General features: G+C 70.8%; 97 protein-coding genes and 2 pseudogenes. 40 read left to right on the top strand and 59 right to left on the bottom strand.

Annotated features, from left to right (window positions below; translation table 11 throughout):
- The 4 genes and pseudogenes from AB0H56_RS23620 to AB0H56_RS23605 all read right to left on the bottom strand — a co-directional run.
- On the bottom strand, nucleotides 1-179 hold a 179-nt coding region (locus AB0H56_RS23620; protein WP_357167154.1), incomplete at its 3' end, for a diiron oxygenase.
- 97 nt (nucleotides 180-276) lie between these two features.
- Complete coding sequence (locus AB0H56_RS23615; RefSeq protein ID WP_357167132.1) at nucleotides 277-465, bottom strand: hypothetical protein; 189 nt, start codon at nucleotides 463-465, stop codon at nucleotides 277-279.
- A 124-nt stretch (nucleotides 466-589) separates the two neighbouring features.
- Nucleotides 590-2,650, bottom strand: a complete 2,061-nt coding sequence (locus AB0H56_RS23610) for an AMP-binding protein (protein ID WP_357167129.1) — start codon at nucleotides 2,648-2,650, stop codon at nucleotides 590-592.
- Nucleotides 2,651-2,865: 215 nt separating this feature from the next.
- Nucleotides 2,866-4,691: pseudogene (locus tag AB0H56_RS23605) on the bottom strand (NAD(P)/FAD-dependent oxidoreductase).
- 95 nt (nucleotides 4,692-4,786) lie between these two features.
- Between AB0H56_RS23605 and AB0H56_RS23600 the strand changes: the two are divergent.
- A complete protein-coding gene (locus tag AB0H56_RS23600) occupies nucleotides 4,787-6,061 on the top strand; it encodes a transcriptional regulator (RefSeq protein WP_357167126.1) in 1,275 nt (424 codons plus the stop codon).
- A gap of 64 nt (nucleotides 6,062-6,125) precedes the next feature.
- On the opposite strand, the gene AB0H56_RS23595 is transcribed toward AB0H56_RS23600, so the two are convergent.
- Entirely contained in the window at nucleotides 6,126-6,887 is a 762-nt protein-coding gene (locus AB0H56_RS23595; protein ID WP_357167123.1) for a 3-hydroxyacyl-CoA dehydrogenase, read from the bottom strand.
- Between the two features lie 70 nt (nucleotides 6,888-6,957).
- On the opposite strand from AB0H56_RS23595, the gene AB0H56_RS23590 reads away from it, so the two are divergent.
- From AB0H56_RS23590 to AB0H56_RS23575, 4 genes are all read left to right on the top strand, one after another.
- Nucleotides 6,958-7,569: a TetR family transcriptional regulator gene (locus AB0H56_RS23590; RefSeq protein WP_357167120.1), complete on the top strand. Its 612-nt coding sequence runs from the start codon at nucleotides 6,958-6,960 to the stop codon at nucleotides 7,567-7,569.
- A gap of 51 nt (nucleotides 7,570-7,620) precedes the next feature.
- The gene (locus AB0H56_RS23585) at nucleotides 7,621-8,790 is read left to right on the top strand and encodes an AI-2E family transporter (RefSeq protein ID WP_357167117.1); all 1,170 of its coding nucleotides are present in this window, start codon (nucleotides 7,621-7,623) and stop codon (nucleotides 8,788-8,790) included.
- Nucleotides 8,791-8,875: 85 nt separating this feature from the next.
- Entirely contained in the window at nucleotides 8,876-10,348 is a 1,473-nt protein-coding gene (locus tag AB0H56_RS23580; RefSeq protein ID WP_357167114.1) for an FAD-dependent oxidoreductase, read from the top strand.
- 80 nt (nucleotides 10,349-10,428) lie between these two features.
- Nucleotides 10,429-12,096 carry an AMP-binding protein gene (locus tag AB0H56_RS23575; protein WP_357167109.1) on the top strand — a complete coding sequence of 556 codons (1,668 nt, stop codon included), beginning with the start codon at nucleotides 10,429-10,431 and terminating at the stop codon, nucleotides 12,094-12,096.
- Between the two features lie 10 nt (nucleotides 12,097-12,106).
- Here the strand turns inward: AB0H56_RS23575 and AB0H56_RS23570 are convergent, their stop codons facing one another.
- Both AB0H56_RS23570 and AB0H56_RS23565 read right to left on the bottom strand, forming a co-directional pair.
- Nucleotides 12,107-12,751, bottom strand: a complete 645-nt coding sequence (locus AB0H56_RS23570; RefSeq protein ID WP_357167106.1) for a TetR/AcrR family transcriptional regulator — start codon at nucleotides 12,749-12,751, stop codon at nucleotides 12,107-12,109.
- Nucleotides 12,752-12,916: 165 nt separating this feature from the next.
- Nucleotides 12,917-13,528, bottom strand: coding sequence for a TetR/AcrR family transcriptional regulator (locus AB0H56_RS23565; RefSeq protein ID WP_357167103.1), 612 nt, complete (start codon nucleotides 13,526-13,528; stop codon nucleotides 12,917-12,919).
- Nucleotides 13,529-13,596: 68 nt separating this feature from the next.
- On the opposite strand from AB0H56_RS23565, the gene AB0H56_RS23560 reads away from it, so the two are divergent.
- Genes AB0H56_RS23560 through AB0H56_RS23525 form a run of 8 tightly spaced genes read left to right on the top strand, consistent with a single transcriptional unit; the run spans nucleotide 13,597 to nucleotide 20,524 of the window.
- Nucleotides 13,597-14,478, top strand: coding sequence for a metal-dependent hydrolase (locus tag AB0H56_RS23560; RefSeq protein ID WP_357167100.1), 882 nt, complete (start codon nucleotides 13,597-13,599; stop codon nucleotides 14,476-14,478).
- Between the two features lie 20 nt (nucleotides 14,479-14,498).
- Nucleotides 14,499-15,497 carry a PDR/VanB family oxidoreductase gene (locus AB0H56_RS23555; protein ID WP_357167151.1) on the top strand — a complete coding sequence of 333 codons (999 nt, stop codon included), beginning with the start codon at nucleotides 14,499-14,501 and terminating at the stop codon, nucleotides 15,495-15,497.
- Nucleotides 15,498-15,518: 21 nt separating this feature from the next.
- Nucleotides 15,519-15,644: a hypothetical protein gene (locus tag AB0H56_RS23550; RefSeq protein ID WP_357167097.1), complete on the top strand. Its 126-nt coding sequence runs from the start codon at nucleotides 15,519-15,521 to the stop codon at nucleotides 15,642-15,644.
- A 3-nt stretch (nucleotides 15,645-15,647) separates the two neighbouring features.
- Nucleotides 15,648-17,105 (top strand): NAD(P)/FAD-dependent oxidoreductase, encoded by a 1,458-nt coding sequence (locus AB0H56_RS23545; RefSeq protein WP_357167094.1) that lies wholly within the window; start codon nucleotides 15,648-15,650, stop codon nucleotides 17,103-17,105.
- A complete protein-coding gene (locus AB0H56_RS23540) occupies nucleotides 17,102-17,977 on the top strand; it encodes a short-chain dehydrogenase/reductase (RefSeq protein ID WP_357167091.1) in 876 nt (291 codons plus the stop codon). Before AB0H56_RS23545 ends, AB0H56_RS23540 begins: the two co-directional genes overlap by 4 nt.
- Entirely contained in the window at nucleotides 17,974-18,165 is a 192-nt protein-coding gene (locus AB0H56_RS23535) for a hypothetical protein (protein WP_357167088.1), read from the top strand. Before AB0H56_RS23540 ends, AB0H56_RS23535 begins: the two co-directional genes overlap by 4 nt.
- Nucleotides 18,162-19,949: a fatty acid--CoA ligase FadD11 gene (gene fadD11, locus AB0H56_RS23530; protein ID WP_357167085.1), complete on the top strand. Its 1,788-nt coding sequence runs from the start codon at nucleotides 18,162-18,164 to the stop codon at nucleotides 19,947-19,949. Before AB0H56_RS23535 ends, fadD11 begins: the two co-directional genes overlap by 4 nt.
- A gap of 32 nt (nucleotides 19,950-19,981) precedes the next feature.
- The gene (locus AB0H56_RS23525; protein ID WP_357167082.1) at nucleotides 19,982-20,524 is read left to right on the top strand and encodes a hypothetical protein; all 543 of its coding nucleotides are present in this window, start codon (nucleotides 19,982-19,984) and stop codon (nucleotides 20,522-20,524) included.
- Nucleotides 20,525-20,568: 44 nt separating this feature from the next.
- Here the strand turns inward: AB0H56_RS23525 and AB0H56_RS23520 are convergent, their stop codons facing one another.
- From AB0H56_RS23520 to AB0H56_RS23470, 11 genes are read right to left on the bottom strand one after another with little or no spacing between them, the layout of a single operon-like run.
- Nucleotides 20,569-21,168, bottom strand: a complete 600-nt coding sequence (locus tag AB0H56_RS23520) for a GNAT family N-acetyltransferase (protein WP_357167079.1) — start codon at nucleotides 21,166-21,168, stop codon at nucleotides 20,569-20,571.
- On the bottom strand, nucleotides 21,165-22,142 hold the full coding sequence (locus AB0H56_RS23515) for an ABC transporter substrate-binding protein (protein WP_357167076.1): 978 nt from the start codon (nucleotides 22,140-22,142) through the stop codon (nucleotides 21,165-21,167). The genes AB0H56_RS23520 and AB0H56_RS23515 overlap by 4 nt, the downstream gene beginning before the upstream one ends.
- Nucleotides 22,143-22,168: 26 nt before the next feature.
- Nucleotides 22,169-23,257, bottom strand: coding sequence for an iron ABC transporter permease (locus AB0H56_RS23510; RefSeq protein WP_357167073.1), 1,089 nt, complete (start codon nucleotides 23,255-23,257; stop codon nucleotides 22,169-22,171).
- The gene (locus AB0H56_RS23505) at nucleotides 23,254-24,129 is read right to left on the bottom strand and encodes an ABC transporter ATP-binding protein (RefSeq protein WP_357167070.1); all 876 of its coding nucleotides are present in this window, start codon (nucleotides 24,127-24,129) and stop codon (nucleotides 23,254-23,256) included. Before AB0H56_RS23505 ends, AB0H56_RS23510 begins: the two co-directional genes overlap by 4 nt.
- Nucleotides 24,126-25,181, bottom strand: a complete 1,056-nt coding sequence (locus AB0H56_RS23500) for a hypothetical protein (RefSeq protein WP_357167066.1) — start codon at nucleotides 25,179-25,181, stop codon at nucleotides 24,126-24,128. The genes AB0H56_RS23505 and AB0H56_RS23500 overlap by 4 nt, the downstream gene beginning before the upstream one ends.
- On the bottom strand, nucleotides 25,178-25,984 hold the full coding sequence (locus AB0H56_RS23495) for a class I SAM-dependent methyltransferase (protein WP_357167063.1): 807 nt from the start codon (nucleotides 25,982-25,984) through the stop codon (nucleotides 25,178-25,180). Before AB0H56_RS23495 ends, AB0H56_RS23500 begins: the two co-directional genes overlap by 4 nt.
- A gap of 10 nt (nucleotides 25,985-25,994) precedes the next feature.
- Complete coding sequence (locus AB0H56_RS23490) at nucleotides 25,995-27,311, bottom strand: MFS transporter (RefSeq protein ID WP_357167060.1); 1,317 nt, start codon at nucleotides 27,309-27,311, stop codon at nucleotides 25,995-25,997.
- Nucleotides 27,308-28,345, bottom strand: a complete 1,038-nt coding sequence (locus AB0H56_RS23485; protein WP_357167057.1) for an enolase C-terminal domain-like protein — start codon at nucleotides 28,343-28,345, stop codon at nucleotides 27,308-27,310. Before AB0H56_RS23485 ends, AB0H56_RS23490 begins: the two co-directional genes overlap by 4 nt.
- Entirely contained in the window at nucleotides 28,342-29,439 is a 1,098-nt protein-coding gene (locus AB0H56_RS23480) for a PLP-dependent cysteine synthase family protein (protein WP_357167054.1), read from the bottom strand. Before AB0H56_RS23480 ends, AB0H56_RS23485 begins: the two co-directional genes overlap by 4 nt.
- Nucleotides 29,436-30,263, bottom strand: a complete 828-nt coding sequence (locus AB0H56_RS23475) for a hypothetical protein (protein ID WP_357167051.1) — start codon at nucleotides 30,261-30,263, stop codon at nucleotides 29,436-29,438. Before AB0H56_RS23475 ends, AB0H56_RS23480 begins: the two co-directional genes overlap by 4 nt.
- Nucleotides 30,260-31,525 carry an ATP-grasp domain-containing protein gene (locus AB0H56_RS23470; RefSeq protein ID WP_357167048.1) on the bottom strand — a complete coding sequence of 422 codons (1,266 nt, stop codon included), beginning with the start codon at nucleotides 31,523-31,525 and terminating at the stop codon, nucleotides 30,260-30,262. The genes AB0H56_RS23475 and AB0H56_RS23470 overlap by 4 nt, the downstream gene beginning before the upstream one ends.
- Before the next feature lie 99 nt (nucleotides 31,526-31,624).
- Here AB0H56_RS23470 and AB0H56_RS23465 point away from each other — a divergent pair, with 99 nt between their 5' ends.
- Entirely contained in the window at nucleotides 31,625-32,224 is a 600-nt protein-coding gene (locus AB0H56_RS23465) for a GDSL-type esterase/lipase family protein (RefSeq protein WP_357167046.1), read from the top strand.
- A 55-nt stretch (nucleotides 32,225-32,279) separates the two neighbouring features.
- Here AB0H56_RS23465 and AB0H56_RS23460 read toward each other — a convergent pair whose 3' ends face one another.
- The 4 genes from AB0H56_RS23460 to AB0H56_RS23445 are packed head-to-tail and all read right to left on the bottom strand — an operon-like array spanning nucleotide 32,280 to nucleotide 36,187.
- Nucleotides 32,280-33,242, bottom strand: coding sequence for an ABC transporter substrate-binding protein (locus AB0H56_RS23460; protein WP_357167043.1), 963 nt, complete (start codon nucleotides 33,240-33,242; stop codon nucleotides 32,280-32,282).
- 24 nt (nucleotides 33,243-33,266) lie between these two features.
- Nucleotides 33,267-34,025, bottom strand: a complete 759-nt coding sequence (locus tag AB0H56_RS23455) for an ABC transporter ATP-binding protein (protein WP_357167040.1) — start codon at nucleotides 34,023-34,025, stop codon at nucleotides 33,267-33,269.
- A gap of 1 nt (nucleotide 34,026) precedes the next feature.
- On the bottom strand, nucleotides 34,027-34,878 hold the full coding sequence (locus AB0H56_RS23450; RefSeq protein WP_357167037.1) for an ABC transporter permease: 852 nt from the start codon (nucleotides 34,876-34,878) through the stop codon (nucleotides 34,027-34,029).
- A gap of 19 nt (nucleotides 34,879-34,897) precedes the next feature.
- On the bottom strand, nucleotides 34,898-36,187 hold the full coding sequence (locus AB0H56_RS23445; protein ID WP_357167034.1) for an aryl-sulfate sulfotransferase: 1,290 nt from the start codon (nucleotides 36,185-36,187) through the stop codon (nucleotides 34,898-34,900).
- Nucleotides 36,188-36,345: 158 nt separating this feature from the next.
- On the opposite strand from AB0H56_RS23445, the gene AB0H56_RS23440 reads away from it, so the two are divergent.
- Entirely contained in the window at nucleotides 36,346-37,383 is a 1,038-nt protein-coding gene (locus AB0H56_RS23440) for a LacI family DNA-binding transcriptional regulator (RefSeq protein WP_357167031.1), read from the top strand.
- Between the two features lie 41 nt (nucleotides 37,384-37,424).
- Here AB0H56_RS23440 and AB0H56_RS23435 read toward each other — a convergent pair whose 3' ends face one another.
- Both AB0H56_RS23435 and AB0H56_RS23430 read right to left on the bottom strand, forming a co-directional pair.
- The gene (locus tag AB0H56_RS23435; protein WP_357167028.1) at nucleotides 37,425-38,435 is read right to left on the bottom strand and encodes a hypothetical protein; all 1,011 of its coding nucleotides are present in this window, start codon (nucleotides 38,433-38,435) and stop codon (nucleotides 37,425-37,427) included.
- Between the two features lie 91 nt (nucleotides 38,436-38,526).
- Nucleotides 38,527-38,727, bottom strand: a complete 201-nt coding sequence (locus tag AB0H56_RS23430; RefSeq protein ID WP_357167025.1) for a hypothetical protein — start codon at nucleotides 38,725-38,727, stop codon at nucleotides 38,527-38,529.
- 168 nt (nucleotides 38,728-38,895) lie between these two features.
- On the opposite strand from AB0H56_RS23430, the gene AB0H56_RS23425 reads away from it, so the two are divergent.
- Nucleotides 38,896-39,255 carry a YciI family protein gene (locus AB0H56_RS23425; RefSeq protein ID WP_357167022.1) on the top strand — a complete coding sequence of 120 codons (360 nt, stop codon included), beginning with the start codon at nucleotides 38,896-38,898 and terminating at the stop codon, nucleotides 39,253-39,255.
- Here AB0H56_RS23425 and AB0H56_RS23420 read toward each other — a convergent pair.
- Genes AB0H56_RS23420 through AB0H56_RS23410 form a run of 3 tightly spaced genes read right to left on the bottom strand, consistent with a single transcriptional unit; the run spans nucleotide 39,252 to nucleotide 40,983 of the window.
- The gene (locus AB0H56_RS23420; protein WP_357167019.1) at nucleotides 39,252-39,527 is read right to left on the bottom strand and encodes a hypothetical protein; all 276 of its coding nucleotides are present in this window, start codon (nucleotides 39,525-39,527) and stop codon (nucleotides 39,252-39,254) included. The two genes, AB0H56_RS23425 and AB0H56_RS23420, sit on opposite strands and share 4 nt — an antisense overlap.
- Complete coding sequence (locus AB0H56_RS23415) at nucleotides 39,515-40,369, bottom strand: DUF6596 domain-containing protein (protein WP_357167016.1); 855 nt, start codon at nucleotides 40,367-40,369, stop codon at nucleotides 39,515-39,517. The genes AB0H56_RS23420 and AB0H56_RS23415 overlap by 13 nt, the downstream gene beginning before the upstream one ends.
- A gap of 38 nt (nucleotides 40,370-40,407) precedes the next feature.
- Nucleotides 40,408-40,983: an XRE family transcriptional regulator gene (locus AB0H56_RS23410; RefSeq protein ID WP_357167013.1), complete on the bottom strand. Its 576-nt coding sequence runs from the start codon at nucleotides 40,981-40,983 to the stop codon at nucleotides 40,408-40,410.
- Between the two features lie 109 nt (nucleotides 40,984-41,092).
- On the opposite strand from AB0H56_RS23410, the gene AB0H56_RS23405 reads away from it, so the two are divergent.
- Nucleotides 41,093-42,499, top strand: coding sequence for an MFS transporter (locus AB0H56_RS23405; RefSeq protein WP_357167010.1), 1,407 nt, complete (start codon nucleotides 41,093-41,095; stop codon nucleotides 42,497-42,499).
- Between the two features lie 63 nt (nucleotides 42,500-42,562).
- On the opposite strand, the gene AB0H56_RS23400 is transcribed toward AB0H56_RS23405, so the two are convergent.
- From AB0H56_RS23400 to AB0H56_RS23390, 3 genes are all read right to left on the bottom strand, one after another.
- Entirely contained in the window at nucleotides 42,563-43,360 is a 798-nt protein-coding gene (locus tag AB0H56_RS23400) for an SAM-dependent methyltransferase (protein ID WP_357167007.1), read from the bottom strand.
- Nucleotides 43,361-43,499: 139 nt separating this feature from the next.
- The gene (locus AB0H56_RS23395) at nucleotides 43,500-44,819 is read right to left on the bottom strand and encodes a DoxX family protein (RefSeq protein WP_357167148.1); all 1,320 of its coding nucleotides are present in this window, start codon (nucleotides 44,817-44,819) and stop codon (nucleotides 43,500-43,502) included.
- Nucleotides 44,819-45,415, bottom strand: coding sequence for a M15 family metallopeptidase (locus AB0H56_RS23390; RefSeq protein ID WP_357167004.1), 597 nt, complete (start codon nucleotides 45,413-45,415; stop codon nucleotides 44,819-44,821). Before AB0H56_RS23390 ends, AB0H56_RS23395 begins: the two co-directional genes overlap by 1 nt.
- Before the next feature lie 89 nt (nucleotides 45,416-45,504).
- Here AB0H56_RS23390 and AB0H56_RS23385 point away from each other — a divergent pair, with 89 nt between their 5' ends.
- The 4 genes from AB0H56_RS23385 to AB0H56_RS23370 all read left to right on the top strand — a co-directional run bounded on the left by AB0H56_RS23385 (nucleotide 45,505) and on the right by AB0H56_RS23370 (nucleotide 48,082).
- Entirely contained in the window at nucleotides 45,505-46,182 is a 678-nt protein-coding gene (locus tag AB0H56_RS23385; protein ID WP_357167001.1) for a response regulator transcription factor, read from the top strand.
- The gene (locus tag AB0H56_RS23380) at nucleotides 46,175-47,251 is read left to right on the top strand and encodes a HAMP domain-containing sensor histidine kinase (protein WP_357166999.1); all 1,077 of its coding nucleotides are present in this window, start codon (nucleotides 46,175-46,177) and stop codon (nucleotides 47,249-47,251) included. The genes AB0H56_RS23385 and AB0H56_RS23380 overlap by 8 nt, the downstream gene beginning before the upstream one ends.
- 55 nt (nucleotides 47,252-47,306) lie before the next feature.
- A complete protein-coding gene (locus AB0H56_RS23375; protein ID WP_357166996.1) occupies nucleotides 47,307-47,675 on the top strand; it encodes a VOC family protein in 369 nt (122 codons plus the stop codon).
- A 227-nt stretch (nucleotides 47,676-47,902) separates the two neighbouring features.
- The gene (locus AB0H56_RS23370) at nucleotides 47,903-48,082 is read left to right on the top strand and encodes a hypothetical protein (protein WP_357167146.1); all 180 of its coding nucleotides are present in this window, start codon (nucleotides 47,903-47,905) and stop codon (nucleotides 48,080-48,082) included.
- Nucleotides 48,083-48,091: 9 nt separating this feature from the next.
- Here the strand turns inward: AB0H56_RS23370 and AB0H56_RS23365 are convergent, their stop codons facing one another.
- Entirely contained in the window at nucleotides 48,092-48,928 is an 837-nt protein-coding gene (locus AB0H56_RS23365; RefSeq protein WP_357166993.1) for an LLM class F420-dependent oxidoreductase, read from the bottom strand.
- Nucleotides 48,929-49,039: 111 nt separating this feature from the next.
- On the opposite strand from AB0H56_RS23365, the gene AB0H56_RS23360 reads away from it, so the two are divergent.
- Entirely contained in the window at nucleotides 49,040-49,657 is a 618-nt protein-coding gene (locus AB0H56_RS23360) for a TetR/AcrR family transcriptional regulator (RefSeq protein WP_357166990.1), read from the top strand.
- Nucleotides 49,658-49,664: 7 nt separating this feature from the next.
- On the opposite strand, the gene AB0H56_RS23355 is transcribed toward AB0H56_RS23360, so the two are convergent.
- The 3 genes from AB0H56_RS23355 to AB0H56_RS23345 all read right to left on the bottom strand — a co-directional run bounded on the left by AB0H56_RS23355 (nucleotide 49,665) and on the right by AB0H56_RS23345 (nucleotide 53,048).
- A complete protein-coding gene (locus AB0H56_RS23355) occupies nucleotides 49,665-50,720 on the bottom strand; it encodes a lipocalin-like domain-containing protein (protein WP_357166987.1) in 1,056 nt (351 codons plus the stop codon).
- 17 nt (nucleotides 50,721-50,737) lie between these two features.
- Nucleotides 50,738-51,976 (bottom strand): oxygenase MpaB family protein, encoded by a 1,239-nt coding sequence (locus AB0H56_RS23350; RefSeq protein ID WP_357166984.1) that lies wholly within the window; start codon nucleotides 51,974-51,976, stop codon nucleotides 50,738-50,740.
- 127 nt (nucleotides 51,977-52,103) lie between these two features.
- Entirely contained in the window at nucleotides 52,104-53,048 is a 945-nt protein-coding gene (locus AB0H56_RS23345) for a helix-turn-helix domain-containing protein (RefSeq protein WP_357166981.1), read from the bottom strand.
- A gap of 91 nt (nucleotides 53,049-53,139) precedes the next feature.
- Between AB0H56_RS23345 and AB0H56_RS23340 the strand changes: the two genes are divergently transcribed.
- The 4 genes from AB0H56_RS23340 to AB0H56_RS23325 all read left to right on the top strand — a co-directional run bounded on the left by AB0H56_RS23340 (nucleotide 53,140) and on the right by AB0H56_RS23325 (nucleotide 58,272).
- A complete protein-coding gene (locus AB0H56_RS23340) occupies nucleotides 53,140-53,931 on the top strand; it encodes an SDR family oxidoreductase (protein ID WP_357166978.1) in 792 nt (263 codons plus the stop codon).
- An 8-nt stretch (nucleotides 53,932-53,939) separates the two neighbouring features.
- The gene (locus AB0H56_RS23335; RefSeq protein WP_357166975.1) at nucleotides 53,940-55,037 is read left to right on the top strand and encodes a diacylglycerol kinase; all 1,098 of its coding nucleotides are present in this window, start codon (nucleotides 53,940-53,942) and stop codon (nucleotides 55,035-55,037) included.
- A 76-nt stretch (nucleotides 55,038-55,113) separates the two neighbouring features.
- Nucleotides 55,114-56,418, top strand: coding sequence for a DUF1254 domain-containing protein (locus AB0H56_RS23330; protein WP_357166972.1), 1,305 nt, complete (start codon nucleotides 55,114-55,116; stop codon nucleotides 56,416-56,418).
- 9 nt (nucleotides 56,419-56,427) lie between these two features.
- Nucleotides 56,428-58,272: a glycoside hydrolase family 15 protein gene (locus tag AB0H56_RS23325; RefSeq protein ID WP_357166969.1), complete on the top strand. Its 1,845-nt coding sequence runs from the start codon at nucleotides 56,428-56,430 to the stop codon at nucleotides 58,270-58,272.
- A 6-nt stretch (nucleotides 58,273-58,278) separates the two neighbouring features.
- Here the strand turns inward: AB0H56_RS23325 and AB0H56_RS23320 are convergent, their stop codons facing one another.
- The 3 genes from AB0H56_RS23320 to AB0H56_RS23310 all read right to left on the bottom strand — a co-directional run bounded on the left by AB0H56_RS23320 (nucleotide 58,279) and on the right by AB0H56_RS23310 (nucleotide 60,840).
- Nucleotides 58,279-58,740, bottom strand: coding sequence for a hypothetical protein (locus AB0H56_RS23320; RefSeq protein WP_357166966.1), 462 nt, complete (start codon nucleotides 58,738-58,740; stop codon nucleotides 58,279-58,281).
- A gap of 316 nt (nucleotides 58,741-59,056) precedes the next feature.
- Nucleotides 59,057-59,674, bottom strand: a complete 618-nt coding sequence (locus AB0H56_RS23315) for a hypothetical protein (protein WP_357166963.1) — start codon at nucleotides 59,672-59,674, stop codon at nucleotides 59,057-59,059.
- Between the two features lie 80 nt (nucleotides 59,675-59,754).
- Nucleotides 59,755-60,840, bottom strand: coding sequence for an NAD(P)-dependent alcohol dehydrogenase (locus tag AB0H56_RS23310; protein ID WP_357166960.1), 1,086 nt, complete (start codon nucleotides 60,838-60,840; stop codon nucleotides 59,755-59,757).
- Between the two features lie 151 nt (nucleotides 60,841-60,991).
- Between AB0H56_RS23310 and hpnE the strand changes: the two genes are divergently transcribed.
- Nucleotides 60,992-62,359, top strand: a complete 1,368-nt coding sequence (gene hpnE, locus AB0H56_RS23305) for a hydroxysqualene dehydroxylase HpnE (protein WP_357166957.1) — start codon at nucleotides 60,992-60,994, stop codon at nucleotides 62,357-62,359.
- Nucleotides 62,360-62,372: 13 nt separating this feature from the next.
- On the opposite strand, the gene AB0H56_RS23300 is transcribed toward hpnE, so the two are convergent.
- Nucleotides 62,373-62,993, bottom strand: a complete 621-nt coding sequence (locus AB0H56_RS23300) for a TetR/AcrR family transcriptional regulator (protein WP_357166954.1) — start codon at nucleotides 62,991-62,993, stop codon at nucleotides 62,373-62,375.
- 76 nt (nucleotides 62,994-63,069) lie between these two features.
- Between AB0H56_RS23300 and AB0H56_RS23295 the strand changes: the two genes are divergently transcribed.
- Nucleotides 63,070-63,450 carry a DUF1761 family protein gene (locus AB0H56_RS23295; protein ID WP_357166951.1) on the top strand — a complete coding sequence of 127 codons (381 nt, stop codon included), beginning with the start codon at nucleotides 63,070-63,072 and terminating at the stop codon, nucleotides 63,448-63,450.
- A 25-nt stretch (nucleotides 63,451-63,475) separates the two neighbouring features.
- Nucleotides 63,476-63,781, top strand: coding sequence for a DUF1905 domain-containing protein (locus AB0H56_RS23290; protein WP_357166948.1), 306 nt, complete (start codon nucleotides 63,476-63,478; stop codon nucleotides 63,779-63,781).
- Nucleotides 63,782-63,809: 28 nt separating this feature from the next.
- On the opposite strand, the gene AB0H56_RS23285 is transcribed toward AB0H56_RS23290, so the two are convergent.
- On the bottom strand, nucleotides 63,810-64,334 hold the full coding sequence (locus tag AB0H56_RS23285; protein ID WP_357166945.1) for a TetR family transcriptional regulator: 525 nt from the start codon (nucleotides 64,332-64,334) through the stop codon (nucleotides 63,810-63,812).
- Nucleotides 64,335-64,564: 230 nt separating this feature from the next.
- Here AB0H56_RS23285 and AB0H56_RS23280 point away from each other — a divergent pair, with 230 nt between their 5' ends.
- From AB0H56_RS23280 to AB0H56_RS23265, 4 genes are all read left to right on the top strand, one after another.
- A complete protein-coding gene (locus tag AB0H56_RS23280) occupies nucleotides 64,565-65,026 on the top strand; it encodes a hypothetical protein (RefSeq protein ID WP_357166942.1) in 462 nt (153 codons plus the stop codon).
- Nucleotides 65,027-65,055: 29 nt separating this feature from the next.
- Nucleotides 65,056-65,658: a TetR/AcrR family transcriptional regulator gene (locus AB0H56_RS23275; protein ID WP_357166939.1), complete on the top strand. Its 603-nt coding sequence runs from the start codon at nucleotides 65,056-65,058 to the stop codon at nucleotides 65,656-65,658.
- A gap of 104 nt (nucleotides 65,659-65,762) precedes the next feature.
- Nucleotides 65,763-66,593 carry an alpha/beta hydrolase gene (locus AB0H56_RS23270; protein ID WP_357166936.1) on the top strand — a complete coding sequence of 277 codons (831 nt, stop codon included), beginning with the start codon at nucleotides 65,763-65,765 and terminating at the stop codon, nucleotides 66,591-66,593.
- Between the two features lie 54 nt (nucleotides 66,594-66,647).
- A complete protein-coding gene (locus AB0H56_RS23265) occupies nucleotides 66,648-68,318 on the top strand; it encodes an FAD-binding dehydrogenase (protein WP_357166933.1) in 1,671 nt (556 codons plus the stop codon).
- Nucleotides 68,319-68,349: 31 nt separating this feature from the next.
- On the opposite strand, the gene AB0H56_RS23260 is transcribed toward AB0H56_RS23265, so the two are convergent.
- Nucleotides 68,350-68,736, bottom strand: a complete 387-nt coding sequence (locus AB0H56_RS23260; RefSeq protein WP_357166931.1) for a hypothetical protein — start codon at nucleotides 68,734-68,736, stop codon at nucleotides 68,350-68,352.
- A 110-nt stretch (nucleotides 68,737-68,846) separates the two neighbouring features.
- A complete protein-coding gene (locus tag AB0H56_RS23255) occupies nucleotides 68,847-69,899 on the bottom strand; it encodes an acyl-CoA desaturase (protein ID WP_357166928.1) in 1,053 nt (350 codons plus the stop codon).
- Between the two features lie 216 nt (nucleotides 69,900-70,115).
- On the opposite strand from AB0H56_RS23255, the gene AB0H56_RS23250 reads away from it, so the two are divergent.
- On the top strand, nucleotides 70,116-70,376 hold the full coding sequence (locus AB0H56_RS23250) for a hypothetical protein (protein ID WP_232998458.1): 261 nt from the start codon (nucleotides 70,116-70,118) through the stop codon (nucleotides 70,374-70,376).
- 3 nt (nucleotides 70,377-70,379) lie between these two features.
- On the opposite strand, the gene AB0H56_RS23245 is transcribed toward AB0H56_RS23250, so the two are convergent.
- The 3 genes from AB0H56_RS23245 to AB0H56_RS23235 are packed head-to-tail and all read right to left on the bottom strand — an operon-like array spanning nucleotide 70,380 to nucleotide 73,326.
- On the bottom strand, nucleotides 70,380-71,111 hold the full coding sequence (locus AB0H56_RS23245) for a hypothetical protein (protein ID WP_357166924.1): 732 nt from the start codon (nucleotides 71,109-71,111) through the stop codon (nucleotides 70,380-70,382).
- Nucleotides 71,111-72,703: an MDR family MFS transporter gene (locus AB0H56_RS23240; RefSeq protein WP_357166921.1), complete on the bottom strand. Its 1,593-nt coding sequence runs from the start codon at nucleotides 72,701-72,703 to the stop codon at nucleotides 71,111-71,113. The genes AB0H56_RS23245 and AB0H56_RS23240 overlap by 1 nt, the downstream gene beginning before the upstream one ends.
- Entirely contained in the window at nucleotides 72,700-73,326 is a 627-nt protein-coding gene (locus AB0H56_RS23235; RefSeq protein WP_357166918.1) for a helix-turn-helix domain-containing protein, read from the bottom strand. Before AB0H56_RS23235 ends, AB0H56_RS23240 begins: the two co-directional genes overlap by 4 nt.
- Before the next feature lie 113 nt (nucleotides 73,327-73,439).
- Between AB0H56_RS23235 and AB0H56_RS23230 the strand changes: the two genes are divergently transcribed.
- Nucleotides 73,440-74,594: an AI-2E family transporter gene (locus AB0H56_RS23230; RefSeq protein WP_357166915.1), complete on the top strand. Its 1,155-nt coding sequence runs from the start codon at nucleotides 73,440-73,442 to the stop codon at nucleotides 74,592-74,594.
- Between the two features lie 10 nt (nucleotides 74,595-74,604).
- Here the strand turns inward: AB0H56_RS23230 and AB0H56_RS23225 are convergent, their stop codons facing one another.
- The 8 genes from AB0H56_RS23225 to AB0H56_RS23190 form a co-directional block, all read right to left on the bottom strand.
- A complete protein-coding gene (locus AB0H56_RS23225; RefSeq protein ID WP_357166912.1) occupies nucleotides 74,605-74,832 on the bottom strand; it encodes a DUF6480 family protein in 228 nt (75 codons plus the stop codon).
- Between the two features lie 104 nt (nucleotides 74,833-74,936).
- Nucleotides 74,937-75,326 (bottom strand): hypothetical protein, encoded by a 390-nt coding sequence (locus AB0H56_RS23220; protein WP_357166909.1) that lies wholly within the window; start codon nucleotides 75,324-75,326, stop codon nucleotides 74,937-74,939.
- A gap of 56 nt (nucleotides 75,327-75,382) precedes the next feature.
- A complete protein-coding gene (locus AB0H56_RS23215; protein WP_357166906.1) occupies nucleotides 75,383-76,078 on the bottom strand; it encodes a TetR/AcrR family transcriptional regulator in 696 nt (231 codons plus the stop codon).
- A 110-nt stretch (nucleotides 76,079-76,188) separates the two neighbouring features.
- The gene (locus AB0H56_RS23210) at nucleotides 76,189-78,399 is read right to left on the bottom strand and encodes an acyl-CoA dehydrogenase (RefSeq protein ID WP_357166903.1); all 2,211 of its coding nucleotides are present in this window, start codon (nucleotides 78,397-78,399) and stop codon (nucleotides 76,189-76,191) included.
- A gap of 2 nt (nucleotides 78,400-78,401) precedes the next feature.
- Nucleotides 78,402-79,280: an SDR family oxidoreductase gene (locus AB0H56_RS23205; RefSeq protein WP_357166900.1), complete on the bottom strand. Its 879-nt coding sequence runs from the start codon at nucleotides 79,278-79,280 to the stop codon at nucleotides 78,402-78,404.
- 12 nt (nucleotides 79,281-79,292) lie between these two features.
- On the bottom strand, nucleotides 79,293-80,168 hold the full coding sequence (locus tag AB0H56_RS23200) for a MaoC/PaaZ C-terminal domain-containing protein (protein ID WP_357166897.1): 876 nt from the start codon (nucleotides 80,166-80,168) through the stop codon (nucleotides 79,293-79,295).
- Nucleotides 80,165-80,605, bottom strand: a complete 441-nt coding sequence (locus AB0H56_RS23195) for an SRPBCC family protein (RefSeq protein WP_357166894.1) — start codon at nucleotides 80,603-80,605, stop codon at nucleotides 80,165-80,167. The genes AB0H56_RS23200 and AB0H56_RS23195 overlap by 4 nt, the downstream gene beginning before the upstream one ends.
- Nucleotides 80,606-80,643: 38 nt before the next feature.
- On the bottom strand, nucleotides 80,644-81,834 hold the full coding sequence (locus AB0H56_RS23190) for a lipid-transfer protein (RefSeq protein ID WP_357166891.1): 1,191 nt from the start codon (nucleotides 81,832-81,834) through the stop codon (nucleotides 80,644-80,646).
- 251 nt (nucleotides 81,835-82,085) lie between these two features.
- Here AB0H56_RS23190 and AB0H56_RS23185 point away from each other — a divergent pair, with 251 nt between their 5' ends.
- Nucleotides 82,086-83,168, top strand: a complete 1,083-nt coding sequence (locus AB0H56_RS23185) for an alpha/beta fold hydrolase (protein ID WP_357166888.1) — start codon at nucleotides 82,086-82,088, stop codon at nucleotides 83,166-83,168.
- 49 nt (nucleotides 83,169-83,217) lie between these two features.
- Here AB0H56_RS23185 and AB0H56_RS23180 read toward each other — a convergent pair whose 3' ends face one another.
- Nucleotides 83,218-84,324 (bottom strand): CoA transferase, encoded by a 1,107-nt coding sequence (locus AB0H56_RS23180; RefSeq protein WP_357166885.1) that lies wholly within the window; start codon nucleotides 84,322-84,324, stop codon nucleotides 83,218-83,220.
- Entirely contained in the window at nucleotides 84,321-85,493 is a 1,173-nt protein-coding gene (locus tag AB0H56_RS23175) for an acyl-CoA dehydrogenase family protein (protein ID WP_357166882.1), read from the bottom strand. Before AB0H56_RS23175 ends, AB0H56_RS23180 begins: the two co-directional genes overlap by 4 nt.
- A 124-nt stretch (nucleotides 85,494-85,617) precedes the next feature.
- Here AB0H56_RS23175 and AB0H56_RS23170 point away from each other — a divergent pair, with 124 nt between their 5' ends.
- Nucleotides 85,618-86,625 (top strand): LacI family DNA-binding transcriptional regulator, encoded by a 1,008-nt coding sequence (locus AB0H56_RS23170; protein ID WP_357166879.1) that lies wholly within the window; start codon nucleotides 85,618-85,620, stop codon nucleotides 86,623-86,625.
- A 52-nt stretch (nucleotides 86,626-86,677) separates the two neighbouring features.
- On the opposite strand, the gene AB0H56_RS23165 is transcribed toward AB0H56_RS23170, so the two are convergent.
- The 5 genes from AB0H56_RS23165 to AB0H56_RS23145 all read right to left on the bottom strand — a co-directional run bounded on the left by AB0H56_RS23165 (nucleotide 86,678) and on the right by AB0H56_RS23145 (nucleotide 90,623).
- Nucleotides 86,678-87,886 (bottom strand): acetyl-CoA C-acetyltransferase, encoded by a 1,209-nt coding sequence (locus AB0H56_RS23165; protein ID WP_357166876.1) that lies wholly within the window; start codon nucleotides 87,884-87,886, stop codon nucleotides 86,678-86,680.
- Between the two features lie 17 nt (nucleotides 87,887-87,903).
- Nucleotides 87,904-88,683, bottom strand: a complete 780-nt coding sequence (locus AB0H56_RS23160; protein WP_357166873.1) for an IclR family transcriptional regulator C-terminal domain-containing protein — start codon at nucleotides 88,681-88,683, stop codon at nucleotides 87,904-87,906.
- Between the two features lie 109 nt (nucleotides 88,684-88,792).
- Entirely contained in the window at nucleotides 88,793-89,416 is a 624-nt protein-coding gene (locus AB0H56_RS23155) for a TetR/AcrR family transcriptional regulator (protein WP_357166870.1), read from the bottom strand.
- Nucleotides 89,417-89,426: 10 nt separating this feature from the next.
- Entirely contained in the window at nucleotides 89,427-90,203 is a 777-nt protein-coding gene (locus AB0H56_RS23150) for a hypothetical protein (protein WP_357166867.1), read from the bottom strand.
- Between the two features lie 231 nt (nucleotides 90,204-90,434).
- Complete coding sequence (locus AB0H56_RS23145; protein ID WP_357166864.1) at nucleotides 90,435-90,623, bottom strand: hypothetical protein; 189 nt, start codon at nucleotides 90,621-90,623, stop codon at nucleotides 90,435-90,437.
- A gap of 26 nt (nucleotides 90,624-90,649) precedes the next feature.
- Here AB0H56_RS23145 and AB0H56_RS23140 point away from each other — a divergent pair, with 26 nt between their 5' ends.
- The 3 genes and pseudogenes from AB0H56_RS23140 to AB0H56_RS23130 form a co-directional block, all read left to right on the top strand.
- The gene (locus tag AB0H56_RS23140) at nucleotides 90,650-91,291 is read left to right on the top strand and encodes an SGNH/GDSL hydrolase family protein (protein WP_357166861.1); all 642 of its coding nucleotides are present in this window, start codon (nucleotides 90,650-90,652) and stop codon (nucleotides 91,289-91,291) included.
- 118 nt (nucleotides 91,292-91,409) lie between these two features.
- Complete coding sequence (locus AB0H56_RS23135) at nucleotides 91,410-92,156, top strand: Crp/Fnr family transcriptional regulator (RefSeq protein WP_357166858.1); 747 nt, start codon at nucleotides 91,410-91,412, stop codon at nucleotides 92,154-92,156.
- 99 nt (nucleotides 92,157-92,255) lie between these two features.
- Nucleotides 92,256-92,569 (top strand): annotated as a pseudogene (locus AB0H56_RS23130) (hypothetical protein); the annotation flags it as partial.

Below are 92,569 nucleotides of genomic sequence, written 5' to 3'. Positions count from 1 at the left end.
AGCGGGTCCTCCTCCGGCATGATCCAGCGCGGATCGTCGCTGTGTACGGCGAACTCCGGCGAATCCCAGTCGATGTCGACATAGGGATCGAAATGTTTGGCGACGGACCCCTCGGACAGGGTGCGCAGAATCTCGGTGTACCCGGGTGCGCCCGGCTTCTTCGCGGTGGACAGCGTCATCGATGCCTCCTAGAACAGTGCTGCCCCCAGTTTAGTGGTACCGGCAGTACCGCACAAGGTTACCGCAACCATGCGTTACAGCTATACCACCAGGTCGCTACTCGACCAGCGGGTCGATGCCGATGCCCTCGACGGCGCGCAATCGCCCGGCGAAGCCGATCAGAATCTCGAGCGACTCCGGCGACAATCCGTCGGCCAGCGTCACGAACCGCTCGAACCGCCGCTCCGAGAACGTCGCGCGCCGTTCTCGATCCGCGCGCACCGCCACCGTGCCCAGCGCCGCCATCCCGACCCCTTCACCCTCTGCACCACCGCATCGAACCCACCATCCGCAGACAACATAGCTGTAGGTTTGCGGGGCGCCGTCACCGGCCTCCGTCAACAGGAGCGATGCCGGATAGCGGTGGCGCTCACCCCGCCAGCCCGCCCTGGTCGATCAGCAGACGTTTGAGCACCTTGCCGGTCTCCCCGCGCGGCAGTGCGCTGAGAAAGGTGACATCGCGCGGGACCGAGAAGCGGCTGAGCCGGTTCCGGATGTAGGTCCGCACCATCTCCGGGTCAAGCCCGGAGTTCTCGCTCTTGACCAGGAACGCGGCCAGCCGCTGGCCGAACTCGCGATCGGGCACGCCCACCACCGCCACGTCGGTGACCTGGGGCAGGTAGGCGATCGCCTCCTCGACCGGGCGCGGGAAGACGTTCTCGCCGCCGGAGATGATCATCTCGTCGTCGCGGCCGGCCACGAAGAGCCTGCCCTCGGCATCGAGGTAGCCGAGGTCGCCGGTGTCGAGCATGCCGTCGGCTTCCTCGGGCGGCGCGTCGCTGACGTAGCCGTCGAACAGCATGTGGTTGCCGACGAAGATCCGCCCGACCACTCCGACCGGCACCGGAGCGCGGTCGGGACCGAGTATCGCGAGGCGGGTGCCCAGCGGCGGGCGGCCTGCCGTGGTGGGCGCGGCGCGCAGGTCCTCTGGCCCGGCCACGCTCGCCCAGGACACCTCGGTGGAACCGTAGAGGTTGTAGAGGATATGGCCGTAGTCGTGCAGGAACCGGTCGACGGTGATCGCCGCCAGCGGCGCGCCGCAGCTGATCACCTGCCGCAGACTGCTCAGGTCGTAGCGGTCCCGCACAGCCGCGGGCACGTCGACGAGACGCTGCACCATGGTCGGCACGGCGATGAGCGTGGTCACCCGGTGTTCGGCGATGCGGCGCAGCGCCTCCTCGGCGTCGAAGCCCTGTGCGAGCACCACGGTGGCGCGCACCGCGGTGCTCAGCTGCAGGGCCGACAGGCCCCAGGTGTGGAACAGCGGCGCCGGGATCATCATCGTGGCGCCGACCCGGATCGGGATGCGCGACAGCAGCGCGACCAGGGTGTCGAAACCCTTCGGGTGCGGGCGCCGGGCGCCCTTGGGCGTGCCGCTGGTGCCCGAGGTCAGCACGATCTGGCGGCCGGGGGTGGTGGGTTCGGGAAAGGTCGTGCGGCCCATGGCGATCAGGTCCTCGATCGTGATCCGGGCCGGGTCGGCGGGCTGATCGTCGGTGAGGAAGCGCGGCAGCCCGCCGTGCAGGTAGCGCACGAGATGGGTGAGCCCGGTGTCGACGAACAGCGCGGAGAGCCGGTGGCGCTGCACGATGTCCTCGATCCGCCGCCCGGAGAGCCCGGCGTTGAGCAGAGCCACGTCGACGCCGAGTTTACCCGCGGCGACCATGGTTTCGACCATGCCGCAGTGGTTTCCGGCCAGCAGGCCGACCGCGTCCCCCGCGCGGAGGCCCACCTCGTACATCGCGCCTGCCAGCGCGGTGGTGCGCTTGTCGGTCTCCTGGAAGGTGGCCGTGCTCACGTCGTCGATCAATGCGAGCTGCTCGGGGCTGTGCGCGGCGCCCGCCGCGTAGCCGCCGGCGAGGTTGAAGCCCCACCGGTAGAGCGAGCGCAGTTGCCTGGCCGAGGTCAGCGGCGGCGCGATCAGGCCCGATTGCAGGCACCACCGCACCAGTTCCGACTTGCGCCGGATCGGCGCGCGCGCACCGTTGGACACCACCGAGGTCCGCGCGCCGCGCACGATGTCGACGGCCCGGCCAAGCCCCTGTTCGACCCAGCCGATGACCGCGGAGTTGGTGGTCCCCGCCAGCGCGGGGTGCAGCCGCGGCGCCGCGAACACGGTGACGCTCACCCGGGTGCGCTGCTCGTCGCCGGTGAGCCGGATCAGCGCGAAGCCGCCGGACTCCGGGTTGTGCAGCTCGAAGCTCTCGTACCAGCGCCCGATCGTCAGCGCCAGATCGGTGTGCCGGACGCCGACGGCCGCGTCGCCGATCCGCACCTGCCACAGGGTGCTGCGGTCGGGCTGCAGCAGGCGCTCGCACGCCCCGATCCCCGTCCACAGCCGGGGGTAGCTCTGCGGGTCCAGCAGCACGTCCCACAACGCCCGCCGCGAGACCGGGAATTCCACCGACACATCGACGACATCGCTCGGCATCTCCGCGCGCCTTTCTCGGCCCGGCCACGCTGCCGGGTGGTGCCCGATCGCCCGGCCCCCGTGCCGCGGCGGCGCCCGTGGTCAGGCACTGCACCAGAAACTATGATTCGGTGCCCGCCCCGCCGCGGAACGGAAGATCTACGGATTCTGGGCAACCGAACGACACGGGGCCGGTCGACGATGTGACCTCGGCCAGTGTTTCGGCCGACGGTCGGTCAGCTCAGGTGATGGACCTCCTGCTTCCCGTAGACCGGCGTCGGGACGCCTTCGTATCTGGCCTTGAGCTGCAGCGCCAGGTACAGCGAGTAGTGCCGGGACTGATGCAGATTGCCGCCGTGGAACCACAGGCCGGGCTGCTGGGTCGGCTTCCACATGTTGCGCAGTTCGCCCTCCCACGGCCCGGGATCCTTGGTGGTGCCGGAGCCGAATCCCCAGCACTTGCCCACCGTGTCGGCGACGTCCTCCCGATGAGATCGGCGGCCCAGCCGTTCATCGAGCCGTAGCCGGTGGCGTAGACGACGAGGTCGGCGGGCAGTTCGGTGCCGTCGGCGAGGACCACGCCGTCCTCGGTGAGTTCGCGCACCTGCCCGTGCGCCAACGCGATGTCGCCGTTGGCGACGAGTTCGGCGGCGCCCACATCGATGTAGTAGCCCGAGCCCCGGCGCAGGTACTTCATGAACAGCCCCGATCCGTCGTCGCCCCAGTCGAGATCGAAACCGGCGCGTTCGAGGCGCGCGTAGAAGTCGGCGTCGCGCTCCCGGATCGCGTCGTAGACCGGGATCTGGAACTCGGGCATGATCCGGTACGGCAGCGAGGCGAAGGTGAGATCGGCCTTCTGCGTGGTCATTCCGGCGGCCAGCGCCCGCTCCGAGTACAGATCGCCGAGCCCGATCTCCATCAGCGAATCCGATTTGACGATGTGCGTCGAGGACCGCTGCACCATGGTGACCTGGGCGCCGGCTTCCCACAGCGCCGCGCAGATGTCGTGCGCGGAATTGTTCGCCCCGATCACCACGGCGCGTTTGCCCGCGTATCGATCCGGTCCCGGATGCTGACTGGAATGGTGTTGGTCGCCCCGGAACCGGTCCATCCCGGGGAAATCCGGAACATTCGGCTTGCCCGACATCCCCGTCGCGAGCACCAGGTGTCGTGGCCGCAGCACCACGGGCTCGCCGTCGCGTTCGACCTCGACGGTCCAGGTCTCGCTCGCCTCGTCGTAGCGCGCCGAGGTGCACGTGGTCTTGGACCAGTACGGCACCTCCATCACCTTCGTGTACATCTCGAGCCAGTCGCCGATCTTGTCCTTCGGCGCGAAGACCGGCCAGTTGTCGGGGAACGGCAGATACGGCAGGTGGTCGTACCAGACCGGGTCGTGCAGGCACAGCGACTTGTACCGCTTGCGCCACTGGTCTCCGGGCCGGTCGTGCTTGTCGACGACGAGCGCGGGCACGCCGAGCTGGCGCATCCGCGCGCCGAGGGCGATGCCGCCCTGCCCGCCGCCGACGACGAGCACGTACGGCTGGCGGGTGTAGCCGAGTTCGCTCTCCTCACGCTCGCGCTGCTCGGACCAGGTCACCCTGGCACGGTCGGCGCCGTGGCGCACACCCCTTGGCCGTCGTGGCCCTTTGCCCTCCTCGTGGCCTTTGAGCTCCTGCATGGTGGTCAGCAGCGTCCACGCGCCCTCGTCGGTGAGCCGCAGATGCCCGACGCCGCGGCCGACCCCGGTCTCGAACCCGATCCACGCGCTGATCACGCCGTCGTCCTCGGTCGGCGGTTCGGTGGTGTGGAATCCGGACGGGTCGGTCTCGTCGAGTTGCGCGCTGAGCAGGTCGGCGACGCCCGCTCTGCCCTCGACGGTCTTGATGTTCCAGGTGAACGCGATCAAATCGCGCCAGAAGCTGTCGGTGGCGAACATGCCTGCCGCGGTGTCGATGTCGCGCGCGGCCAGTGCCGCTTCGAACGCCGCCAACCAGGCGTCCACGCGCTGCTGCGGTCCGGCCGCGTCCGCTCCGCGCACGACGGGATCGAGTGTCTGGGTCATCGAATCCTCCTTCACAATCTGTGACCTAGAGCACACGTCATGACCGGCAGGTGGCACAATCGTTGCAATGCGTTGCAACGGATGAAGGGTGGATCGTGGGCGATTTCAGCGCGGTCGAGCCCGGCACCGACCTCTCCGGCTACGCGCGCGAGCTGATCCGCATGCACGACGCGGTGATCGCGGGCAGCCACTCACCACTGCGCCCGCGCCCGCTCGTCGCCCGCTCGTGGACGCGGGTGCTGGCCGCGGGCCTGGTCCCCGACCAACCGCGCGCCCGCTCGGTGCTCCCGGTGGCCGAGGTCGAACGCCGGCGGCGCGAGTCGCTGCTCACCGCGGTGATCGAGGACCTGACCCAGGCGGTCGCCTGTCTGGCCGACACCTCCTCCCAGCTGATGCTGGTGGTGGCCGACGCCGAGGGCGTGGTGCTGTGGCGGTACGGCTCGGCCAAGGTGCGCCATCGCGCGGATTCGCTGGGTTTCCGGGAGGGCGCCAGCTGGACCGAGGACGCCGTGGGAACGAACGCGATCGGTACTGCGCTGACCGAGGCCGCCCCGGTGCAGCTGTTCTCCGGCGAGCACTTCGAGCAGTACCAGCATCCCTGGTACTGCACCGCGGCGCCGATCCACGACCCGCGCACCGGCGAGTTGCTCGGCATCGTCGACATCAGCGGCCCCGCCCTGACCCTGCATCCCGCGATCACCGCGCTGGTGGCCACCGGCGTCCGGCTCGCGGAGTCGCAGCTGTGGCGCCATCACGAGACCCGGCTCGACCGGCTCCGCTCGGCGGCGGCTCCCGCGCTCGCGGCCGTCAGCGGACCGGCGCTGGTCGTCGACGAGCACGGCTGGGTGGCGCACGCGGTGGGCGTGGCCGCCACCCGCCGGGTCGCGGTGCCGCGGTCCGATCGCGCGGTCTCGGTCCCCGGGCTCGGCACGTGCGTCGCCGAGCGACTCGCCGACGGCTGGCTCCTGCGTCCGGACTCGCGTCCGCGCGGCACACGCTGGGAACTCGACCTCTCGGGGCCGCCGACGCTCAGCGTGCTCGGTGGCGAATCCGGCTGGCGCAGTTCACTGTCCGCCCGGCACGCGGAGATCCTGCTGCTCCTGCACCTGCACGGCCGACGCGGCATGACGGTGCGCGGGCTCAGCGAAGCCCTCTACGGCGACCCCGAGCACGCGGTCGCGGTCCGCGCCGAGATCTCCAGGCTGCGCCGCCTCGTCGGCTCGGCACTGGAGAGCCGTCCGTACCGGCTCGCCGAATCCCTCGACCTGACCGTCGCTCTCGGCACCGCCGACCGCCTCGCCGACTCCGACTTCCTCCGCCACACGGCGGGTCCGGGTCTCACGGCGTGGTGCGCGGCCGAGCCTCGCTAGCGAATAACCGGCGGCGACAGGTCCGTCGACCTCCGGCCGTGTGCCCGGCCGGAGGTCGCGATGATCAGCGCGGGGCCATCCGGATGGCGCCGTCGAGGCGGATGGTCTCGCCGTTGAGCATCGGGTTCTCCACGATGTGGCGGGCCAGGGCGGCGAACTCGGTGGGCTGACCCAGGCGCGAGGGGTGCGGCACCTGGGCGCCGAGGGACTGCAGCGCCTCCTCGGGCAGCGTCTCGAACAGCGGGGTGCGGAACAGGCCGGGCGCGATGGTCACGACGCGGATCTTGAACCCGGCGAGGTCGCGCGCGACCGGCAGGGTCAGGCCGACGATGCCGCCCTTGGACGCGGAATAGGCGGCCTGGCCGATCTGGCCGTCGTAGGCGGCGACGGAGGCGGTGTTGATGATGACGCCGCGCTCCTCGCCGACCGGCTCGACCACCGACATGCGCTCGGCGGCCAGGCGGATCACGTTGAACGTGCCGATCAGGTTGACGTTGACGACCTTGGTGAAATCGGCGAGCGGGAACGCACCCTTCTTGCCGACCGTCTTGATCGCGTTGCCGATGCCCGCGCAGTTCACGGCGATCCGCAGCGGGGCCAGCGATTCGGCGACATCGAGCGCCGCCGACACCGCCGACTCGTCGGTCACGTCCGCCGCCGCGAAGGCCGCGCCCTCGCCCAGCTCCTTGGCGATGGTGGCGCCGTCGGACGAGGGGAGATCGACGATGACGACCTTCGCGCCCTGCGCGTGCAGCTCCCGCACGGTGGCCAAGCCGAGACCCGACGCCCCGCCGGTGACGATCGCGGACGAGTTGACGAAATCCATACTTTTTCTCCTGTTTCGGTGGGGTCGGCCCAATATTGACACACTTCGCCAAAACTGGTTGGCTTTCGCGGTGACAGAGCCAGCTCCCCGCCGCCCCGGCCGCCCCTCCGTGCTGGACACCAGGGCCGTGTCCGCCGGGGCGTTGCGCCTGTGGACCGACCGCGGCTTCGCCACCACCAACTGGAACGATCTGGCCGAGGCCACCGGGATCAGCACCCGAACCCTGTTGCGGCACTTCTCCTCCCGCGCCGAGATCGCCTGGCTCGGGGTCGGGCCCGCGACCGAGCGGCTGCGCGACGTGCTCACCGCCGCCGGCGACGACGAGCCGCCCGCGGTGGTGGTCCGCACGGCGATCGTGGAGTCGGTGTCGCGCGATCCGCGTATCCACGAGCTCGCGCCGGACTGGCTGCGGCTGATCTCCTCGGAACCCGAACTCGCCGCCACCGCGCCCCGGGTCTACCAGCCCTGGATCGACACGCTCGCGGGCTATCTCGCGCGCCGCCTGCCCGACTCCCCCGCCGCCATCTGCCGCGCCCTCGCGACCGCCTACCAGTCGGCCACCTTCGCCGCGCTGATCGAATGGGCGGAGTCCGGCGCGGGCGGGGATTGCGCCGAATCCGTCGATCTCCTGCTGCGCTGGATGGACGCGCACCTGCCCGCGCCCCCGCTCCGACGCGCCTGAGCGGCGACCGGCCGCCGCCACGAATCGCGGCCGACGTGTCAGACTGGCGGCGTGAGCGGGCAGGGGAAAGAACCGAGTGGAACGCGATCGACCGGCACGCCGCGCCGCGACCGCGGGGACGTGATCGGCGGCGGGTTGCTGTGGCTGGCCAAATGGTCGCTGTGCATCGTCGCGATCGGGCTGGGCGCCTGGGTGCTCGGCACCGTCGCCGCGCGGCTGTGGGTGGTGCTCCTGCCGGTCGCCCTGGCGATCGTGGTGACGACGATTCTGTGGCCACCGGCCCGGTGGCTGACCGCGCATCGTTTTCCGCCCGCGCTGGCCGCGACGGTGACCCTGCTCGGCTTCGTCGGGGTACTGGCCGGTGTCATCGCGCTGATCGTGCCCTCGGTGGCCGATCAGGCGCCCGAACTCGCGGACAAGTCGACCGAGGGCGTCAACCAGGTGCGCGACTGGATCCAGGGACCGCCCTTGCGGATCCGCGACGAGCAACTCGATTCCGCCGTCGACGCCATCGTCGGCAGGCTCCAGTCCAGCGGCGCGCAGATCGCCAGCGGTGTGTTCACCGGCGTCTCCACCGCGACCTCGGTCCTGATCACCGTGTTCCTGGTCCTGGTGCTGGTGTTCTTCTTCCTGAAGGACGGCCGCCGTTTCCTGCCCTGGATGCACGCGGTGTTCGGCAGCCGCAGCGGCAGGCACGTCGAGGCCGTGCTCGAGCGCGTGTGGGCGACGCTGGGTGGGTTCATCCGCACGCAGGCGATCGTCAGCCTGGTCGACGCCGTGCTCATCGGTGCGGGGTTGTTCATTCTGGACGTGCCGCTGGCGATGGTGCTGTCGGTGATCACCTTCATCGGCGGCTTCGTGCCGATGGTCGGCGCGTTCGTCGCCGGTGCGCTGGCGGTCCTCGTCGCACTGGTCGGCAACGGGTTCACCACGGCGCTGATCGTGCTCGGCATCGTCATCGCCGTGCAGCAGCTGGAAGGCAATGTGCTGCAACCGGTCCTGCAGAGCCGCAGCATGGAGCTGCACGCGGTGATCGTGCTGCTCGCGGTGACCGCGGGCGGCTCGCTGTACGGCATCACCGGCGCCTTCCTCGCCGTCCCCGTCGTCGCGATGATCGCGGTGGTCATCCGCTACCTCGGCGAGCAGATCGACGCGGCCACCGGACCACCCCCGGCGGTGGACGAGCCCGACGAACCCGCGGTGGCCGCGCCGGCGGACTGACGGCCTCCCGCTGGGTGGACACTCCCCCGCCGGGCGCCCGCGCGAGGTCCTAGCGTGCGCCGCAGCACAGCGGATGGGAGCGGGCATGAAAGACAATTCGGTGACACCCGTCGATGCGGGCGAGCTCGGCGGATTCGACCACGAGACCGACGTTCTCGTCGTGGGCTACGGCTGCGCGGGCGCCGCCGCCGCGCTCGAGGCGGCCGCGACGGGGGCCGAGGTCATCGTCCTGGAGAAGTTCAGTGGCGGCGGCGGGTCCTCGGCACTGTCCGGCGGCGAGATGTACCTGGGCGGCGGCACCGACATCCAGCGCGCGTGCGGCTTCGAGGACACCGCCGAGGACATGGCGGCGTTCCTGCTCGCCGCCCTCGGCCCCGACGCCGATCGGGCGAAGGTCGAGCTCTACAGCCGCGAGAGCACCCGCCACTACCGGTGGCTCGTCGACCACGGCGTGCCGTTCAAGCCGTCGCTGTGGGACTCCCCCACCTGGGTGCCGCCGACCGACGACGGTCTGATGTGGATGGGCGAGAACGCGTGGCCCTTCGCCGAACTGGCGAAGCCCGCGCCGCGCGGACACCGGGTCACCTCCGACGGCTTCGGCGGAAAGGTGCTCATGCAGAAGCTGAGCGAGGCCGTCGCCGCCACTTCCGTCGCGGTGCACACCGATTCGAACGCGACCCGCCTGATCACCGAGGGCGGCCGGGTCGTCGGTGTCGTCGCCAAGCAGTACGGCAGGCTCCACACCTACCGCGCCCGCCGCGGGGTCGTGCTGACCACGGGCGGGTTCGCCGACAACGCCGAGATGGTGGCGCAGCACGCGCCGCAGCTGGTCGGTCTCGGGGTCAACAGCGATGGCGGCGACGACGGTCGCGGCGTGGTGATGGCGCAGGCCGCGGGCGCCGCGGTCCGGCACATGTCCGCCGCGCAGGTCGGCATCTCGCTGATCCCCGGCATGATGGTGCGCGGCATGATCGTCGACGACAAGGGCCGCCGCTTCATCAACGAGGACGTCTACCCCGGGCTCGTGGGCCAGGCCGCGCTGTTCAAGCACGGCCTGAAGGTGTGGGTGATCCTGGACGAGCAGGCCTACGAGGAAGTGCCGGAGAACGAACGCTGGGGTGTGCAGCCGCATTTCGTGGCCGAGACGCTCGACGACCTCGAACAGCAGATCGGCATGCCGCCGGGCGCCCTGCAGACCACGATCACCGAGTACAACCGGCACGCCGCCGAGGGCAGCGACCCGTACTTCCACAAGGCGCCCCGCTGGCTGCGGCCGCTGCGGTCACCGTTCGCGGCCATCGACGTCCAGCGCGGCATCGCCCCGCCGGAATACGGCGCCGCGGGCCGTGGCGGCGCCGAGGTCTTCACCATCGGCGGTCTGCACACCACGGTCGACGGTCACGTGCTCGACCTCGACGGCGCCCCGATCCCCGGCCTGTTCGCCGCGGGCCGGGCCACCTCCGGGCTGCACTCGTGGGGCTACATCAGCGGCACCTCCCTCGGGGACGGCACGTTCTTCGGGCGCAGAGCGGGCGCGGCGGCGGCAGGCCGGGCCTGAGCGGGCTGCGGGAGAAGGGGTCTCGCCCGCGACACCGGTCGCGGGCGTGGCAGGGTGAGCGGAGGAGGAACACAGCGGAGATGACGGAACGGATCGACGACGCGCCCCGGGCGGACATCGCGACCATGCTGCTCGACCGGGTCGGTGACCAGCGGATCGGCCTGCGCACGCGGGAGGCGCGCTGGACCTGGGACGAGGTGGTCGCCGAGTCGGCGGCGCGGGCGCAGCTCGCCCACGCGCTGCGCCGCGACGGCCCCTTCCACGTCGGCGTGCTGCTGGACAACGTCCCCGACTTCGTGTTCTGGCTGGGCGCGGCGGCGCTGGCGGGCGCCGCCGTGGCCGGACTCAATCCGACCAGGGGCGACGCGCAACTCGCCGCCGACATCCGCTACGTCGACTGTCAGCTGATCGTCACCGACGCCGCTGGGATGGCACGCCTGCGGACCCTCGATCTCGGCCTCGCCGAAGACCGGTTCCTGCTGGTCGACGATCCCGGCTACGCCGCGAGGGTCGAGGCCCACCGCGCGCCGCCCACCGCGGTGGGTGGACCCGCGGACCTGTTGCTGCTGCTGTTCACCTCGGGCACCACCGGTACGTCGAAGGCGGTGCGGTGCAGTCAGCGCCGGCTCACGGTGGTCGCGCACAAGGCGGTGGCGAAGTTCGGGCATGTCCGCGACGACGTGGACTACTGCTGCATGCCGCTGTTCCACGGCAACGCCATCATGGCCCTGTGGGCGCCCGCGCTCGCGGTCGGCGCCACGGTCTGCCTGACCCCGAAGTTCTCCGCCTCACGCTTCCTGCCCGATGTGCGGTATTTCGGCGCCACGTTCTTCACCTATGTCGGCAAGGCCCTGGGCTACCTGCTCGCCGTGCCGGAAACCCCGGACGACGCGGACAACCAGCTCCGCCGCGGCTTCGGCACCGAGGCGTCGGTGGCCGATCAGCACGAGTTCCGCCGCCGCTTCGGCGCCGAGCTGTTCGAGGGTTACGGTTCGAGCGAGGGCCCGAACCTCGCCGTCCCCGATCCCGCAGCGCCGGCGACCGCGCTCGGCCGCCCCGCGCATCCCGGTGTGGCGGTGGTCGACCCGGACACCCTCGCCGAGTGCGCGCGGGCCGAGCTCGACGAGCACGGCCGGGTCCGCAATCCCGACGCGGCCATCGGCGAGATGGTCGACAAGAACGGGGCCCTCGCCTTCGAGGGCTACTACAAGAACGAGGACGCCGACGCCGACCGGGTCCGGCACGGCTGGTACTGGACCGGCGATCTGGGTTACCTCGACACCGACGGCTTCCTGTATTTCGCCGGGCGCCACGGCGATTGGATCCGGGTCGACGGGGAGAACACCTCGGCGCTGATGATCGAGCACGTGCTGCGCAGACACCCGGCCGTCATCGCCGCGGCGGTCTTCGCCGTCCCGGACCCGCGCTCGGGCGACCAGGTGATGGCCGCGATCGAGGTCGCCGACCCGGCCGGCTTCGACATCCCCGAATTCACCGAATTCCTCGGTACCCAAGCCGATCTCGGCAGCAAGGGCACGCCCCGGCTGCTGCGGGTCTCGGCCGAGCTCCCCGTCACCGGATCGAACAAGGTCCTCAAACGGGCACTGCGGGAACAGGCGTGGTGCACCGACGAGCCCGTCCACCGCTGGGTGGGGCGAGGCCGGCCGGAATACCACCGGATGACCGAGGCCGACAAGCAGGCGCTGGCCGCGGAATTCGCGACGCACGGCAGACAGCGCCTACTGTAGGCGGCACCCGTCAGGAAGGGGATTTGCGCTCGACGCCGGACAACCCGCTCCAGCACAGGGCCGCCGCGACGTCGACGGCCTCCTGCTTGGGAATCGGCCTGCCCGCGTCGAGCCAGTGGCGCGCCGCCAGGCGACTGATGCCCACCATGCTCCAGGCGTACATCCGCGCCGACGCCTCGGCGACGCCCGCGTCGCGGAATTCGGCGGCGACCGTCTCGGCGCAGGCGCTCAGCGCGCAGCGCACGCGCCATTCGATGCTGGGTTCACTCGGCACCGACGATTCGAAGACCAGGACGTGCCCGCCCGGGTCGTCGTCGACGAAGTCGAAATACACCGCCACCGCGGCCCGCGCCTTGGACCTCGGGGTGCCGCCCGCGACGACCGCCGCGCGGACATCGGCGACCATGCGATCCAGATACTGTTGCAGCACAGCCAGATACAGGTCCAGCTTGGTGGCGAAGTGGTCGTAGAGCACGGGCTTGCTGATCCCGGCGTGCGCGCTGATCTCCGCCATCCGAGCACCGTGGAAGCCGCTGACGACGAAGACGTCGCGGGCGGCGGCCACGACCGCACGCCGGCGATGCGCGCGCCTGCCGTCACCGCGCACGCCCCGGGCCGACGGCCGGATCGCCGCGTGGACGGATGACTCGCTCATGTTTCCTCGATGGTCGGACCGGTGCAGCACTTCGGCGACCCTTGCCGCACGAAGCCGGAGGGAGTCCGATAGTTGGACACCCAAGCGAACATTACGATCGCAACACTATTGGCGGCTTGTCAACACCTGCGGACAGTGCGGTCCGACACGCGGCGCAGGGAACAACTAGCGCGTGAGAATCGGGACGACGTAGGCCCTGGCGAACGCGGCCAGCGCCGCGGGCGAGCTCGTGTCGATGCCGCCGACCGGCTGCAGGATCAGCGAGTGCACCACCCGGCAGACCACCTCGACCCGGGCCGGGAGATCGGGAATGGCCGGAAACCGGTTGTCCTCCAGCACCTTTCCGAGGATCTCGGTGGATGCCGCGACCGACAGCAGGAAGAACGAACCGCCCTCGACGGTGAGCTGCGGCAGGATGCGGTCGGCTTCGAGCGTCAGCAGGCGCTCCACCAGCGGATGGGTGCGCCACCGGGTGATCACCGTGGTGAACACGTCGACGACGATGTCGTCGAACGCCTCGTGGCGCGCCGGGATCTCGCGCAGATCGTCGAGCAGCCCTCGCACCTCCCGTTCGAACGCCGCGCGCACCACGTCGTCGCGGGAGCCGATACGGCGGTAGACGGTCGCGCGGTCCACGTCGGCCGCCCTGGCGATGTCCTCGATCGTGGTCTTCCGCACCCCGACGCGCTCGAACTGGACGAGGGCGGCGTCGAGAATCCGTTCTTCGACGGAGTCGGCGGTGGGTGAATCTCCCGAGGTCGCGGCGGTGGAAAGCACGTGTCGACGGTAGCAGGCGATCCGAATGCAACATTGCGATACTTTTTGTTGCACTGTACGGTCACTGCATGGCTGATAACAGTGCAACGGCGCGCTCCTATCAGGAAGAGGCGCACGCGATCCACGCCCGGGATGTGCATTTCGACTTCTCGTCGGTGCCCCTGCACTACATCCCCGGGGAGGTGCTGGCCACGCACGTCACCAATGTGATGCACCTGGTCCTGCCCGAGGGCGAACGCGCGATGGCCGCCTGCCTGGCCGAGGCGCTCCCCCACATCGACGACGAGCGGCTGCGGGAGGAGGTCACCGGCTTCATCGGGCAGGAATCCATGCACGCAGGCAGTCATGAGGGTGCGCGCCGGCACCTGCAGTCGATCGGTCTCGACGTCGAGTCGTATGTGGCCGGGGTGGCCTGGCTGGTCGACCGGTTGCTAGGTGATCAGGGGCTGTCCGGTCGCGCCAAGGAGCAGTGGCTCAAGGAGCGCCTGGGGCTCTTCGCCGGGATGGAGCACTTCACGGCCGTGATCGGCGAGTGGCTGCTCGAGTCGGAAGTGCTCGCCGACCTCGGGATGGACCCGACGATGCTGGACCTGGTCCGCTGGCACGGCGCCGAGGAGGTCGAGCACCGCAGCGTGGTGTTCGACGCCTACATGCACGTCGACGGCGGGTACCTGCGCCGGGCGCGCACCGGGCTGCTGGCCGGCGGCACGCTGTTGCCGCTGTTCGTGATCTCGACGGCGTACCTGTACCGCAAGGATCCGAGCCCGGACAAGGGGCGGTCCTGGGCACGGCAGTTCGTGAGCGCGACGGTGCGCGGCGTGATCCCGAGCTTCACCACGTTCCTCACCGAGATGCCGCGCTACCTGCGGCCGGGTTTCCATCCCTCCCAGCTGGGTTCGATGGACAACGCGCTGCGCTACCTGGCGCACTCGCCGGCGGCGCGCGCGTGAGCGGGGTCGCGACGCCGGGCCTGCGCGCGCTCGGTGTGGCCGTCGACGTCTACAAGAAGGTGTTCACCCAGCCCGCGCTCTCGCCGCCGCATCCGGTGCGGCACAGCGGTTTCGACCTCGATGTCGTGGTGGAGTCGGTGCGTGCGGAGGCGGCAGACGTGGTCGGTGTGACGCTACGCCATCCCGGTGGGGCGCCCCTGCCCGCCTGGCGGCCCGGCGCACACCTCGATGTGTTCCTCGCCTCGGGGCGGCAGCGCCAGTACTCCCTGTGCGGCGATCCGCGCGAGCGCCACCGCTATCGCCTCGCGGTCCGCCGGATCGCCGACGGCGACGGCGGTTCCCTGGAGATGCACGCGCTGCGCGCCGGCGACCCGCTCCGTCTCCGTGGGCCGCGCAACGCCTTCCCCTTCGTCGAGGCCGCGCCGTCGTACCTGTTCGTCGCCGCGGGCATCGGGATCACCCCGCTGCTGCCGATGGCGTGGGCGGCCGGTGCACGCGGACGGCTGGTGTATCTGGGCCGGTCGCGCGCGACCATGCCGTTCCTGGCCGAGGTGCCGCCGGGCACCGACATCCGCCCCGACGACGAGTCCGGCACACCCGACCTCCCTGCGCTGCTCGCCACCGCCGCCCCCGGCGCCGCGGTCTACGTGTGCGGTCCGCCCCCGGTGCTCGAGGTGGCCCAGCGCACCCTGTTCACCCTGAATCCGACAGCCTCCCTGCACACCGAACTGTTCTCGGCCCGGCCCGTGATCGACGGCCGCGCGTTCGACGTCACCCTCACCCGCAGCGGGCGCACCGTCCGTGTCGGCAGTACCGAGACGGTGCTGGACGCGATCCGCCGCGTGCGGCCGGGGGTCGTCTACTCGTGCAGGCAGGGCTTCTGCGGAACCTGCAAGACCCGGGTCCTGGCCGGTGAGGTCGAGCACCGCGATCTGCTGCTGACCGCCGGCGAGCGCGCCGATCACCTGCTGACCTGCGTGTCGCGCTCGACCGGCGGCGCGCTCTCCCTGGACCTCTGACCGCGAAAGGCCCGGTCCCCCATGACATCTGCACTGCCCGACCGATCCACGCGGCGGCGATACCCCGCGCCGCTCACCCGCACGACATTCACCCGTGGCACCGTCGTCGACCGCCTCATCGCGGTGCCGCTCGGAAGGATCGGCTGACCGATGCCCACCGAACACACCCACATCGCCGTGCTCGGCGCCGGATTCGGCGGGATCGGGCTCACGATCAAACTGCGCGAAGCCGGGTTCGACGACATCGTCGTCCTGGAACGGGCCGACGACCTGGGCGGCACCTGGCAGGCCAACACCTATCCCGGCTGCGCCTGCGATGTCCCCTCCCAGCTCTACAGCTACTCCTTCGCCCCGAACCCGTCGTGGTCACGGACCTACGGCAAGCAGCCCGAGATTCTCGAGTACCTGCGCACGGTCGCCGCACGCCACGACGTCCTGCGCCATCTGCGCCTGCGCACCGAACTCCTCGACGCCCGCTGGGACGAGGACGCCGCGGTGTGGCGGATCGAGACCTCGCGCGGCGAACTCACCGCCGACTACTTCGTCTCCGCGGCGGGCATCTTCGCGGAGGCGAAATACCCCGTGCTGCCCGGCCTGGACACTTTCCGGGGCAGAACGTTCCATTCCCTGCACTGGGATCACGACCACGATCTCACCGGCGAACGCGTCGCGGTGATCGGCACCGGCGCCTCCGCGGTCCAGTTCATTCCCGAGATCCAGCCGAAAGTCGAGGCGCTGACCGTGTTCCAGCGTTCGGCCCCGTGGATCGTCCCGCGGCTGGACCGCCCGACGCTCGGCCTGGAACGGCGGCTGCTGCGGCATCTGCCGTTGGCACAGAAGGCCGTTCGCGGCACCTGGTACTCGCTGATCGAGGGGTTCGGGCTCGTCGGCTTCGTCGACAACCGGTTCCGCCACCCCTACGAGCTGCTGGGCAGGATCCAGCTGCGCCGCCAGATCCGCGATCCGCGCCTGCGCGCCACGCTGACACCGGACTACATGATCGGCTGCAAGCGCGCGATCTTCTCCGACGCCTACCTGCCCGCCCTGGACAAGGACAATGTCGAGGTCGTGACCGACGGCATCGCCGAGGTGCGACCGTACTCGATCATCACCCGCGGCGGCGCCGAGATCCCCGTCGACACCATCATCTTCGGCACCGGATTCACCACGATTCCCACCGCGTTCGACCGCATCGTCGGCCGCCACGGGCAGTCGATCGCGGACCTGTACGCCCGGCGCCCGCAGACCTATCTCGGCGCCGCCGTCGCCGGCTTCCCGAACTTCTTCTGCACCCTCGGGCCGTTCGGCGCGGCCGGGAACCAATCGGCGGTCTACATGATCGAATCCCAGATCGCCTACATCGTCGACGCGCTGACGACCCTGCGCGCGAGCGGACAGCGCCGGGTGGAGGTGCGGGAGACCGTGCAGGACGCGTTCGTCGACGAGATGCGCCGCCGCAGCGCCGACACCGTCTGGCTCACCGGCGGATGCGAGAGCTACTACACCACCGCCGAGGGCGGCAACGCCGGACTGTACCCGAGCTGGAGTTTCGAATACCGCCGCCGGACACGGCGTTTCGATATCGAGTCCTACGAGGTGTCGGCATGATGGGCCTGTCCGCGCTCGATCCCACCCGGTGGTTCGGACCGACCTTCGAGCTGGCGGGCAAAGCGGTCCTGGTCACCGGGGCGGGCCAGGGTATCGGACGCGAACTCGCGACCGTTCTGCACGACCGTGGGGCCCTGGTGGCCGCGGTCGACATCGACGAGCGGGCCGCCGAGGCCACGGCGGCGGACCTGGGGCCGGCCGCGTACGCGTTCGCCGCCGACGTGGCCGATCGCGCCAGGATGCGCGCGGTGGTCGACGAGGCGACGGGCCTGTTCGGCCGCCTCGACGTGGTCGTCGCCAATGCCGGGGTGACGCCGGTGCCCGCCACCGTCCGCACGATGGACCCGGCGGACTTCGACCGGGTGCTGAGCGTCAATCTCACCGGCGCCTTCAACACCGTGCATCCCGCCCTCGACCACATCGTGCGGGCGCGGGGACACGTGGTGGTGGTCTCCTCGTGCGCGGCGTTCGCGCCGGGGATGGGCGGGTCGCCGTACATGATGAGCAAGGCCGCGGTCGAGCAGTTCGGCCGGGCGCTGCGCGTCGAGCTCGCGGCGAGCGGAGCCAGCGCGGGCGTGGCCTATTTCGGCATCGTCGACACCGCCATGACCCACGACATGCTCGACACCGACGACCTCGGCCGCGAGCTCGACGGCCTGCTGCCGTGGCCGCTCAACGTGCGCATCAGCGCCGCCACCGCGGCGCGCATCATCGCCGACGGCATCGCCCGGCGGGCACCACGCACCATCGCCCCGAGCGGATGGGAGCCGTACGCGCTACTGCGCGGCGCGGTCAACGTGGTCCTCGACCGCAAGCTCGCCGCCGACACGACCGTGCACGAGCTCCTGCGCGCGATCGAGCGCCGCGGGTGAGTGGCGAGCGCGGGTCGCTGCGGGCGGCTGGCGGCGCGCCCTGTGAGTTGCGGATCCGGCGGGATCAGATGCCCGCCTTCCAGACCATGCCCTCGCTCGTCCCCGAGACCAGGGCGTCCTACCGGGCTGCCGCGGCTTTCGTCGCCGCCCACCTCCCCCTCGCGAACCAGAAAGCCATCGCCTCATGAGCACTCCCGTCGACACCCTGCCCGCCGCGTTCCAGCGCACCGCCGCGATCGATCCCGACGCCGTCGCGCTGCGCACTCCCGGCGACACCGTGACCCTCACCTGGCGCGAGTACGCCGACCAGGTGCGGGCGGTCGCCGCCGGGCTCGCCGGGCTCGGGGTGCGCCGCGGTGACACCGTCGCGCTGATGATGAGCAACCGCGTGGAGTTCTACCCGCTCGAGGTCGGCGCCCAGCACGTCGGCGCGACCTCGTTCTCGGTGTACAACACGCTGCCCCCAGAACAGCTCGCCCATGTGCTCGGCAACGCCGGTGCGCGCGTGGTGATCTGCGAACCGCGGTACGTGGCGGCACTCACCGCCGCCGATGTCGCCCTCGACCACATCGTCTGCGTGGACGACGCGCCCGACGGAACGCTGTCGGTCGAGCGGCTCCGCGCCGCCGCGCCCGCCGATTTCGATTTCGACGCCACCTGGCGGACGGTGCGCGCCGACGATGTGGCCACCCTCATCTACACCTCGGGGACCACCGGCGCGTCCAAGGGCGTGGAGACCACCCACGCCGCGCTGCTGTTCCAGGTTGCCGGGATCGCCGACGTGCTCGGCATCGAATTCGGCGACACCATCACCTCGTTCATGCCCACCGCGCACATCGCCGACCGGCTCACCGCGCTGTACGTGCAGGAGGTGCTGGGCACGCAGGTGACCAGCGTCGGCGATGCCAAGCAGATCGCCGCGGCGCTGGTCGACCTGCGGCCCACGGTGTGGGGCGCGGTGCCGCGGGTGTGGGAGAAGCTGAAGGCGGCCATCGAGTTCCGGGTCGCCGGCGAACCCGACGCCACCCGGCGCCAGGCCATGGAATGGGCGCTGTCGGTGGCCGCCGCGCGCAGCCGCCACCAGCTGGCAGGCGAACCGGTTCCGGCCGAGCTCGCCGCCGAGTGGGCGCGCGCCGACGAGTTGGTCCTGAACACGCTGCGTGCCGCGCTCGGGCTGGACCGCGTGCGCTGGGCGCTGTCGGGCGCCGCCCCGATTCCGCCGCAGACGCTGGGCTTCTTCGCCGGCCTCGGTATCCCGATCGCCGAGATCTGGGGCATGTCGGAACTGGCCTGCATCTGCAGCGTCAGTCATCCCCGCGAGGCCAAGCTCGGGTCGGTGGGCAAGCTGCTGCCCGGGATGCTGGCTCGCCGCGGCGCGGACGGCGAACTGCACGTGCGCGGGCCGCTGGTGATGAAGGGCTACCGCGGTCTACCCGAGCAGACCGCCGAGGCGATCGACGCCGACGGCTGGTTGCGCACCGGCGACATCGTCGAGATCGACGACGAGGGCTATCTCACCGTCGTCGACCGCAAGAAGGAGATGATCATCAACGCCTCGGGCAAGAACATGTCGCCCACCAATATCGAGAACGCGGTCAAGGCGGCGACGCCGCTCATCGGCGCGATGGCGGTGATCGGCGACGGCAGGCCCTACAACACCGCGCTGATCGTCCTCGACGCCGAATCGGTCGAACCGTATGCCCGCACGCACGGACTCACCGACGCCTCCCCGGCCGCCCTCGCCGTCGACCCGATCGTGCTCGCGGCCATCGAAGCGGGTGTGGCCCAGGGCAATACCGCGCTGTCGCGGGTGGAGCAGATCAAACGGTTCCGCGTGCTGCCGACGTTCTGGGAAGCGGGCGGCGACGAGGTCACCCTCACCCTCAAGCTCAAGCGCAAGGTCGTCGCCGAGAAGTACGCCGCCGAGATCGAGGAGCTCTACGCGAACGACACCCAGCCGAGTCCCGTCTGAGTCGCGGTCCGGCGCCGCGGGCATGATGGGGTATGGATTCCGGTCGGACCTTCACCTTCGAGGAGATGGTCGAGAACACCAATGCCCTCGAGTCCTCGGCCGAGGCACAGCGGATCCGGGCGGAGATCCGTCTGCTCCGGCTGGTGGCGCATTCTCCGGACGAGAGCGTCGAACGCAGGGTCGCGGCGGCGACCAGAGCCGGGGTCTTGCAGACGACCCTCGCGCGGCTGTCCGTCGGCACCCTGGGCTCCCGCGCCCAGGGTGCCGCTCAGCGCGCGTACGAGGACTTCGACTACGGCAGAGTGCTGGCGGCGACCGAACTCGGTGCGGCCCATCCCCTCCTGCTCCGCCTGGTCGGGCAGTTCGTCCCGCTGCTGCGCGAGATGGACCGCTACCGGACACTCGGGCTCATGATGGCGAAGCTCACCGCGCTCCGGGCGACCGAGGCCTTCGACGAGCTCGAGCCCCGCTACCGCGCCGCCGCCACCGTGGAGTGGCGAGCCCTCACCGACACCATCGAATCCTGGGCCGCTGTCTCCGAGGCGGCCCCGGCCCCTCCGAGCCCCGACCGCTGACATCGGACGCGGCCGGGGCTCCCGATCGGCGGAGGGAGTCCTCGCTAGCGGGCCGTGCCGTCGGACACCGGAGCGGGGTCGGTGACGGGCGTGGGCGGCTCCGTGCGGCGCAGCGGGATCTCGAGGTGAACGGTCTGGAACCCCTCGTGCGGGCCGCGGGCGTCGTGCACGATGTGCCCGAAGGTCAGCCAGAAGTCCAGGGCGCCCGAAGTTCTCGCGTCGGTGTGCAGGTAGAGGTGGTCGAATGCGGGAGTCGCGCGGACGTGCGCGATCGCCGCCCGCACCAGCCGGCTGGCCAGGCCGCGGCGGTGATGCTCGGGGCGGACGTAGACCCGGAACAGCTGGGCGGTGGTGGCGTCCGGGTAGCGCGCGGCCAGGGCGGCGGGGTGTGGCGGATGCGCGGGCCCCTGCGCGCGGATCGCCGTGGTGGCGACGATCGCCCCCTCGTGTTCGGCCACCCAGAGCCGATTGCGGGGGTGCCGCAGATAGGCGGTGTCCGGGTCGATCACATCCTGGTGGTACTCGGGCAGGTAGCCGATGCCGAACACCCGGTAGAAGGTGTCGAGCATGACGCTGCGTGCGCCGGGCAGATCCGCCGGGCGCGCTTCGCGCACGACGTAGCCGGTGACGGCGGGCGCGCTCATCGCAGGGCGCCCAGCTCGCGATCCAGCACTTCCAAACCCTCGACCGCCACCGGTCCGGGACCCGTGTAACCGAAGGGCGCCACGATGATCCGGTCCGCGGCGATCGCCCGCAGGCCCGCGAGCTCGGGACGCTGCCGCAACGCGGCGCGGGCCGACTCGGGGGTCTGATCGCCCTGGGTGAGCAGGATGATCACCTCGGGATCGCGGGCGATCAGCGTTTCGGTGTTGGCCTCGAAACTGCGCTTGGCGATGTCGCCGTAGACGTTGTCCAGGCCGAGGATCTTCATCTGCGCGTCGACGGTGCTCTCGCCACCGTAGGCGTTGAGCTTGGCGCCGTCGCGGGAGATGATCAGCGCGGCCGCAGGTGTTTTCGTCGTGGTGGCCTTGTGACGGTCGGTCACCGCGGCGACCCGGTTCTGCAGCGCCGTCACCTCGGCGTCGGCCGCGGCCGCGGTGCCGAAGAGCTGTCCGTAGAGGGAGATGTCGGCGAACACGTCCTCGAAGGAGCCCGCGGCGTCGCGGCAGTAGCCGCGGGTGATCAGCAGCGGGATGCCGACCTGGGCCAGGTCGTCCGGGGTCACGGCGGCGCCTTCGAAGCTCACGACCAGGTCCGGGGCACGGTTGATGATCTCCTCGCGAGCGAGTTCGCCGGTGGGCGCGGTGATCTCGACACCGCGCAGATCCTCGGCGTATTCCCCGGGGAACGGCGCCGTCTCGAAGGTGCGGGCCACGACGCGATCGGCCGCGCCCGCCGCGGCGAGCATCGGCGCGCCGATGGATCCGACGGTGACGACCCGGCGCGGCGGCGCGGCGAAGGTGACGTCGCGGCCGCAGCTCGAGATCGTCAGGGGGAAGCCGTCCGCCGCCGGTGTGGTCGACGCGGCGGGTCCGCCGCAGCCGGTGAGGGTGGCGGCGGCGAGCACGGCGAGTGCGGGCGCGGCGACGCGGGTGAGCAGAGTGACACCGTTGGACACGGTATTCCTTTCGGGGAGTGCGATTCTCACGCAGGGGTAGCCGGCCGGAACCGGCGGATCAGCAGCAGGAGCAGGGGTGCGCCGACGGCGGCGGTGACGATGCCGATGGGCAGCTCGCGCGGCGCGAACACGGTGCGCGCGAACACGTCGGCGATCACGAGGAACAGCGCGCCGATCAGCGCGCTCACCACCAGCACCTGCCGGTGGGTGCCGCCGACGCAGAGCCGCGCGACGTGCGGCACGATCAGCCCGACGAAGCCGATCGCGCCCGCGACGGCGACCACCGCGCCCACGGCGAGGGCGACGACGACCAGCGCCGCCAGCCGCACACCGTTGGGGGCCACGCCCAGGGTGCGGGCGGTGTCGTCGCCGGCGGCGAGGGCGTCGAGCCGGGGCGCCATCAGCAGCAGCGCCGCCAGCGCGGCCGTCACGACGAGCACCGTGGTGCCGACCGAGGACCACGCGGCCGAGCCGAGTGAGCCGAGCAGCCAGAACAGCACGGTCCGCGCGCCTTCGGGCCGGTCGGAGGCGAAAATCAGGAAGCTGGTCGCCGCCGAGAAGATGTAGCCGATCGTCACCCCGCCCAGCAGCAGGCGCAGGGAGGTGAGCTGCCCGTTGATCCGGGAGATGACGAACAGCAGCGCCGTGGCGCACAGGGCACCGACGAACGCGCTCGCGGCCAGCGCGGTCGCGGTGGTCGCGGCGGTGACACCGAACAGCAGGTACACCGCGGCGCCCGTCGAGGCCCCCGAGGTGACACCGAGAATGTGCGGATCGGCGAGCACATTGCGCACGATCGTCTGCAGCACGGCCCCACTCAGTGCCAGCGCCGCGCCGACCAGCGCGCCGAGCAGGACGCGGGGCACCCGCACCAGCCACACGATGGAATCCTGCGCGGCACTCCAGTCCTGCGTGACCGGCTGACCGAGCGTGTGGTGGCCGATGATGCGGGCGACCGTCCCCGGCGGGACCGAGACCGGCCCGAGGCCGGCGGCGAGCAGGACCGCGATGCCCAGTGCCGCGCCGAGACCACCGACCCACAGCAGGGTCAGCCCGCGGTGGCGGGCGTGGTCGAGGTCGTCGGCGACCGGTTCGTCGAGCAGTGTCGTCGTCATCGAGACGTGGCCTTTCTCGCCGTGTCGGTCGAAGATGCTGTCGCGCACACCGATTCACCGCCTTCGGGCGGGCTGCCGGCGCGCTCGTTCCCTCTGTGCGGACCGGCGGGCGCATCGGTGGGACCGAACAGCAGTTGCGGGGCGCCGAAGGCGCTCGTCCGCCGTACGGCGATGCCGTAGACCGGTTCGAGCAGCTCGGGCGTCAGCACCTCGTCGACGGACCCGGCGGCCGCTACGCGCCCCCGGTCGAGCAGCACCAGCCGATCGCAGTAGCGCGCGGCCAGATTCAGGTCGTGCAGCACCACGATGGTGGTGGTGCCGGTGAGTTCCCTGACCAGTCCGAGCAATTCGTGCTGGTACCGGATGTCGAGATGGTTCGTCGGCTCGTCGAGCAGCAGATGGTCGGCGTGCTGGGCGAGCGCGCGGGCGATGAGGACGCGCTGGCGTTCCCCACCCGACAGCGTCGCGTAGCGGCGATCGGCCAGCGCCCTGGCGCCGACGTGGGTGAGCGCGGCCGCGGCGGCGATCCGGTCGGCGCGCGAATAGCCCTGGTAGGCGCCGACCCAGGGCGAACGGCCGAGCAGGACGGTCTCGGCGACGGTCACCGGCGTGTCGGGGGGCGCCTCCTGCGCGACCACCGCGAGCCGCGCGGCCAGCTCGCGCCCCCGCAAGGTCTCGACCGCGGTTCCGTCGACGGCGATGTCGCCCGACTCCGCGCGCAATGCCCGGTACATCAGGCGCAGCAGGGTGGACTTCCCGGATCCGTTGGGCCCGATCAGCCCGACGATCGCGCCCGTCTCGGCGTGAAAGCTGATGTCGTCCAGCGTGATCCGGCCGTCGTAGCCGAAGCGGATCTGTTCCACGGTGATCATCGCACCCACACCTCGGCCGGTTCGGGGTGAGCCGCCGGGCCCACGGATCGCGCGAGGCCAGCGCGGCCGGGCACGGTCTCGGCCCGGCCACCCGTGACTGCCCGGACGTGGTCGTGGGCGGGCGGGATCGCGTGATCATGGCCGGTGCTCCCGACCGTCGGCGGCTGCGCACCGTCGGGGGGCGAGGGCCGCCACGTGTGATGCACGCTCACCGAAGCCGCGAACTCGGCACAGATCCGCTGGGCGGCAACCATTTTGCGCCCATAGTCGGAATCGTTGTCGTCGATCAGGAACCCCGTCGTGGTGCCGCTGTGGGCGACCACGACACCGAGCGCACCCACCTCGCGCGCCGCCGCGATCGTGGCGTCCAGGTGCGGGCGCGCACGCAGGGCGGCGCTCAGCACGGCGCTGCGGGTCGCAACGGCCCCGATGCCCGCTGTGTCGCGCCGGGCGATCGCGGTCCCGAGGCGGGTCAGCAGGGCGCTGTACTCACGCTTGACGGCCGCGCTGAACGGCCGTGGGCGGCGATTGAATTCGACGGTGTCGACCGCACCGCCCTCGTCACCGACGACGACGGTGAGCGCGGGCAACTGGCCCAGCCGCGCGAGCAAGCGCACCTCGCGGTGGCAGTAGGCGACCGAGCCCGGATACATCACGCCGTCGGAGGGTTCGATGGCGCGCAGTCCGGTCTCGATCTCGGCCGTCGCGGCGGTCCGGTACTCGGCGTCGGCGATCGCGCGGGCGGTGGCGACGAGGTCGGCGGTGGAACTGGCCAGGCCCTTGCCCTCGGGCAGGTCGCTGAACAGCGTCAGCCGTCCGCCGCGCAGCACGGCGGAACGCTCGATCATGCCCGTCGCCAGGCGCAGCGCTTTCGTCTTGTGGGGCGGGTCGACGCGCACGCCGGGGCCGCCCGGTTCGAACAGCGCGACCGAGCCACCGCGGATCGGCAGCGTGACCAGGAAGTGCCGATCGGCCTCGGCGGTCACCCCCTGCAGCAGCTCGCCGCAGCTGCCGAAGGCGCTGCCGACGCCGATTCTGGTCTGCCCGGTCACCCGGTCACCCCGGCCCGGCGGGCGACGACGTGGAGCCGGTCACCGGTGAGCTGCTCGGAGAGCCGACCGTCACCCGGCCAGGCGGGATCGGTCAGCGGTCCCGGCTCGTCGAACAGCGCCAGCACGTCGAAACCGGCCAGGCTCAACAGGAATCGCAGCTCGCGCGGAAACAGCAGGCGCCAGGCCGTGTGCTGGACGACCGGGTCCTGGCAGCCGGGCCAGGACCATGCGCGCCGCCGGCGCAGCAACTGTCCTGGCAGGTCGACGCGCAGCGAGGTGCGTGAGGTGTAGGCGACGCCTTCCCACTCGACCTCGCGCACGAGTTCCTCGTCGAGCAAGTCGCGCCGTCCCCGGTCGGTCAGCAGGAAGGCGCCGTTGCGCATCTCGAAGACCGCGAGCCCGCCGGGCCGCAGACAGTCGTGGAAGCTGCGCAGCGCGGCGACGAGATCGGCGCTGTCGTGCAGGTGCAGCAGAGTGCTGCCGAGGCAGGTGAGCACATCGACCGGCTCCTCGGCGCGCACGGTGCGGGCGTCACCCACCGTGACCGTGAGGCCGGGGTGGCGCTGCCGCGCGTACTCGACCATCCGCGGCGAGATGTCGACCGCGCCGACCAGGTAGCCGAGGTCGGCCAGGCGGGCCGCGTCGCGGCCGGTGCCGCAGCCGACATCGAGCAGCCGGGTCGCCGGACCGGTCCCGAAGCGGGTCACCAGGTCGTGCACGAAGGGGGCGTTGCGTTCCCCGGAGTCGGGGAAGGTGCGTTCGTAGAGGGCGGGGTTGTCGGTGAGCAGGTTCTCGCTCAACACGACAGGTCCGTTATTCGCCATCGTCATCGGTGCCTTTCGCCGGGCGCGCTGTGGACGCCGGAACTGGTGGAGGAGAACTGATTTCGGGGCCGGGTAGCGCCGAGCGCCGGTGCAGCACCAGGACCGCTGCCGCCGAACCCACGCCCGCCGCCGCGCACAGCAGGGCGGGTGGCCAGGTCAGCGAGCCGCCCGCCCGGTCGAGCACCGCGCCGGTCACCGAGGTCGCGGTGACGGTGAACAGGCCGGAGGCGAGATAGAACGCCCCGAAGTAGGTGCCGGTCAGCCGAGCGCCCGCGAACCGGCCGATGGCCTCGTTGACGAACGGCTGCACCGCCGTCACCCCGATCGCCAGCAGGACCGCGGCGAGCAGGACCGGCGCGACGCGCAGCGCGGTGTCCGCCACACCGGTCCCGGTACCGCGTAGGAGCTGGGCGGCGGCGGGCGGGACGAGGAAGGCCGCGCCCATGATCGCCATCCCGCCCGCCATCGCGGGCCCGCGCTCGGTTCGGCGCATCAGCAACCCGGTGACCCGGACCTGCAGGGTCACCACCGCGACGGTCTCCACGACGAACAGCGCCGCCACCGCCGCCGGACCGTGCCCGGGCGCGGCGCTGTCCTGTGCCTGCAGGGTGAACAGGAAATAGATCTGGCTCTGCAGCGCGAACATCGGCATGAGGGCCGTCGCGAACGCCCAGAACCGCCGGTCGGTGAAGACGGTCGCGAAGTCGGCGCGCACTCCCCCGTCCGCGGGCGCGACCGCCTTCGCCGGGAGCAGCAGCCACTGCGTGACGGCCAGCGCGGCGAAGATCGCCGCGGCGACCACCGCCGTGAGCCGGAACCCCGCCGCGACGAGCACGGTGCCCACCACGGGCCCGATCGCCGACCCCGCGTTGCCGAACACGTTGAACAACGCGAACGCCTCCGCGGACCGCTCGCCGCTGTCGCGGGCGATGTAGGCCCGCACCGCCGGGTTGAACAGCGCGCCGGCGAACCCGGTGAGCACCGAGGCGAGCAGCACCACGGGCAGCGAGCCGCCGACCGCGAAGAGCCCGAATCCGACCGCCCTGATCGCGATACCGACGACGATCACGCCGCGCGCGCCCAGCCGATCCGACGCCGACCCGCCGATCAGGAACAGCCCCTGCTGGCTGAGATTGCGCACGCCGAGGACCACGCCGACGACCGCCGCCGACAGGGCCAGATCGTCGAGCAGATAGTCGGCCAGGAAGGGCACCAGCAGGTAGAAGCCGATATTGCCGACGAGCTGGTTGGTCAGCAGCAGCCGCACCGACAGGGGCAGCGTGCGAAAGGTCCGCACCGTGTTCACCCGCGCACCTCGACGCCGAGCCCCGGAGCCGCCGGTCGGCGCAGCACTCCGTCGTGGCCGCCGAGCCCGGTCCACGGGTCCTCGGCCAGCAGCAGATGCCCGTCCAGATCGATCCAGCGGGCCGCGCCGATCAGCTGGACGGCGGGGGCGATGCCGAGCGAGCTGCTGGCCTGACAGCCCAGCATCACGTGTTTGCCGTGCCGCGCGGCCCAGCCGATCATCGCGCGGGCGGCGTCGAGGCCGCCGCATTCGGCGAGTTTGATGTTGATGCCCGCGATCTCGGGCGGCAGCAGGCGCAGGTCCTCGATCGTGCCCGCGTCCTCGTCGGCCACGACCGGCATCGGCACCGCGCGCGCCACCCGGCCCAGTGCCCGGTGGTCACCGGCCGCGACCGGCTGTTCCACCGCGGCGATGCCCAGGCTTGCCATCGCCGTGAGCACGTCGATCGCGACCTCGGCGGTCCACCCGCCGTTCGGGTCGAGCAGCAGTTCGGCGCCGGGCGCGGCGTCGCGGATCGCTCGGACGCGGGCGATGTCGGCCGCCGGATCCCCGGCCCCGGCCTTGACCTTCACCACACCGAACCCCTCGGCGCACAGTCGTTTCGCGGTCTCGGCCGCCTCCGCCGTCGGCATGATGCCGATCGTGTACGCGGTCGGCGCCGAATCCCGGTGCGGCAGCCCGAGAAACGCGGCGACCGTGCTGCCCGCGCGGCGGGCGAGCAGGTCGTGGACCGCGCTGTCGACCGCTGCGACCACAGCGAGCGCGTCCGCGAACTCCGCCCGCAGCCGGGGCAGCCGCGCCCGCAGGGCCGCCGGATCGGCGTCCTCGGTGATCGCCGCGGCGAGGGCGCTCAGGGTGGCATCGATCCGCGCGGTGTCGAGGCTGGCCCGTGGACTGGTGACCACCTCGCCGTACCCGGCGTGGCCGTCGTCGGTCAGGCACACCCACACCGCGTCGCGGCCGGTCATCGCCGCCCGCGAGATGCGCAGGGGCACAGCCAGTTCCAGCCGTGTCATGGTCCAGGTGAGGTTCACGCCGTGACCTCCTCGGCGGAGTCGGGCACGGCGAACGAACCCGTCGCGGGCTGTCGCGCCGACGACGCCCGCGCCGCGGGGTCCCGCACGATCGCGCAGCGGGCCCAGCCGTGTGCCTCCTCCTCGGGGGTGGTCAGCACAGTGGGGGTCGTCGCGACTCCGGCCTCCAGGCCGTGCGCACGACACCAGTCGTCGTCGTAGATGGTGCGCAGGTAGCGGCGCGGACCGTCGGGGAACACGGTGAGCACCCGCGCGCCCGGCTCCCGCTCGGCCACCCAGCCGGCCACCAGTGCCGCCGCGCCGGTGCTCCAGCCGCCCGCGAGGCCGGTGGTCGCCGCCAGCCGACGGCACGACGCGACGGTCTCGGCCGCGCCGACCCAGTGCACCTCGTCGAAATCGGCGTAGGCGACATTGCGGGGCAGGATGCTGCTGCCGAGCCCGCGCATGAGCCTGCGCCGGTCGGGCTGCCCGAAGATGCGGGAGCCCACCGCGTCCACGCCGATCACCCGCAGCCGGGGCCAGCGCTCCCGCAGCACCCGGCTGAGCCCGGCGCAGTGCCCGCCCGAACCGATCGCGGCGACCAGCACATCCACGGCATCGACCTGGCCGAGGATCTCCTCGCCCATCGCCCGGTAGCCGGCAGCGTTGTCGGGATTGTCGTATTGATCGGGCCAGTACGCGCCCGGCTCGGCCGCCACCAGTTCGGCGAGCCGATCCAGCCGGGCCTGCTGCCACCCGCCGGTCGGATGCGGCGCGGTGACGACCTCGAGCCCGATGCCGTACGCCGAGAACAGGGCGCGCAGATCGGGCTCGAGCTCGTCGTCGACCACGAGCCGCACCGGGTGCCCGAGCGCCTTGCCCGCCAGCGCCAGCCCCAGACCCAGGGTGCCGCTGGTGGATTCGATCACGGTCGCGCCCGGCGCGAGGTCGCCGCGGGCCGCGGCCGCGCGCAGCATCGAGACCGCCGCCCTCGCCTTCATGCCCGCGACGCTCGCCGACTCCAGTTTGGCCGTGTACCAGTTGTTTCCCGCCGCGACGCGGGTGACGGGAGTGTTGCCGATCAGCCGCAGCAGGGCGGGCTGGGCCGCGATCACGAGCGCCCCCGATAGGTGAACACCGTGCTCGGCCCGCCGTCGAGGGAGAAGAACGGATACGGCTCGGCCGACACCGCGTGCACCCCGGCGTCGAGGAACCACGGCAGCACGGCGCTGCCGGTCTGGGCGAACAGCACCAGCGGCACATCCCGGCGAGCCGCGATCCCGCGCAGCTCGTCGAAGCCGCCGTTACCCAGCGCCATGCCGGTGGCCAGGATCGCGTCGTATTCGGACGGCGCGGCGGCCACGGACTCGAACACCGGCTCGCCCCACTCGGTGACCCCACCCGCGAGATCGCAGGGCAGGTAACCGATCTCGCGTGCGCGGAGCTCCGCGAGCAAGGACCCGACCACGCCGACCACGAGGACCCGGCCGACCCCGGCGGGCAGCAGGTCGACGACGGTGGCGGCACGGCGACGCGACTTCGCCAGTGAGGTCGGCCCGTCGATCACGACCGGCTCCCCCGGCCGCCCGCCTGCGCGCGGATGCGGTTCGACATGCATCAGGTAGGCGTCCAGCGCCGCGACGCGGACCGCGGGCGCGGGGTGGTCGAGCAGTTCGGCGATCGTCGCGGCGACGCAGTCGTCGACGAGATCGCCGGTCGCGGTGCCGGGCTCGAGCGCGCAGGAACCGACGGCGGCGCCGAGCCGGATGCTGAGAATCTCGTTGCGGTAGGACCTGTTCCGGCCCGGATGGCGGGTGCCGTAGGTGGTGAGGAACGCGGTCGACGCGCGCACGCTCGCCGGGTCGACACCGAGCCTGCCCGCGCGGGCCCACGCGACGAGGTCACCGACCGAGGCCGGCCGCACCGTGGCGTCGATCACGCGCGATCACCGGCCGCGACGAGCTCGACCCGCAGATCGTCGATCAATCCCTGTGCGAGATCCCCTGCGGTGCCCGGTGTTTCGTCGACGACCATCACGTGCCCGAGGTAGGTGTTGTTGTCGGTGGCCCGCCGCACCTCGGCGCCGGGTCGCGCCAGTTTCTGCTCGACGATCCTGCCGTCGCCCGCCCAGTCGTCCGCGCCGTCGAGCCTGGCCAGCACGCCCGACTCGGCCGGGACGGCGAAAGCGATGGCGGCGCTGCCGATTCCGGTCGGTCGCGGCGTCAGATCGGGGGTCGCGCCCGCTGCGACCTGGGCGTGCACCGCCGCCAGGTCGATCCCGGTGACGCGGCGCACCAGCTCGGTGATCCGATTGCCCGCAGGCCGGGGGTTCACCTCGATCAGGCGAGGCCCGTCGGCGCCCAGCCTGATCTCGGTGTGCGCGACGGTGGCGTCGAGTTCCAGCGCCTCGACGGCCGCGACGGCGAGTGCGGCGATCGCCGCCGAGTCATCCGGGCCGAGCGCCGCCGGGAACATGTGGCCCGCCTCGATGAACGCGGGCGCGCCGGTGATCCGCTTGTCGGTGATGCCGAGCACGGTGGTCCGCCCGCCCGCGGTCACCGTCTCCACACTGAATTCCGGCCCGTCCACACACTCTTCGAGCAGGATCTGCGGCGCGCGTCGCTGGCCACGCGCGTTCACCGGGAAGTCCGCGATCCGGTCGACCGCGACCCGCAGCTGTGCCTCGTCGTCCACGCGGGACACGAACATCCCGCCACACAGGTCGACCGGCTTCACCACCATCGGATAGCCGAGCGCGGTCGCGGCATCGGCGATCTCCGCCCACCGCGTCGCCACCGCGAAAGCCGGACCCGCCACCCCGGCGGCCGCGCAGATCTCCCTGGTCCGGTGCTTGCTGCACGCCGCGGCGACGGCCGCGCGGCCGGGGCCGGGCAGGCCCAGCTCGGCGGCGATCGCGGCCACCGTCGGCAGGTAGTAGTCACACGAGGTGAGCACGCCGTCGAAGCCGAACAGCGCGTGCAGTTTTCGCACGTAGGGCAGCAGCTCCGCCTCGTCGTTGGTGTCGGCCGTGAACACGTTGGCCGCGCCGAGCAGCGGGTGGGGTGTGGGGCTGTCCGGCCGCAGGTAGTGCCCGAGCCTCCTGGTCAGAAAGCTGAATTCGTGACCGCTGTCCTTGATTCCCGCCGGGAGCAGGGTGCTCATCGAGCCGACCCAGCTCTCCACCATCAGCAGATGTCCCACAAAGCCTCCAAGCCTCGAGCAGGCGCTAATGATAACCATTATCGTTAATTTCCGATAGTCGTGGCCCCGAGTGCGATCCAGGTCTCCTAGGATCGCGGGGTGAATGGAGATCTGCGCCTGTGCTTTCTCGGGGATTCGTTCGTCCAGGGCATCGGCGACCCGGAGTACCGGGGCTGGGTGGGGCGGGTGCTGGCGGCGACCGGCCCGGACGTCACGGCGTTCAATCTCGGCATCCGCCGAAACACCTCCGCGGATGTGCTGCGGCGCTACGAGCGCGAGCTCGACGAGCGCACGGTGGCGGGCGCCGATCACCGCGTGGTCGTCTCGTTCGGTAGCAACGACATGGTCGAGGAGAACGGCCGGGTCCGCGTCGATCCCGCCCACTGCCTGGAGAATCTGGCCACGCTGCTCGCGGGCTGCCGGCGCCGCTCCGCCCGCGTGCTCGTCGTCGGCCCGCCACCGGTGATCGATGCCGGCGCGGCGCATTACGAGCGCGTCACCACGATCGCCGACGAGATGGCGGCGCTGTGCCTGCGGGAGAACGTGCCGTTCCTCGCCACGACCCGCGCGCTGGCCGCCGACCCGGTGTGGCGCGCCGAGGTCAGCGCCGGCGACGGCGCGCACCCCGGCAGCCAGGGCTACCAGCGGCTGGCCGACCTGGTTCTCACGGGTGGCTGGCCGGCGTGGATCGACAGTTAGCAGACAGCCGAAAACCGCCGGTCGCGCGCGCGACCGGCGGTTTCACTGTGTGTCGCTATCGCTTCGGCAGGAACCCGTCGTCGAGGAACGTGGCGTAGTTCGGGAGTTCGGTCTCGGCGGGGATCTTGCCCTGGGTCTTGGCCCACCGGCCCAGTTCGTCCAGTCCGGCCGCGAGGTCGGGGGTGAGCTGGAGGGTGAAGTCGAACTGCGGCAACACCGTTCGCAGCAGATCCGGCTGCAGCTGGGTGGCCGCGGCCACGGCGGACAGGGCGGGCTCGGACAGGCTCTTCAGGTCCCGCCCGGCGTCGTCGAGCGCCGCGAAGAACGACGAGAGCGCGGCGGACTTCGTGGTGACGGCGTGCTGCGAGGCCAGATACAGGCTGTGCTGGTGGTAGGTTCCGCCGGTCAGCTCGATCGCGTCGGCGCCGAGTGCCTGCACGACCTGGGCCTGGTACGGCTGGAAGATCGAGACGGCGTCGACGTTGCGCTGGGTCGCCGCGGTCACCGTCGCCGACGGAGCCACCTGCACGAGGTTCGCGTCGATTCCCCGGTGCGCCAAGGTGTTCGCGACGAAGTAGGCCGCGCTCGTCCCGATCGGTGTGCCGATCGCTTTGCCCGCGAGATCCTCGACGCTGTCGATGCCCGCGCTGCGGCGTGCCACGATCCGCGACCCCTCCCAGCGCGCGCCGTCGCCGACGACCCGCAGGGTCGGTGATTTGGTGAGCACGGCGGCGCTCGGCACATCGGCCGCAGTCGCGATGTCGAGCTGACCGGCGGCCACGGCCTGCAGGGCCTCGATTCCGGACGGGAAGTTCACGACCTTCACGGTCACGTTGTGTCGGCCGAAGTGGCCCACCTTGTCCGCGACCGGGATCTGTGCCCAGGACGGGTCGACGACGAAGCCGACGGTCAAGGTGGTGGGGTCGTCGGCGTCGGCGGCGCCGCAGGCGGCTCCGGTGACGGCCAGGGTGGTCGCGGTGAGCGCCGCGGCGATGCTCCGAAGGAGAGATGTCTTCACTGGGTGGTCCTCGGGTGGGGTGGATCAGACGGTGGCGTGGGTGATCCCGAGCCGATGGTGCAGCTGTTTGCGGATCTCGCTGTAGCCGGGTTGATCGGCGAGGGTGTCCGCGGGCCGCGGTCGGTGGAGTGGATTGGTGAGGTGTTCGGCGATGCGGCCGTTGTCGAGCACCTCGACGGTGTCGGCGAGCCGGATCGCTTCGTCGATGTCGTGGGTGACGAAGACGACGGTGCGGCGGGTGCGGGCCCACAGGCCGGTGAGCAGGTCCTGCATCTTGAGCCTGGTCAGGGCGTCCAGGGCGGCGAAGGGCTCGTCCATCAGCAGCACCGCGGGTTCGCCCGCCAGCAGCCGGGCGATGCTGACGCGTTGCCGCATGCCGCCGGACAGCTCGCTGGGTCTCCGGTCGCGCACCGAGGGCGCGAGCTCGACGTCGTCGAGCAGCTCGGCGACGCGCCGTGGCCGCTCGGCGGAGGCGATGCCGCGGGCGCGCAACGCGAAGCCGATGTTGTCGGCCACGCTCATCCACGGGAAGAGCACGTCGCGCTGGAAGGCGACGCCGCGGCGCGGGTCGGGCGCCGTCACCGGAATTCCGTTGTCGCGCACCAGTCCCGAGGTCGGGATGATCAGGCCGGCCAGGCAGTGCAGCAGCGTGGACTTCCCGGACCCCGACGCACCGACCAGGACCGTGAACGAGCCGTCCTCGATGGTGAGATCGATGCCGTGCAGCGTCGGCGCCGGGTTCCCTGGATAGTGCACGACCAGGTCTTGCGCGTGGATCGTCATGTCAGTGCTCCTCCGCGGCCCAGCGCGTGATCGGGGTGGTGGCGGCGGCGATGGCCGTGTCGACGAGCGCGCCGAGGACGCCGAGCACGATCAGGCAGGCGATCAGCCGGTCGGCCTGCGAGAACAGCTGTGCCTGGTAGAGGCGGTAGCCGAGACCGGCGGTGGTGCCCGACATCTCGGCGACGACGATGAGCACGAACGCCATCGCGGCGCCGACACGCAGGCCCGCCACGATGTCGGGAGCGGCCTCCGGCAGGACGATCTCGCGCAGGGTCTGCGCACGGCCCGCACCGAGGCAGCGCGCCGCCTGCAGGTAGTCGCGCGGCGTGCTCGCCAAGCCGACGTGGCTGTTGATCCACACGGGCACGAACACCCCGAGCGCGATGACCAGCGCCTTGCTGCCCTCACCGAGCCCGAACCACAGGATGGCCAGCGGGACGAGCCCGATGGTGGGAACGGGCGCGAGCAGCCGCAGCACCGGGCGCAGCAGACGGCGCCCGAGGGTGGTGGTCGCGGTGATGATCGCGGCGCCGAGGCCCGCGACCGCGCCGAGCACGAAACCACCGAGCGCCCGGCGCAGGCTGGCGAGGACGTCCTCGGCGAGCAGGCCTGCGCGCCAGAGATCGCCTGCGGCGCCGACGATTTCCGGCAGACCCGGCAGCAGCGCGTCGGGGAACCGGCCGGAGGCGGCGAGCAGTGTCCAGGCCAGCGCGGCGAGCGCGAGCCCGGCGAGCGTCCAGCCGAGCGAGCCCGCGCGGGAGATCCACGCCGGGACCCGGCGACCCGGCACAGTCGGGGTGCGCTCGCCGCCTGGTGCGGCGGGCGGGTCGGTGGTGCGCACGATACTTGTCATGATGGTCAGCCCTTCCCGCTCACTCGTCGTCGGCGGCGCCGCCGGGAACCCACTCGAAGGGCACCGCCTGGGCGCGATAGACCAGGGGCGTCAGCGTGAGCCGGTCGACACCGGGCACCCGCGGCTCGCGCACCTCCGGCTCGCCCGCGACGCCATAGCCCTCATACGGGCTGTGGTACTCCCAGACCACCTCGCCCTGCGGCGTGACCTGGAAGAGCCTGCCCTGCATGCCCTCGGTGACGAGGGTGTTGCCATTGGGCAGCCGCTGGGCATTGCTCACGAAGGAGCTGAAGAACGTCCACGACGGCCTGCCGGAGTCCTCCGCGGTGTACTGCCAGACGATCTGGCGGGTCGTCGGGTCGATCTCGAGCACACGCGAGCCCGCGTAGATGCCCAGTGGCGCGGGCGGATACCCCGCGCCGCCCTGGTTGTCGAAGACCAGGATGTTGCCCGCGCCGGGCAGTCCGGCCGGGATCAGGTGCGGATTGTGCTGTCCGGAGATCTGGTCCACCGGGCGGGGCACCTTGTGCGCGTTGACGCGCTGGTGCTGAGCGCCGGGGGCCTCCTCGAAGTAGGGCCCCAGCCGCCACGCGACGGCGCCGGAGCGCTTGTCGATCACCGCGATCACGTTCGCCTTGCGGAAGCTGACCAGGATGTTGTCGGGGTGGAACACGCCGTCGGGATCCGCGTCGTGCCAGCGATTGGGGCCCAGCGGCGTCGCGCTGTTCATCTCCAGGTAGCCCCAGGGGTCCTCGGGGTCGCGCGCGGCGGTCGCCCGCAACGCCTCCCACCCCGCCTCGGAGAAGCCGAACTCGTCGAGGTGGTCACCGGCCAGCCACTGCCAGACGATCGCGCCCTCCGGGTCCACCTCGTAGAGGCCCTGATCGCCGACCTCGGCGGCGATGCCGAGCTGGGCCACCACCCGTGGCACGGTGACCAGCAGCAGCCGGTTGCCGTTGGGCAGCAGCTGCCAGTCGTGGTTCTGGCGGGCCGCACCGCCGGGCGCCTGGCGGCCCCACTCCCACACCTCCTCGCCCGACCAATCCAGCTGTCCGACAGTACCGTTGGCGTAGATGCCGCCACGACCGTCACCGCTCTCGCTGAGCTGCACACCGACGTCCCCGCGTCTGCCGGTGAGAGCCGGATCGAGCAGCCGCGGCGGCACACCCGCGTGCGGCCACTCGCGCACCACGGTCCCGTCGAGCGCGATGAGGCGGGTGATCGAATCCGCTCCGGTGAACAGCACGAGGCTGTCGTGGGCGTTCTCGGGGACGTAGTGGGTGACTCCCGTGAGTCGTGCGTAGGCCATGGCGTCTACTTCACCTGTCGGTTGTTGCGGGTGTGGGTCGTGAGAGTTAAGGATCTAATCGATTAGCGTAGAGATGATCACGGCAGAGGACAGGGTAGGAATCACGATGAACGAAAGCCTCCGGCACGGACCGGCGGACCAGCAGACTGGACCCGATTGTGACCGCTAAACGCCCCACCCTCGCCGACGTCGCCGATCGCGCCGGCGTCTCCACCGCCGTTGTCAGCTATGTGCTCAACAACGGTCCGCGACCCGTATCGGACGCACTGCGCGCCAAGGTGCTCGCCGCCGCCGACCAGTTGAACTACCGTCCGGATCGGCTGGCCCGCGCGCTGCGGCGGCCGCGGCGCTGGCGTCAGATCGGGCTGCTCGTCCCCGATCTGACGATGCCGCTGTACGCGGCGCTGGTCGGGCGCGCCGAGGTCGAGGCGCGGGCGCGCGACCACCTCACCATGATCGGCAACAGCGGCTACGACCCCGAGCGCGAACGCGAATTCGCCACCGCCTTCACCGATGTCGGCATCGACGGGCTGATCGTGGTCGGCGCCGTCGATCCCGTCGAGACGGGCGCGGTGTGCGCGCGGGCGCGGATGCCGGTGGTGTGGGTGCACAACACCAGAAGTCCCGTGGATTCCCCGATCGTCGGGGCCGATCATGTCGCCGCGGGCGCGCTCGCCGCGCGGCACCTGCGCGAGGCGCACGGATGCCGCGACATCGTTTTCGTCGGTGGCTTCACCGCCGAGGACGTGCGCTACGGCGACCGGGAGACCGTCGAGCAGCGCTACCGCGGGTTCGCCGCCGTCGCCGGCACCGATGCCGCGGTCGTCCGCACCGATCTGTCCGCCGCGGGCGCCTACGGCGCGGTGCGCGAGCACCTCCGGGGCCGCACCGAGCCGCCCGACGGCATGGTCGTCGGCACCAATGCCCAAGCCGCCGCCACCGTCCGGGCCCTCACCGACGCCGGCCTCGACATCCCCCACCGGATCCGGGTCGTCGGGTTCGACACCGGTCCCGCCCAGCTCTTCGCCCAGATCACGCTGACCTCGATCCAGCAGCCGATCGACACGATCACCCGCCTCGCCCTCGACCGTCTGCTGACCACGTCACCGGACCCCACCCCGCCCACGCCGCTACCCGTCACCCTGCACCCCGGCGAATCCTGCGGCTGCGCACCACGGAACGACGACCTCACCTGAGTCCCCGCGGCGGTGACCGGCCGCGTTCGGAGCACGGGACGCTAGGGCTCTGCCACGATCCGGGCGCAGGATTCGCGGTGGAACGGTAGGCCGGCGCGCTGGAACACCAAGGAGCAGCTGCCGTTTCGCGGGTTCCAGAGGCGCGGGTTGGCGACTGCGGCGGCGAGGATGTCGCGTTGCGTGCGGGACAGGTGCCCGCGGTGGTCACAGGGCGGGTCGAAGGGCGCGAGGAGCAAGGGGCCCCACGTGCTACCGAAGCCCGTCCAGTCCGCGTCGCGAATGATCGCCTGTGCCGGTGCGGCGATGCGCTCGAACCTGTCCACCCGGACGAGGGCGGCGCCGATCAGCTCGCCGAGGCGATAGGGCGCGCGATGGTCGAGGCCGTGATCGGCCGCGTGGGTCAGCGCGGCGACGATGGTCTCGGTGGCCGCCGCGTTGTCCGCGAGGCACGCCGCGAGCGCCGCGCAGACTCGAACCGCCGGATCCGGATCGGTGAGGTACTGCTCGGTGGCGTCGTCGAGATCGCTGAGACGCCGCACCCACCAGGCACGTTCGGCCGTGTCGGCCTTCGCCCGCGTGTGCAGGCGTGCGGCGAGAACCGGCCGCTGCTGGGCCGGCGCCGGGGTCTTGACGGACGAGACCGCCGCGTAGACGGCCCGCTCGCGCACGGCCGGCTCGGCGTGGTCGAGGAAGCCGACCACGACAGGATAGGACTCCGCGACCGCCTGCTGCAGCGCGTCGACGAGGTCGGCGAATTGCCTTGCCCGCGCGGCGGACGTGGTCGCGTCGGCGACCCAGCCGAGAAACTCGAGGAGCGCGAGACGGACGTCCGGAGCGAGCTCCTCGAACGCGAGCAGGCCGGCGAGGACGCGCACCGCCGGCGCGGTCGCCGACGCGGGAAATCCCTGGTGCAGCAGGGCGCCGTCGAGATGGTCGAGGGCGGCCTCACGCGCGGACGGGTCCGCCGAGGTGAGGGCCGCCAGGTGGGCCGGGGTGTCGGTCGCGCGACCGTAGGCGTGGTCGAGCGAACCCCAGTCGATCTCGTCGAGCATGCGCCCATGGTTCCATCGCGTGCGGGAGCTGCCGAATCGGAACAGCTCGGCACCGAGAGCGGCCGAGCGTGCCGGCGAATGAGGTTGGGCGCTAGGCGAACTCGTCGCGCCCCGGGTGTGCCGTCGGAGCCAGGAATGTCGGTAGTGCGGTGGCGGTGCCGGATTCGGGGAAGGGCGGCGCGGGCTCGCCGGGCCGGTCGGCGCTGAACACCGGGGTGGGGACGGCGGGGGACTCACCGCGACGGAAGGCCGGCTCCGGCTGATCGGCGGAATGCGGGTGTGGAGCGGTCACGGCGGGTTCCCCCTGAGATAGGTCGCGCGGGCCGCGCGTTTGCGTCGAGCCTAGCCGTGTCCACCGACAGCACCGGTCCGGGTCGGCGAGGATGGCGGCAGCTGTCGAGAAATGATCCCGCCCGTTCGTCATGTGTAGGACAGAACCCTTCCCCTTTCAGGAGTGATCATGAAATACGCGATGTTGATCTGTGGCGACGACCGCGAGTGGGCCGCGTTGTCCCCGGCGGCCGAGGAGAACGTGATGACCGAGGTCTACGGCTGGTTCGAGCGGTGGCAGCCGACCGGCAAGGTGGCCGAGGGCGGCATCGAGCTGCAACCGAGGGAGACCGCGAAGACGGTGCGCGCCGGGGCGAACGGCGAACCGGTGGTCACCGACGGGCCGTACCTGGAGGTCAAGGAGGTGATCGGGTCGGTCATCGTGCTCGACTGCGACGACATGGACGAGGCGGTGCGCATCGCTTCGACGTGGCCGCTCGCGCCCGGAGTGAGCGCGGTCGAGGTGCGTCCGCTGCTGACGCGCGACTAGGCACCGGGGCGCCGAGGGCGTTCCCGGCGCCGCAACTCCCCCACCCGGCGCGACATCAGTTCGCGTTCGGCGGGATTCGTGGCGAGATCGAGGGCGCGCTCGGCCGCCGCCACCGCTTCGGACCTGCGGTCGAGAGCGGCGAGCAGGTCGGCGCGCGTGGCATGCCAGAGGTGGTAGCCGGCCAGCCGGTCCCCGAGGCGTTCGACCTCGTCCAGCGCCGGGGCAGGGCCCAGGACGAAACGGGTGGCGACGGCCCGGTTCAGCAGCACCACGGGCGACGGATCCAGGTCGGACAGCCGGTCGTAGAGCGCGCGGACCTCGGTCCAGGGAGTCCGCGCGTAGCTGGGGGCTGTCGCCGGTCCTGCCGCTCGAGCAGCACGAGGCGGCCGAGGGAGTCGAATCGCGTCGCGGCGCGGGCGTGGTGCACTTCGAGCAGCGCGGTGAGGCCGGCGACCTCCGGTTCGCCGGGCAGCAAGGCGGCCAGTTGCCGCGCCAGCTCGACGCCCTCGCCCGCCAGCTCCCGGCGCTGCGCCGACCGCCCGCTCGACAGATAGCCCTCGTTGAACACCAGGTAGATCACCGACAGCACGGCGGGCAGCCGCTCGGCGTACTCGTCCGGCCGCGGCGGCTCGAATCCGATGCCACGGTCGCGCCAGTGCCGTTTGGCTCTGGTCAGCCGCTGCGCCATGGTCGGCAGCGGAACCAGGAAGGCGGCGGCGATCTCGGCGGTGGTGAGCCCGGCGGCGGCATAGAGCGTGAGTGCGATCCTGGACTGCTCGGGCAGGTCCGGGTGGCAGCACGCGAAGATCATGGCCAGCCGGTCGTCCGCGCCGGGTTCCGGCACGGGTTCCGCGGCGATCCTGGCCAGCTTCGCCCGGCCGACCACAGCGCGGCGCTCCCGGTCAAGGGCCTTGCGCCACCCGGTAGTGACCAGCCAGCCCGCGGGACTGTCCGGCACACCGTCGACGGGCCAGCGCTCGAGCGCCACGGCCAGCGCGTCGGACAGGGCCTCCTCGGCGAGATCGAAGTCGCCGAGCCGCCCGCTGAGTGCGCCCAGCATGCCGATCGCGTCGGTGCGCCAGATCCGGTCGAGGAGTGCGGCCACGTCGTCCACCGGTCCATCGTGCCGCACCGGGAGACCCCCGCCGTGCGTCAATCCGCCGCCGGGGTCACGCGCGGAACGGCCTTGTCGCCGTGCGGCCCGAAGAGGTGCAGGATCTCCACGGGCGTGTCCTCGACCGGGCCGAACCAGTGCGGCACGGTGGCGTCGAACTCCGCGGTCTCGCCGGGCGCGAGCAGATGCTCGTCCTCGCCGAGCAACAGTCGCAGGGTGCCCGCGAGGACGTAGAGCCAGGCGTGTCCGCTGTGCGAGACCAGCCGGGGTTCGCGCGGTCCGAGCACGTGCTTGAACACCTGGACGCGGCCCGGGTACCCGGTCAGCGGCACGACGACGCCGCCGTTGGCGCGGCGGTGGGGTTGCAGGTGCATGCGCGGGTCGCCGGTGGCAGGCGCCTCGACCAGCCGGTCCAGCGACACCCGGTAGACGCGGGCCAGCGGGATGAGCAGGTCGAGCGTGGGCTGGCGGTGCCCGGTCTCCACCCGCGACAGCGTGCTCACCGACAGTCCCGCGCGCTCGGCGACCACGGTCAGCGAGAGTCCGCGCTCCCGGCGCACCGCGCGCAGCCGGGGGCCGATCGCCGCCAGGATCTCGGCCGTCTCGATGTCCATCGGTCCATGTTTGCAGATTCCGCAAAACCGCTGGGGTGGCGCGGCTGTCGCCGAGCACGATCGACCGCATCCGGCGCAGGGGCCGGCGGAATCGAAAGGCTGGTGTGGTGTGACCGCGACGATCACCCCTGGAACGCCCGCGCTGTCCGCGCGGCGACGATGGACGGTGCTGGCGATCTGCGCCTCGGCGCTGTTCCTGGTCGGTTTGGACACGACGATCGTGACGGTCGGCCTCGCCGAGATCGGCCGCGGTCTCGGCACGAGCGCGGACCGCCTGGCCTGGGTGATCGACGCGTACACGGTGACCTTCGCCGGGCTGTTGATCACCGCGGGGGCGGTGGCCGACCGATTCGGCCGGCGGCGGGTGTTCCGCACGGGTCTCGTGGTTTTCGCGGTCTCGTCGCTGGCCTGCGCCGCGGCCCCGTCGCTGGCGTTCCTCGTCGCCGCGCGCGTCGGGCAGGGGGTCGGCGCGTCCATGATGACGCCCGTGGCGCTGGCCATCGTGGTCAGCGCGATGCCGGACCCGAGGGAACGCGCCCAGGCCATCGGCGTCTGGGGCGCGATATTCGGGCTGAGCATGGCCGCGGGTCCGGTGACGGGCGGCGCGCTGCTCGCCCTGTTCGACTGGCGCGCGGTGTTCTGGATCAATGTGCCGCTGGTCGTGGTGGCGCTCCTGCTCGTGGGCGCCGTCGTCCCGGAATCGCGTGGCGCACGCGTCCGCAGGCTCGACGTGCGCGGTCAACTGCTGCTGGTCGCGCTGCTGTGGCTCGCGGTCACGGTGCTGATCGAGGGGCCGCGGATCGGCTGGACCGCGCCCGGCACGGTTGCCGGCGCCGTCGCGGTGGCCGGGCTGACCGCGGTTCTCGTCCGGGTCGAGACGGGGCGTGCGGAGCCGCTGCTCGAGCCTCGGCTGTTCCTGGTCCCCCGTTTCGCCGGGGCGGTGCTCGGCGCGATCGCCGTCTTCGTCGCCTTCAGCATGACGTTGCTCATGACCACGCTACTGCTGCAACGGGTTACGGGCTGGTCGGCCGTCGCGGCGGGGGCGGCGACCCTGCCGATGGCCGTGGGCGCCACCGTCTGCGCGCCGGTGTCGGGCCATCTCGTCGGCAGGGTCGGCCCGCGGGTCCCGCTGCTGCTGGCGGGCGGGTGCGTGACGCTCGGCGGCGCGCTGCTCGCCGCCGCGGGCATGAACCTGCCGCTGCTGCTGACCGCGCTCGCGCTCGTCGGCATCGGGGTGGGTTTCGCCAACGCGCCGATCACCGACACGGCCGTGAGCGGACTGCCGCCGGAGCGCGCCGGCGTCGCCGCCGGAACCGCGTCCACGGCACGGCAACTCGGTACGGCGCTCGGTGTCGCCCTGGCCGCAGGTCTCGTCGCCGAGGTCACCGCCGACGGTTTCGCGAGCGCCGCGCTCCCCGGCTGGCTGGTCGTGGCCGGATGCGGCGCGGTGCTGCTGCTGGTCGCGGGCGTCAGCCCCGGTACCGGTCGAGCACAGCCGAACCCGGTCTCGCGATGACCTCCCGGCGATGTCACCGAACGTCGAACACCCGTGCGGTGACATGCCTTTCAGATCCCGCGATCAGGGCTTGCGGCCGACGGCCCCATAGGCCGAGATCGGCTGCACCGAACCGACTTCGGTCGGGTCGGCGCGCCACTGGGTGATCGAGGTGAAGCCGGGCTCCACCAGTTCCAGTCCGTCGAAGACGGCGCGGATCTGGGCCTGCGGCCGCGGGATGTAGGGGGTGCCGCCGGTGCCGGTGTAGTTCTCGCACAGCGTGACGTAGGCCTGGCTGTCGTCGGTGCCGTCCCACATGATCAGGTAGCTGCCCGAGGGCACGGCGCCGACCACGGTGCGCACGATGCGCAGCAGGTCGTCGTAGGTGCGGGCGTGGCCGAGGACGCCCATGAACATCACCGCGATCGGCTCGTTGAAGTTCAGCACGTTGCGGGCGTCGGCCACGATCTGTTCGGGATCGTGGAAATCGGCGTCGATGTAGGTGGTGACGCCCTCGGGGGTGGTGCTGGTGAGCAGGGCACGGGCGTGGGTGAGGACCAGCGGGTCGTTGTCCACGTACACCACGCGCGCGTCGGCGTTGATGCTCTGCGCGACCTCGTGGGTGTTCTGCATGGTGGGCAGGCCGGTGCCGATGTCGAGGAACTGGCGGATGCCGTGCTCGCGCGACAGGTGGCCCACCGCGCGGATGAGGAACTGCCGCGACTGCACGGCCATGGTGGAGATCTCGGGATCGACGGCCAGGCCCGCGTCGCCGGCGACCTTGTCGATCTCGTAGTGGTCCTTCCCGCCCATCCAGTAGTTCCAGATCCGCGCCGAGTGCGGGATGTCGGTGCGGATGACCGGTGTTTGCACGTCTGCCATGGGGCTCGCTCCTTCACGGGTGGGGACAGCATCACCGCCCCGGAACAGCATCCACCAGCAGCGGTTCATCTGATCGGTTGTGACAGTACAAGATTCGTTCCGGTACCGCCGGGGATAACGACGGAGAAAGCTCCGTTGTTCAGCGGAAGTACGGATAATCCTGTACCCAGTGGAACCCCCGGTTACGCAGGGTGAAGCTGTCGGGATCCCGGCGCTGCAGGGTGATCACCACCTGGTCGCCGTTCAGTGTTCCACGCAGCAGGAGCCGGTCGGCGGCGGGTTGTTCGGGAGACAGGGTGGCCAACGGTCGCGCGTCGGCCGTGGTGAGTTCGAGCTGTCGGGTCGACCGGAATTCGGCGCCCACCTGGACCAGTTCCCCGTTCATCCGCTGATAGGTCGCGGTGCCGGGGCGATCGAAGACCACTCGCTGCCAGCGGTTCTCGTCGGTGGTCAGTGGCGGGCGCGGCTGTCCACCGCTGGTGAACTCCACGACGTCCCAGATTCCGTACAGCTCCGATTTCGGGCTGTGGGCACTGTATTGCTCCTGCCACACGATCCCGCGATCGTAGCCGCAGCCGAGGGCGACCCACAGCCCGAGGGCGAGCTGGAGCCATGCCGCGATCCGGTTCTTCCGTTCGGCGGTGAACAGTGCGGGTGCGGTCAGCGGTGCGCACGCGCGTTCGAGCACGAACACCTCGACCAGCCGTCGCAGATACGGGGCGAGCAGGATCAGGCTGAACACCAGCAGGTGCCCGGCCAGCAGCTTCTCCGGGATGTCGAAGGTCATGTTCAGCAGCAGGACCTGGGCCATGCTCGCGCAGCTCAGCACCGCGCCGAGCACCGAGGTCCGTGGCGCGAACAGCAGCAGTCCCGCCACCACTTCCACCGCGCCCAGCGCCATCTCGTAGACGGGCGAGCTGCCGACCTGCAACCACAGCACCGAAGCCGGGCTCAGGTCACCGTAGGGCTGCAGCAGCTGGGCCAGGCTCGGCGGCGGCATCTGGGTGGGGAACAGCTTGGCGAAACCGAAACTCAGCATCATCGCGCCCAGGCACAGCCGCAGCACCAGCGTGAACCAGGCCAACAGCCGAGGGTAGGCGGTGCGACGGTCCACCGCCGTCCAGACAGCCGTGGCGACACCGGCGACGACGAGCAGGCAGAACGACAGCACCCACATGGCCTGTTGATCGCCCGCGCCGGAGTCGGTGCGCAGCACCGCGTCGACCCCGAAGACCGTGCGGCCCACCCACCCGGTGACGGGGTCGGTGAACGGGGTGTTCCACGGCCCCGGATACTCGCGGACCCAGCGGCCGAGCGGTCCGAGCAGTGGGAACGGGATGTAGGTGACGAGCAGGCAGTGGAGGGTGCAGTAGACCACGCAGAATCGGAACGCGATGCGGGTGAGCGGCGACCATCCGGGTGCCGTGGTCACCGCCGCCGGAGCCTGGACCGTGGCGATCACTGCTGCATCCTCGGGTCCTGCGTGGGGTCGGCATAGAGCGCCGGGCATCCCTGTTCGGCGGCGTCGGAACGCAGTTCGAAATGCCAGGGCTCATTGGCGTAGATCTGGCACAGGCCGTACGCGGCGCCGTAGGCCGACAGCCACGCCGCCGCCTCGGTCGGCCCGATGTCGACCGCTTCGCCCGACACATGCGCCGACGTCGTCGGCGTGGCCACCCACCGCGCGGCCTCGGCGTACGAGCCGTACTGCTCGACGGCCTCGCGCAGCAGCCGTTCCTGCTGACTCGCCGACCGCCAGCCGCTGTTGACGACGAACTCCACGCCGTCCGCCGCGGCGTCGCCGGCCGCGCTGCGCAGCGCAGCGCGCAGGTCGGGATCGAGGTTGGTGACGGCGGGCACGTCGTCGAAGACGGTGGTGCCGGGCGGCGTGCGGTCGACGAGGTCGCCGAGCGAGCGGGCGGTCGAGAAGGACAGGGGCGCCTGCGACTGGAGGACGAGGACACCGACGGCCGCGGCGCTGACGAGCGCGGCGGCGGTCAGACTGGACGATCGGCGGCGGGAACGCACGGTTCGTGCTGGTCGGCTGGTATGCATGCCCTCAGTCAAGGCACTGTGGCGTTGCCGGGGCGTATGCGGTTTTCGATACGCCGGCGATATGGCCGGACGGGAAGAATCGAGGTGTTATGCGCGTACTGATCGTCGAGGACGAACCCCTGATGGCCGAGGCCATCCGTGATGGCCTGCGCCTGGAGGCGATCGCCGCCGACATCGCCGGCGACGGTGACGCGGCGCTGGAACTGCTCAGCGTCAACAGCTACGACATCGCGGTGCTCGACCGCGACATCCCCGGCCCGTCCGGGGACGAGGTCGCCGAACGCATCGTCGCCGCGGGCGCGGGTACGGCGATCCTGATGCTCACCGCCGCCGCCCGGCTCGACGACAAGGAGTCCGGCTTCGCGCTCGGCGCGGACGACTATCTCACCAAACCCTTCGACCTGCGCGAGCTCGTCCTGCGGCTGCGCGCACTGGACCGGCGGCGCGGCCACCATCGACCGCCGGTGCGGGAGATCGCGGGCCTGAGAGTCGACGCGTTCCGTCGCGAGGTCTACCGCGACGGCCGCTACATCGCGCTGACGCGCAAGCAGTTCGCGGTACTCGAGGTGCTCGTGGCCGCCGAAGGGGGCGTGGTCAGCGCCGAGGAACTGCTGGAGCGGGCCTGGGACGAGAACGCCGACCCGTTCACCAACGCGGTCCGCATCACCGTCTCCGCGCTGCGCAAGCGACTCGGGCAGCCCTGGATCATCGCGACGGTGCCCGGCGTGGGCTACCGCATCAGCGCCGCGGACGGTGCGCATGACTAGAGAGCCGGGGCCGAGTGTCCGGCTCAAGCTCGCCCTCAGCTACGCCGCCGTGATCATGGTGGTCGGGATCATGCTGATCGCGGCCGTCTTCGCCTTCTATGTCGTGGTGCTGCCCCGCATCGACGTCATAAACACCACCGGCTCGCTCGACATCGACCGCACCCGCCTGGTCAAGGCCTTCGTCCCGTTCGTCGCCGCCGTGCTGGCCGGGCTGCTCGCGGTCGGGCTCGTCGGCGGCTGGTTCCTCGCAGGCTGGATGCTGCGCCCGCTGGCGCAGATCACCGCCGCGACGCGCCTGGCCGCGACCGGGTCGCTCACGCATCGGATCGGGCTGCCCGGGCGCAGCGACGAATTCCGGGAACTCGCCGACGCTTTCGACGACATGCTGGCCCGGCTGCACGCGCACGTGGCCGAGGAACAGCGCTTCGCCGCCAACGCCTCCCACGAACTGCGCACCCCGCTGGCGATCACGCGCACCCTGCTCGACGTGGCCCGCGGCGATCCCGACCGCGACATCACCCAGTTGCTCGACCGCCTCGCCGCCGTCAACACCCGCGCGATCGATCTGACCGAGGCGCTGCTCGTCCTGAGCCGGGCCGACCAGCGGTCCTTCGCCCGCGAACCCGTCGACCTGTCGCTGCTGGCCGAGGAAGCCACCGAAACCCTTCTCCCCCTGGCGGAAAGCCACGGTGTCACCATGGAGATCGCCGGTCCGCAGGCGCGGGCTCTCGGCTCGCAGGCACTGCTGCTGCAGATGACCACGAACCTCGTGCACAACGCGATCGTCCACAACCTGCCGGGTCGTGGCAGCGTGTGGATCACCACCGGGGTCGACTCGGCCACCGCGGAACTCACCGTCGAGAACACCGGCGACATCCTGCCCGCGGCGATGGTGTCCACCCTGCTCGAGCCGTTCCAGCGCGGCGCCGCGCGCATACGCAGCCACGACGCGGGCGTCGGCCTCGGCCTGGCGATCGTCGACAGCATCGTCCGCGCCCACGGCGGCACCCTCACCCTGACCCCGCGCCCCGACGGCGGCCTCCGAGCCACGGTGACCCTCACCCGATGACACCGCGACCGGAACGTGCGGCGCGGGACGGCCGAGGTGGGCTAGCGTCACGAGGGTGGGCGACGGCATCGTTTTCGCGGGTGTGACCATCGACAGCAATGATCCCGGCGAGCTGGCCGGGTTCTGGCGGGCGGCGCTCGGGTACGTCACGCTCGCCGACACCGGGGAGTACGTGATGATCGCGCCGCCGGGGGTGGGGATCGGGGAGGGGCGTTATGTCGCGTTTCAGCGGGTGCCCGAGTTCAAGGTGGCGAAGAATCGGGTACACCTCGATTTCCAGACCTCGACGCGGGCCGCGGAGGTGGCCCGGTTGACGGCACTCGGAGCCGAGGTGGCGGGCGAGCACGCGCTGCCGGGCTTCACCTGGACCGTGCTGCGGGATCCGCACGGCAACGAGTTCTGTGTGGTCTCGGCGGAGAGCTGAGGCGAGTTGACGGCGTGCGCGCGGGGCCGCACAGTGGATGGACAGACCGCGCACGGTCAGAGGTATCCACGAAGTCGGCGTAGTTCACCCCAGGTATGAGCGTGATGATCGCACACGGGAAGGATGCGATGACAATGCGCGACCGACGGAGACGTTCTCGTGAGATCCGCGAAGTAGTCCACGCTCAGCCCCCGCATCAAGCCACCAAACGGGTGCTCTCGCTGCTCATGCTGGTCTGGCTGGGTGCCGGATTGCTCGCGGCACACCAGCGAGACCATTTCACGAGCCCACCGGTCGAATGCGGGGCCTGGGGCACGATCGCGCTGACCGTCGTGGCGGGCCCGCTCAACTATCTGGGCGTCAACCCGAAGGTGTCGGACTGTCAACTGCCGGAACCGAGCCAGTGACCCCGTGCGTCACCGCGTGAACGGCAGCTCCGGCGCCAGTGCGCGCAGTGCCGCGAGATAGTCCTGGTTCAGCGCCTGGATCGCGACGTGATCGGCGCCCGCGTCCAGATGTGCCACCAGTCCGGCGGCGATCTCGGCGGGTGTGCCGTGCAGCGCGAGGATGTCGATCAGCCGGTCGCTGCCCGGCGTGGTGAGGTCCTCCTCGGAGAAGCCGAGGCGGCGCAGATTGCTGACGTAGTTCACCAGTCCCAGATACATCGGCACCATGCGCCGGGCGATCTCGCGGGCACGCTCCGGGTCGTCGTCGACGACGACCTTCTGCTCGGCGACCAGCAGCGCGTCCGCGCCCAGGGTCGTGCGCGCGATCTCGGTGTGTTCCGGCGGGGCGAGGTAGGGCAGCGCGCCCGCGGTGCGGTCACGGGCGAGGTCGAGGACGCGCGGGCCGAGGGCCGCGAGCGCCCTGCCCGCCTTCGGCACGCCCGCCGCGTCGAGCTCGTCGAGATAGGCCACCAGTGCGTCGTACGGTTTGACCGCGCCCGGCCCGTCGGCCTCGCGGTGACCCGCGCCGATACCGAGCAGGAAACGGCCGGGGAACCGCTGGTCGATGCGGTGGAAGGACTCGGCGACCTCGGCGGCGGGCGCGGTCCAGATGTTCACGATGCTCGTGCCGATGGTCAGCGACTCGGTCGCCGCCACCAGCGATTCGGCGACGCCGAGGTCAGCGGGCGGCGATCCGCCGAGCCACAGCGCGCGGTATCCGAGCTCTTCGAGCTCCCGAGCCGCTTCGGGCGTGAACCCCTGGAAATGGCGCCACACACCGAATTTTCCGAGATCATCTCTGGTCATGCCGAAGGCAACTCGGGCCACCGCGCGACTTATTCCGGGACACACCCATACCCTTTGGTAGGTTCGACTGTACGTCCAAGTACGGTCGACGCGGCAGGGAGGAAGGTGGGCATGACCGAGAACGCACGGCCTCCGGCGCCGGTGTCCAAGCGCAAAGCGGCCTCGGCGCGCGGCGGGGCACGCAGGCTCGGCGTCGAGGACTGGACCGCCGCGGGCCTGAACATCCTGCTGCGCGAGGGCGTCGCCGCGATCACCATCGCCAAGCTGTGCGAGGAGCTCGGCGTCACCAAAGGCAGCTTCTACTGGCATTTCGACGGCGTCGACCAGCTGCTGGAAACCACCGCGCAGTTCTGGTGCGCGGATCACAACGACGCGGCCCGCGGCTTCCAGGATCTCGACGAGCTGCCCCCGCGAGAGCGGCTCACAAGGATGGGCGAGTTGCTCACCGGGGAGCGGGTGTGGCAGGTCGAGCTGGCGGTGCGCGACTGGGCGCGTACCAACGACAAGGTGGCCGAGGCGGTGAAAGCGCTCGACCAGCGCATCTTCCACACCCTGGCCGACACGCTGGTCGACATGGGGTTCTCCGCGGAACAGGCGGAGCTGCGCGCGGGCGTGATGTGTTTCGCCGGAATCGGTTTCGTCCACGGCAATCAGAACCTGCCGGTGCCGACCGAGGCGCAGCGCCGCGAGTTCTTCCGGCTCATCACCAGCAGGCAAGCACCCGGGTGAACCGCGCTCAGGTCAGCGCGACGAGTTCGTGCAGCGTCGTGCCCGAGCGTGTCCGGGTGCCGGTGCCGGTGCGCACGGTCAGCTCGAAGGCGGATTCGAAGCGGAAGTAGCCGGGATGCCCGACCAGCCGGTGCACCAGCGGTTTGATCAGCCGCGAGCGCACCACGGGCAGATCGTCGAGCAGGTCGTGGGCGTGGATGACCCGCGAGACCTCCAGCCGCAGCTCCACTTCACCGGGGACGCGCAGCTCGATCCACTCGGGGTGGGTACGGCCCGCGGTCGCGTCGAATCGCGCGGGGCCCTCGACGAGTTCGGTCTCGCCGGTGGACAGCACGATGTCGCCGTCGTGCGCGAGCATGAGCGGGCTGATCTCGTGTCCACCCGCACGCGGCTGGGTGAGCACCGAGGCGTACAGCAGGGAGTAGTCCGCGACGTACAGCCTGCCCCAGTGCCAGCGCTCGACGATCTTCTTCATGTCGCCGACGCCCCAGTTGTGGTCGTGATACCCACGCCCGGTGACCTCGTGCCGCACGCCGTCGAGCTCGATCGACCCGCACACCTCGGCGCGCGGCGCACCGACCATCCAGCCGAAGGAATCCGCTGCGCCGAACCGGGTTTCGCCCTTGCCGGGCATCCAGCTGGGGACCTCGTTGTGGAAGCGCAGATCGAAGGCGATGCCGTCCTCGCGCATGCGCAGATGGTGGATCGGCAGGCCGTCGGTGTGCTCGGTACGCGCGGTGTTCTCGCCGATGCGGACATCGCAGGCGTCGGGCGAGAAGGCGGTGGCCGCGTGCGGGTAGCGGCGCGACACCTGCCGCCGGGTGCCGTCGGGGGCATAGACGATCAGCTCCACCCAGGGCCGCGACCACGGCGGATCCTCCGGCCTGCGCCGGATCAGGAAGCCGATCACCACGTGGCCGGTGTCGAGGTGGGCGTCGAAATACCAGTGTTCGAAGGCGAGTCTGCTCGCGGCGGGATGGAATCCGTTGTGGTGGGGGCGGACCTCGGTGAGGACCGCGTCGCGGCGGCCTGGCCCGTTCCACACTTCGACGATGTCTGTCATGGCTGCTTTCGGTGGGTTCATCGGCGCAGGGCGCCGTCGGCCTCGAAGGCCGCTTCGCGACCGCGCATCTGGGCGCGATACCAGTTCTCGCGATGGGCGAGCATGAGTTTCTCGTGCGCCCGCGCGAACGGCGGACAGACCCGGCGGACGATTTCCTGCACCGTGATCAGCGGAAAGCGCAGGATCGGGACGAGAATCCACGGAAAGGCGGGCGGCATGGTGTACCGGCGGCGGGTGCCCGGCGCCATGTACATCGCCGAGTACACGGAATTGATGCGGTAGTTGTACTTTTCGCGCAGCCGGGTGAGGCCGCGGTGGCCGTCGCGGGGCGCGAAGGCCGCGGGGTAGGACTCGATCAGTTCGCGGCCGTGCTCGCCGGAGTCGTAGGAGCGCGAGGCGATCGTCATCGCCAGGACCCGCAGCCCGTCGCCGACCGTCTCCGGATACCAGCGCACCCGGACGCCGAGCAGATGGCCCATGTACTTCTGGAAATGCAGCAGCGCACGGATTTCCGAGGGCGTGGTCTGGTAGCCCAGGGCCCACAGGCCCAGGCCCGGCGTCACGCTCCCGGCGAGCAGCGTGAGCATCTGATAGGTCTGACTGATCGGCAGACCCCACCGCTCGATGTCCCATTCGGGATGTTCGGCGACCTTGGCCCGCACGAAGACATGCATGACCCGCACCTTGAGCGCGGTCGCCCGGCCTGCCGAACCCGGGGTGAGCAGCGCGCCTTCGGCCGAGACGTCCATCCAGAAGCGGGTCGTCTCGAGGAACCGGCGCAGCGCGCTGTCGCCGGCGTAGCCGCCCGCCAGCGACAGCGGCGTCGCGACGGCGGCCTCGGTGTACATCTCGAGCGTCTCGGCGCCGGCGAAGCTGAACAGCATGGTGCCCCAGCGTCGCCAGATCGCCGCACCCTGTTCCACCAGTGCGGGCACCACCCAGTCGGGCACGGTCTCGAACTCGGCGAACAACGCGCGCATCGATTCCGGTGCGTCGGGGACCGCGTCGATCCCCTCGGCCAGCGCGGTCTCCAGCATCCGGCGTCCCACCGTCGGGCCGATCGCGCCCCGCATCACCTCGGCGACGAAGCGTTCGGCCACCGGGTCACCGGTGAACAGGTCGGCGCAGAGGTCCGCGGCCTGCTCGTCGGTGGGGAACAGCCGCTGCCCGGTCACCCGCGTGAAGAGTCGCTCGACGCGGCGCACGGTCGGGGTGCTGCGCGCTTCCCAATAGCGAAAGGCGGTGGGGCACTTCACCGATGACCTCCTGACGGTCGCTGCGTGTCAGGTCGACCGTACTATGCCGAATAGTTGTCCGTACCCGAAAGTACGGAATTCGGTTTCCCCGGCAGGCGGCGGCTGGATCGGACCGGCCGGGAGCCCGTCAACCGAGGTCGTCCACAACCGCCCGATCGGCGGCTGCGGGTGCGGGATGCCCGTCGCCGTCGGGCGGCCCCGATCCGCCGAGGGCCGCCGACAGCGCCTCGGCGCCCGCGCGGATCGCGGCGACGTAGTCCGCCCGCTCCGCCCTGCTGACCGTGGCGCGCAGGGGGCCGATCTGCACCTCGTACGGCGCCTCGGCACTGCCGAACACCGGCGCGGACAAATAGCTCACCGGCAGCGCCTCGGCGCTGTCGAGGTCGGCGTCGCGATAGGGGCGCGCGGTGAGCCGGGACAGCTGACGCAGGACACGCGTGCGCAGTTGCGGCTGCATCACCTCCGCGCCGACCGCCCCGAGCAACTCCGCGAGCACGTCGACCAGCCCGGCGTCGTCGGAGTCGGGACGGAACATCGCGCACCCGTGGGTGGTGACGAACCGCAGCAGCGCCGGTGCGCCCCGCCGCGCCGGGCCGCTCGCGCTCGCGAGCCAGGCGCGCCGTTCGGCCTCGGCCCGCCACGGCATCACGGCGGCGCCGGCCGGATAGCCGAGTGGAATCGATTGCCCCACCGCGAGTCCGGGCAGAATGCGCGCCCCGGTCGCGTACTCCTTCGCCACCACGGTGAGCCTGCCGTCGGCGATCCGGCTCAGCGTCACCCCGCAGTGCGCGGCGGCCGCCAGGGCCTTCAGCTCCGCGCCGACCGCCGCGTTCGGCACCTCGAGCGCCACCGGACGCAGCGCGGCCAGCGCGGGACCGGGCGTGAAGCGACGACGACGGTCGCGGCGCACCCAGCCGGCTTCGGCCAGTTCGGTCAGTATCGCGATGACGGTGGCGCGGGCGTGCCCGAGCGCCGCGGCGATCTCGGACGCGGTCAGCGCGCGCTCGGCACGCGTCAGCAACTCCATCACCTCGATGACCCGGCGGGTCGGCGGCGACGCGGATTCCGGCATGACAACCCCTTGTTCAGCGGCAGCGCCCGCCCTACACTGCCTCGACTATTCGCCACAGATTAGTCGAATATTCGACACATAAGGTGGGCTCATGATTCTCGACCACTTCCGACTGGACGGCCGGGTCGCCGTCGTCACCGGTGCGGGCCGCGGGCTCGGCGCCGCCGTCGCCCTCGGTTTCGCGCAGGCCGGCGCCGACGTGGTGATCGCCGCGCGCACCGAATCCGATCTCCGCGAGATCGCCGGCCAGGTCGAAGCCGCGGGGCGGCAGGCGCACGTCGTCGTCGCCGACCTGGCCGATCACGACGCCGTCGCCGGGTTGGCCGAGGCCGCGGTGGCGCGGTTCGGCCGCTTGGACATCGTCGTCAACAATGTGGGCGGCGCGCTGCCGAGGCCGCTGCTGGACACCGCGCCCGAGGATCTCGCCGAGGCGTTCGCCTTCAATGTGGGCACCGCGCACGCGCTGGTGCGGGCCGCGGTGCCGAAGATGCTCGACACCGCCGACGGCGGCTCGATCATCAACATCACCTCGACCATGGGCAGGCTGCCCGGACGAGCCTTCGCCGCGTACGCGACCGCCAAGGCCGCGCTCGCGCACTACACCCGTTCCGCCGCCATGGATCTGAGCCCGCGCGTGCGGGTCAACGCCATCGCGCCGGGCTCGATCCTGACCTCGGCGCTGGCGGTCGTCGCGGGCAACGACGAGATGCGCGGGCAGATGGAACAGGCCACTCCCCTGCGCCGCCTCGGCAGGCCCGACGACATCGCCGCGGCCGCCCTGTTCCTCGCCTCGCCCGCGGGCTCGTTCCTCACCGGGAAGGTCCTCGAGGTCGACGGCGGGCTCATCGCGCCCAATCTCACCATCCCCCTTCCCGATCTGTGAGGACGACCATGACGCATCGTGTAGTGCATTGGGGCACAGGCAATGTCGGGCGGCACGCGCTGGCGGGCGTGCTGGCCGATCCCCGGCTCGAACTGGTCGGCGTGCACGTCTCCGGACCGGCGAAGGCGGGGCGCGACGCCGCCGAACTCGCCGGAACACCCACTCCCTCCGGCATTCTCGCCACCACCGACACCGCGCGGGTCCTGGCGGCGCGCCCCGACTGTGTGGTGTACACGGCCATGACCGACAACCGGCTGATGGACGCGCTGGCCGACCTGCGCATGCTGCTCGCGGCCGGGATCAACGTGGTGGCCAGCGCACCGGTGTTCCTCCAGTACCCGTGGGACGTGCTGCCCGCCGACCTGCTGGAACCCGTGGAACAGGCTGCCGCGCAGGGTGGTTCGTCGCTGTTCGTCAACGGCATCGATCCCGGCTTCGCCAACGACCTGCTGCCGCTCGCGCTGCTCGGCACCTGTCGCGCGGTCGAGCAGGTGCGCTGCCTCGAGATCGTCGACTATTCGACCTACGACAACGCCGCGGTCATGTTCGACATCATGGGCTTCGGCCGTCCGATGACCGAGACTCCGCTGCTGCTGCAGCCGGGGGTGCTGTCGCTGGCCTGGGGCAGTGTGGTGCGCCAGCTCGCGGCGGGACTCGGCGTCGAACTCGATGCCGTGACCCAGGATTTCGAGCGGCTGCCCGCGCCGGAGACCTTCGACATCGACTCCGGCACCATCGCCCAGGGCACGGCGGCAGCCCTGCGGTTCGAGGTCCGCGGCATGGTCGGCGACCGGGCCGTGACCGTCCTCGAACACGTCACCCGGTTGCGCGCCGATCTCGCCCCCGACTGGCCACAGCCCGCCCGCGCGGGCGGGTCCTACCGGGTCGAGGTCACCGGCGAACCGCACTACACCCTCGACCTGGCCATGTTCAGCGATCACGGCGACCACAACCACGCCAGCCTCGTCGGCACCGCGATGCGCCTGGTCAACGCCATCCCCGCGGTCGTCGCCGCGCCGCCGGGTATCCGCACCACCCTCGATCTGCCCCTCGTCACCGGCACGGGTCTGGCCGACCCCGCCCGCCTGCCCCGAACCTCATCCTGAACGGATGAGGTGAGCTCGCCGCCGCGCCGCTTATGGTCGGCCAGATCGGTCACCACTGCCGACGATGGAGGGGTCGATGAGTGTCTTGGCTTCCGATCTGCGCACCCTGAGCCGGGAGGCGTACATCTACCTGTACCCGCTGGTGACGACCGCCGAAACCCGGCGTCAGCAGATCAACGGTGCGGCCGGGTCGAAACCGAGCTTCGGCCCACCGAACCGGTTCCACCACATCCGGGAGTTCCCCGACGCCGCGTTCCGGACGGTCGTGCGACCCAACTTCGACACGCTGTACTCCAGCGCCTGGATCGATCTCACCGGGGGCCCGGTCCGCGTGCACACACCCGACAGCGACGACCGCTACTACATGCTGCCGATGCTCGACGCGTGGACCGACGTGTTCGCCAGTCCCGGGAAACGGACGACCGGCACCGAACCCCAGGACTACCTGCTCGTCGGTCCCGGCTACACCGGGCAGCCACCCGCGGACATCCCGGTCCTGCGCGCGCCGACGCACCACGTCTGGATCATCGCTCGGGCGCAGACGAACGGTCCCGCCGACTACGCGGCCGTCAACGCGTTCCAGGACGGGTTCCGGATCAGCGAGGTCGGCGAACGCGCCCCGTTCACGCCCGATCCGACGGTCGACACCGAGGTGGAACCGCTGCACGTGATCGAGTCCCTGTCCGCCACCGAGTTCTTCCGGCGGGCCACCGACGCGCTCGCCGTCGATCCACCGCACCAGACCGACTTCTCCCAGCTGGCGCGGATCGCTCCGCTGGGCATCGTGCCCGGCCGGGCCTTCGACGCGACGCGGTTCACGGCCGCCGACCTCGCCCAGATCGACGCGGGCGTGGCCGACGCGCGCGCGGCCGTCACCGAGGCGCCGCGGACCCTCGTCCAGCCCGTCGACGGCTGGGTCACCCTGCCCACCGGCGTCTACGGCAACGACTATCTCGCCCGCGCGACGATCGCCAAGGCCGGACTCGGCGCCAACCCACCCGAAGACGCCCTCTACCCGCTGCTGCTCGCCGACTCCGAAGGCAAACCGCCCGTGGGCGATTCCGACTACGTCCTCCACTTCGACGCGGGCGCCCTGCCCCCGGTCGACGCCTTCTGGTCGGTCACAATGTACGACGCGGAGGGCTTCCAGGCACCCAACGAGCTCGACCGCTTCGCCATCGGCGACCGCGACGACCTCCGGTTCAACCCCGACGGCTCCCTCGACATCCACATCTCGCACACCAACCCCGGGCCGGACCGCGAGTCGAACTGGCTGCCCGCCCCGATCGGCCCCCTCGGTATCACCCTGCGCCTGTACGCGCCGCACGCCGCGGCACTCGACCGCACCTGGACGCCGCCGCCGGTCCAGAAGGTCCGCTGAGGAACCGCGGTGGACGCATATCCCGCGATCGACGACCACGGCATCGTCGGTGATCTGCAGACCGCCGCACTCGTGTCGACCGCGGGAACGATCGACTGGTGGTGCGCGCCGCGATTCGATTCGCCGAGCGTGTTCGGCTCGCTGCTCGACAGCGACAAGGGCGGGCACTGTTCGCTCGCGGTCGACACGACCGCCGCCGCGATGGCGGTCCGGCAGCTCTACCTGCCCGACACCGCCATCCTGCTGACCCGGTTCTCCGGGCCGGACGGCGTGGGCGAGGTCGCCGACTTCATGGCGCCGATCACCGGCACCGAGCCGGCCGAGCGGCATCGGCTGGTGCGGGTCGCCCGGGTGGTGCGCGGCCGTCTCACCTTCACACTGACGTGCCGTCCCCGGTTCGACTACGCCCGGGCCGAGCACACCCTCACCACCGTCGACGAGCGGACCGCGGTCTTCGGCTCCCCGATCGCCGATCTCCACCTGCAGGCCACCGACCCGATCGTCCTCGACGCCGACGGGGTGGACGTCGCCGCGCGGTTCACGCTGTCCGCCGGCGAGCGGGCCGCCGTCGTGCTGACCACCGTCCCCGCGGGCGCGCCGGTCTCGCCGGCGCCGACCTGGTCCGACATGGTCGACGAGTTCGACCGGTGCCGTCACTTCTGGCAGACCTGGCTGCGCTCGTCGACCTATCGCGGGCGATGGCGCGACATGGTCAACCGCTCGGCGATCACCCTCAAACTGCTGACCTACGCCCCGACCGGCGCCCCGATCGCCGCGGCCACGATGGGACTGCCCGAACAGATCGGCGGCGAACGCAATTGGGACTATCGCTACACCTGGATCCGGGACGCCTCACTGTCGGTGCGCGCCCTGATCGACCTCGGCTTCACCGAGGAGGCCCTCGCCTTCCGCCGCTGGTTGCGCGCCCGGGTCGAGGCGGGCGGCACCGCCTCGGGTGAGCCGCTGCAGATCATGTACCGGGTCGACGGCGACCCGGAACTCGACGAGATCGTGCTGCCCCACCTGGAGGGCTACCGTGGCTCGGCGCCGGTGCGGGTCGGCAACGGCGCGGCCGACCAGATCCAGCTCGACATCTACGGCGAGGCCACCGACGCGCTGGCGCAGGCGACCGACATGGCGGGCATCACCGGGTGGCGGACCTTCACCGACCTCATCGACTGGCTCGCCGACCACTGGGACCGGCCCGACGAGGGCATCTGGGAAACCCGCGGCGGCCGTCAGGACTTCACCTACAGCAGGCTGATGACCTGGGTGGCGTTCGACCACGCCATCCGGATGGCCACCGAGCAGGCCAGGCCCGCCGATGTGGCCCGCTGGACCGCCGAACGCGACGCCGTCTTCCAGCAGATCGTCGAGCGGGGATGGAATCCTCAGCGGCAGGCGTTCGTCCAGCACTACGCGACCGACGTGCTCGACGCCTCGCTGTTGCTCATGCCCCGGATGCGGTTCCTGTCCCCCACCGACCCAATGTGGACGAGCACGCTGGCGGCGATGGATCGCGAACTCGTCAGCGACAGCCTGGTCTATCGGTACGACCCCGAGGCCTCGCCCGACGGTCTGCGCGGCACCGAGGGCACCTTCAACCTGTGCAGTTTCCTCTACGTCGAAGCGCTCGCCAGGTCCGGCCGGTTGCAGCAGGCACGCTATGCCTTCGACAAGATGCTCACCTACGCCAATCACGTCGGACTGTTCGCCGAGGAGATCGGTCCGTCCGGCGAGCAGTTGGGCAATTTCCCGCAGGCGTTCACCCATCTGGCCCTGATCGCCGCCGCGCTCGCACTCGACGAGGAACTCGATCGGGCCGAGGCGCGGCCGCCCTCGACCCTGCGGTGAGCCGGATCAGCTCTCGCCGTCGCCACCCGGGGTGCGGTCCCCTGGACCGACGCGGCGCGGGGTCACCCGCGGCCGGGTGACCCCGGGCGCGGAATCCGCGCCCGCTCGCCGTCGGCGGGAGGCGCCGAGGTCGATCACGTCCGCGTCGTGCTCGGCACTCGCGCTCGGCGCCGCCGGACGGCGCGCCGGGTTGCCGGCCGGCCACGCACCGGTTTCCTGCTGCAGCTCCGCCCTGGTCACCGGGCGGGTCGGCGCCGGATCGTAGACGGGCTCCGGGTACCACGGCCTGCGCCTGGCCTCGCTGGCCTCGGTGCGCCCGCGGCGCGGCAGCCTGGGCAGCCGGACCACGTTCGACGCGCCGCTCTCGCCCGTCTCGGCGGCCTTGGACTCTTCCCACTTCCGGCGCAGCCGCTCGACCGCGTCGAATCGGCTCCCGCCGGACCCCGCTCCGGTTTCCTGATCCGACATCGAACTAACCGCGGACAGGCGTCGCGCCACGCATCGATCTCACAGCGGCCAGCACCCCGCATCTCGTTTCAGGTCTTCGTTCACCTTCGCATTCTGCACCAAAACCCCCACCCCCGCCCGCACCCGCCCCCATGGACTGAAACATCACCCACTCAGTCGACCGGCGCGCGGACGTGTCAGACGCTGCCGGCCAGCGCCGCCGGGCTGTCCACCCAGTCGTTGCTGTGCCTGGAGGCCGCGGCGGAGACACTGCGCCGGACCGAGGGCCTCGAGCCGACAGAGTGGCTTTCGCGGTCGTAACCGGAAGTCGGCCGGCTCAGACCGGACGATGCCGGACGCCGGTCGGCGGGAAACGGCGTGTGGCCGACTGCTCGACCTCGGTCGGCACCTTCTCCTCGACCACGCGGCCGCGGTCGGCGCCGACCCTGGCCTGTTCGGCGAAGGCGATGTCGCGGGCACTGCGGACCGACAGGCGTCCCAGCGAGGTCGCCGCGAAGAACAGGATCAGCGCGCCGAGTCCGTAGAAGAACGTGAGCTGGATCAGCGCGCGCCGCAGATCCGAGGTGGCGACGGGTTCACCGAGGTCGCCCAGGCGCAGCAGCGCGGCCAGGAACGGCCCGACGACGAACCACGCGCCCGCGGCGACGCCGAGCCAACCGCCGAAACTCGCGACCAGCCGGTTGCGGCTCATCAGCATGAGCAGCCCACCGATGATCGCCACCACCCCCGGCAGCACCTGCAGCCAGCCGCGCGCCGTCGTCCAGACCCAGGGCTCGTCGGGGGTGTACGCGAAATCGAAGTACGGACCGACGAACGGGATCAGCGCGCCCCACAGGCCGAGCAGGAGCACCGCCAACCCACCGACCGCGCCCCGGCTGCGCGGCATCCGCAGCCGACCGCCGTGCCCCGTCGAGACTTTCTCGTCGACGTCCATGACGCCTCCCATCATCGACAACAGAAGTACGCAGCGCATACCCCCGACCTGCTCGATTACGCGCGCGACCCCGATCCGATTCAGGGGAAGGTCACCACCGCCTTGATCACGGTTCCGGCCGCCATGTCGGCCACGGCGTCGTTGATCCGGTCCACCGGATAGGCACGCACGAGCTTGTCCATCGGCAGCAGGCCCCGGCGGTACCACTCGGTCAGGCGGGGCAGGAACACCCGCGGGTCCACGTCACCCTCGATGCTGCCGCGCAGCGTCTTCCCCCGGCCGATGAGCCCGGCGACGTCGACGGGCACGGGCGAGGATCCGAGTCCGACCACCGCCAGTACACCGCGCGCGGTCAGCGAGTCGAGGGCCGTCGCGAGCACCGGCGCGGCGCCGGTGGTGTCGAGCGCGTGCGTGGCGCCCCCACCGGGCAACGCCGCGATCCGCGCGGCGACATCGCGGGCCCCGCCGTCGAGGACCAGGTCGGCGCCCAGTTCGGCGGCGAGGGCGCGACGATCCGGCGACAGGTCGACGGCGACGACGATGCCGACCCCGAGCGCACGGGCCGCCATGAGCGCCGACATCCCGACAGCGCCGACACCGAAGATCGCCAGCACCGAGGTCTCGTCCGGGGCGAGCACCTCGGCGACCACGCCCGCCCCGGTCTGCACCGAACAGCCGAACGCCGCGATCCGCACCGGATCCAGGTCGGGATCGACGACCACGAGGTTGCGTGGTGTCGCCAGGACATGGGAAGCGAAGCTCGACTGCCCGAAGAACGCCCCGATCACCGGCCCGCTCTCGCCGGTCAGCGGAGAATCGGCACCGACTCGTCCGGCGTTGCGCACGGCCCACTGCGCGCAGTAGCCGGGCAGACCACGAGCGCACTCGAGGCAGGTTCCGCAGCTCTGGTAGGTGAGCAATACCCGGTCGCCGACCGCGACGCCCGCCACGTCGCCGCCCACGGCCTCCACGACACCGGCGCCCTCGTGCCCGAGCACGATGGGCATGGTCGCGGGGACGGCGGCCCTGGTGGTGAGGTCTGTGTGGCAGATGCCGCAGGCGAGCACGCGCACCAGCACCTCGTCCGGGCGCGGCGCACGCAACGTCAGCGTCCGCACGGTCAGCGGTGTGTGGGCCCCGGCCGACACCGCGGCGATGATCTCCATCTGTGGGCTCCCCCTCTCGGCGGCACGATCTCACTCCGAATCTTGCACGTCTGTACACCTGTCCATACACAAATCCAGCACTTTTCGCCGCAGACTGACCGATCAGACGGTTTCACCGATAGAAAGAGAGAGTCTGATTTACATTGCCTCAATGGTGGAGAAGGCAAGCGACGCGCGCAGTTTCGTCGTGATCGGCGGCGGACTGGCGGGCCTGGCCGCCGCGGTGTGGCTGGCGGAGGCCGGAAAACAGGTGACCCTGCTCGAGCGCCGCGCCCGACTGGGCGGCCGGACGCACGCGATGCGAGTCCCCGAGGTGGACGACATCCCGGACAACGGCCAGCATGTCGTCGCCAGCGGATACCGCAGCCTGTGGCGGTACCTGGACAGCGTCGGCACCAGGCAGTACGTGACGTTCCCCGGGGCCGGAAGCCTCCGCTGGCCGGGTGGACGCGCGGTCATGCTGCACACCAAGGGTTTCCGCGCACTGCGCACACTGCTCGGCGCACACCCGGACGCCAGCACGCTGGACCGGCTGCGCGCGCTGCGCGCCACGCTGCTGCTGGTCCGGCAGGCGCTGTGGCAGCCGCGGGATCTCGCGGACATCACCACCGACCAGTGGTTCCGGCGTGTCGGCATGCCGGCGAAAGCACGTGAGGCGCTGTGGGATTGGCTCGCGCTCGGCATCGCGGCCGAGCCCGTGGACCGGGAGTCGGCGAAGGTGTTCGCCGACGTGCTGGCCACCGGTATCCGCATCGGCGTGCGGGATCGCGAGGCCGTCACGATCGGCTACCCCACCGTCGACCTCGACACCCTCTACATCCGCGGGGCGGAACGGGTCTTCGAGCGGCACGGCGTCGACGTGCGCTACCGCGCGGTCGCCCGCAAGATCATCGTCACCGACGGCAGGGCGACCGGCGTCCAACTGGCCGACGGTTCGGTGCTCGCGGCCGACGCGGTGATCTGCGCGGTGCCGAACACCAACATCGGCGGACTCCTCGACGACCTGCCCGAACATCCCGAGATCTACGCCGCCGCCGACAAACTCGGTGTCACGCCGATCGTGAGCACGAACCTGTATCTGGATCGACCGCTGCGGACCCTGTCGGCCATGGAGGCACTGATCGGCGGCACCGGCGTCATCGACGAGGTCTTCGACCGGCAACGCATGCACGGCCGCACCCCCGACGGCACCTGGCTGTACTGCCTGACCACCAGCGGCGCCTACCAGCAGATCCACCGGAGCAACGACGAGATCGTCGCCGAGCAGCTCGATCTGCTGCGCCGCTACTACCCCGAAGCCGCCGACGCCCGGGTCGTGGCGGGTCACGTGGTGAAGATGCCGAAGGCGACCTTCTCCCAGGTCCTCGGCACCGACAACCTGCGCCCCGACCAGCGCACGTCGGTCCCGAACCTCGTGCTGGCCGGCGACTGGACCCGCACGGACTGGTCGGCCACGATGGAGAGCGCCGCGCAGAGCGCCGAACGCGCCGTCGAAGCCCTGCTCCGCCACACGGATTAGCTCCGCGCCACAGTCACCGCGGGCCGAAGGCCGCGAGGAAGGTGTCGATCGCCGCCTCCGGCGCGTCCGGGACGGGGGCGGTGGCGTCGAGCATGCGGGCGTTGAGCGGCGCGCCGATCACCAGCCAGGTGAGCTGTTCCGCGGCGATCGCGGCGTCGGGGACGCGCAGCAGGCCGCGTGCGTCGAGCGCCGCCAGCGCGGTCGCGAGGTCGCCGATGTTGCGGATCCAGCTCTTGTGCAGATACGTCGCTCCGACCTCGGGCTGCCTGCCCGCCTCGGCCGTGACCAGGCGGCGCATCTCCAGCACGGCAGGCGACAGGATGCCCGCCCGCAGGATTCGCGCCCAGGCGAGCAGCCCCTCGCGCACATCCTCGGCCGCGGCGAGGGCGGCGAGGGCGGGGCGCAGTGCGTCGCGGCCCGCGCCGGCCCACTGCTCGACGACCGCGGCGAACAGGCCGGACTTCGACGGATGTTCGCGATACAGCGAGGTTTTCGAGATCCCCGCCCGCGCGGCGACTTCGTCCATCGTCGAGCCGGCGAACCCGCGTTCCAGGAACACCTCCCGCGCCACCGCCAGTAGCTCGGCACCGGTCTTACCGGGCGGCCTGCCACGACGACTTCCAGCAGCACTCATGCGCACCACTTTAGTACTTGACAGTACTCAGTCACGTCCCTAGATTAAGTACTGACTCGTACTCAAGGAGCTGGCCATGATTGTTGCAGGTGTCGTCGTCGCGGCGGTCGTCTCGTTCGCCCTCAGCGCGGCGCTGTACGCGACTCCCCCGGTCGCCGCGCTGGTGGCGCGGACCAGTACCCCGCGTCCCGGAATCGGCATGGGGGTACAGATGCTGTTCGTGCTGCTGCGCGGCCTGCTCGCGGCGGCGGTACCGGCCATCCTGCTGACCCTCGGCGATCGACAAGGCCTCGGCGCCGGGACGATACTCGGCCTGGTCCTGGCGATCATCCCGGTGACCATCCTCGCCGGTGCGGTCGTCCACGAGAACGTGCCGATCCCGACCGCGCTGGTGCACATGTCCGACTGGGTCGCGAAGCTGGTCGTCAGCGGTGCCATCGTCGGCGCGTTCGCCTGAATCCGCTACCCCGACAGGAGCTCTCATGGCCACCACCGCAGGACCGATCGACATCACCTTCACCGCCGTCCTCGGCAAGGTCAGGGCGGGCGACACGTGGACGTGCGTGCAACTCCCCGACTCGGCACGGATCTTCGGCACGAGAGGCCTGGTCAAGGTGAAGGGCACCGTCGACGGCGTGCCGTTCACCTCGTCGTTCATGGCCCTCGGCGACGGCACGCACAAACTGCCCGTCGCCGCCGCGATCCGGCGTCGCCTCGGCAAGACCGACGGCGACGAGGTGACCGTCCACCTGACCGAAAGACTCGGCGGCGCGGCGCGATCCGCCTGACAACCCGACCCGCCCGCCGCGCTCCCGGTCAGGCGGACGGCAGCGTGGCGGCCGCGGCGCGGATGAAGGCCATGGCCCGTTCCAGATCCCCCGGCTCGGACCGATGCGCCAGCTCGCTGATCACGCTCGCGACCGTGGCCGCCAGCATGCGCGGGGCCAGGTCGTCGGGGTTCCAGCCCTGCTCTTCGGCGAGCAGTCGCGCGCCCTCATGGATCACATCGGTGAGACGGCCGCGGCCCAGGGCTTCGAGCTGCGGATTGGCGTGCAGCATCCGGTTGTACAGTTCGTCGAAACCGTCCCGGGTGGCCTCACGGTGTCGCAGCCATCGCTCCACCGTGTCGAGAATGCCCTGCCCCTCGGGCCGGTTCTGCAGTGTGCCCGCCAGCTCGTCGACCTGCGCCGTGAAATGCGCCAGCGCCAGTTCCAGCTTGGTCGGGAAGTACAGCGTGACCGTGCGCGGCGAAACCTCGGCCAGTTCGGCGATCTCGGCGATGCTCGTCGCGTCGAAACCCCGCTCGGCGAACAACTGATATGCAGCGGTCTGGATCGCCACGCGGCGCCTCGCCTTACTGCGTTCTCTCAGGCCGCCGACGGTCATCGCCGAAGGCTACCACCGGCCTCCCTCTGCTCCGCGCCGCGTATTCACGCCGTTCCGCGCCACCTGACGCCCTCGAATGTGAGTGCGTTCACGCCCCTACCCCGTTGCCCACCTGCGTACTTCGAGTATTTTTACAGTAGGAAGTAATTATACGAAGCGTTGCACTTTTCGAAGGGATGGGCATCATGACGACCACACTGTCCGCGACGACTCCGCGGGTCCCGGCTTCCACGACGACGACCGCGGCCTTCCCCGGCTCGTCGCGTCGAGATGTCGCCGCCGTCCGGTCGCTGCAAGCCGTGGGCGCCGGGCAGAGCGCGCTGGGCGTGGCCCTGCTGTTCGCCGGAATCGCCGGGTCGTCGACCGGCCCGGCACCGGTCGCCATAGCCGTACTGGGCGCGGCATTCCTGTTGCTCGGCGTGGCCACGGCGAGCAGGCCGCGTCCGATCGTCACCCGCGCCTCGATCGGCACGCTGGCGGTACTCGCCGATTCCGCCCTCACCGTGGCCGGCGTCAGCCTGTTGCTGCTCGCCTGGGCCGAGCTCAGCACCGCGGGTGCGGCCACGATCCTCGTCGGCGTGGTGATCGCCGTGGTGGCGGCGATCGCGACCGCTTTCGTGGGCACCGACGACCGAGCGGCAAAGTAAGCACTGCCAACAATTGTTAGATTGAGGGTATGGCGACGTCGAACACCCCGTACCACCACGGTGACCTCCCCACCGCGCTGGTCCGCGCGGCCATCGAGCTGCTCGAAGAGGACGGCGCCGCCGAGTTGTCCCTGCGCGCCGCGGCCCGCCGTGCCGGGGTGTCGACCGCCGCACCCTATCGGCATTTCGCCGACAAGGACGCGCTGCTGTCGGCGGTGGCCGCCGTCGGCTACCGCGAGCTCGCCGCCGACCTGGTCGCGGCCTGCCCCGCACCGACAACCGCCGAGGACTTCACGGCTGTCGCCATCGCCTACATCCGGTTCGCGCTGAACCGCCCCGGACTCTTCCGCACCATGTTCGCCGAGCCGTGCGACCCGTCCGACCCGGAACGCCTGGCAGCCACCACCGCGATCCACGAATACGTCAGATCCATTGTGCGGGAAGCTTTTCCGGGGTCCGACGAGGAAGCGCTGGCCACCGCGCTGTGGTCGATGGTGCACGGGCTCGCGTTCCTCTACCTGCACGGAAAATTCGACGCGAACGAGCCGGGCGGCCTCGAGGACCGCGTCCGCGCGACGGTGGTCGCGATCCTCGAGCTGCCCGCGCGCACGGTGGACGGCGCCCGCGGCTGACCCACCGCCGTCACCACCGACCCGACCTCGCCGCGACCGCATGTATTCACCGCTTACATTAGGGTGGACGCCGAAGGTCTCGCGGAACACATCGGAGGAGAGTCGTGGCAACAGACAGCGAACCGGGCGCACCCGGCACGGATCGTGACGGCGCCGGAACCGCACCGATCGTGCTGATCGCGCCCGCCATGGCGATCGGCTCCCGGTTCTACACGCCCCTCACCAGAGCGTTCGAAGCCGGCGGATGGACTGCGCGTGCGCTGCCACGCCGCGGATTCGAGCCGGGCGAGCCCGCGGCGTCACGGGCCGTGGACTGGTCCTACGGCGACGAGATCGCCACCATCGCCACGGCGGTGACCGCGGCGCGCGCCGAGGATGCCGGCCGGCCGGTGATCGTCCTGGGACACAGCCTCGGTGCCCAGCTGGCGGTCGGCTGCCAACTGACGTCCGCGCCCGCCGACGGGCTGGTCACCGTCGGCGGTTCGCTCCCCCACTTTCGGCATTTCCCGCACGGTGGACTGCCCGTGGCGACCGCGGCCGTTCTCGTCCCCGTCCTCACCGCCGCGTACGGCTACCTCCCCAAGCCCGCCTTCGGCGCTCCGGGCGCGCGCACCATGATGCGCGAGTGGGCCCGGATGGTCCTGACGGACACGCCCCCGTTCCCCACCGAACCCGCCATCGACGCCCCGGCCCTGGTGATCGCGCTCGGCGGCGACCGGCTCGCCCCGCGCCGCGGTATCGACGCCTTCGCCCGCCGGCTCTTCGCCCCGGACGCCGTCACCCGCTGGGACTACGAGCGGTCGGCGGTCCCTCCCGGCGCCAGCAACGATCACATCCAGTGGGTGCGCTCACCCGGCCCGGTGGTCGACCGCATCGTGGACTGGTGGCAGCGCCGATCCGCCGCGTTAGATACATCAACGTATTCGATGCGCTAACGTATCCGAACAGGATCGCAGCGCGGGCTGCCGAGTGGAAAGAGCAGGTGGCGCATGGATGCCGAGGTGATCGTGGTCGGAGCAGGCCTGGCCGGACTCGTCGCGACCCACGAGCTCACCCGCGCGGGCAAGCGCGTGCTCGTGGTCGATCAGGAGAACGCCGCGAACCTGGGCGGGCAGGCGTTCTGGTCCTTCGGCGGCCTGTTCCTCGTCGACAGCCCGGAGCAGCGCCGACTCGGCGTGCGCGACTCGGTGGAGCTGGCCTGGAACGACTGGTCGGGCAGCGCCGGATTCGACCGCCTCGCCGACGAGGACAGCTGGGCCGAGAAATGGGCACGCGCCTATGTCGAGTTCGCCGCCGGCGAGAAGCGGTCCTACCTCGCCGAGCTCGGCATCAGCTTCCTGCCCTCGGTCGGGTGGGCCGAACGCGGCGACCTGACCGCGCGCGGTCACGGCAACTCCGTGCCGCGCTTCCACATCGCCTGGGGCACCGGGACCGGCGTCGTCGCCCCGTTCGCCGCCTCGGCGCTGCGGGCCGCCGAGAGCGGGTCGGTCACCTTCCGCCATCGGCACCGCGTCGACGAGCTGATCGTCACCGACGGCGCCGTCACGGGCATCCGCGGCGCCGTCCTGGCCGACGACGACGCCGAACGCGGCGCGCCCTCCACCCGGGAGATCGTCGGCGAGTTCACGCTCTCGGCGTCCGCCGTGGTACTGGCGACCGGCGGGATCGGCGGCAACCACGAGATGGTCCGGCGCCACTGGCCCGCGCGCATGGGCACGCCCCCGGCGCGGATGATCACCGGCGTCCCCGCCCACGTCGACGGCCGCATGCTCGACATCGCCGCGACGGCGGGCGTCCGCCTGGTCAATCGCGACCGCATGTGGCACTACACCGAGGGCATCCAGAACTGGAATCCCGTGTGGCCCGGTCACGCCATCCGTATCCTGCCCGGCCCCTCATCCATGTGGTTCGACGCGCTGGGCCGGCGGCTGCCCGCACCGTACCTCCCCGGCTACGACACGCTCGGCACCCTCCGATACCTGCGCACCACACCGGAACTCGCGCCGTACGACCACTCGTGGTTCATCACCACCCAGCGCATCGTCGCCAAGGAATTCGCCCTGTCGGGCTCGGAACAGAATCCCGACATCACCGATCGCAACCGCAAGGCGCTCGTGAGAGAACGCCTGTTCGGCAAGCACGCGCCCGCCCCGGTCGAGGCGTTCAAGCGCCACGGCGCGGACTTCGTCGTCGCCGACACCCTCGACGACCTCGTGGCGAAGATGAACGACCTCACCGAGCGGCCGCTGCTCGATCCCGCGGACCTCCGCGCACAGATTCACGCCCGCGATCTCCAGGTGGACAACCCGTACAGCAAGGACGCCCAGCTCCAGGGCATCCACAACTCACGCCGCTATCTCGGCGACCGCCTCATGCGCACCACCGCGCCGCACCGCATCCTCGACCCCGCCGCCGGGCCGCTCATCGGCGTCAAACTCCATGTGCTGACGCGCAAGTCGCTCGGCGGCATCCAGACCGATCTGGGCTCACGAGCCCTCGACGCCGACGGTGTGCCGATTCCCGGTCTGTTCGCTGCCGGCGAGGCGGCGGGCTTCGGTGGCGGCGGCGTCCACGGCTACAACTCGCTCGAGGGCACCTTCCTGGGCGGCTGCGTCTTCTCGGGCCGCGCCGCCGGACGCACCGCCGCGGCGACGGTCTGACGACCGCGACCCCGCCTTCCCGACGTCGAACTCAGGGCCGGTCGACGTCGGGAATGATGGCCTCGGGCTTGAAGATCACCTTGTAGTGGTAGCGGCTCACCTCGACGGCCTCGAGCTGTTCCACGAAGTAGCTCACGTTGTCCGAGAGCCCGAGGAAGTGCTTCTTGTACTCGTCCTCCCCGGTCTTGCACGTCACCTCGAGCTGGTTGTTCTCGTCCTTGATCGAGCACTTGCCCTCGATGGACAGCAGGTACTTGTCGGTGATGCCGTTGAAGAACACGACCCGGCGGTCGATCTTGAACTGGTCCGATTCCTTGGACAGGTTCTCCGACACCACATCGGCGTCGCTCGAACACCCGGCCAGGACGGCGGCCCCCGCGAACACCGCCACCACAGCGGCGATCAGCCTCGACTTCATGTGCGCTCCCCCAGTTGTCGAACACCACGCCCGCTCCCCCTCGACAGCGGTGACGCGCTGGCCCAATGCTACCCAGCACCAGCGGGTTTCGCGAGGATGAATCCGCCTCGTCAGTCGCCGGTGCCGCGGAGCGGGGCGCCGACGTGGTGCAGGTGTGTCAGCGCCTCGCGGTAGGAGGCGAGCAGGCCGGTCTCGTGGTACGGCACCCCGATCTCGGCGCAGTACGCGCGCACGATCGGCTGCGCGTGCCGCAGGTGCGGCGTGGGCATGCTCGGGAAGAGGTGGTGTTCGATCTGGTAGTTGAGTCCGCCGAGGGCGAGGTCGGTCACCACGCCGCCACGCACATTGCGCGACGTGAGCACCTGACGGCGCAGATAATCGGGACGATCGTCGCCGGTGAGCGTCGGCATGCCCTTGTGGTTCGGCGCGAAGATGCACCCCATGTACAGGCCGAACAGCCCCTGATGGAGGGCGAAGAAGACCAGCGCCTTGTCCACGGGCAGGACCAGGAACAGCGCGGTCAGGTAGACGACGAAGTGGCCGAGCAGCAGCGCACCCTCCCAGCCACGATGCTTGACCGCGCGATTCCCGAGCGCCCGCACGCCCGCCACATGCAGATTGAGCCCCTCCAGCAGCAGGAGCGGGAAGAACAGGTACGCCTGCGCCCGCCCGAGCAGCCGCGGCAGCCCACGGCTGGCTCTGGCCTGGTCCCGCGACCAGACCAGCACGTCGGGTGCGACGTCGGGGTCGAGGTCCTCGTGGTTGGGGTTGGCGTGATGGCGGGTGTGCTTGTCCTGCCACCAGCCGTAGCCGAGGCCGATCCCCGCGTTGCCGACGATCCGTCCCACCAGCTCGGTCGGCCTGCGCAGCCGGAAGACCTGGCGATGCGCCACGTCGTGCATCACCAGGGCGACCTGGGCGAAGGCCACGGCCAGGAACGCCGCGACAAGCAGGGTCCACCACGAGTCGCCGACCAGCACGAACGCCGCCCAACCACCCACGAACGCGGTGCCGACCAGGCTGAGCCGCAGCGCGTAGTAGCCGGGACGGCGGCGCATCAGCCCCGCGTCGGAAACGCGGCGTAGCAGCCGGGCGTAGTCGCCGTCGGCGCCGCGCCGCGGTGGCCGGGCGGAAGAGTCGGGGACCAGGGCAGATGTCGTCATTCCCCGAAGTTATCGGCGGAGATCTCGTCGCTCGTAATCCCTTGGTATGAGAGGTGATCGGACCGCGGAGTGATATTCGCGGCCACGCGGCGACGCAGTGTGCCCCGCATCGAGGGGTTGAAACCGGATGAGGCTGGGTAAAGAAGTGCTCGACACCGTTCGCGAAATCCGGCGAGCGGGACGTCTCGACAGACGTTCACCAGGGTGGAGAAAAGATTGCTGAAACTGATCGAGCTCATCCGCAGACCGGCACAGCCCGTCGACTCGACCGAGCCGCCGACCCCCGCCGGGTCGCTGCGCCCAGGCGACATCGTGCTCACCACCAAGCGCAGCTATCGCGTGGTCAGCACCAGCTTCGCCGGTGACGCGCGCCGCGCGGGCCGAGTGGTCGCCGACACGGTCGATCTGGTCACCGGCCGCCTGCGCGTCCTCGACTTCCCCAGCCCCGACACCCTGGTCACCGTCAAGACGGCCTAGCCCTCAGCTGAACGGGCGCAGGCAGAGGATGACGCCCTCGATGCCGTCGTACTCGTCGAGCCGGACACCGTCCTCGTACTCCCTGCACAGCCCGGTCTTCCCGGTGTCGTCCAGGCGGGCGACGATCTTCGCCTGGGCGTTCGACTCCGAACAGCCCACCTTCACCAGCTTCGCGTCGGAGGAGCTGATCCTCATCTCGTCCGCGGTGGAGACACAGTCGCCGACGGCAGGCTCGGCATCGCCGCCACGGACGGCCGTCCAGACCCCGGCGCCCAGCGCCAGGGCGACCACGATCCCGAGCGGGATCAGCGCGACCGCCGTGACGCGCCGCCGCCGCGCCACGGCCGCTCCGGTGAACCACTCGCCGGCCGACCGCTGGTACAGCAGCACGAGGACGGCGATCACCGCGACCACGCCGAGGGGGCCCGGCGACAAGCGCACGAACGCGGACCCGCCGGTGCCGTCCGCCTGCGCGCCGCCACTGCTGAACGCAGTCGATCCGAGCGCGACGATTCCTTCGAGCACGGCGAACACGGTCGCGGTGACGCGCACCCGGCGCCGACGCCGCCCGAAGAAGCACGCGGTGATCGCCAGCGCCCAGAAGAACAGGTATCCGTAGGCGTTCGCGCCCGCCGCACGGGGGTGCCCGATGCCGATCAGCACGCTGGTGCCGACCAGTCCGATCGCGGCCATCACCAAGATCACGACCTGCGCCGCGCGGACACTCCCCGGCATCACCCCTCCTTGACCAGCCGCGGTTCCTCGTCGGCCATGACCGCTTCGCCGCGGGCGACCATACCCGCCTCGTCCGACAATGTCAGGTGCGGGATGAACAGCGCGAGGCCGAAAGCCAGGATCGCGCCGGGGATCAGGTACCAGAAGCCGGGGACCAGCGCGTCGACGTAGGCGCCGACGATGGCGTCGTGCAGGGTGTCCGGCAGGTTCTTGACCACCGAGGGAATCAGGGCGCTCGGGTCCAGCTTCGCCGCCGCCACCTCCTGCCAGTTCGCCTGGAACGCGGTGGTGAGATTCTCGGTCAGCCTGCCGGTGAAGATGGAGCCGAAGATCGCGATGCCGAGCGCGCCGCCCATTTCCCGGAAGTAGTTGTTCGCGCTGGTCGCCGTGCCGATCTGGTCGGGCGCCACCGCGTTCTGCACCACGAGCACGATGATCTGCATGATCAGGCCCAGGCCCGCGCCCATGACGAACAGCATGGCCGAGACCAGCCACATCGAGGTGTGCGCGTCCAGGCGCGTCAGCCACAGCATGTCGATCCCGATGAGGGCGGCGCCGATCGGCGGATACACCCGGTAGCGGCCGGTCTTGGTGATGACGTTCATCGAGGTGATCAACGTGAGCATCATGCCGATCATCATCGGGATCAGCAGCAGCCCCGACACCGACGCGGAGGTCCCGGTGGCCATCTGCAGGTAGGTCGGGATGAAGCCGATCGCGGCGAACATCACCAGGCCGACGAGGAAGCCGATCAGCGAGGTGAGCACGAACGTGCGATTGCGGAACAGCCACAGCGGCAGCATCGGTTCCTCGGCCCGCGACTCCACGAACACGAAGGCGGCGACCACGAGGATCAGCGCGGCGATCATCGTCAGCATGGTCGTCGAGCCCCACGCGTACTGCTTGCCACCCCAGTCGGTGATCAGGATCAGCAGGGTGGTCGCGGTCGACATGAGCACGATGCCGAGGTAGTCGGGCCGGGTCTTGGGCCGATGGCTGGGGATGCTCAGGTAGCGGAAGGCGATGAACAGCGCGGCGATGCCGATCGGCACGTTGATCCAGAAGCACCAGCGCCAGTCGAGGTGATCGGCGAACAGCCCGCCGAGCAGGGGCCCGGCGACCGAGGTGATGCCGAAGACCGCGCCCATCGGCGCCATGTACTTGCCGCGATCCTTGGCGGGCACCACGTCGGCGATGATGGCCTGCGCCAGGATCATCAGGCCACCGCCACCGACGCCCTGCAGCCCGCGGAAGGCGATGAACTCCCAGAACCCGGTCGAGGCGGCGGCCCCCACCGAGGCGGCGGTGAAGACGGTGATCGCGAACAGGAACAGCCACCGCCTGCCGAACATGTCGCCGAGCTTTCCGTAGATCGGCATCACGATCGTGGTGGCGAGCAGGTAGGAGGTGGCGGTCCAGGCCATGTGCGAGACGCCGCCCAGCTCGCCGACGATCGTCGGCATCGCGGTGCCGACGATCATCTGATCGAGGCTGGCCAGGAACATGCCCGCGATCAGCGCGGAGAAGATCAGCCAGATCCGCTTCTGGGTCAAGACGATCGGGGTGGGCGGCGAATCTGCCGTCGTGGTCATCGGAGCGTCTCCCTCGTGCTGTCGTCCGGCCGATCGAACAGCCGGGCGGCCATGGCGCAGTGCTCGTGCAGTGCTGCGGCCAGCGACCCGTTCGGGTCCGCGGCCAGCGACGTCGCCGCCCGCGTGGTGATGGTGGTCATGATTCCCGCGGTGAGCGAGGCGAATTCGGGCGCGACCTCGGTCCCGAGCCGGGCCGAGAGGAGTTCGGCGGTGGCCGATTCCAACCTCGCGCCGGAGGCGATGAACGCGGAGAGCACGCGGGGCTCCGCGATCACCAGTTCGGTGACGAGCGAGATCCCCTCGCGCACTTCGTTCTCCGGCTGGAAGCCGGCGGCGTGCAGCCAGGTGAGGTCCTCGATGAGCACACCCGTCGGCCCGCCCGCGACGAATTCCCGGCGCGCTTCGGGTGTTCCGATCTCCCCGACCGGGCCGACCACCGCGTCGAGTTTGGTGTCGTAGTAGTTGAAGAAGGTGCGCGGGGAGACGCCGACCGCCTTGGCGATGTCGTCGACGTTGGTCGCGTCCAGCCCGCGCTCGACCGCCAGTCGCCGTGCGGCGAGGCACAGATCGAGCAGGGTCCGTTGCTTCTTCTGTTCGCGCAGTCCGACCGGCTCCTGGGGCACGGTCGTCAAATTAGCACAAACTGCAATATTTCAGAAACTGCAACCTTCATCGCGGCCGCCTGCTGCCGCGTGGGTGCCGGGAAACGGGGAGTCGCGGGGCGACACTGGGATCCGTGGATACCGACTCCGAGGACAGCGTCCCGAAGGCGCGCTCCAGGATGCCGTCCTGGCTACCCAGGGCGATGGTGCTGGCACTGGTGTTCTTCGGGCTGTTCCTGCTCGCCGACTGGGCCTTCCACCGGCTCACCGGCATCCTGATCATCCTGTTCGTGGCGTTCTTCATCTCGCTGGCGATGGAGCCCGCCGTCGCGGCCCTGGTGCGGCGGGGTGTGCCGCGCGGGCTCGCGACCGGGCTCGTCTTCGTCGGCGCCTTCGCCTGTGTGCTGGCCTTTCTCGCCGCGCTGGTGACGCTGCTGGTGGAGACCGCCACGAACCTGGCCCACGAATCACCCCGGCTGCTGGACGAGGGCGTCGACCGGGTCAATCGCACCTTCGGCCAGCACTTCACGACCCACGATCTGAGTCAGCGCCTGCTGCGCGAGTCCGACCTGCTCGAGGGCTACGCGCGCGCGGCCGCCGACAACGTCTGGGGCGTGTCGACGACAGTGCTCGGCGGCCTGGCCCAGGTCCTGACCATCGCGCTGTTCAGCATCTATCTCACCGCGGGCGGTCCGCGGGTCCGCCGCACCGTGTGCGCCCTGCTGCCGCCCGCCCGCCAGCAGACGTTCCTGCACGCCTGGGACCTCGCCATCGACAAGACCGGCGGCTACCTGTTCTCGCGGGTGCTGCTGGCGATCGTCTCCGCGGTCGTGCACGCGGGGTTCCTGGCGCTGCTGCACCTGCCCAACCCGATCGCCCTCGGCGTCTGGTTCGGGGTGATCTCCGCGTTCATCCCGACCGTCGGCACCTATATCGCGGCGATCGTTCCGGTGTTCGTCGCTTTGACGGTCGATCCGATGGACGCGGTGTGGATCATCGTGTTCGCCGTGATCTACCAGTGGTTCCAGGACTACCTGCTGCAACCCCGGATCACCGCGCGCACCGTCGACGTCAACGCCGCGATCGCGCTGCTGTCGGTCCTCGCCGGCGGGGCACTGCTCGGCCCGGTCGGCGCCCTGCTGGCCATCCCGGCCACCGCCACCGTGCAGGCCTTCCTCTCCGAGTATCTGAAACACTATGCGGTGGTAGAGGATCCGCGCATCGAGCAGACGACCCCGCGCCGCGGGCGCACCGCCCCCGCCGGGCCGCAGCCCCCGAATCCCGACTGACGGCGCGTCGCTACAAGCTCAGCAGCAGGGTGACCGCCACGACGAGGAACACCGCGACGATCACCGCCGTGACCGCGACCGCGGCGATCCCGGTCGGCGGAAACCGCCGCCGGGTCCGCGGTTCGGGCGCGGACAGCCCGGACATCTGTCCCGACTCGGGCGGTGTCGACCCCGGCGGCACCCCGCCGCCCGGCTCCAGGTCGGGAATGCGCGTGGGATCAGGGTCCATGGAAGCCATGGTCCACACCTCCTCGGCGAACGATCGGTTCGACCGCTCACGGCGGCCTCATCGACGCTCTACCCGCGCTCCGGTCCCTCAATCTGGCCGATGGCGCTGCGCCGCTATTCGTAGGCGTTCGACGGGGCCGGCCGGGTGGGCACCAGCGTGATGCGCGCGTCGGTCGCGATTCCGATCTGCCCCAGCGTGAGCGGGTTCATGCAGTTGCGCTGCGGGTGGGTGAAGATCGGGTCCATCGTCGGGTCGGTGTGCCCGGTGACCGACTTGTAGTACGGCCCGAACGGCTGCCCACCGGACACACTGACGCCGAAGCAGTCGACCTCCAGAATGTAGGTGCCGTCCCCACCGCAGTGCGCGGACGCGCCGTCCCACCGTCGATCCAGGGTGCACCCCTGTGGCTCCGCCTGCGCCGAGCCCGCCGCGATCGTCGACAACAGTGCCGCGCTCGCGATCAACGTCGAAGTACCGAGAACGCGCCAAGTCCTGGTTGCCATGTCGGACCTCCGTCTTTGCTTCCACACGGAAAAGCCTGCCGGGCGCCCACTCTATGTCAGAACAACTCGGTCACCGGGGTTTCCGCGCGGATGTCGAGATCGGCCGCCGCCAACGTCACCGCGATGGCGTTGAGGATCAGCCGTTGCAGCAGGTCGGAGAGCTCGTCGGCCGTCAAGGGCTGCATTCCCCGGCTGAGCCAGCGGTTCACGGCGTTGTCGACCATGCCGACAAGCGCGAACGCCAGCGATTCCGCGACGTCGACCGGCTGTTCCCGGCGCGCCAGAGCGGCGGCGAACAGCCGTGTCACCTGCACCGCGATCGCCGTGCGGGCGCCCGTGACCGATTGCGAACCGCCCGGGGACCGCTTGGTGGAACCCGCGGCCAGGAAGTGGTGCAGGTGGGGGTTGGTGACGATCCAGCCGATGTAGGTGTCGACCGCGCGGGTGATCGCGTCGCCGACCGTGCCCTCGGGGTTGAGCACGGGTGACAGCCGCGTCATCAGCTCGGCGATGATGCGGTCGCGCACCTGTTCGTCGAGGTCGTCGCGGTCACCGAACAGCCGGTACACGACCGATCGGGGAACGCCGGCGCGCTCGGCGATATCCTTGACGCCCACGTCGACGCCGTGCTGCCGGATGGCCGAGATCGCCGCGGCCAGGATCTGGTCGCGGCGTTCGGCCTTGTGCCCGCTCCACCGCTGCGATCGACCGTCGGTGGTTTCGGGCGCGGCGGCGGGTTCGGGGTTCGACACGTTCGGACCCTACACCGCTGAATCGTTCATCAGCCTCGCGCCGGCGGGCGGTGCCGGACGGTCACCGGCGCCGCCGCGGCGCGAGGTCGAGGCGGAGCCGTCACCGGTGCTCACGCGCTCGCGGCCGCGTCGCGCGGCAGCCCGAGCATGCGCTCGCCGATGACATTGAGCTGTACCTCGGTCGTGCCGCCGTAGATGGTGGTGGCACGACCGGCGATGAGCTGTTCCATCGCGTGATCGCTGCGCTCACCCGGCACCGAGACCACGCCCGCGACGCCGAGCTCGGCGACGACGAACTCCGAGATCGCCTGTCCCAGCGCCATCCCGAGCAGCTTGCCGACACTCGAGGTGGTGGAGACATCGATGCCGGACAGCTGCTTGAGCACCACGCGGGAACCGATCACGTCCACCGCTCGGCTCTCGGCCATCAGCTCACCGATCCGGTACCGGGCCACCGGGGACAGAGCACGGCCGATCGCGAACCGCAGCAGGTCGGTGTCGGTGGCGTAGGCCTCCATCTTCTGGCTCAGCGCCACCCGCTCACCGGCCAGCGTCGTCCTGGCCACGTGCCACCCGTCGTCGACGGCACCGACCACGTTCTCGTCGGGGATGAACACCTCGTCGAGGAACACCTCGTTGAACAGCGCCGATCCCGTCATCTCGCGCAGCGGACGCACCGTGATGCCCGGGCTCGACATGTCGAGCACGAAGTAGGTGATGCCCTCGTGCTTGGGCTTGTCGGGATCGGTGCGCGCGATCAGCATCGCCCACTGCGCGAACTGCGCGACCGTCGTCCAGATCTTCTGTCCGGTCACCCGCCAGCCGCCGTCGACCTTGGTGGCCCTCGTGGTCAGGCTCGCCAGGTCCGACCCGGCGCCCGGCTCGCTGAACAGCTGACACCACACGACCTCGCCGCGCAGCGTCGGCACCACCAGTTCGCGCTTCTGCCGTTCGTCCCCGTGCGGGACGAGCGCGCCGACCGCCCAGGTGCCCATCAGCAGCTGCGGCATCGGGATCCCGGAGGCCTTGATCTCCTGTGAGATCACCACCTGCTCGAGCGGGGAGGCGGAGCGGCCGTACGGGCGGGGCAGGTGCGGCAGGTTCCAGCCGCCGTCGCCGAGGGCGACGAGCTGGTCGTCCTCGTCGTCGATCGCCGCGATCTCGGCGAGCTCGGCCCGGATGCCGTCCCGGATCCGGTCGGCTTCGTGGGGCAGTTCCAGGTCGTTCGAGAGGGTGACTCCCGCCAGCGCGTACTCGGCAACCGCGTCGGCCCGCTCGTCGCGCGCGCCCAGCTGACCGCGCAGTGCGAGCGCGCGCCGGTAATACAGGTGGGCGTCGTGTTCCCAGGTGAAGCCGATGCCACCGTGCACCTGGATGCAGTCCTGGGCCACCTCGACCGCGGCGTCGGGAATGATCAGCGCGGCGATCGCGGCCGCGTAATCGGCGGTGTCGTCGTCGCGGTCGAGGGCATAGGCGGCGTCCCACAGCACCGCGCGCGCCTTCTCGAGGGCGATACCCATGTGCGCGCACTTGTGCTTCACACCCTGGAACTGCCCGATCGGGCGACCGAACTGCACGCGGGTCTTGGCGTATTCCGCGGCGGTCGAGACGCACCACGACATCACGCCCACGGCCTCGGCGCCGAAGATCACCGCCGCCAGCGAACGCACCCGCGCCGGGGTCACGTCCAGCACCCGGTCCTCCGGCACCGACACCGAATCCGCCTGCAGGCGTGCGGTTCCGCGCAGCACGTCGACATTGTCCTGGGCGGTGACCGTCAGGTCGGCGTGCTCGAACGCCACCCACCGCCGGTCCCCGTCGATCTCGACGGGCGCGATGACGATGTCCGCGCCCAGCGCGCCGATCACGCCGTCGGCAGGACCGTCGACGATCAGCGCACCGTCGCGGCGCACGCCGGTCAACCCCGACGACAGCGCGACGGCGCCGGTGCGCGAGCCGTCGGTGAGCCCGGGTAGTTGCGTCCGCGCCCACGCGCCGCCCGCCTGGGCGAGCACCGCGCTCGCCAGTGCCGTCGGCACGAACGGACCGGTGTGCAGGCCGCGCCCGAGCGGCTCGAGGGCGACGGCCAGCGTGAGCAGGCCCGCGCCCTGTCCGCCCAGGTCCTCGGCGACGTGCAGGCTCAGCAGCTCCTGGGCGACGAGGGCGTCCCAGTGGGGCAGCTTGCCCGCGTCGCCGGATTCCACCGCCGCGCGGACGGTTTCGCCGGTGATGGTGCGCTCGACGAAACCGCGCACCGCGTCGGCGAGCGCCGCGTGGTCCTCGCGGACGCCGACGCCGAGTTCGTAGCTGGTGCGTGCCATGACTAGCTGGTCTCCTTCAGCTGGGCGGCGACACCGTCGATGGTCCACGGGCCGTCGGTCTCCACCGTGCGCACGTCGTGCCAGCCGCCGAGCTCGATGATGGCCCCGCCCTGCACCGCGAACACCTTGCCGGTGAGCGCGCAGTCGGCTTCGGCCAGATGGGCGACCAGCGGGGAGATGTTGGCCGGGGAGAACGGGTCGAACTCGCCCTCGGGCACCTCGGCGGCGAACAGCGCGCCCATGCCGGGGGTGGCCAGGGTCAGGCGGGTGCGGGCGATCGGCGCGATCGCGTTGACGCGCACGCCGTAGCGCTCGAGCTCGTCGGCGGCGACCAGGGTCAGCGCGGCGATGCCCGCCTTGGCGGCGCCGTAATTGCCCTGTCCGGCATTGGGCATGAAGGTGCCGGAGGCCGACGCGGTGTTGATCACCGACGCCGCGACCGGGTGGCCGGCTTTGGTCCGCGCCTTCCAGTACGCGGCGGCGTGGTGCAGGGTGGCGGCGTGGCCCTTGAGGTGCACGGCGATCACCGCGTCCCACTGCGACTCGGCCATGCCCGCGATGAACGCGTCGCGCAGGATGCCCGCGTTGTTCACCAGCACATCGAGCGAGCCGTACTCGCTGACGGCTTGATCGACAAGGGCTTTCGCGCCGTCCCAGGTGGCGATGTTGTCGGTGTTGGCCACGGCCTGACCGCCGGCGGCGACGATCTCGTCGACCACCTGCTGAGCAGGACCGGCGTCGGCGCCGGTGCCGTCGTTGGCCCCGCCGAGGTCGTTGACCACGACCTTGGCACCCTCAGCGGCGAACAGCAGCGCGTGTTCACGACCGATGCCGCGACCGGCGCCGGTGATCACCGCGACGCGACCGTCGAGTTTTCCCATGAGTCTTGTCTCCTAGTTGAATTCGGCGCGGCCGTCGGTGATGGCGATCTGGCCCGCGGACTCGGTCTCGAAGGCGTAGGCGCGCACCCCCGAGCCCGCGGACTCGGCGGGCCAGAAGGTGGTGGTGATCTGCTGCCCCGGCAGGACGGGCTTGGCGAAGCGCACGGCCAGTCGGCGCAGGCGTGCGGTCTCGCTGTCGGCGAGTTCGGTCAGTGCGGCCCAGGAGGTGAACGCCATGGTGCACAGACCGTGGTTGATGATGCCGGGCAGCCCGGCCATCCTGGCGATCTCGTCGTCGAGGTGGATCGGCATCGGATCGCCGGAGGCAGGCGAGTAGCGGAAGGTCTGATCCTCGTCGATCCGGGCGATCACCCGCGCGGCCGGTTCCCCCGCGCGCTCGGTGTCGGTGAGGCGATGCTCCGGGGCGGCCTCGCCTTCGCCGGGCCCGGCGTCGACCTTGCGGAAGAACGCCGTCATCCACTGCTCGTTCACGAGTTCACCTGCCGCGTCCCGTGTTTCGGCGTAGACGACCACGGTCGACCCGTTGGGCTTGCCCGCGTAGCCGATCGGCTTGGCCCGCACGACCAGGTCGTCGCCGGGCCGGATCGGCCGGTGGAACACGAAGTCCTGTTCCCCGTGGACCAGCTTCATCAGCAGCTCCACCGGGGCCACCGACAACGCGGCAGGGGCCATCGAGGTGAACACCGGCACCACCGCGAACACCGGCGGCGCCACATCGCCTGCGCGATGGGCCGCGATCGGATCATTGGTCGCGGCGGCGTATTCGGCGATGCGCTCCGCGGTGACCGAAAAGTGCTCCGGGTCGGTCCACTCCCCCAGGCCGGAGCCGTCGAACACGACTCCGGCCGAGGCGACTTCGCTGGTCACGCGGCGGACCCGACGAGCTCGGTGAACTTGGCCATCGACTCCTTCAGGTCGGCCTCGGCGTGCTTGGCGACGGCCTTGCCGATCGGGCCGACGATCATGGTGCCCTTGAAGGAGGCATCGAAGGCGGCGGAGGAACCGGTGGCCGTGGGTTCCACCTTCAGCACGAATTCGACGGTGACACCGGCCATGCCGGTGCCGGTGATCTTGAGGTACCGGGTGGGGTCGACCTCGGCCACGGTCCACTCGATCTTGTTGGCCATATTCATCACCGAGACGACCTCGATGAAGCGCGCGCCCGCGGCCAGCTCGGCGGGCAGTTCCGAACGCCAGCCCTGGTGGATGGTCAGCCAGTCCTCCCAGTTCGCCAGATCGCTCAGGCGCGCCCAGGCGGCTTCGGGGGTCACGGGCAGGTCGGTGGACACGGTCACAGAGGCCATGGGATTACTCCTTGGAGAGAGGTGTGGTCGAAAAAGGGTCAGCGGTTCGCGGGACGGTAGGCGGTCACCACGACCGCGCCACCCAGTCCGATGTTGTGCTGCAGGGCGATGCGGGCGCCCTCGACCTGGCGGGCGTCGGCAGTGCCGCGCAGCTGCCAGGTGAGCTCGCTGCACTGGGCCAGGCCGGTCGCGCCGAGCGGATGGCCCTTCGAGATCAGCCCGCCCGAGGGGTTGACGACCCAGGTGCCGCCGTAGGTGGTGGCGTTGTCGTCGACCAGGCGTCCGCCTTCACCGGGCGCGCACAGGCCCAGCGCCTCGTAGGTCAGCAGTTCGTTGGTGGAGAAGCAGTCGTGCAGTTCGATGACGTCGACGTCCTCGGGCCCGATCCCGGCCTGCTCGTAGACCTTCAGCGCCGCCGTGCGCGACATGTCGGCGCCGACGAGGTTGATCGCGGTCGGGTCGGTGAAGGTGGACGACAGATCGGTGACCATCGCCTGTCCGACCATCTCGACCGCGCGATCGGCCAGCCCGTGCCGGTCGACGAACGCCTCACCGGCCAGGATCACCGCGCCGGCGCCGTCGGAGGTCGGCGAGCACTGCAGCTTGGTGAGCGGGCCGTAGATCTGCTTGGCGGCCAGCACTTCCTCGAGGCTGTATTCCTTCTGGAACTGCGCGTACGGGTTGTTCACCGAGTGCCGGTGGTTCTTCAAGCCGATCTTGGCGAACTGTTCGGCCGTGGTGCCGTAGCGCTCCATGTGCTCCTTGCCCGCGGCGCCGAACATGTACGGCGCGGGCGGCATGGCGAACTCCTGCAGTTCGGCCAGCGCGAGCAGGTGCCGCATCATCGGCTGCTCACGGTCGTCGAAGGTCGAGCCCAGCGAGCCCTTCTGCATCTTCTCGAAGCCCAGCGCCAGCGTGCACTCGGCGAGCCCGCCCCGGATCGCCTGGGCCGCGAGGTAGAGCGCGGTCGACCCGGTCGAACAGTTGTTGTTGACGTTGACGACCGGGATGCCGGTCATGCCCAGCTCGTACACCGCGCGTTGACCCGACGTCGACTCGCCGTACACATAGCCGACATAGGCCTGTTCGACGCGGTCGTAGTCGATGCCCGCATCGGCGAGCGCCTTGGTGCCCGCCTCCCTGGCCATGTCGGGATAGTCCCACTCCAGCGCGCCCGGCTTCTCGAACTTCGTCATGCCGACGCCGACGACGAACACCTTCTGTGTCATGTACGCACTCCTGTGTGCCGCGTGCCCGATTATGTGAGACACCGTGTAACCGGTAATGTATGTGGGACACGGCGTCCAAGTCAATGGTCGATCCGAAAGAAATTCCTCGACCTGGCGACCGGACTGCCCGTGGCGTGCGTTAGGGGCCTCGACACCCGACGCCCGGAGAGCTCTGGAAACCGGAGCGCTTAAACTAAGTGGGACACGTTGTCCAAGCCACGATGTGCTTTACGGTGCGATGGAGGAAATTGATGGTCAGGTGGGACACCGCCGTGCGCAATATCGGCGCGCTGTTCGGGGAGGGCATCGAACCGTACGCACCGACCCCGTCGGTCGACGTGTACGACCATCCGCACCGGCGGCTGCGGCACTACCGCCGCGCGACACCGGGTCGCGGCACTCCGATCCTGCTGGTGCCGCCGCTGGCGGTCACCATCTCGTGCTACGACCTGCGACCGGGGCAGAGCCTGGTCGAGTACCTCCTCGCGCTGGGCCGTGAGGTGTATGTCATCGACTACGGCGAGATCGGGTACGCCGACCGCGACCTGGGTTTCGAGGAGTGGGTCGACGACATCGTGCCCGACGCGATCCGCCGGGTCAGCGCCGAGCACGCCTACGCCCCCGTCGAGGTGATCGGCTGGTCGTTCGGCGGCACCATCAGTCTGTTGACCACCGCGGCCGACCCGGCGCTACCGGTCGCGTCGGTGACCGCGGTCGGCTCGCCGTTCGATCAACGGCGCAACGGACCGATGTCGGTGGCCAGATCACTCGGCAGGCTCGCGCCCACCCGGATCGTCACCGAACCGGTTCGCCTTCTCGGCGGCATCCCGAAACAGGCCGTGCGGATGGGTTTCCGGGCGCAGTCGCTGGAGCGTGAGCTGACCAAGCCGTGGTACATCGCGCGCCACGCCGGCGACACCGAGTCGCTCGCCAGGATGCAGGCCGTCGACCGCTTCATGGACCAGATGCCCGGCTACCCCGGCCGGTTCTACCGGCAGGTCTACCGCCAGCTGATCATCCGCAACGAGATGTGGACGGGCACAGTCCATCTCAACCCGGACCACGCCATCGACCTGACCACGATCACCGCCCCCGTCCTGCTCGTCGGCGGCACCCGCGACACGCTGGCCTCCGCCGCCTCGGTGGCAGCGGGAGCCGAGGTCCTCACCGGCGCGCCGACCACCTTCGTCGAGGTCGAGGGCAGCCACCTGGGCATCATCGCCGGCCCCACCGCCCGCACCGGCAGCTGGGCCGCGATCGCCGAGTTCCTCGACCGATCCCCCACCCCGAGCGACGACCATGACCTGCGGCCCCACACCTTGGCCACCCGCTGACGAGTGCGCACCGCCACCGCCTCGTCGGGGTTGGGCGGTGCGGATCGCGTCAGTCCAGGGTGTGTCGGCCCAGTTGTGGTGGTGCGGTGCGGTAGGTGGGCGGGGTCGCGCTGAGGGCGATCGGGTTGGCGACGGTCGGCTGTGGGGGGTCGCCCAGGGCGACAACCGGTGTGAGGCCGAGGTTTTCGGCCATGGCCACTGCCTGCGCGAGGTCGTTGACCGGGCCGCAGGGGACTTTCGCGGCGGTGAGCGCGGCGCACCACGCCGCGGCGGTGTCGGTGCGCAGGGCCGTCTCGAGGATCGTGCGCAGGTCGTCACGGTGGGTGACCCTGGCGCTGTTGGTGGCGAACCGGCTGTCGGTGGCCAGCGCGGGGAGACCGAGAACCTCGGTGAGACGGGCGAATTGGCGGTCGTTGCCGACGGCGAGCACCAGGGGCTGGTCCTTGCTGTCGAACACGTCGTACGGCACGATGCTCGGGTGCGCGTTGCCCATCGCCCGGGGGATCACACCGGCACCGACATAGGCCGCGCTCTGATTCGTCAGGGCCGACAGCAGTGAGGACAGCAGGTTCACCTCCACCCGCTGCCCCTCGCCGGTGCGGTCACGGTGCCGCAGCGCGGCGAGAATGCCCAGGGCCGCGTGCAATCCGGTGATGACATCGACCATCGCGACCCCGACCTTGGTCGGCGTCGCCGGATCCGGTCCGGTCACGCTCATCAAGCCACCGACGGCCTGGATCAGCAGGTCGTAGCCGGGCAGGTCGTTGTCGCGGCCGAAGCCGGTGATCGAGCAGTAGACGATGTCCGGGTTGGCCGCGACGACCTGGTCGTAGCCGAGGCCGAGCCGGTCCATGCCGCCGGGCAGGAAGTTCTCCACGACGACGTCGGCGCGGGCGACCAGGCGTCGCGCGGCGGCCAGGTCCTCGGCATCGGTGAGATCCAGTGCGACGGACCGCTTGTTGCGGTTGACGCTCTGGAAATAGGTGGAGTCGGTGACACCCCACGGCGGCCCCCATCGGCGGGTGTCGTCGCCGGTGCCGGGGCGTTCGATCTTGATCACCTCCGCGCCGAGGTCGGCCAGCAGCATCGTCGCGTACGGGCCCGCCAGGACGCGGCCGAAGTCCGCGATGAGCAATCCGTCGAGCGCCCCGGTCACCGGAACGCCGCTTCCCCGGTCAGCGCCTTGCCGAGGGTGAGCTGATGCACCTCCGACGTGCCCTCGTAGGTGAGCACGGATTCGAGGTTGTTGGCGTGCCGCAGCACTGGATACTCGAGCGTGATGCCGTTGGCGCCCAGAATGGTTCGGCATTCCCGCGCGATGGCGATGGCCTCGCGCACGTTGTTCAGCTTGCCGGTGCTGATCTGCTCGGGAGTGAGCTGCCCGCGGTCTTTGAGACGGCCGAGGTGATAGGCGAGCAGGTGCCCCTTGCCCAGTTCCAGCGCCATGTCGGCGAGCTTGGCCTGGGTGAGCTGGTAGCCGGCCAGCGGCTTGTCGAACACGGTGCGCGAGCGCGCGTAGTCCACGGCGGTCTCGAAGCAGTCCCTGGCGGCGCCCATGGCGCCGAAGACGATGCCGAAGCGCGCTTCACCGAGGGCGGCCAGCGGTCCGCGCAAGCCCTCGGCTCCGGGCAGCATCGCCGAGGCGGGCAGCCGGACGCCGTCGAGCACGAGTTCGGAGGTCACCGAGGCGCGCAGCGACAGTTTCGCGTGGATCTCGGGCGCGGAGAATCCCGGGGTGTCGGTGGGGACGACGAAACCGCGGATGCCCTCGTCGGTCCGCGCCCACACCACCGCGACGTCGGCGACGGAGCCGTTGGTGATCCACATCTTGGTGCCGTCGAGGATCCAGTCACCGCCGTCGCGCCTTGCCCTGGTCCGCATGCCGCCGGGGTTGGAGCCGAAATCGGGTTCGGTGAGCCCGAAGCACCCGATCGCCTTGCCCGCGGCCATACTCGGCAGCCACTGTCGCTTCTGTTCCTCGCTGCCCCAGTGGTGGATCGAGAACATCGCCAGTGATCCCTGCACCGAGACCAGGCTGCGAATGCCCGAATCGACGGCCTCGAGTTCGAGGCAGGCCAGACCGTAGGCGGTGGCGCTGGTGCCCGCGCAGCCGTGCCCGTCGAGGTGCATGCCGAGCACACCCAGCTCGCCCAGTTCCTCGGCCAGTTCACGCACGGGGATCCGGGCCGATTCGAACCACTGCGCGATGTGCGGACGCAGCCGTGTCGCGGCGAATTTCCGGACGGTGTCGCGGATCTCGATCTCGTCCGGGGACAGCAGGGAGTCGAGCGCGAACAGCGTGGTCAGGGTCTGGGGCCGAGTCATGGTACCTCCGTGGAATCGCGACGCCGCGCTACGCGAGAACGTTTGTGCAAACGTTTGCACTATCGATTGCGTCGACTACGCTAGGTGGCGCCCCGCCGGGGCGTCAAGCCGAAAGGACGACACCGTGCCCCGACCCGCCCGTGCTCCCACGCTCAAGGAGATCGCCGAGCGAGCCGGGGTCCACATCTCGACCGCCTCGCGGGTGCTGCGCCAGGACGAGCCCGTCGACGGTTGGTCCGAGTCGGCGCGGCGCGTGCTCGAGGTGGCCGCGGAGCTGGGCTATCAGCGCAATGTCTGGGCGGCGAGTCTGCGCACGCGCAAGACCACGACCCTCGGCGTCGTGATGCCGCGCCTGATCGACGGTGTGGTGGCCATGACGTATCAGGGCATCGAGGAGGCGGCGACCCGGGCAGGCTATTCGGTCCTGCTCTCGAGCCCGCCGGATGATCCGGACGCGCAGCGCCGGGCCACGGAGCTGCTCCTCGGCAGGCAGGTCGACGGCCTGTTGCTGAGCAGCGTGCACGCACCGGGGCACGCGTTCGTCGATTCCCTTCCGCTCGGCGGGGTTCCGGTCCTCACCGTCACCCGGCACGCCGATGCCGGACTCCCCTTCGTCGTCGGGGACGACCGGCTCGGCGGCGCACTGGCGGCTCGGCACCTGCTCGAACGCGGTTACACCGATCTCGCGGTGATCGCCGGGCCAGCCCACGCCACCACGGCGGGCGACCGCGTGCGCGGATTCCTCGACGCGCTGACGGTCGCGGGCGTGGCGATCGCGCCGGAGCGGGTCGTGGCGTCGAGCTTCGAGGTCGACGGCGGTGTCCAGGCCGCGCGGACGCTGCTCGACCGGCCCGATCGGCCCCGAGCGCTGTTCGCGGTGAGCGACACCCTCGCGATCGGCGTTCTCGGTGTCGCGCGGGATCTCGGCCTGTCCGTCCCCGGCGAGGTGGCCCTCGTCGGCTACAACGACATCCCCGTCGCCGCGCAGTTGCCCGTCGCCCTGACCACCGTCGCCTCCCCCGCCCGCGACATCGGCGCGACCGCGGTGCGTCACCTGCTCGCGCTGATCGACGGCCGCGAGGCCGAATCCGTCCGCCTGCCGGTCGAACTCGTCGTGCGGGCGACTACCTGAGACCCGCCCGGATCCGCGACTTCCGAGGCCGCAGGCCGGAGCCGGCCGGGCGTCAGAGGCGTTCGAAGACGGCCGCCAGTCCCTGTCCGCCGCCGATGCACATCGTTTCGAGGCCGTAGCGGCCTTCTCGGCGCGAGAGTTCGCGCAGCAGCGTGGCGAGGATCCGGGCGCCGGTGGCGCCGACCGGATGACCGAGGGAGATTCCCGAGCCGTTCGGGTTGACCCGCGCGTCGTCGGGTTCGATCTTCCAGGTGCGCAACACAGCGAGGGTCTGCGCGGCGAAGGCTTCGTTGAGTTCGATCACCGCCATGTCGTCGAGCGTGAGATCGAGTCGGGCCAGCGCCTTGTCGGTGGCGGGCACCGGCCCGATGCCCATGGTCGCCGGCGCCACACCGGCGACCGCCCACGACGCCAGCCGCGCGAGGGGGCGCAGTCCGAGCGCACGCGCGCGCTCCGGTGTCGTGACGACGCAGAGCGCGGCACCGTCGTTCTGCCCGCTGGAATTGCCCGCGGTCACGGTGGATTCCGGATCGATCTTTCCCCGCAGGGGGCGCAGCCGCGCCAGCGAGGCGAGGTCGGTGTCGGCGCGCGGATGCTCGTCGACGGCCACCGTCACCGGATCCCCGGTGCGCTGCGGCACGGCGACGTTCACCATCTCGTCGGCGAATCGGCCTTCGCGTTGCGCGGCGACCGCCCGCCGGTGGGACTGCACGGCGAGCGCGTCCTGGTCTGCGCGGCTGATGCGGAACTCGGCACGCAGATTCTCCGCGGTCTCGATCATGCCGCCCTCGACCGGAAAGGCCTTGCCGCCCGCGGTGATCCGCGCACGGGCCAGACGGTCGTGCAGGACGGGTCCCGCGCCGCGGACACCCCAGCGGATGTCGTCGGTGTAGAACTCGGCGCGGCTCATGGATTCCACGCCGCCGGCCAGGACGAGGTCGCTGCCCCCGGACTGCACCTGCATGCAGGCCTGCAGCACGGCCTGCAGGCCTGAGCCGCATCGCCGGTCCACCTGGACGCCCGGCACGCCGATCCCCAGTCCCGCGTCCAGCGCCGCGACGCGACCGATCGCGGGCGCCTCGCCGTTGGGCGAGGACTGCCCGAGGATCACGTCGTCGACCGCCGCGGCGGCGAGGCCGGTCCGGGCGACGAGTTCGGTGATCACGGTCGCGGCGAGTTCCTGGGGTGTGAGGTCTTTGAAGACCCCACCGAACCGGCCGACCGGGGTTCGCAGGGGTTCGCAGATGACAGCTTCGGGCATGGGTGTTCCTCTGGGCGTCAGGTGTTGGATCGGATCTGGCTCAGGTCGTGCTCGATCGCGGCGCTGGTCTCGAGCAGGGCGGGGATCAGCGAGTCGTGGACTTCGCGCAGGGTGTAGCGGGCGGCGTGGGTCGAGATGTTCACCGCGGCGACGACGGCGCCGTGCTGGTCGCGGACGGGCGCGGCCATCGAGCGGAGTCCCTGTTCGAGTTCCTGGTCGACGACGCTGTAGCCGTCGATACGGACCTGGGCCAGCTCCGCGCGCAGCTGCCGCTTCGTCGTGACGGTGGTGTCGGTCAGCGGGGTCAGCTCGATCGAGTCCAGGTATTCCGACAGCGCGTCGGCGTCGAGGTCGGCGAGCAGGACACGGCCCATCGAGGTGGCGAACGCGGGGAACCGGGTGCCGATGTTGATCGAGACGGTCATGATGCGGCTCACCGGAACTCGGGCGACGTAGACGATGTCGGCGCCGTCCAGGATGGAGACCGAGGTCGACTCGCGGACCTTCTCGGCCAGCGCCTCGAGGTGCGGGCCTGCCAGGTCGGGCAGGGTCAGGCTCGACAGGAAGCTGTAGCCGAGCTCGAGGACGCGCGGGGTGAGCCAGAACCGCGTGCCGTCGCTGCGCATGTAGCCGAGTTCGACCAGCGTGCGCAGGAAGCGCCGTGCGGTGGCGCGCGTCAGGTCGGTGGCGTGGGCGACCTCGCTGAGGGTGCGGCTCGGATGCTCGGCGTCGAAGGACCGGAGGACGGCAAGGCCGCGCGCGAGGGACTGGACGTGATCCGGCGACGGTTCTGTCATCCGCGACTCCTTCTCGCACCCGTTCGGCATACGAACACACGTGCACTATACGAACGAGTCGGTCAGCGGTTCCTCGCGGGTGATCCCGGGTCGCCGACGGCGGGCCGGATCACACGTGACCGTGCAGGACGAGGGTGTCGTCGATGCAGCGCGCGATGAACGCGTCATCGATCGGCTTCTCACCGACCAGCAGCCGGAAATACAAAGGCGCGGAGAGGGTTTCGAGAACCGCGCGGGGGTCGGCGGCCGCGGGCAGCTCGCCGCGCTCGATCGCCGCGGTGATGATCCGCGCGCTCACCTCGAACCGGTCGTGCCAGAACCGGCGGCGGGCGGCGTCCACCTCGGGGTCCGCCGAGAGTGCGATGCTCGTACCGACCAGCCGGGCGATGCCCGGGGTCGAGATCAACCGCGAGACCTGTTCGGCGAGCACTCGCAGATCGGATCGGAGGGCGCCCGTGTCGGGCACGGGGTTTCCCGCCGCGGCCAGCTCGGTGATCGCCGCGGCGATCAGGGCCGTCCTGGTGCCCCAGCGCCGGTAGATCGTCGTCTCCGCGACGCCGGCCCGCGCGGCCACGTCACCGATGGTCAAACCCTCGATTCCGTGCTCGGTCACCTGGTCGAGGGTGGCCGTCAGCACCGCCGTCCGCACTCGCGCCGAGCGCCCCCCGGTACGCCTGCGCGGCCCGGGGACATCCTCGGTTTGCTCGCTGTCCTCGCCCGCACGCTGGCCCATGGTCTCCTTTCTACTCGACGGACGCGATCAGCCAGTTGCTGAATTCGCACGCCAGGTGCCACTGGTGCTGCTGGATGTTCCGGCGGGGAACCGCCGCGGGGAACTGCACTGTCAGCAGGGCGTCGAGCGCGCCGTCGCGGTCGCGGAACTGGTGTCGCACGCCGCCGATGGCCAGTCCGTCGTCGAGCAGCGCGGTTCCGGTGACCTGGAACGGATAACCGGGATCGACCGGCACCCGGACGTGGTCGGTCCGCGTGTAGTCGATGAGGAACCGCGAGGCGGCCGGGGAGCCGCCGGTGGTCTCGACGACTTCCTGCCGTCCGTCCGGCAGACCGCGCACCAGGTAGTGATCCGGGCAGGCGGCGTTCATCGCGATCTCGTCGTCGACGACGACCAGATTGCCGAACCACTCGGCGAACCGTTCCGCGGACAGACCGGGGACACGGAGCCGGGTGACCGCGAACGCGACCCGGCCCCGGCTCACCGCCACCCCCAGGCGGGTGATGCGCTCCGACACGGCCAGCTCGTGTTTGAGCACGGCGTACGTTCCGGCATGCCCCAGTCGGGCTTTCAGAGCGCCCAGCGCGGCACGCCGTTCATCCAGTGATCCGCCTCGCGCCCGGACACCGGGTACGCCGGACAGCGCCTCCCCGACCCCGAGACCCCCGAGTCGTCGGGCGAACTTGGCGAGTACGGCATCCGCCCGCCGGGATTCCCACGCGAGCACTTGCGCCCGCGAGACCTCGCGGTCCCCCACGGTCGCCCGGATGTCGTTCGCCTCGATCATGACCAGCCCTGCCTCTCCTCATCGCTTCGGCGAGCGTTACTGTACGCCATTAACGCAAGAAATACTTGCGTTAAGATTCCCACTCCGTCGCCGTCGCCAGGGATCACCTCCAGCCCACTTCCCCACATCCAGGAACACCAAGAAAACAGGTAGTCAAGTTCACCACTTATCACCGCCTGGACATTCCTGGTGGCAGCGGTCTAGCCTCAAGTGAATTACTCAATTAATTGCCTAGGAGGCAGGGTGCGTCAACCGTTCCGTACCGCGGCGGATCCCGGCGATCTCGATGCTCCGCACCCGCGGTTCTCCCGCTATGTCGCGCTCGGCGACAGCCAGACCGAGGGCGTCGGGGACGGCGACGACAGCACCGGACTGATCGGGCTGGCCGATCGCCTCGCCGAAACCATGGCGCGGACCCATCGGGGCTGCTGTACGCGAACCTGGCCGTGCGCGGGAAGCTCGCCGCGCAGGTGCGCGAGGAGCAGCTCGCGGCCGCGTTGACCCTGCGACCCGATGTCGCCACGGTGATCGCCGGCGTCAACGACCTGCTGCGCCCCCGGTTCGACCCGGCTTCGGTGGGCGCCCACCTCGACGCGATGTTCGCGGCGCTGACCGAGCAGGGCACCGTCGTGGCGACGGTGACCGTGCCGGACCTGGGCCGGGTGATTCCGGCGGCTCGACCGCTGAGCGCGCGCATCGCCGCGCTCAACGAGGTGATCCGTCACCGGGCCGGACGCCACGGGGTGCTGGTCGCTCGCGTCGGTGACCACCCGGTGTCCGCCGATCCCCGGCTGTGGGCCCCTGATCGGCTGCACTGCGGCCCGTTGGGTCACCAGCGCATCGCCGAGGCGCTCGCCGAGGCGTTGGGGCTGCCGGGATCGAGCAGCGACTGGGCGGCGGAACTGCCGACGCGCACGCCCGCACCCGGTCCGATGACCGCCTTCGCGACGGAATGGCAATGGGCGCGAGGGTTTCTCGGGCCGTGGCTGCTTCGCCGCCTCACCGGCAGGTCCTCCGGCGACGGCCGGGTCGCCAAGCGCCCGCAGTTGACGCCGGTCGTGCCCGCCGAGGCCGCGCCTGCCCCGTGAGCCGGCCCGGCCACCGCGCCGCGGCGACCACCCGACGCGGGCGGGGCGCGGACTTGCCGAACCGGGGATAATCGACGTCGGGAGGGCGGGAGCGCACGCACCACGAGGAGCAGGCGACATGCACAGTCACCGCACGTTCTCACACTTGCTGCAGGCGATGGGCGAGGAGTCCTTCGACGACGACCGCGTGCGGCACGCGGCCTGGGCCGCGCGGTGCGTCGGCCGCGGCGCCACCGCTCCCCTGGTGCCCGGCGACCTTCCCGCGCTGTCCGAGTGGCTCACCCCGCACGTGCTACCGGCCGGATCCGTGGTGTTCTCGGCGGAGACGCCGTCCGACGGGGTGTGGATCGTGCGCCGGGGACAGCTCGAACTCTCCGTCGGGTCCGACCGGGAGTGCGTGGTGGTCGGGGTGCTGCGCCCCGGTGACGTGGACGGTGACATCGCGCTGCTGCTGGCGACACCGCCGCCCTACACCGCGCGCACGCGCACCGACGCGGAGTGCCTGTTCCTCTCACCGCGCGACTTCGACACCCTCCTGACCAGCCACCCCGCTGTCGCGCGCCGCTGGCTGACCAGCGTCGCGCAGCGACTTTCCCTCGGCCGGGACCGCCTGATCGCGGGCCTCGGCAGTCCGCTGCCCGTGCAGGTGGCTCGGCTGCTGCTCGACGAAGCCGACGACGAGTCGGGGTCGGTGCGGCCGACGCGGCGCGCCCTCGCGGCCATGCTCGGCGCACGACGCCCGGAGCTGCACAAAGTGCTCGAGGAGTTCGAACGGCACGGCCTGATCAGGACCGATGCCGATGGCATCGAGATCGCGGACGCCGACGGGTTACGGCAGCTCGCCGCGAAGGCGCTCAGCCGCTGACTCCCCGCGCGGGCGTAACGCGGGCGGCACCGGATCCGACCGCAATGGTGTGAGCGCGGCGAGCGAGGACAGGACGGAGGGCGCGTGACAGCCGGTCGGATGAGACGCACCGCCGTGGTCGCCGGGGCCGCGGGTGTCCTCGGTCTCCTCGGCTACGGCGGGTTCGCGGCCGCGCAGCCGAGCGTCGTGAGCGGCGACGAGGTCGCCGTCGCCGGCGCAGACAGCGCTACCGAGGTTCCCGATCGCCCCGGATACGGCGGTGTCCCTAGGTTCGTCGCGGCGCCGGGGGATCACGGCAACGGCGGGAACAACGGCAACTCGAACCCTGGCAGCGGGAACGGCAACCAAGGCAACGGCGGCGGCAACCAAAGCAACAACGGCAACCAGAACCCTGGCAGCGGGAACGGCAACCA

It is taken from the genome of Nocardia sp. NPDC050717, assembly GCF_040654275.1.
In the GTDB taxonomy this organism is placed as follows: domain Bacteria; phylum Actinomycetota; class Actinomycetes; order Mycobacteriales; family Mycobacteriaceae; genus Nocardia.
The sequence above is the reverse complement of the archived record's forward strand: the minus strand, read 5'-3'. Positions and strand labels throughout refer to the sequence as shown.

What these genes read in the sequence shown, in the direction of transcription:
- AB0H56_RS23575 (WP_357167109.1), top strand. Translation starts at nt 10,429, where the DNA reads ATGACGGAACGGATCGACGACGCGCCCCGGGCGGACATCGCGACCATG.
- AB0H56_RS23455 (WP_357167040.1), bottom strand. Translation starts at nt 34,025, where the DNA reads ATGACGATCCACGCGCAAGACCTGGTCGTGCACTATCCAGGGAACCCG.
- AB0H56_RS23355 (WP_357166987.1), bottom strand. Translation starts at nt 50,720, where the DNA reads ATGACAGACATCGTCGAAGTGTGGAACGGGCCAGGCCGCCGCGACGCG.
- AB0H56_RS23315 (WP_357166963.1), bottom strand. Translation starts at nt 59,674, where the DNA reads ATGGACGTCGACGAGAAAGTCTCGACGGGGCACGGCGGTCGGCTGCGG.
- AB0H56_RS23435 (WP_357167028.1), bottom strand. Translation starts at nt 38,435, where the DNA reads ATGCTCGACGAGATCGACTGGGGTTCGCTCGACCACGCCTACGGTCGC.
- AB0H56_RS23310 (WP_357166960.1), bottom strand. Translation starts at nt 60,840, where the DNA reads ATGGAGATCATCGCCGCGGTGTCGGCCGGGGCCCACACACCGCTGACC.
- AB0H56_RS23425 (WP_357167022.1), top strand. Translation starts at nt 38,896, where the DNA reads ATGAAATACGCGATGTTGATCTGTGGCGACGACCGCGAGTGGGCCGCG.
- AB0H56_RS23545 (WP_357167094.1), top strand. Translation starts at nt 15,648, where the DNA reads ATGCCCACCGAACACACCCACATCGCCGTGCTCGGCGCCGGATTCGGC.
- AB0H56_RS23135 (WP_357166858.1), top strand. Translation starts at nt 91,410, where the DNA reads ATGCACAGTCACCGCACGTTCTCACACTTGCTGCAGGCGATGGGCGAG.
- AB0H56_RS23390 (WP_357167004.1), bottom strand. Translation starts at nt 45,415, where the DNA reads ATGCATACCAGCCGACCAGCACGAACCGTGCGTTCCCGCCGCCGATCG.
- AB0H56_RS23185 (WP_357166888.1), top strand. Translation starts at nt 82,086, where the DNA reads ATGGTCAGGTGGGACACCGCCGTGCGCAATATCGGCGCGCTGTTCGGG.
- AB0H56_RS23260 (WP_357166931.1), bottom strand. Translation starts at nt 68,736, where the DNA reads ATGAAGTCGAGGCTGATCGCCGCTGTGGTGGCGGTGTTCGCGGGGGCC.
- AB0H56_RS23225 (WP_357166912.1), bottom strand. Translation starts at nt 74,832, where the DNA reads ATGGCTTCCATGGACCCTGATCCCACGCGCATTCCCGACCTGGAGCCG.
- AB0H56_RS23210 (WP_357166903.1), bottom strand. Translation starts at nt 78,399, where the DNA reads ATGGCACGCACCAGCTACGAACTCGGCGTCGGCGTCCGCGAGGACCAC.
- AB0H56_RS23345 (WP_357166981.1), bottom strand. Translation starts at nt 53,048, where the DNA reads ATGCCGGAATCCGCGTCGCCGCCGACCCGCCGGGTCATCGAGGTGATG.
- AB0H56_RS23165 (WP_357166876.1), bottom strand. Translation starts at nt 87,886, where the DNA reads ATGCCCGAAGCTGTCATCTGCGAACCCCTGCGAACCCCGGTCGGCCGG.
- AB0H56_RS23195 (WP_357166894.1), bottom strand. Translation starts at nt 80,605, where the DNA reads ATGGCCTCTGTGACCGTGTCCACCGACCTGCCCGTGACCCCCGAAGCC.
- AB0H56_RS23155 (WP_357166870.1), bottom strand. Translation starts at nt 89,416, where the DNA reads ATGGGCCAGCGTGCGGGCGAGGACAGCGAGCAAACCGAGGATGTCCCC.
- AB0H56_RS23255 (WP_357166928.1), bottom strand. Translation starts at nt 69,899, where the DNA reads ATGACGACATCTGCCCTGGTCCCCGACTCTTCCGCCCGGCCACCGCGG.
- AB0H56_RS23525 (WP_357167082.1), top strand. Translation starts at nt 19,982, where the DNA reads ATGGATTCCGGTCGGACCTTCACCTTCGAGGAGATGGTCGAGAACACC.
- AB0H56_RS23410 (WP_357167013.1), bottom strand. Translation starts at nt 40,983, where the DNA reads ATGGACATCGAGACGGCCGAGATCCTGGCGGCGATCGGCCCCCGGCTG.
- AB0H56_RS23560 (WP_357167100.1), top strand. Translation starts at nt 13,597, where the DNA reads ATGGCTGATAACAGTGCAACGGCGCGCTCCTATCAGGAAGAGGCGCAC.
- AB0H56_RS23380 (WP_357166999.1), top strand. Translation starts at nt 46,175, where the DNA reads ATGACTAGAGAGCCGGGGCCGAGTGTCCGGCTCAAGCTCGCCCTCAGC.
- AB0H56_RS23335 (WP_357166975.1), top strand. Translation starts at nt 53,940, where the DNA reads ATGACGCATCGTGTAGTGCATTGGGGCACAGGCAATGTCGGGCGGCAC.
- AB0H56_RS23550 (WP_357167097.1), top strand. Translation starts at nt 15,519, where the DNA reads ATGACATCTGCACTGCCCGACCGATCCACGCGGCGGCGATACCCCGCG.
- AB0H56_RS23295 (WP_357166951.1), top strand. Translation starts at nt 63,070, where the DNA reads ATGATTGTTGCAGGTGTCGTCGTCGCGGCGGTCGTCTCGTTCGCCCTC.
- AB0H56_RS23360 (WP_357166990.1), top strand. Translation starts at nt 49,040, where the DNA reads ATGACCGAGAACGCACGGCCTCCGGCGCCGGTGTCCAAGCGCAAAGCG.
- AB0H56_RS23190 (WP_357166891.1), bottom strand. Translation starts at nt 81,834, where the DNA reads ATGACACAGAAGGTGTTCGTCGTCGGCGTCGGCATGACGAAGTTCGAG.
- AB0H56_RS23580 (WP_357167114.1), top strand. Translation starts at nt 8,876, where the DNA reads ATGAAAGACAATTCGGTGACACCCGTCGATGCGGGCGAGCTCGGCGGA.
- AB0H56_RS23265 (WP_357166933.1), top strand. Translation starts at nt 66,648, where the DNA reads ATGGATGCCGAGGTGATCGTGGTCGGAGCAGGCCTGGCCGGACTCGTC.
- AB0H56_RS23365 (WP_357166993.1), bottom strand. Translation starts at nt 48,928, where the DNA reads ATGACCAGAGATGATCTCGGAAAATTCGGTGTGTGGCGCCATTTCCAG.
- AB0H56_RS23595 (WP_357167123.1), bottom strand. Translation starts at nt 6,887, where the DNA reads ATGGATTTCGTCAACTCGTCCGCGATCGTCACCGGCGGGGCGTCGGGT.
- AB0H56_RS23280 (WP_357166942.1), top strand. Translation starts at nt 64,565, where the DNA reads ATGACGACCACACTGTCCGCGACGACTCCGCGGGTCCCGGCTTCCACG.
- AB0H56_RS23300 (WP_357166954.1), bottom strand. Translation starts at nt 62,993, where the DNA reads ATGAGTGCTGCTGGAAGTCGTCGTGGCAGGCCGCCCGGTAAGACCGGT.
- AB0H56_RS23330 (WP_357166972.1), top strand. Translation starts at nt 55,114, where the DNA reads ATGAGTGTCTTGGCTTCCGATCTGCGCACCCTGAGCCGGGAGGCGTAC.
- AB0H56_RS23510 (WP_357167073.1), bottom strand. Translation starts at nt 23,257, where the DNA reads ATGACGACGACACTGCTCGACGAACCGGTCGCCGACGACCTCGACCAC.
- AB0H56_RS23610 (WP_357167129.1), bottom strand. Translation starts at nt 2,650, where the DNA reads ATGCCGAGCGATGTCGTCGATGTGTCGGTGGAATTCCCGGTCTCGCGG.
- AB0H56_RS23245 (WP_357166924.1), bottom strand. Translation starts at nt 71,111, where the DNA reads ATGCCGGGGAGTGTCCGCGCGGCGCAGGTCGTGATCTTGGTGATGGCC.
- AB0H56_RS23320 (WP_357166966.1), bottom strand. Translation starts at nt 58,740, where the DNA reads ATGTCGGATCAGGAAACCGGAGCGGGGTCCGGCGGGAGCCGATTCGAC.
- AB0H56_RS23240 (WP_357166921.1), bottom strand. Translation starts at nt 72,703, where the DNA reads ATGACCACGACGGCAGATTCGCCGCCCACCCCGATCGTCTTGACCCAG.
- AB0H56_RS23385 (WP_357167001.1), top strand. Translation starts at nt 45,505, where the DNA reads ATGCGCGTACTGATCGTCGAGGACGAACCCCTGATGGCCGAGGCCATC.
- AB0H56_RS23205 (WP_357166900.1), bottom strand. Translation starts at nt 79,280, where the DNA reads ATGGGAAAACTCGACGGTCGCGTCGCGGTGATCACCGGCGCCGGTCGC.
- AB0H56_RS23615 (WP_357167132.1), bottom strand. Translation starts at nt 465, where the DNA reads ATGGCGGCGCTGGGCACGGTGGCGGTGCGCGCGGATCGAGAACGGCGC.
- AB0H56_RS23160 (WP_357166873.1), bottom strand. Translation starts at nt 88,683, where the DNA reads ATGACAGAACCGTCGCCGGATCACGTCCAGTCCCTCGCGCGCGGCCTT.
- hpnE (WP_357166957.1), top strand. Translation starts at nt 60,992, where the DNA reads ATGGTGGAGAAGGCAAGCGACGCGCGCAGTTTCGTCGTGATCGGCGGC.
- AB0H56_RS23150 (WP_357166867.1), bottom strand. Translation starts at nt 90,203, where the DNA reads ATGATCGAGGCGAACGACATCCGGGCGACCGTGGGGGACCGCGAGGTC.
- AB0H56_RS23220 (WP_357166909.1), bottom strand. Translation starts at nt 75,326, where the DNA reads ATGGCAACCAGGACTTGGCGCGTTCTCGGTACTTCGACGTTGATCGCG.
- AB0H56_RS23505 (WP_357167070.1), bottom strand. Translation starts at nt 24,129, where the DNA reads ATGATCACCGTGGAACAGATCCGCTTCGGCTACGACGGCCGGATCACG.
- AB0H56_RS23570 (WP_357167106.1), bottom strand. Translation starts at nt 12,751, where the DNA reads ATGAGCGAGTCATCCGTCCACGCGGCGATCCGGCCGTCGGCCCGGGGC.
- AB0H56_RS23370 (WP_357167146.1), top strand. Translation starts at nt 47,903, where the DNA reads ATGCTGGTCTGGCTGGGTGCCGGATTGCTCGCGGCACACCAGCGAGAC.
- AB0H56_RS23290 (WP_357166948.1), top strand. Translation starts at nt 63,476, where the DNA reads ATGGCCACCACCGCAGGACCGATCGACATCACCTTCACCGCCGTCCTC.
- AB0H56_RS23145 (WP_357166864.1), bottom strand. Translation starts at nt 90,623, where the DNA reads ATGGGTCCGCGCCATGGTTTCGGCGAGGCGATCGGCCAGCCCGATCAG.
- AB0H56_RS23340 (WP_357166978.1), top strand. Translation starts at nt 53,140, where the DNA reads ATGATTCTCGACCACTTCCGACTGGACGGCCGGGTCGCCGTCGTCACC.
- AB0H56_RS23175 (WP_357166882.1), bottom strand. Translation starts at nt 85,493, where the DNA reads ATGACTCGGCCCCAGACCCTGACCACGCTGTTCGCGCTCGACTCCCTG.
- AB0H56_RS23450 (WP_357167037.1), bottom strand. Translation starts at nt 34,878, where the DNA reads ATGACAAGTATCGTGCGCACCACCGACCCGCCCGCCGCACCAGGCGGC.
- AB0H56_RS23400 (WP_357167007.1), bottom strand. Translation starts at nt 43,360, where the DNA reads ATGGCAGACGTGCAAACACCGGTCATCCGCACCGACATCCCGCACTCG.
- AB0H56_RS23540 (WP_357167091.1), top strand. Translation starts at nt 17,102, where the DNA reads ATGATGGGCCTGTCCGCGCTCGATCCCACCCGGTGGTTCGGACCGACC.
- AB0H56_RS23520 (WP_357167079.1), bottom strand. Translation starts at nt 21,168, where the DNA reads ATGAGCGCGCCCGCCGTCACCGGCTACGTCGTGCGCGAAGCGCGCCCG.
- AB0H56_RS23445 (WP_357167034.1), bottom strand. Translation starts at nt 36,187, where the DNA reads ATGGCCTACGCACGACTCACGGGAGTCACCCACTACGTCCCCGAGAAC.
- AB0H56_RS23275 (WP_357166939.1), top strand. Translation starts at nt 65,056, where the DNA reads ATGGCGACGTCGAACACCCCGTACCACCACGGTGACCTCCCCACCGCG.
- fadD11 (WP_357167085.1), top strand. Translation starts at nt 18,162, where the DNA reads ATGAGCACTCCCGTCGACACCCTGCCCGCCGCGTTCCAGCGCACCGCC.